The sequence below is a fragment of the Labedella endophytica genome (assembly GCF_003990045.1).
Lineage (GTDB): Bacteria > Actinomycetota > Actinomycetes > Actinomycetales > Microbacteriaceae > Labedella > Labedella endophytica.
The window spans coordinates 504,135-619,477 of record NZ_RZGZ01000001.1 but is presented as its reverse complement, the minus strand read 5'-3'; the positions used below and the strand labels follow the sequence as shown (position 1 = coordinate 619,477).

At 69.4% G+C, this 115,343-nt stretch carries 91 protein-coding genes (2 of these 91 cut by a window edge); 54 read left to right on the top strand and 37 right to left on the bottom strand.

Annotated elements, in window-relative coordinates; genetic code table 11:
• A protein-coding gene (locus tag ELQ94_RS02910) for an NAD-dependent epimerase/dehydratase family protein (protein WP_127046961.1) crosses the window boundary here: on the bottom strand, positions 1-670 show its 5' portion. 302 nt of this gene lie to the left of the window's left edge; only the first 670 of its 972 coding nucleotides appear in the window; the start codon lies at positions 668-670; its stop codon lies beyond the left edge, outside the window.
• A gap of 139 nt (positions 671-809) precedes the next feature.
• Between ELQ94_RS02910 and ELQ94_RS02905 the strand changes: the two genes are divergently transcribed.
• The 3 genes from ELQ94_RS02905 to ELQ94_RS02895 all read left to right on the top strand — a co-directional run bounded on the left by ELQ94_RS02905 (position 810) and on the right by ELQ94_RS02895 (position 4,689).
• Positions 810-2,417 (top strand): FAD-dependent oxidoreductase, encoded by a 1,608-nt coding sequence (locus ELQ94_RS02905; protein ID WP_127046959.1) that lies wholly within the window; start codon positions 810-812, stop codon positions 2,415-2,417.
• Positions 2,418-2,430: 13 nt separating this feature from the next.
• Positions 2,431-3,576 carry a galactonate dehydratase gene (gene dgoD / locus ELQ94_RS02900; RefSeq protein WP_127046957.1) on the top strand — a complete coding sequence of 382 codons (1,146 nt, stop codon included), beginning with the start codon at positions 2,431-2,433 and terminating at the stop codon, positions 3,574-3,576.
• A gap of 75 nt (positions 3,577-3,651) precedes the next feature.
• On the top strand, positions 3,652-4,689 hold the full coding sequence (locus ELQ94_RS02895; RefSeq protein WP_127046955.1) for a LacI family DNA-binding transcriptional regulator: 1,038 nt from the start codon (positions 3,652-3,654) through the stop codon (positions 4,687-4,689).
• A gap of 21 nt (positions 4,690-4,710) precedes the next feature.
• Here the strand turns inward: ELQ94_RS02895 and ELQ94_RS02890 are convergent, their stop codons facing one another.
• Positions 4,711-5,988, bottom strand: a complete 1,278-nt coding sequence (locus ELQ94_RS02890; RefSeq protein ID WP_243696829.1) for an enolase C-terminal domain-like protein — start codon at positions 5,986-5,988, stop codon at positions 4,711-4,713.
• Positions 5,989-6,199: 211 nt separating this feature from the next.
• On the opposite strand from ELQ94_RS02890, the gene ELQ94_RS02885 reads away from it, so the two are divergent.
• From ELQ94_RS02885 to ELQ94_RS02875, 3 genes are read left to right on the top strand one after another with little or no spacing between them, the layout of a single operon-like run.
• A complete protein-coding gene (locus tag ELQ94_RS02885; RefSeq protein WP_166404636.1) occupies positions 6,200-7,198 on the top strand; it encodes a sugar kinase in 999 nt (332 codons plus the stop codon).
• On the top strand, positions 7,195-7,824 hold the full coding sequence (locus tag ELQ94_RS02880; RefSeq protein ID WP_127046949.1) for a bifunctional 4-hydroxy-2-oxoglutarate aldolase/2-dehydro-3-deoxy-phosphogluconate aldolase: 630 nt from the start codon (positions 7,195-7,197) through the stop codon (positions 7,822-7,824). The genes ELQ94_RS02885 and ELQ94_RS02880 overlap by 4 nt, the downstream gene beginning before the upstream one ends.
• 10 nt (positions 7,825-7,834) lie before the next feature.
• Entirely contained in the window at positions 7,835-8,803 is a 969-nt protein-coding gene (locus tag ELQ94_RS02875; RefSeq protein WP_127046947.1) for an acetylxylan esterase, read from the top strand.
• Positions 8,804-9,252: 449 nt separating this feature from the next.
• Here ELQ94_RS02875 and ELQ94_RS02870 read toward each other — a convergent pair whose 3' ends face one another.
• The gene (locus ELQ94_RS02870) at positions 9,253-9,561 is read right to left on the bottom strand and encodes a hypothetical protein (RefSeq protein ID WP_127046945.1); all 309 of its coding nucleotides are present in this window, start codon (positions 9,559-9,561) and stop codon (positions 9,253-9,255) included.
• 197 nt (positions 9,562-9,758) lie between these two features.
• Here ELQ94_RS02870 and ELQ94_RS02865 point away from each other — a divergent pair, with 197 nt between their 5' ends.
• Both ELQ94_RS02865 and ELQ94_RS02860 read left to right on the top strand, forming a co-directional pair.
• Positions 9,759-9,941: a multidrug transporter gene (locus ELQ94_RS02865; RefSeq protein ID WP_127046943.1), complete on the top strand. Its 183-nt coding sequence runs from the start codon at positions 9,759-9,761 to the stop codon at positions 9,939-9,941.
• Positions 9,942-9,945: 4 nt separating this feature from the next.
• Positions 9,946-10,512, top strand: a complete 567-nt coding sequence (locus ELQ94_RS02860; RefSeq protein WP_127046941.1) for an HhH-GPD-type base excision DNA repair protein — start codon at positions 9,946-9,948, stop codon at positions 10,510-10,512.
• Between the two features lie 141 nt (positions 10,513-10,653).
• Here ELQ94_RS02860 and ELQ94_RS02855 read toward each other — a convergent pair whose 3' ends face one another.
• A complete protein-coding gene (locus tag ELQ94_RS02855) occupies positions 10,654-10,848 on the bottom strand; it encodes a hypothetical protein (RefSeq protein WP_127046939.1) in 195 nt (64 codons plus the stop codon).
• A 187-nt stretch (positions 10,849-11,035) separates the two neighbouring features.
• On the opposite strand from ELQ94_RS02855, the gene ELQ94_RS17225 reads away from it, so the two are divergent.
• From ELQ94_RS17225 to ELQ94_RS02830, 6 genes are all read left to right on the top strand, one after another.
• Positions 11,036-11,212 carry a hypothetical protein gene (locus ELQ94_RS17225; RefSeq protein WP_166404635.1) on the top strand — a complete coding sequence of 59 codons (177 nt, stop codon included), beginning with the start codon at positions 11,036-11,038 and terminating at the stop codon, positions 11,210-11,212.
• A gap of 185 nt (positions 11,213-11,397) precedes the next feature.
• Positions 11,398-12,501 carry a fatty acid desaturase family protein gene (locus tag ELQ94_RS02850; RefSeq protein WP_127046937.1) on the top strand — a complete coding sequence of 368 codons (1,104 nt, stop codon included), beginning with the start codon at positions 11,398-11,400 and terminating at the stop codon, positions 12,499-12,501.
• Between the two features lie 444 nt (positions 12,502-12,945).
• The gene (locus ELQ94_RS02845; RefSeq protein ID WP_106562098.1) at positions 12,946-13,149 is read left to right on the top strand and encodes a cold-shock protein; all 204 of its coding nucleotides are present in this window, start codon (positions 12,946-12,948) and stop codon (positions 13,147-13,149) included.
• A gap of 258 nt (positions 13,150-13,407) precedes the next feature.
• Positions 13,408-14,010, top strand: coding sequence for a DUF4126 domain-containing protein (locus tag ELQ94_RS02840; protein ID WP_127046935.1), 603 nt, complete (start codon positions 13,408-13,410; stop codon positions 14,008-14,010).
• Between the two features lie 89 nt (positions 14,011-14,099).
• Positions 14,100-15,251: an exonuclease SbcCD subunit D gene (locus ELQ94_RS02835; RefSeq protein WP_127046933.1), complete on the top strand. Its 1,152-nt coding sequence runs from the start codon at positions 14,100-14,102 to the stop codon at positions 15,249-15,251.
• Positions 15,248-18,361 carry an AAA family ATPase gene (locus tag ELQ94_RS02830; protein WP_127046931.1) on the top strand — a complete coding sequence of 1,038 codons (3,114 nt, stop codon included), beginning with the start codon at positions 15,248-15,250 and terminating at the stop codon, positions 18,359-18,361. The genes ELQ94_RS02835 and ELQ94_RS02830 overlap by 4 nt, the downstream gene beginning before the upstream one ends.
• A gap of 103 nt (positions 18,362-18,464) precedes the next feature.
• Here ELQ94_RS02830 and ELQ94_RS02825 read toward each other — a convergent pair whose 3' ends face one another.
• Positions 18,465-20,051 (bottom strand): solute symporter family protein, encoded by a 1,587-nt coding sequence (locus tag ELQ94_RS02825; RefSeq protein WP_127046929.1) that lies wholly within the window; start codon positions 20,049-20,051, stop codon positions 18,465-18,467.
• Complete coding sequence (locus ELQ94_RS02820) at positions 20,048-20,407, bottom strand: DUF485 domain-containing protein (RefSeq protein WP_243696828.1); 360 nt, start codon at positions 20,405-20,407, stop codon at positions 20,048-20,050. Before ELQ94_RS02820 ends, ELQ94_RS02825 begins: the two co-directional genes overlap by 4 nt.
• Before the next feature lie 112 nt (positions 20,408-20,519).
• On the opposite strand from ELQ94_RS02820, the gene ELQ94_RS02815 reads away from it, so the two are divergent.
• The 4 genes from ELQ94_RS02815 (at position 20,520) to ELQ94_RS02800 (ending at position 24,842) form a co-directional block, all read left to right on the top strand.
• Entirely contained in the window at positions 20,520-21,395 is an 876-nt protein-coding gene (locus ELQ94_RS02815) for a LuxR C-terminal-related transcriptional regulator (protein WP_127046925.1), read from the top strand.
• Positions 21,396-21,521: 126 nt separating this feature from the next.
• On the top strand, positions 21,522-22,676 hold the full coding sequence (locus ELQ94_RS02810) for a VanZ family protein (protein WP_127046923.1): 1,155 nt from the start codon (positions 21,522-21,524) through the stop codon (positions 22,674-22,676).
• Between the two features lie 44 nt (positions 22,677-22,720).
• Positions 22,721-23,629: a methylisocitrate lyase gene (prpB, locus tag ELQ94_RS02805; RefSeq protein WP_127047280.1), complete on the top strand. Its 909-nt coding sequence runs from the start codon at positions 22,721-22,723 to the stop codon at positions 23,627-23,629.
• 76 nt (positions 23,630-23,705) lie between these two features.
• Positions 23,706-24,842: a bifunctional 2-methylcitrate synthase/citrate synthase gene (locus ELQ94_RS02800; protein ID WP_127046921.1), complete on the top strand. Its 1,137-nt coding sequence runs from the start codon at positions 23,706-23,708 to the stop codon at positions 24,840-24,842.
• Positions 24,843-24,884: 42 nt separating this feature from the next.
• On the opposite strand, the gene ELQ94_RS02795 is transcribed toward ELQ94_RS02800, so the two are convergent.
• The 3 genes from ELQ94_RS02795 to ypfJ form a co-directional block, all read right to left on the bottom strand.
• On the bottom strand, positions 24,885-25,862 hold the full coding sequence (locus tag ELQ94_RS02795) for a permease prefix domain 1-containing protein (RefSeq protein ID WP_127046919.1): 978 nt from the start codon (positions 25,860-25,862) through the stop codon (positions 24,885-24,887).
• The gene (locus ELQ94_RS02790) at positions 25,859-26,194 is read right to left on the bottom strand and encodes a PadR family transcriptional regulator (RefSeq protein ID WP_127046917.1); all 336 of its coding nucleotides are present in this window, start codon (positions 26,192-26,194) and stop codon (positions 25,859-25,861) included. Before ELQ94_RS02790 ends, ELQ94_RS02795 begins: the two co-directional genes overlap by 4 nt.
• A gap of 200 nt (positions 26,195-26,394) precedes the next feature.
• Positions 26,395-27,261 carry a KPN_02809 family neutral zinc metallopeptidase gene (ypfJ, locus tag ELQ94_RS02785; protein ID WP_127047279.1) on the bottom strand — a complete coding sequence of 289 codons (867 nt, stop codon included), beginning with the start codon at positions 27,259-27,261 and terminating at the stop codon, positions 26,395-26,397.
• A gap of 330 nt (positions 27,262-27,591) precedes the next feature.
• Between ypfJ and ELQ94_RS02780 the strand changes: the two genes are divergently transcribed.
• The 3 genes from ELQ94_RS02780 to ELQ94_RS02770 are packed head-to-tail and all read left to right on the top strand — an operon-like array spanning position 27,592 to position 31,540.
• Complete coding sequence (locus ELQ94_RS02780) at positions 27,592-29,103, top strand: sugar transferase (RefSeq protein ID WP_127046915.1); 1,512 nt, start codon at positions 27,592-27,594, stop codon at positions 29,101-29,103.
• Entirely contained in the window at positions 29,103-30,308 is a 1,206-nt protein-coding gene (locus tag ELQ94_RS02775) for a DUF1972 domain-containing protein (protein ID WP_127046913.1), read from the top strand. Before ELQ94_RS02780 ends, ELQ94_RS02775 begins: the two co-directional genes overlap by 1 nt.
• An 11-nt stretch (positions 30,309-30,319) precedes the next feature.
• The gene (locus ELQ94_RS02770; RefSeq protein WP_243696827.1) at positions 30,320-31,540 is read left to right on the top strand and encodes a glycosyltransferase; all 1,221 of its coding nucleotides are present in this window, start codon (positions 30,320-30,322) and stop codon (positions 31,538-31,540) included.
• 54 nt (positions 31,541-31,594) lie between these two features.
• Here ELQ94_RS02770 and ELQ94_RS02765 read toward each other — a convergent pair whose 3' ends face one another.
• Positions 31,595-32,200, bottom strand: coding sequence for an arsenate reductase/protein-tyrosine-phosphatase family protein (locus ELQ94_RS02765; protein ID WP_166404634.1), 606 nt, complete (start codon positions 32,198-32,200; stop codon positions 31,595-31,597).
• Positions 32,201-32,335: 135 nt separating this feature from the next.
• Here ELQ94_RS02765 and ELQ94_RS02760 point away from each other — a divergent pair, with 135 nt between their 5' ends.
• The 4 genes from ELQ94_RS02760 to ELQ94_RS02745 all read left to right on the top strand — a co-directional run bounded on the left by ELQ94_RS02760 (position 32,336) and on the right by ELQ94_RS02745 (position 39,204).
• Complete coding sequence (locus ELQ94_RS02760; protein ID WP_166404633.1) at positions 32,336-33,739, top strand: tyrosine-protein kinase domain-containing protein; 1,404 nt, start codon at positions 32,336-32,338, stop codon at positions 33,737-33,739.
• Positions 33,740-34,006: 267 nt separating this feature from the next.
• On the top strand, positions 34,007-36,706 hold the full coding sequence (locus tag ELQ94_RS02755) for a right-handed parallel beta-helix repeat-containing protein (RefSeq protein WP_127046906.1): 2,700 nt from the start codon (positions 34,007-34,009) through the stop codon (positions 36,704-36,706).
• 90 nt (positions 36,707-36,796) lie between these two features.
• Positions 36,797-38,155: a hypothetical protein gene (locus tag ELQ94_RS02750; RefSeq protein ID WP_127046904.1), complete on the top strand. Its 1,359-nt coding sequence runs from the start codon at positions 36,797-36,799 to the stop codon at positions 38,153-38,155.
• Positions 38,152-39,204, top strand: coding sequence for a glycosyltransferase (locus tag ELQ94_RS02745; protein ID WP_243696826.1), 1,053 nt, complete (start codon positions 38,152-38,154; stop codon positions 39,202-39,204). Before ELQ94_RS02750 ends, ELQ94_RS02745 begins: the two co-directional genes overlap by 4 nt.
• Here ELQ94_RS02745 and ELQ94_RS02740 read toward each other — a convergent pair.
• On the bottom strand, positions 39,181-40,209 hold the full coding sequence (locus ELQ94_RS02740; RefSeq protein WP_127046899.1) for a glycosyltransferase family 2 protein: 1,029 nt from the start codon (positions 40,207-40,209) through the stop codon (positions 39,181-39,183). The genes ELQ94_RS02745 and ELQ94_RS02740 overlap by 24 nt on opposite strands.
• Before the next feature lie 171 nt (positions 40,210-40,380).
• Here ELQ94_RS02740 and ELQ94_RS02735 point away from each other — a divergent pair, with 171 nt between their 5' ends.
• A complete protein-coding gene (locus ELQ94_RS02735; RefSeq protein ID WP_127046897.1) occupies positions 40,381-41,919 on the top strand; it encodes a lipopolysaccharide biosynthesis protein in 1,539 nt (512 codons plus the stop codon).
• On the top strand, positions 41,916-42,893 hold the full coding sequence (locus ELQ94_RS02730; protein ID WP_127046895.1) for a glycosyltransferase family 2 protein: 978 nt from the start codon (positions 41,916-41,918) through the stop codon (positions 42,891-42,893). Before ELQ94_RS02735 ends, ELQ94_RS02730 begins: the two co-directional genes overlap by 4 nt.
• A gap of 174 nt (positions 42,894-43,067) precedes the next feature.
• Here ELQ94_RS02730 and ELQ94_RS17665 read toward each other — a convergent pair whose 3' ends face one another.
• The 3 genes from ELQ94_RS17665 to ELQ94_RS02715 all read right to left on the bottom strand — a co-directional run bounded on the left by ELQ94_RS17665 (position 43,068) and on the right by ELQ94_RS02715 (position 50,188).
• Entirely contained in the window at positions 43,068-48,464 is a 5,397-nt protein-coding gene (locus ELQ94_RS17665; RefSeq protein WP_127046893.1) for a PKD domain-containing protein, read from the bottom strand.
• 261 nt (positions 48,465-48,725) lie between these two features.
• The gene (locus tag ELQ94_RS17220; protein WP_166404632.1) at positions 48,726-49,427 is read right to left on the bottom strand and encodes a hypothetical protein; all 702 of its coding nucleotides are present in this window, start codon (positions 49,425-49,427) and stop codon (positions 48,726-48,728) included.
• Positions 49,424-50,188, bottom strand: coding sequence for a CDP-alcohol phosphatidyltransferase family protein (locus ELQ94_RS02715; RefSeq protein ID WP_127046891.1), 765 nt, complete (start codon positions 50,186-50,188; stop codon positions 49,424-49,426). Before ELQ94_RS02715 ends, ELQ94_RS17220 begins: the two co-directional genes overlap by 4 nt.
• A gap of 242 nt (positions 50,189-50,430) precedes the next feature.
• On the opposite strand from ELQ94_RS02715, the gene ELQ94_RS02710 reads away from it, so the two are divergent.
• A complete protein-coding gene (locus tag ELQ94_RS02710; RefSeq protein ID WP_127046889.1) occupies positions 50,431-50,886 on the top strand; it encodes an FAD synthase family protein in 456 nt (151 codons plus the stop codon).
• Positions 50,887-50,939: 53 nt separating this feature from the next.
• Positions 50,940-51,926 carry a malate dehydrogenase gene (locus ELQ94_RS02705; RefSeq protein ID WP_127046887.1) on the top strand — a complete coding sequence of 329 codons (987 nt, stop codon included), beginning with the start codon at positions 50,940-50,942 and terminating at the stop codon, positions 51,924-51,926.
• A gap of 33 nt (positions 51,927-51,959) precedes the next feature.
• Here ELQ94_RS02705 and ELQ94_RS02700 read toward each other — a convergent pair whose 3' ends face one another.
• Positions 51,960-52,517, bottom strand: coding sequence for a CGNR zinc finger domain-containing protein (locus ELQ94_RS02700; protein WP_127046885.1), 558 nt, complete (start codon positions 52,515-52,517; stop codon positions 51,960-51,962).
• Positions 52,518-52,587: 70 nt separating this feature from the next.
• Here ELQ94_RS02700 and ELQ94_RS02695 point away from each other — a divergent pair, with 70 nt between their 5' ends.
• Positions 52,588-53,547: an EamA family transporter gene (locus tag ELQ94_RS02695; RefSeq protein ID WP_127046883.1), complete on the top strand. Its 960-nt coding sequence runs from the start codon at positions 52,588-52,590 to the stop codon at positions 53,545-53,547.
• A 56-nt stretch (positions 53,548-53,603) separates the two neighbouring features.
• Here the strand turns inward: ELQ94_RS02695 and ELQ94_RS02690 are convergent, their stop codons facing one another.
• Entirely contained in the window at positions 53,604-55,742 is a 2,139-nt protein-coding gene (locus tag ELQ94_RS02690) for an acyl-CoA dehydrogenase family protein (RefSeq protein ID WP_127046881.1), read from the bottom strand.
• Between the two features lie 307 nt (positions 55,743-56,049).
• On the bottom strand, positions 56,050-57,936 hold the full coding sequence (gene recQ, locus ELQ94_RS17515) for a DNA helicase RecQ (RefSeq protein WP_127046879.1): 1,887 nt from the start codon (positions 57,934-57,936) through the stop codon (positions 56,050-56,052).
• A gap of 51 nt (positions 57,937-57,987) precedes the next feature.
• On the opposite strand from recQ, the gene ELQ94_RS17510 reads away from it, so the two are divergent.
• From ELQ94_RS17510 to ELQ94_RS02670, 3 genes are all read left to right on the top strand, one after another.
• Positions 57,988-58,875, top strand: a complete 888-nt coding sequence (locus tag ELQ94_RS17510; RefSeq protein WP_127046877.1) for an EamA family transporter — start codon at positions 57,988-57,990, stop codon at positions 58,873-58,875.
• Positions 58,876-58,951: 76 nt separating this feature from the next.
• Positions 58,952-59,287 (top strand): GNAT family N-acetyltransferase, encoded by a 336-nt coding sequence (locus ELQ94_RS02675; RefSeq protein WP_127046875.1) that lies wholly within the window; start codon positions 58,952-58,954, stop codon positions 59,285-59,287.
• Positions 59,284-60,252 (top strand): pirin family protein, encoded by a 969-nt coding sequence (locus tag ELQ94_RS02670; RefSeq protein ID WP_127046873.1) that lies wholly within the window; start codon positions 59,284-59,286, stop codon positions 60,250-60,252. Before ELQ94_RS02675 ends, ELQ94_RS02670 begins: the two co-directional genes overlap by 4 nt.
• On the opposite strand, the gene ELQ94_RS02665 is transcribed toward ELQ94_RS02670, so the two are convergent.
• Positions 60,215-61,555, bottom strand: coding sequence for an acyltransferase family protein (locus tag ELQ94_RS02665; RefSeq protein ID WP_127046871.1), 1,341 nt, complete (start codon positions 61,553-61,555; stop codon positions 60,215-60,217). The genes ELQ94_RS02670 and ELQ94_RS02665 overlap by 38 nt on opposite strands.
• A 175-nt stretch (positions 61,556-61,730) precedes the next feature.
• Here ELQ94_RS02665 and ELQ94_RS02660 point away from each other — a divergent pair, with 175 nt between their 5' ends.
• From ELQ94_RS02660 to ELQ94_RS02650, 3 genes are read left to right on the top strand one after another with little or no spacing between them, the layout of a single operon-like run.
• Positions 61,731-62,330 (top strand): ECF transporter S component, encoded by a 600-nt coding sequence (locus tag ELQ94_RS02660; RefSeq protein WP_127046869.1) that lies wholly within the window; start codon positions 61,731-61,733, stop codon positions 62,328-62,330.
• Between the two features lie 28 nt (positions 62,331-62,358).
• Entirely contained in the window at positions 62,359-64,098 is a 1,740-nt protein-coding gene (locus tag ELQ94_RS02655; RefSeq protein ID WP_127046867.1) for an ABC transporter ATP-binding protein, read from the top strand.
• A complete protein-coding gene (locus tag ELQ94_RS02650) occupies positions 64,095-64,880 on the top strand; it encodes an energy-coupling factor transporter transmembrane component T (protein ID WP_127046865.1) in 786 nt (261 codons plus the stop codon). Before ELQ94_RS02655 ends, ELQ94_RS02650 begins: the two co-directional genes overlap by 4 nt.
• A gap of 22 nt (positions 64,881-64,902) precedes the next feature.
• On the opposite strand, the gene ELQ94_RS02645 is transcribed toward ELQ94_RS02650, so the two are convergent.
• Entirely contained in the window at positions 64,903-65,703 is an 801-nt protein-coding gene (locus ELQ94_RS02645) for a carbon-nitrogen hydrolase family protein (RefSeq protein WP_127046862.1), read from the bottom strand.
• Positions 65,704-65,884: 181 nt separating this feature from the next.
• Here ELQ94_RS02645 and ELQ94_RS02640 point away from each other — a divergent pair, with 181 nt between their 5' ends.
• Together ELQ94_RS02640 and ELQ94_RS02635 are read left to right on the top strand one after the other, a co-directional pair.
• Complete coding sequence (locus tag ELQ94_RS02640) at positions 65,885-67,021, top strand: Rv2578c family radical SAM protein (protein WP_127046860.1); 1,137 nt, start codon at positions 65,885-65,887, stop codon at positions 67,019-67,021.
• Between the two features lie 21 nt (positions 67,022-67,042).
• Positions 67,043-67,270: a hypothetical protein gene (locus tag ELQ94_RS02635; RefSeq protein ID WP_127046858.1), complete on the top strand. Its 228-nt coding sequence runs from the start codon at positions 67,043-67,045 to the stop codon at positions 67,268-67,270.
• Positions 67,271-67,351: 81 nt separating this feature from the next.
• On the opposite strand, the gene ELQ94_RS02630 is transcribed toward ELQ94_RS02635, so the two are convergent.
• Complete coding sequence (locus ELQ94_RS02630) at positions 67,352-69,511, bottom strand: DEAD/DEAH box helicase (protein WP_127046856.1); 2,160 nt, start codon at positions 69,509-69,511, stop codon at positions 67,352-67,354.
• Between the two features lie 410 nt (positions 69,512-69,921).
• Here ELQ94_RS02630 and ELQ94_RS02625 point away from each other — a divergent pair, with 410 nt between their 5' ends.
• Positions 69,922-70,188, top strand: coding sequence for a GlsB/YeaQ/YmgE family stress response membrane protein (locus ELQ94_RS02625; RefSeq protein WP_127046854.1), 267 nt, complete (start codon positions 69,922-69,924; stop codon positions 70,186-70,188).
• Positions 70,189-70,282: 94 nt separating this feature from the next.
• On the opposite strand, the gene ELQ94_RS02620 is transcribed toward ELQ94_RS02625, so the two are convergent.
• Positions 70,283-71,284: a 3-hydroxyisobutyryl-CoA hydrolase gene (locus tag ELQ94_RS02620; protein ID WP_127046852.1), complete on the bottom strand. Its 1,002-nt coding sequence runs from the start codon at positions 71,282-71,284 to the stop codon at positions 70,283-70,285.
• A 140-nt stretch (positions 71,285-71,424) separates the two neighbouring features.
• On the opposite strand from ELQ94_RS02620, the gene ELQ94_RS02615 reads away from it, so the two are divergent.
• A complete protein-coding gene (locus tag ELQ94_RS02615; RefSeq protein WP_127046850.1) occupies positions 71,425-72,030 on the top strand; it encodes an antibiotic biosynthesis monooxygenase in 606 nt (201 codons plus the stop codon).
• Positions 72,031-72,056: 26 nt separating this feature from the next.
• The gene (locus ELQ94_RS02610) at positions 72,057-73,418 is read left to right on the top strand and encodes an MFS transporter (protein WP_127046848.1); all 1,362 of its coding nucleotides are present in this window, start codon (positions 72,057-72,059) and stop codon (positions 73,416-73,418) included.
• An 88-nt stretch (positions 73,419-73,506) separates the two neighbouring features.
• On the opposite strand, the gene ELQ94_RS02605 is transcribed toward ELQ94_RS02610, so the two are convergent.
• The 5 genes from ELQ94_RS02605 to yczR all read right to left on the bottom strand — a co-directional run bounded on the left by ELQ94_RS02605 (position 73,507) and on the right by yczR (position 81,395).
• The gene (locus ELQ94_RS02605; RefSeq protein WP_127046846.1) at positions 73,507-73,887 is read right to left on the bottom strand and encodes a fluoride efflux transporter FluC; all 381 of its coding nucleotides are present in this window, start codon (positions 73,885-73,887) and stop codon (positions 73,507-73,509) included.
• Positions 73,884-74,405 carry a fluoride efflux transporter FluC gene (locus ELQ94_RS02600; RefSeq protein WP_127046844.1) on the bottom strand — a complete coding sequence of 174 codons (522 nt, stop codon included), beginning with the start codon at positions 74,403-74,405 and terminating at the stop codon, positions 73,884-73,886. The genes ELQ94_RS02605 and ELQ94_RS02600 overlap by 4 nt, the downstream gene beginning before the upstream one ends.
• 31 nt (positions 74,406-74,436) lie before the next feature.
• Positions 74,437-75,648 carry a glycosyltransferase gene (locus ELQ94_RS02595; RefSeq protein WP_127046842.1) on the bottom strand — a complete coding sequence of 404 codons (1,212 nt, stop codon included), beginning with the start codon at positions 75,646-75,648 and terminating at the stop codon, positions 74,437-74,439.
• Positions 75,649-75,859: 211 nt separating this feature from the next.
• Positions 75,860-79,777 (bottom strand): efflux RND transporter permease subunit, encoded by a 3,918-nt coding sequence (locus ELQ94_RS17505; RefSeq protein ID WP_243696825.1) that lies wholly within the window; start codon positions 79,775-79,777, stop codon positions 75,860-75,862.
• A gap of 187 nt (positions 79,778-79,964) precedes the next feature.
• Positions 79,965-81,395, bottom strand: coding sequence for a MocR-like transcription factor YczR (gene yczR, locus ELQ94_RS02580; RefSeq protein WP_127046840.1), 1,431 nt, complete (start codon positions 81,393-81,395; stop codon positions 79,965-79,967).
• A 62-nt stretch (positions 81,396-81,457) separates the two neighbouring features.
• On the opposite strand from yczR, the gene yczE reads away from it, so the two are divergent.
• A complete protein-coding gene (yczE, locus tag ELQ94_RS02575) occupies positions 81,458-82,117 on the top strand; it encodes a membrane protein YczE (RefSeq protein ID WP_127046838.1) in 660 nt (219 codons plus the stop codon).
• Positions 82,118-82,228: 111 nt separating this feature from the next.
• Here yczE and ELQ94_RS02570 read toward each other — a convergent pair whose 3' ends face one another.
• On the bottom strand, positions 82,229-83,161 hold the full coding sequence (locus tag ELQ94_RS02570; RefSeq protein ID WP_127046835.1) for a hypothetical protein: 933 nt from the start codon (positions 83,159-83,161) through the stop codon (positions 82,229-82,231).
• Between the two features lie 195 nt (positions 83,162-83,356).
• Between ELQ94_RS02570 and ELQ94_RS02565 the strand changes: the two genes are divergently transcribed.
• Positions 83,357-84,304 (top strand): DUF4097 family beta strand repeat-containing protein, encoded by a 948-nt coding sequence (locus ELQ94_RS02565; protein WP_208007507.1) that lies wholly within the window; start codon positions 83,357-83,359, stop codon positions 84,302-84,304.
• Positions 84,301-84,924, top strand: a complete 624-nt coding sequence (locus ELQ94_RS02560) for a PadR family transcriptional regulator (RefSeq protein WP_127046833.1) — start codon at positions 84,301-84,303, stop codon at positions 84,922-84,924. Before ELQ94_RS02565 ends, ELQ94_RS02560 begins: the two co-directional genes overlap by 4 nt.
• Before the next feature lie 143 nt (positions 84,925-85,067).
• On the opposite strand, the gene ELQ94_RS02555 is transcribed toward ELQ94_RS02560, so the two are convergent.
• Complete coding sequence (locus ELQ94_RS02555) at positions 85,068-85,415, bottom strand: cupin domain-containing protein (RefSeq protein WP_127046831.1); 348 nt, start codon at positions 85,413-85,415, stop codon at positions 85,068-85,070.
• 211 nt (positions 85,416-85,626) lie between these two features.
• On the opposite strand from ELQ94_RS02555, the gene ELQ94_RS02550 reads away from it, so the two are divergent.
• Genes ELQ94_RS02550 through ELQ94_RS02530 form a run of 5 tightly spaced genes read left to right on the top strand, consistent with a single transcriptional unit; the run spans position 85,627 to position 91,427 of the window.
• Complete coding sequence (locus ELQ94_RS02550; protein ID WP_127046829.1) at positions 85,627-87,291, top strand: amidohydrolase; 1,665 nt, start codon at positions 85,627-85,629, stop codon at positions 87,289-87,291.
• Entirely contained in the window at positions 87,288-88,412 is a 1,125-nt protein-coding gene (locus ELQ94_RS02545) for an ABC transporter ATP-binding protein (RefSeq protein WP_127046827.1), read from the top strand. Before ELQ94_RS02550 ends, ELQ94_RS02545 begins: the two co-directional genes overlap by 4 nt.
• 2 nt (positions 88,413-88,414) lie before the next feature.
• Positions 88,415-89,551 carry a polyamine ABC transporter substrate-binding protein gene (locus tag ELQ94_RS02540; RefSeq protein ID WP_127046825.1) on the top strand — a complete coding sequence of 379 codons (1,137 nt, stop codon included), beginning with the start codon at positions 88,415-88,417 and terminating at the stop codon, positions 89,549-89,551.
• Complete coding sequence (locus ELQ94_RS02535) at positions 89,548-90,516, top strand: ABC transporter permease (RefSeq protein ID WP_127046823.1); 969 nt, start codon at positions 89,548-89,550, stop codon at positions 90,514-90,516. The genes ELQ94_RS02540 and ELQ94_RS02535 overlap by 4 nt, the downstream gene beginning before the upstream one ends.
• A complete protein-coding gene (locus tag ELQ94_RS02530; protein ID WP_127046821.1) occupies positions 90,513-91,427 on the top strand; it encodes an ABC transporter permease in 915 nt (304 codons plus the stop codon). The genes ELQ94_RS02535 and ELQ94_RS02530 overlap by 4 nt, the downstream gene beginning before the upstream one ends.
• A 71-nt stretch (positions 91,428-91,498) precedes the next feature.
• Here the strand turns inward: ELQ94_RS02530 and ELQ94_RS02525 are convergent, their stop codons facing one another.
• Entirely contained in the window at positions 91,499-92,917 is a 1,419-nt protein-coding gene (locus ELQ94_RS02525) for an NAD(P)/FAD-dependent oxidoreductase (protein WP_127046819.1), read from the bottom strand.
• Positions 92,918-93,121: 204 nt separating this feature from the next.
• Between ELQ94_RS02525 and ELQ94_RS02520 the strand changes: the two genes are divergently transcribed.
• The 3 genes from ELQ94_RS02520 to ELQ94_RS02510 are packed head-to-tail and all read left to right on the top strand — an operon-like array spanning position 93,122 to position 96,470.
• On the top strand, positions 93,122-93,586 hold the full coding sequence (locus ELQ94_RS02520; RefSeq protein ID WP_127046817.1) for an Lrp/AsnC family transcriptional regulator: 465 nt from the start codon (positions 93,122-93,124) through the stop codon (positions 93,584-93,586).
• Positions 93,583-95,007: an aspartate aminotransferase family protein gene (locus ELQ94_RS02515; protein ID WP_127046816.1), complete on the top strand. Its 1,425-nt coding sequence runs from the start codon at positions 93,583-93,585 to the stop codon at positions 95,005-95,007. Before ELQ94_RS02520 ends, ELQ94_RS02515 begins: the two co-directional genes overlap by 4 nt.
• Positions 95,008-95,066: 59 nt before the next feature.
• Entirely contained in the window at positions 95,067-96,470 is a 1,404-nt protein-coding gene (locus tag ELQ94_RS02510) for an NAD(P)/FAD-dependent oxidoreductase (protein ID WP_127046814.1), read from the top strand.
• A gap of 25 nt (positions 96,471-96,495) precedes the next feature.
• Here ELQ94_RS02510 and ELQ94_RS02505 read toward each other — a convergent pair whose 3' ends face one another.
• Positions 96,496-99,042, bottom strand: coding sequence for a helix-turn-helix transcriptional regulator (locus tag ELQ94_RS02505; RefSeq protein ID WP_127046812.1), 2,547 nt, complete (start codon positions 99,040-99,042; stop codon positions 96,496-96,498).
• Between the two features lie 336 nt (positions 99,043-99,378).
• On the opposite strand from ELQ94_RS02505, the gene ELQ94_RS02500 reads away from it, so the two are divergent.
• Positions 99,379-101,412, top strand: coding sequence for an APC family permease (locus ELQ94_RS02500; RefSeq protein ID WP_243696824.1), 2,034 nt, complete (start codon positions 99,379-99,381; stop codon positions 101,410-101,412).
• Between the two features lie 379 nt (positions 101,413-101,791).
• Here ELQ94_RS02500 and ELQ94_RS02495 read toward each other — a convergent pair whose 3' ends face one another.
• The 3 genes from ELQ94_RS02495 to ELQ94_RS02485 all read right to left on the bottom strand — a co-directional run bounded on the left by ELQ94_RS02495 (position 101,792) and on the right by ELQ94_RS02485 (position 111,964).
• Positions 101,792-101,986 carry a hypothetical protein gene (locus tag ELQ94_RS02495; RefSeq protein WP_127046808.1) on the bottom strand — a complete coding sequence of 65 codons (195 nt, stop codon included), beginning with the start codon at positions 101,984-101,986 and terminating at the stop codon, positions 101,792-101,794.
• Positions 101,987-102,079: 93 nt separating this feature from the next.
• The gene (locus tag ELQ94_RS02490) at positions 102,080-111,250 is read right to left on the bottom strand and encodes a DUF7927 domain-containing protein (protein WP_127046807.1); all 9,171 of its coding nucleotides are present in this window, start codon (positions 111,248-111,250) and stop codon (positions 102,080-102,082) included.
• A 360-nt stretch (positions 111,251-111,610) separates the two neighbouring features.
• Positions 111,611-111,964 carry a recombinase family protein gene (locus ELQ94_RS02485; RefSeq protein ID WP_127046804.1) on the bottom strand — a complete coding sequence of 118 codons (354 nt, stop codon included), beginning with the start codon at positions 111,962-111,964 and terminating at the stop codon, positions 111,611-111,613.
• A 140-nt stretch (positions 111,965-112,104) separates the two neighbouring features.
• Between ELQ94_RS02485 and ELQ94_RS02480 the strand changes: the two genes are divergently transcribed.
• Complete coding sequence (locus tag ELQ94_RS02480; RefSeq protein ID WP_127046802.1) at positions 112,105-112,371, top strand: hypothetical protein; 267 nt, start codon at positions 112,105-112,107, stop codon at positions 112,369-112,371.
• Positions 112,372-112,510: 139 nt separating this feature from the next.
• Here ELQ94_RS02480 and rplA read toward each other — a convergent pair whose 3' ends face one another.
• From rplA to secE, 4 genes are all read right to left on the bottom strand, one after another.
• The gene (rplA, locus tag ELQ94_RS02475; protein ID WP_127046801.1) at positions 112,511-113,200 is read right to left on the bottom strand and encodes a 50S ribosomal protein L1; all 690 of its coding nucleotides are present in this window, start codon (positions 113,198-113,200) and stop codon (positions 112,511-112,513) included.
• Positions 113,201-113,298: 98 nt separating this feature from the next.
• On the bottom strand, positions 113,299-113,730 hold the full coding sequence (rplK, locus tag ELQ94_RS02470) for a 50S ribosomal protein L11 (RefSeq protein WP_106562172.1): 432 nt from the start codon (positions 113,728-113,730) through the stop codon (positions 113,299-113,301).
• 98 nt (positions 113,731-113,828) lie between these two features.
• Positions 113,829-115,004 carry a transcription termination/antitermination protein NusG gene (gene nusG / locus ELQ94_RS02465; RefSeq protein ID WP_127046799.1) on the bottom strand — a complete coding sequence of 392 codons (1,176 nt, stop codon included), beginning with the start codon at positions 115,002-115,004 and terminating at the stop codon, positions 113,829-113,831.
• Between the two features lie 133 nt (positions 115,005-115,137).
• Positions 115,138-115,343, bottom strand: partial view of a preprotein translocase subunit SecE gene (secE, locus tag ELQ94_RS02460; RefSeq protein ID WP_127046797.1) — the 3' portion only. 73 nt of this gene lie beyond the right edge of the window; 206 of the gene's 279 nt are visible here — the last part of the coding sequence; its start codon lies beyond the right edge, outside the window — the gene reads right to left on this strand; the stop codon is at positions 115,138-115,140.

Below are 115,343 nucleotides of genomic sequence, written 5' to 3'. Positions count from 1 at the left end.
CTCCGATGATCGCCGTGACCGCATCCTGGACCGCGATGTACGACCACCCTTCCTTCGCCAGGGTGGCGAAGGAGTCGGGGTCGTTCGACAGGCGCCGCGAGTACTCGAGGAGCTCGGCACCGCTCCGGACGAACGGCAGGCGGAGCGCGACGATGCTCATGCCCCATCGACTCGCGGCCATCCTGGCGGTGTTCTCGTCGGTGAGCTTCGAGAGCGAGTACCAGTCGTCGAGGGCGACGGGCATGTCCTCGTCGAGCGGGTAGTAGGCCGGCGCGATGTCGTGATGGTTCATCGGAACGCCGAAGGCGTTGATGCTGCTGCAGATGACGGCACGCCGGATACCGCGTTCCCCCGCGGAGCTGAGGACGTTGAGTGTCGAGATCGTGTTGACGCCGAAGACGGTGACGGCGTCGCCGAGGCTGGGATGCGCGATCGCAGCGGTGTGGACGATCGCGTCGACCCCGTCGAGTGCCTCCGCCACGGCGACACGGTCACGCGCATCCCCGGTGACGAGTCGGTCGGCCGAGCTCTCCGCCGTCCAGTCGAGGGCGAGTCCGGTGACCGCCACCCCTCTGGACGTCAGAGCGTCGCAGGCTGCGCGGCCGACTCGTCCGTCCGCGCCGGTGACGAGAACGCGGTCGATCCCGTCGAGAGCAGAGTCATCGAGCACGTTCGCCTCCTTGCGATCGGGTCAGTACTAACCGGTTTCACATGTCACCACATTGAACGTTCCCTGTCAACAGTCCGCCGTTATTGCTTGTATTTTCAGACATTTGACCAATCCGTCGGCATGGTTCAGGATGAGCCACATGAAATCGTTTACAAGCGTCAAAGCCGACGTTCTGATCGTCGGAGGGGGCCTGGGCGGCGTGTCGGCCGCCCTCGCCCTGGCCGATGCGGGTCGCACGGTCGTCATCACGGAACCGACCCTCTGGCTGGGGGGACAGCTCACGAGTCAGATGGTGCCGTCCGACGAGCACCGCCACATCGAGTGGACCGGGGCATCCCGCTCCTACCGCACGCTGCGAGAGGGCATCCGCCGCTACTACCGGGACTGGTTCCCGCTCACCGATGCGGCTCGGGCAGACCCTCTCCTGAACCCCGGCGCCTCCTGGGTCAGCCCCATCGCCGCCGATCCACGCGTGTGCCGCGCCGTGATCGACGGTATGCTCGCACCCCATGTTTCCAGCGGGCGCGTCACCGTCCTCACCGAGACACGGCCCGTGGGTTCGACCATGGACGGACACCGCATCACCTCGGTGCGGGTGACGGGCCCGGAAGGTGAACACGATCTCGAGGCCGACTTCTTCCTGGATGCCAGCGAGACCGGCGACCTCCTCGATTTGGCCGGTATCGATCACGTCTCCGGTCGGGAGAGCCGAGACGAGACCGGAGAGCCGAGCGCAGCGGACACCGCCGATCCTCTCGACATGCAGAGCGCCACCTGGTGCTTCGCGATGGAGCACCTCGACGGAACGCACACCATCGACAAACCCGAGCTCTACGAGGAGTTCCGCGACCTGCGGCCGGCGGCGTTGGGAGGAGCCCGCGCCCTGTCCTTCGACGGGCCCGAGGAGCAGAACGAGCACACGTTCACGTATTCGCTCGTCCCGAACCCGGACGACGATCCGGCCGACATCGACATCGACCACCGCAACATGTCGAGCCCGATCGACCTGTGGACCTACCGCCGGGTCCTCGCTCGCAACCAACTGCGCCCGGGTAGCGCGCCGAGCGATGTGACGATCGTGAACTGGCCCATGAACGACTATGTCGGCGGCGCTCTGTTCGGCACGCCGGACGCCGATCTGCACGCCTACCGAGCTCGTCAAATGAGCCTCTCGCTGCTGTACTGGATGCAGACGGAGGCCCCCCGGCCGGACGGAGGCACCGGCTGGCCGGGATTACACCTGCGCTCCGACATGGCGGGCACGGAAGACGGTCTCGCGATGGCGCCGTACATCCGCGAGTCACGCCGTATCCGTGCGCTCCACACGATCCGGGAGCAGGACGTGTCGACGAAACGGCGCGACTCGCCGCTGACATACTCCGACAGCGTCGGCGTCGGTCACTACTTCTGGATGGACCGCCACGCCTCGACTGGCGGACGCAAGGGGTCGGCGGACGTGCCCTGGCCCTTCGAGATCCCCCTCGGCTCGCTCGTGCCCCGGACGGCATCCAACGTTCTACCGGCCGCGAAGAACATCGGGACGACGCAGATCACCAACGGCAGCTACCGGCTGCACCCCGTGGAATGGAGTATCGGGGAGGCGGCGGGTTCGCTCGCCGCGCTCTGTCTCGACCGGCGGCTCGCCCCGCAAGCGGTCCACGCCGACGAACGCCTCGTGACCGACCTGCAAGGAGCCCTTCGCGCGCGCGGCGTGCAGCTGCACTGGCCGCGCCGGATCCAGCCGTGAGACGGCCGCGACCGTGAAGATCGCTCGCATCGAGACGTTCCGCGTCCCCCCTCGTTGGCTGTTCGTGCGCGTGGAGACCGACGACGGGATCGTCGGCTGGGGCGAGCCGGTGCTCGAGGGGCGCGCGCGCACCGTCGAGGCGGCCGTCGCCGAGATGAGCGATGTGCTCATTGGAGCGGATCCCCTCCGCATCGAACACCTCTGGCAGACACTCACTCGCGGCGGCTTCTATCGCGATGGCGCTGTGCTCTCCAGCGCCATCGCGGGGATCGACCAGGCGCTCTGGGACATCGCCGGGAAGGACGCGGGACGTCCGGTGCACACCCTGCTCGGCGGCCACGTGAGGGACCGCGTCCGCCTCTACGGTTGGGTGTACGGCGGGTCGCCGGCAGAGCTCGCCGACGCCGCGAGCGCCCAGCGGGCCACGGGGATGACGGCCGTGAAGATGAACGGCTCCGAAGCGCTCGGTCCGATCGACACGCCGGCGACGCTCGACCTCCTCGTAGAGCGCGTCGCCGCTGTTCGGGAAGCCATGGGCCGGGACGGGGACGTCGCCATCGACTTCCACGGACGGTACAGCCTGCCCATGGCCCGGCGCTCCCTGTCGCTCCTGGAGCCGTTCGCCCCGATGTTCATCGAGGAACCCGTGGTTCCGGAACTCACCTGGCGGCTGCGGGACGTCGTCGAGGCGACGAGCATCCCGATCGCCGTGGGCGAGCGGCTGTACTCCCGGGGAGACATGCGGACGGCCCTCGATGCGGGAGTCGCCGTATTGCAACCCGACCTCTCGCACGCCGGTGGCATCTCGGAGGTGCGCCGGATCGCGTCGGCCGCCGAGACATACGGTGCGTATCTCGCCCCGCACTGCCCCCTCGGCCCGATCGCCCTGGCCGCCTGCCTCCAGATCGACTTCGCCATCCCCAACTTCCTGATCCAGGAGCAGAGCCTCGGACTCAACTACGCCGAGGGATCCAGCTACCTCGACTACCTCGTCGACCGATCCGGCTTCGATGTGGTCGACGGCTCGGTCGAGCGCCCCGCGGCGCCGGGCCTCGGCATCGAGGTGGACGAGGACGAGGTGAGGAGGGCTGCGAAGATCGGTCACGACTGGCAGAGCCCGCGCTGGCACCACCCCGACGGCAGCCTCGCCGAATGGTGAGTCGACGAGAGTCGGTCGATGGGCGATAGCCCGCGCCCGACGGGGCCGTCGGGCGCGGGCCGATATGCTCCTCGCATGGGAAAAAGCGACGTCGTCACGCTCCGCGACGTCGCAGCCGTGGCCGGCGTGTCGATCGCCACGGCGTCGAAGGCCCTCCGCGACGACCACCGGGTGTCGGAGACCACCCGGCGGCGCGTCCACGAGACGGCCAGACGCCTCGACTACACCCCGAACGCCCTTGCGCAGTCCTTCGCCAGCGGGCGCAGCGGCGCCGTCGGCGTCTTCACCCACAGTGCCCAGATCCCGTTCGCCCGCCCCGTTGTGATCGGGGCGGTCAAGGAGCTCAGCCTGCTGGGACGAGCCGCCCTGCTCTTCGACTCGGCGGCACGAGCCGGGCGGTGGCGCGACGAGGATGTGAAGGGGCTCCAGGCGCGCAAGGTCGAGGGGGTCCTGGTCGTCGGAACCAACAACGATCAGATGACCCGCTCGCTCACGGAGCGCTTCTCCTCGCCGGTCGTCTACGCCTTCACCGACAGCGACGATCCGGACGACACCGTGCTCCAGATCGACAGCGCCGGGGCGGGGCGCCTCGCGATCGAACACCTCGTCGCCACCGGCCGCCGACGCATCGCCCATATCACGGCGGGCGAGGAGAGCCTCTCCGTCCAGGGTCGGATGGCCGGGGCGCTCGCCGCCCTCGACGAGCACGGGCTGGGCTTCGTCGCGCCCGCCGCCCACGGCATCTGGTCTCGGGAGTGGGGCATGGAGGCCGCCGTCGCCCTCCTCGAATCGGGGACGCCCGTCGACGCGATCTTCTGCGGCAACGACAACATCGCCCTGGGCGTGATCGATGCTCTCGAGTCCGCCGGCGTCCGTGTGCCCGACGACGTCGCCGTCATCGGGGTCGACAACCAGGAAGAGGTCCTCCTGGCGCAGGCTCCCCCGCGCCGGCTGACGAGCGTCGACCTGCGGCTCGAGAGCCTCGGCGCCGCCGCCGCCCGACTCCTCGTGAGCGGGGACGTGGAGGGCACGCACACACCCGACCCCGCCACGACGAACCGTCGCACGGTGACGCCGGTCCTCGTCGTCGGCAGCAGTTCGCCCACGATCTAGGGGCCGGTGTCCGGTCCGGGACTACGGCGCGATCATCCCGCCGTCGATCCCCCGGACACGGGCGGCCCATTCGTCGTGGACGGAGGTCGTCGCCGGGAACCGGGCCGCCGCCGCCTCGTCGATGTCGATCCCCCAGCCCGGGGTCTCGTTCGGCGTCAACCAGCCGTTCTCGATCCGCAGGGTCCCCGGGAAGACGTCATGCATCTGCTCCGGGTAGATATGTCCCTCCTGGATGCCGAAGGCGGGGCTCGTGACGTCGAGTGCCACGTTCGCGGCGGCCCCGATCGGCGAGGTGTCACCCGGGCCGTGCCAGGCGGTACGGACTCCGACCAGCTCGGCGGCGGCCGCGATCTTGCGTGCAGCCGTCAATCCTCCGATGTCCGAGACGTGGGAGCGGATGAAGTCGACGCCGCCGCCGAGCACGAGACGGGCCGCATCGGTCACCGACGTCGTCAGCTCCCCGACGGCGATCGGTACCGGCGACGCGGCGCAGACCTCCGGGAGGCGGTCCCAGTGCTCCGGAGCGATGACGTCCTCCAGGAAGAAGAGTCGGTAGGGCTCGAGGGATCTCGCCAGCGTGACGGCCTGCTTCGGCGTCAGCCGAGAGTGGACGTCATGGAGGAGTTCGATATCGTCGCCGAGACGCTCACGCGCGGCGGCGAACAGCTCGGGAGTCCGGTACAGGTATTCCCCGACCCGCCACCCTCCGGGGTAGGGCGCCGAGGGGTCGGTGATCGGAGACGTCGGCCGCGAGCCGTAGTGACCGCTGCCGGATTGGCCGAGCTGGAGCCGGATGTGCCGGAGTCCTCTCTCGCGCAGTCGCTCGGCCTGCTCGAGGGTCTCGTCGATCGTGCGCCCTCCCGCATGCAGGTAGGTGTCGGCTGCGGCTCTGGCCTTGCCCCCGAGCATCTCGTGGACCGGCATGCCGGCGCGCTTTCCGGCGATGTCCCAGAGGGCCTCGTCGAGCCCCGAGAGCGCGTTGTTGCCGACGGGTCCCTCGCGCCAATACGAATTGAACCGCACCATGCGGGCGAGATCCTCGATGTCACCGGGATAGCGGCCAATGACGAGACGCGCCATGTGCTCCTCGACGTAGGTGACCACCGCGCGCCACCGTTGAGTGAAGGTCGCGCATCCGAGCCCGTACAGTCCGTCGTCGCTCGTCTCGACCTTGACGACGACCAGGGGGATCCCCGCCGGCGCAGTGACGATGGCTCGAACCGCTGTGATGCGGACGTCGTCTCGTGCTGGCCAGGGCTGCGCGAAGGCCGGGTCGCTGGGGTTCACGGTCTGCTGCACTGGGGTCTCCCTTGATCCGCCGAATGAAACTGTTTTCATTCCTACGGAATCACACGGCCGATGCACGTGTCAATGACATGGCCAGAAGAACACTCTGAGCGCAGGTCTTTCGCGCTTGACTTCGAGTCGTCCCTCTAAGATCATGGTGGAACGAACGCTGTGAAACCGCTTTCGGCAACTGATGTTCGCGACTCGAGGGAGAGCTGCCGTGATGACCGACGTCCTCTGCATCGGCGAGGCCATGGTGCTGGGGGTCGGCGCCGACGGCGATCGGCTCGCCTCGGCGGAGACGGTGCATCTGCACGTCGCCGGAGCTGAGGCGAACGTCGCGAGTGGATTGGCGGCCCTCGGTGTCCCCGTCGAGTGGTGGTCTCGGGTGGGGAGAGACCCGTTCGGCGAGCGCGTCGTCGGGGAGCTCGCCCGGCGCGGCGTCTCGTGCGTCGATGTCGCACGAGACGCCGACCGCCCGACCGGCGTCTACTTCAAGGACTCGGTCGGCTCGAGGACGTCCGTCCACTACTACCGAGCCGGTTCGGCGGCATCCGCGATGTCGACCCGCGACCTGCCGTCACTCCGATTGCAGGAACGACGCCTCATCCACGTCACCGGTATCACGCCGGCGTTGTCGCCTTCCTGCGACGAGCTCATCGACGACGTCCTCAGCGCACCGCGCAGCCCACTGGTGAGCTTCGACGTCAACCACCGGCCAGCCCTCTGGCCCGACGTGGCGACGGCGGCGGACCGGCTCCGGACGCTCGCCGATCGCGCGGACCTCGTCTTCGTCGGCCGCGACGAGGGTGAGCGGCTGTGGGGAACGAGCGACGCGGAGGGTATCCGCGCCCTGCTCCCTTCCCCGAGCAGCGTGATCGTGAAGGACGACGACATCGAGGCCGTCGCTTTCGTCCGAGCGGACGGCGAGCGCGACACCATCCACCGCGTTCCGGCACTCTCCGTGCGCGTCGTCGAGACCGTCGGAGCCGGTGACGCCTTCGCGGCCGGGTATCTCGCCTCATGGCTCGAGCGCACGGACGTCGTCCAGGCCCTCCGGTCGGGCCATCTCTCGGCGGGACTCGCTCTCCTCAGCGCTTCCGACGTGCCGACACCCCTGGATCCGCGTGAATTCGATCGCCTTCGGCGCCTCGACGACGACGGCTGGAAAGCCGTGCGACTCCCGCTTCCCCTCCCCACCGACGAGAGAGAGACCGAATGATCGGCGACGAGATCTTCGACGGCCATACCGTCATGGCCGTGCTCCGCAACCACAGCGCCGGGGAGACCGTGCGGCTCACGCACACCGCACTCGACCTTGGCATCGGTCTCATCGAGGTGCCCATCCAGACGCCCGACGCGGTGCCGGCTCTCGAGGCCGCCATCACCGCGGCGCGTGAGCGGGACGCCGGCTGCGGGGCCGGCACCGTGACGACCGTCGAACAGGTCGAACTGTGCGCCCGGCTCGGAGCATCGTTCACCGTCGCTCCCGGTCTGGACGAGGACGTGCTCCGGCGCAGCCGGGAGTTGGAGGTCCCCCACCTCCCCGGCATCGCGACACCCACCGAGATCCAGATGGCCGTCGCCGCCGGCTGCCGGTGGGTGAAGGCCTTCCCGGCGTCGGTGCTCTCCCCGGAGTGGTTCCTCGCCATGACCGGCGGGCCGTTCCCGCTCGTGCGCTTCTTTGCATCCGGCGGCATCTCGGCCCGGAACGCGGAGGAGTTCCTCGTGGCCGGAGCCGCGGGGGTCGCCGTCGGTTCGGCGTTGGAGGATCCGGACCAGCTGCCCCGGCTCGCCGACCTCCTGAGGTCGCGAGCACCCTTCTCCCCCACCGAACCAGCGAACTGAGGACAGAACCGTGCCATTTCTCGATCTCCCCATCGACCAGCTCCGCACCTTCCGGCCGGAAGTCGCGCTTCCGGACGACTTCGACGACTTCTGGTCACGGACCCTCGAGGAGTCGCGGGCAGCCGCCATCGCGCCCACCCTCACGCGTATCGACTCCGTCGTCAGCTCCTTCGACATCTTCGACGTGTCCTTCAGCGGGTTCGCCGGCGACCCGGTGTCGGGATGGTTCATCGTGCCGGCCGGTTCGGACGGCCCCCTTCCAACGATCGTCGAGTACCTCGGATACGGCGCGGGACGAGGCCTGCCGCACGAGCGCCTGGCATGGCCGTCCTGCGGCTACGCCTACTTCCTAATGGACACGCGCGGGCAGGGCAGCGGCGGCGGAACCGGCGGCTGCACCCCCGACCCGCACGGCAGCGGACCATCGGGCACGGGATTCGTGACCCGCGGGATCGAGGACCCGCTCACCTACTTCTACCGGCGCGTGTACACCGACGCTGCGCTCGCCATCGATGCTGTGCGCTCGTTCGACCTGGTCGACGGCTCACGAATCGCCGTCTGCGGTGGCAGCCAGGGCGGCGGCATCGCGATCGCTGCGGCGGCTCTCGCTGACGGGGTCGTCGCGGCAATGCCGGAGGTCCCCTTCCTCTGCAACTTCGAGCGCGGGGTGGGACTGACTGAGCGGAGCCCGTACAACGAGGTGGCGCGCTACCTCTCCGTCCACCGGGACGCCGCTCCCGGAACGTTCGCCACCCTCTCCTATTTCGACGGGGCGAACTTCGCCACGCGGGCCACGATGCCCGCCCACGTCGGCGTTGCACTCATGGACCCGGTGTGCCCACCGTCCACGGTCTTCGCGACCGCCAACCGATGGGGCGGGGGCGCGGACATCGTGGAGTACCCCTACAACGAGCACGAGAGCGGCCAGGGATTCCATTGGCAGCGTCAGGTCGCCTGGCTGAAGGCGCTCGGCGTCTGACCAAGGCCAGCCCGTGTCCCCCTTTTATCCGACATACGTGGGCTTGCATTTCGATTGCTAGGTGAACTAGCTTCTTACTAGATGGATTTCCCGTCGCCGTCACGCCGCTATTACGCCGTCGTGGGTGCGTGCCGGCCATCATTTCGGGAGACAGAGGGTCGGTGTTCGGGTCACCGACCCTCTGTCGTTTAATCACTGCGGGACAGCGAGAATCACGGCGGTCGATCGCCGCCACCGTGGTGCCGGATCCAGCGTCGTCCGGATTGCGCTCCCCACAGGATGCGCGAAGTCCGAGGGGCTATTGTTGCCGTGAGTCGTCGGCGCGCGACTGCAGCCGGTAGCACCCCCTCAGTTACCGGCCGCGTGTCCAGCCGGCGACCCCGAGGGCCGGTGATTCGTCACCGGCCCTCGTCTCTGTGCTCCAGAGGCCACCAGCGGCAGCCGATCCGTCAGGAATCGAAGCCGAGATCGAAGTAGGTGTGGGCGTCGTCGTAGACGGCGTCCGGGTCGATCGATCGGATGCGCGCCATCGGCCGGGAGTCCGAGCGTTCGAGGTCCGGGGCGTCGACCGCCGAGACCGGGGTCCACGGTCCGATGATGAGCGAGGCCTCGCGCGTCGACCCGTCGGCCTGCACGACGTCGATACGGACGAGCTCCGGATCCCGCGATTCGGCGATCGCGAGCGCCTGCTGCATGAGAGCGGCTCCGGAGCGATCGTCCACCACGAATGTCTCGTTGCCATAGACGATGCGCTTCATGGCCCCCACCTTTCTCTTCCCCTCGCGACCGCACAACCTCTTGCGCCGATACCCGGTCGTACGTCACGCGAGCGCGAATCAGGCCGGTAAGGGTGACCTTAGCCCGGGACGGCTCGCCCGGACCGGGGGTTGCAGTATCGAGAGGGACGGTCGCGCCACCCCCTGACCGTCGGCCGCACGCCTGTTACGGTCTGCTCATGAGCGAACCGACCCACGACGAGAACCGCCACGAGCAACTCACGCGCGCCGAGAAGTCGACGGAGGCCGACGCGGCCCCGCGCATCGAGGTGACGGAGAAGGAGGACGGCGTCACACGCATCGACGTGTCCGACGATGCCGCCGTCCGCCCGGGTGAGCGCGACGACTCCGACGCCTCCTGACGTCATGACCTCGCTACACATCACGGGAGACGCGGACGCGGACAGCCTGCTCTCCGAGGATCCGCTCGCTCTCCTCGTCGGGATGCTCCTCGACCAGCAGATCGCCATGGAGACAGCGTTCGCCGGTCCCGCGAAGATCCGCGACCGTCTCGGCTCGATCGACGCCGCAGCGATCGCCGACGCGGATCCCGACTCGATCGTCGACGTCTTCCGGCAGACGCCGGCCGTGCATCGCTTCCCCGGCTCGATGGCCGGCCGCGTACAGGCGCTCTGTCGCGCGATCGTCGACGAGTGGGAGGGCGACGCCTCATCGATCTGGACGCGGGGGGAACCGTCGGGGCCGGAGATCTTGTCCCGGCTCATGGCGCTCCCCGGCTTCGGGGACCAGAAGGCGCGCATCTTCCTCGCCCTCCTCGGCAAGCAGTGCGGCCTCCGAGCCGAGGGTTGGCGCGAGGCCGCCGGAGCCTACGGCGAGGAGGGATGCTTCCGATCCGTCGCCGACATCGTCGATCCCGACTCGCTCGTGAAGGTGCGCGAGACCAAGAGAGCCGCCAAGGCGGCCGCGCGCTGATCCGACGCGACGTCGATCGAACGCAGGGTCACTCGGACCGGACATGGGCGCCGTGACATGACGATGCCGCGCGGTCGCCCGCGCGGCATCGTCATGTCTCGAGAGCGGCGTCTGCGTCGACGCCGTCCCTGCCGACCGGGGTCAGGCGCCGTCCTCGCGCGCACGGCTCGCGGGCGACGATGCGACGTCCTCGCCGTACTCCTGGAGAACATCGGCCGGGTCGACGACGGTCGACTCCTGGACGATCTCCTCGTTCTCCCGCAGGCTCTCGGCCTCCTCGGCCGCGGTGCCGTTCGCCTCGGCGTGGGTCTCGTTCGTTCCAGATGTGTCGCTCATCGCGCACGTCCTCTCTCTGTCGTCTGTCGCGGGGCTTCCGACGATAGGCGTCGCTCCGTCGGCGCGGCCCGGCCTTGACGTCGCCATACAACCCTCGTTAGTGGACACGGCGGTCCGGGCGCTCCCCCTCCGATTCGTCCGTGTCAAGCGAGTGGACGCCGGGACCTTATCGGCCTAGCGTCGAGGTATGAGCGATTACAGCAGCCCCTCCCCCGAGGACGAGGTCGAAGACGCGGGAACCCCCGCGGACTCCGACACGTCCTCCACGGGTTCGGACGACACGAGCACCGACGACAACGTCAAGGCCGGTTCCGGCACGGATGAGGACACCGTCTCGGGCGGCGCCCCCGAGCCCCCCGACTGATTCCAACCCACGCAGCCCTGCTGCGCCGAACGAAGACGGAGCGATGGCCGTTCAACCGGCCGTCCCTCCGTCTTTGCCGTATATACCGCAAACGGTGAAGTGATCCCCGTAGCCTGAAAACATCCCGATCAAACGGGCTCATTACCCGGCTGAGAAGTCGACCAACCAGCCAGGAGAACCTGTCTATGGACAATGCGAGCATCCTTCCCGCCGGCACGATCCGCCGCACGAAGCCCCGCACGAGCGCCCCGGGCGACACGACTCGCAGCTTCGCTGCCGTGTCCCGCGTGGTGAAGGAGACGAACCTCCTCGAGCGCACGCGCCTCTTCTACATCCTTCTCTTCTCCGGCCTCATGCTCGCCCTCGGCGGCGCCGTCACCGGATTCATCCTGCTCGGAGATTCCTGGTTCCAGCTGCTCATCGCGGCGGCGCTCGGCCTCATCTTCACGCAGTTCGCGTTCCTCGCCCACGAGGCATCGCACCGCCAGGTCTTCATCTCCGGCCCGGCCAACGACCGCGCCGGCCGCTTCGTCGCGACCGCCATCGTCGGCATCAGCTACGCCTGGTGGATGAACAAGCACTCCCGCCACCACGCCAACCCCAACAAGGTCGGCAAGGACCCGGACATCGACGTCGACACGATCTCCTTCCAGGAGGCCGACGCGGCCAAGGCGACGGGCCTCCTCGCGCTCATCACGCGCAAGCAGGGCTACCTGTTCTTCCCCCTCCTCACGCTCGAGGGCCTCAACCTCCACTTCCTGGGTCTCAAGGCTCTCTTCGTCCGCGAACCCGTCAAGGGACGTTGGATCGAGCTGTCCGCGATCGTCGTCCGCTTCGCGGTCTACTTCGGCGCGATCTTCTGGCTCCTCCCCCTGGGCATGGCGTTCGCCTTCATCGGCGTGCAGCTCGCCGTCTTCGGCGTCTACATGGGCGCATCCTTCGCTCCGAACCACAAGGGCATGCCGCTCGTCGGACCGGAGGAGAAGCTGGACTTCTTCGCCAAGCAGGTCCGCACCTCGCGCAACATCAGCGGCGGCATCTGGGCCAGCGCGCTCATGGGCGGGCTCAACTACCAGATCGAGCACCACCTGTTCCCGAACATGCCGCGTCCTCACCTCGCCAAGGCCCGCGACATCGTGCGCGAGCACTGCGCGACCCTCGGCGTCCCCTACACGGAGACGACGCTGCTTCAGTCGTACGGCATCGTCATCGCCTACCTGAACCGCGTGGGCCTGTCGGCTCGCGACCCGTTCGACTGCCCCATGGTCAACCAGTTCCGTCGGAGCTGACACCGTCCGGTCCCATCGGATCGGAACCGCCCCGTGCGCCCCTCATGACGAGGAGCGCACGGGGCGGTTCCGTTGGAGCCCCCAGTACGCTACGCTGGACATTGTTATCGTTTGCCTCGTGGGTCCGTGTTTTCGTGCATCATTCCGGATCAAGCCCACTAGCAGGCCCGTTTGTACGGGACCCCTCGTCTGCACAAGAGGGAATCCCAGGAGAGTTCGCGACACATCAAAACTGCAGCACCCTCCCGAATTACCTCTGTCCCGCTTCACCCCGCTGAAGCGGCGTATCCGGACGCGACCATCTCTGGTCTGCGCGGGCGCCGCCGGGTGACAGCACCTCAATCTCTCCACGGAGCCGATCTCCGTCGGAGCGGGCTTGGTGAAACCGCCTCGCCCTTTCGTCCCGCAAGCCGGGTCGGCAACACCACAAAGTAAGGAATGATCATGGCTACTGGAACTGTTAAGTGGTTCAACGCGGAAAAGGGCTTCGGCTTCATCTCCCCCGATGACGGCTCTGCCGACGTCTTCGCTCACTTCTCCGCCATCGAGTCGACCGGCTACCGGTCGCTCGAGGAGAACCAGCGCGTCGAGTTCGAGACCGCTCGCGGCCCCAAGGGCCTGCAGGCCGAGAAGATCCACGCGATCTGAGTCTGCTTGACCCAGAGCCCGGTTCGGTGAGTCGCTCAGCGGCTCGACCTCCTGGCCCTACCCGGAGCCCGGTTCGGTGAGTCGCTCAGCGACTTGACCGCCTGGCCCCACTCGGAAAGCCGGGTCGGCCGAGTCGCTCACGCGACTCGACCGGCCCGGCTTTCTTCATGTCCAGCCCCGACCCGCGCCCACCTCCCGCGCGTAGAATCGTGACGTCGGCCCGTTCCATCGTGCCGACCACGATCGGGAGGGGCGACGATGCTCGAGGCACTCACGGGGCTCGGTCTCGCGTCGGCCGCCGGCCTCAACGCCTACATCCCCATGCTCGCCATGGGCCTCCTCTCGCGATTCACTGATCTCCTGGCCGTCCCACCCGGTTGGGCCTGGCTCGAGAACGAGTGGGTCATGGTCATCCTCGGAGTCCTCCTCGTGATCGACATGGTCGCCGACAAGATCCCCGCGGTGGACAGCATCAACGACATCGTCCAGACCGTCGTGAGGCCTGCGTCGGGCGGGATCGTGTTCGGATCGGGATCGGCCTCCGAGACCGTCGCGGTCACCGACCCCGAGTCCTTCGTATCGAGCGGGCAATGGGTCCCGATCGTCACGGGAGTCGTGATCGCCCTGCTCGTGCACCTCGCGAAGGCGGCGATCCGCCCGATCGCCAATGCGGCGACCTTCGGGCTCGCAGCCCCCGTGCTCAGCACGATCGAGGACGGCGCCAGCATCATGCTCGTTATCCTCGCGATCGTCGTGCCCGTGCTCGTCGTGCTCGCGATCGTGGCCCTCGTCTGGCTCACCGTCGTCTATGTGCGACGCCGCCGCCGCCGAGCCGCCGCGATGTCGCCGCGCCCGGCCTGACACATCGCCTCGAGCTGCATCGCGGCGGAACACGGTGCTCTCGTCGAGGGCCGGCCGGACTGTCGGCGGCTCTCGTTATCGTTGTGGGCATGAGGATCCTCCACACCTCCGACTGGCACATCGGGCGAACGTTCCACGGTCACAGCACCGTCGGAGCACTGGAGACGGTCCTCGCCGCGCTCGTCGACGTCGTGCGCGAGCGGTCGGTCGACCTCGTGATCGTCGCGGGCGACGTCTTCGATTCGACGATGCCCGCGGCCGAGCACTACGGCGTCCTCGGACGCACGTTGTCCTCCTTACGCGATGCGGGCGCGGCCGTCGTCGTCACGAGCGGCAACCACGATTCGGCGGCCCGGCTCGGCTATCAGTCCGACTTCGCGCAGCTCGCCGGGATCCACGTGATCACCCGTCCCGAGCAGCACGACGCGCCCGTCACCCTCTCCGACGAACACGGTCCCGTGCACGTCTACGGCATCCCCTACCTCGAGCCGTCCCTCGTCCGTCACCTCTACCCCGACGTCCCGCTGCGCCGCCACTCCGACGTGCTCGGCTTCGTCATGGGACGCATCCGTGAGGACTCACTGCAGCGCGGCGGACGCTCCGTCGTCGTCTCCCACTGCTTCGCGACGGGCGCGGCCGGCAGCGACGTGGAACGTGACATCACCGCGGGCGGCCTCGACTACGTCCCTCTCACGACGTTCGACGGCCCGGACTACGTGGCGCTCGGCCACATCCACGGCCGGGCGACGCTCTCCGAGCGGGTCCGGTATTCGGGCGCTCCGCTCCACTACTCGTTCAGCGAGGCGGACAAGCCGCGCGGCGCCTGGCTCGTCGACCTCGGCGCGACGCGCCTCGACTCCGTCGAATGGGTCCGCCTGCCCGTTCCGCGGCCCCTGTCCCGGATCACCGGCACCCTCGACGACCTCGTGACGTCGTCGGCCTACGACGGACTCACCGAGCACTGGGTCGCCGCGACGCTCACCGACGACGTCCGGCCCCTCGACGCCATGCCGCGACTGCAGAAGCGGTTCCCGTGGTGCGCGCAGCTGGAGCACCGCCCGAGCATCGTGCACGCGGACGGGCACGCCACCTACGCGACCCGCATCGAGGAGAAGAGCGACGTGGAGATCGTCGCCGGTTTCCTCGAGCACGTCCGCAACGGCCGCGGTCCGACCACGCGGGAGGCCGGACTCGTGGACGAGGCCTTCTCCGCGCTGCGATCCCGCGAGGCCGGTCGATGAGGATCACGAGGCTGAGCTTCACCGGCTTCGGGCCGTACCGCGACGAACAGACCATCGATTTCCGCGCATTCGAGGACGACGGCATCTACCTCATCGGAGGGCGGACAGGAGCGGGGAAGTCCACGATCCTCGACGCGGTCTGCTTCGCGCTGTACGCCTCCGTCCCCCGATTCGAGAAGGGCGAGGCGCGACTGCGCAGCGACCACAGCGCCCCGACGGATCCGACGTGGGTCGAGCTCGAGTTCTCGGCGGGCGGCCGCGAGTACCGCGTGCGCCGCTCCCCCACCTACGAGCGGGCGAAGGCTCGGGGCGAGGGCACGACGACCTCCGCGCCCACCGCCGAGCTCGCGGTCTTCGAGGACGGGCAGTGGCGAGGTCTGGCCGCGCGTCCGAAGGACGTGGGCATCGAGCTCGAGGGCATCGTGCAGCTCACGAGGGATCAGTTCCTCCAGGTGATCCTGCTCGCGCAGAACCGCTTCCAGCGTTTCCTCGCGGCCGGGCACGACGAGCGGCAGGACCTCTTGCGCTCCCTCTTCGCCACCGAGCGCTTCTCGTCGTTCGAGGACTACCTCGTCGAGCGTCGGAAGGCGGTGGAGGGCGAACTCGGCACGGAGCTCGCCGCCGTGGAGCGTCTCGCGGAGAGGGCGCGCGCGCTCGTCGCGGCTCTGCCCGAGCCCGACCCGATGCGGGAGTCGGAGTCGGAATCGGATGACGGGCTCCCCGCGGCCGTCGCGCCCGATGCCGCGGGGACGGACGCCGATCCGGCCCCGGACGCGGACGCCGATGCGACGACCGACTCCGACGGAGCATCCGACGCCGATGACGCGTGGTTCTCGACCATCGCGCGCGCGGCGGCTCCCGCCCGGCGGGAGGCCGATCGTCACGCTGCACAGGCCGACGACGCCCTCGCGGAGGCGGACGCCGCCGACCGTCGGGCCCAGGAACTCGCGGCTCGCCTCCGCCGCCGGGATGCCGCGATCGCCGATCGCGACCGGCTCGCGGTGCGCGCGGAGGCGGACGCGGAGGATCGCCGCGAGCTCTCCGATGCGCGGGCAGCCGCCCCCCTCTGGCCCCTCGTCGAGACGATGGATGCGGCCGTCTCCCGAGAGGGGCGCGCGCGGACCACGTTCGAGGACGCCGACGCCGCGTTCGCCCGGGTGTCCCTCGGATCGGAACTCGATCCCGCCGAGACCGTGGATTCGCTCACCCGAGAACTCGGCAGTCTCGCCGACGCCCTCGTCGAGGAGCGGTCCCTCCCCGGTTTCGACGCGGAAGCGGAACGCGCTCGCGACCGGTTGGCGGCGGCCCGACGGGCGGCGGACGCCGCGGCCGAACGTCGCGATGCCCTTCCGGCGGAGCTCGAGAGCGCCCGCTCGGCCGTGGCCGCCGCTCGAGCGATCGCCGACGGCCTCGATGCCGCGACGGTGGCCGTCGAGGGCCTGAAACTGCAGGTGACGGCCGCCCACGACGCACTGTCGCGCGAGAAAGAGCTCCGGTCGGCACGAGAGAAGGAGATCGCGACGCTCGCCGCAGCGGGCGACGCCACCTCCCGCCTCCAGCATCTCCTCACGCGCCGTCTCGCCGGATTCGCCGGTGAACTCGCCGAGGAGCTCACGGACGGGGAGCCGTGCGCGGTGTGCGGATCGACCTCGCATCCCGCTCCGGCGTCGGCGAACGCGGACCCCGTGCGCGAGGACGATCTCGACGCCGCACGTTCCGCCCTCGAGGACGCGAACACCGCGGCGTCGCGCGCGACCCGCGCCGTGCGCGAGGCGGACGCCGCCCACACGCAAGCACTCGTCGCGTCCGGAGGGGTGCCCGTCGAGGAACTCGACGCCCGATCGGCCACGGCCGAGACACATCGGGACGAGTGCGCGAGCGCGAGCGCCCGTCTTCCCGCTCTCGAGGCCGTCGTGGCCGCACTGATCGATCAATCGGCGAGCGCCGACGCCGCTCTGGCGGAGCGGATCGCGGATCGCGACGCCGCCGCGGAGGCCGCGACCGCCGCGTCCACCCGCCTCGAGGCGACGCGGTCGCGGCTCTCCGCGGCACGGGGCGACGACGCATCCGTCGCCGACCGGGTCGCGCGCGTCACGCGTGTCCGCGACGCGGCGGCCGCCCTCGTCGACGCACGAGCTGCCCTCGAGGAGCGCATCCGCGAACTCGACGCGGCCACGACGGCGGTCGCGGCTGCCCTCGCCGAGCACGTTGACGGCGACGAGTCCTTCCCGCGATTCGCGGACGCCGACGCCGTGCGCGCCGCCCGACGCAGCGACAGCGCGATCCGTTCGCTCGAGGCCCGCGTCCAGGCCGCAGCCGAGGAGCGCGCAGCCAACGTCGCCGCGCTCGCCCATCCCGATCTCGCCGACCTCGGCGGGGCCGCTCCGGACACGGCGGCGACAGCCGACGCCCTCCGCGCGGCGCGAGCGGCGCGAGACGCGGCCATCGCCCGGGTCACCGTCATCGAGGGGATCGAGCGCGAACTCGAGCAGATCCGCGTCGACGCGCTGACCGCGCTCTCGGCCGTGCGCGCTCGTCGCGACGAGGTCGACGCCATCCGCGGGCTCGCCGATACGGTCGAGGGCAAGGCCCCCAACACCCGACGGATGGACCTCGAGACATTCGTGCTCGCGGCCCAGCTGGAGCAGATCATCGCCGCGGCGAACCGTCGCTTCGCCGTCATGACGAGCGGCCGCTTCACCCTCGAGCACGACGACGCCGTGGCGTATCGCAACACCGCGTCCGGTCTCGGTCTGTCGATCCGCGACGAGTACACCGGACGATCCCGCCCCACCGCATCCCTCTCGGGCGGGGAGACCTTCCTCGCGGCGCTCGCACTGGCCCTCGGGCTCGCCGAGGTCGTCACGGAACGCGCCGGCGGCATCACCCTCGAGACCCTCTTCATCGACGAGGGATTCGGATCTCTCGACGGCGAGACACTGGAGATCGCGATGTCGACTCTCGACGAGCTCCGCTCGGGAGGGCGCACGGTGGGACTCATCAGCCACGTCGACGCGATGAAGGAGCGCATCGCCGCGCGCCTGACCGTCGAGGTCGACGAGTCGGGGGCGAGTCGAGTGCGTCAGCAGGTGGTCGGCGCGCCCGTCTGACGCGGAGAGCGACGGAGGACCCGGCGCATCCCGCGCCGGGTCCTCGATCGGGTGGCCCTCCCCGCCGCGGCCCCCGGAATCCAGGGCCGCCGCGGGGTCGCGATCAGTGCTCGGTCGCCTTCTCCGCGCCGTGACCGGTGAGGGACCGCACATCCATCTCGGCCGCGAGCCGCCGATCCTCCGGCGCCTTCTGCGGGATGAGGGACCCGACGAAACCGAGGAGGAATCCGAGGGGGATCGACACGATGCCCGGGTTGTCGAGCGGGAACCAGGAGAAGTCGACTCCCTTGAACACGGAGGTCTCCGTACCGGAGAACACCGGTGAGAACACGATCAGTACGAGCGCGCTCCCGAGTCCCCCGTACATGCTGAACACGGCTCCTCGCGTGGTGAACCGTCGCCAGAACAGCGAGTAGATGATCGTCGGCAGGTTTGCACTCGCCGCCACGGCGAACGCGAGCGCCACGAGGAAGGCCACGTTCTGTCCCTGCACGGCGATGCCCCCGAGGATCGCGACGGCCCCGATCACGACGACCGTGCGCCGACCGACCTTGACCTCCATCTCCGGATCAGCGTTGCCGCGCTTCACGACGTTCGCGTAGATGTCGTGGGCGAACGACGCGGCGGCGGTGATCGTCAGGCCGGCGACGACGGCGAGGATCGTCGCGAACGCGACGGCCGAGATGATGCCGAGGAGGATCGGTCCTCCGAGCTGCAGCGCGAGGAGCGGAGCCGCCGAGTTCACACCGCCGGCGGAGGCGAGGATCGTCTCGCTCCCGACGAGCGCGACCGCCCCGTAGCCGAGGACGAGCGTGAAGAGGTAGAAGATGCCGATGAGCCAGATCGCCCAGACGACGGAGCGACGCGCCTCCTTCGCGGTCGGGACCGTGTAGAACCGCATGAGAACGTGCGGGAGTCCGGCGGTACCGAGGATCAGGGCGAGCCCGAGCGAGACGAAGTTCAGCGGGTTCGCGCCGTACTGCTTGCCCGGGGCGAGGATCTCGTCTGTGCCGGCCGCCTGGACCGCCTTGTCGAGGAGCGCCGACAGGTCGAAACCGTTGAGCGCGAGCACCCAGATCGTCATGACGCCGGCTCCCGCGATGAGGAGGACAGCCTTGATGATCTGCACCCAGGTCGTGCCCTTCATTCCGCCGACGAGGACGTAGACGATCATGATCGCGCCGACGACGGTGACGACCACGGACGTCCCTATGCTGTCGTTGATGCCGAGGAGGAGCGCCACGAGTCCGCCGGCCCCGGCCATCTGCGCGAGCAGGTAGAAGAACGTGACGGCGAGTGTCGTGATCGCCGCGGCGAGTCGCACGGGCCGCTGACGCAGACGGAACGACAGGACGTCCGCCATCGTGAACTTCCCGGTGTTCCGCATGAGCTCCGCGACGAGCAGCAGGGCGATGATCCACGCGACGAGGAAGCCGATGGAGTAGAGGAAGCCGTCGTAGCCGTTGACCGCGATCGCGCCGACGATGCCGAGGAAGGACGCCGCCGACAGGTAGTCGCCGGCGATCGCCGCGCCGTTCTGCGGCCCGGTGAAGGAGCGGCCGGCCGCGTAGTAGTCCGACGCCGTCTTGTTGTTCCGGCTCGCCCGGATCACGACGAAGAGGGTGACTCCGACGAACAGGACGAAGATCGAGATGTTGAGGACCGGGTTGTTGAGCTCTTCGACGTTCACCGTGCGGCCTCCGTCTCGGCGAGCTCCACGCGGAGCTTCTCCGCGAGCGGGTCGAGCCGGCGGTTCGCGTACGACACGTAGGTCATCGTGATCGCGAAGGTCGTCACGAACTGCGCGAGGCCCAGGATCAGCCCGATGTTGATCCGACCGAAGACGGGGGTCGCCATGAAGTCGGACGCGTACGTCGCGAGGAGCACGTAGGCCAGGAACCAGAGGAAGGCGAGCCCCGCGACGGGCAGGACGAAGCGCCGATGGCGCGACTTCAGTGCCCGGAAGTCGGGGGAATCCTCGACGGCGAGGTAGTCGACGGCGTCGTGGCCGTCTCGTCCTCGCCCTGCATCGATCGGGGTCATCATCTCTCCTTTGAAACGATTTGCCGCGCCGTCCGTTGACGTGTGGCCGGTGGTAGGGTTCACGCTACGAACCCGACGGGCGCATCGACTACCCCCGAAAGGCGGTAACGACCACATGAGAACGTCGGCACTGGAGCCGGACGCTTCGACCGTCATCGAGGCCGCCATTGCGGACCTCGCCCGGATGACCGGGATCCCCGTCGCCTTCGGGGGCGCGACCGTCGGCGGCATCGTGCCCGTCACGAGCGTCGCCGGGGCCCGGACGAACGCGCTCGACGGCCTCACCGTCTCGCCGCGGCTCGGCCTCGGCGGGCAGTCCCTCATCGATGGTCGACCCCACGCCACGAGCGACTACGGCTCCTCCGAGCGGATCACCCACGACTACGATCGCCACATCCTCGGGGAGGGGATCGCGGCGCTCCTCGCGGTGCCCGTCGTCGTGGCCGGTGAGACCCTCGGGATGATCTACGGGGGCTCCCGGGTGCCAGGGACGGTGGGCGACCGTTTCGCCGCCTCGGCCCTGGGAGTCGCCTCGCGGATCGCGCGCGACCTCGCCGCGGCCCGCGCGCGGGATCACGCCGCCCGCGCGCTCGACGCGATGCCCGTGCAGCCGCCGACCCCCACGTCGTGGTCCTCGTCCCTCGAGGGCGCGCGCGTCGCATACGCGGAACTCCGGAGCATCACGGGCACCGTCGGGGACCCCGACCTCCGAGCGCGGCTCGCGTCCGTCGAGAGGCGGCTCGCGACCCTCGGCGGTATCCCGATCCCCGAAGAGGAGGGGAATTCGCCGGACGACGTCAGCCTCTCCCCCCGCGAGCGCGACGTCCTGGTGCAGACGGCCGTCGGCCTCACGAACGCCGACGTCGCCGCGCGGCTCGGTCTCAAGGAGTCCACGGTGAAGAGCTACCTCGCCTCGGCGATGACGAAGCTCGACGCGCCGACCCGGCTCCGGGCCGTCTCGGAGGCCCGGCGACGCGGACTGATTCCGTGACCGGCCTCGCCCCGACCCGGCCTCATCCCCTGTGCGGATTCCGTCGATCGGAGGGTGGACGTCGCCGCGGTGCAGATCGATCGGGCGGTCGACGAGGCCGAACGCCGGTTCTGTCAGGCTGAACCCATGAGCGAATGGGGGCGGCAGGCGATCATCGGTGTCTTCGGCGGAGGGGGCGTCTTCGTCGCGGTGTTCGTGCCGATCCTGATCCTGCAGTACCGCCGCTACGGTCGCGTCAGCGTCGGACGGCTGGTGGGCGCCGCAGCGCTGAGCATCTACGCCGTCGCGCTCCTCGCCTACACGTTCCTCCCCCTGCCGGACAGCCGCGCGGCGTGCCTCTCCGGCGGGATCCCCGCCCAGTTGTCCCCATTCGCCGTCGTCGACGACATCGCGACGGACGTGCGCGATCACGGGACGAGCGCGCTGCTCACGGGCCGCGCGACCCTGCAGTTCGCCTTCAACGTGCTGCTCTTCGTCCCGCTCGGCGTCATCGCGCGGCGGTACTTCACGTTCGGCATCGCGTCGGCGACCCTCCTGGGCCTCGCGACGTCGTTCGTGATCGAGGCGACGCAGTACACCGGGATCTGGGGGCTCTACTCGTGCGCCTACCGCGTCTCGGACGTGGACGATCTCATCGCGAACACGTCGGGAGCCCTCGTCGGCGCCCTCATCGCTCCCGCGGTGCTCTGGTGGATGCCGCGCTCGAGCGAGCTGCGCTCCGGCCGGCTCGAAGCGCGACCCGTGACGGTGTGGCGGCGATGGGCCGGCATGATCGTCGACCTCCTCGCGTTCAGCGCCGTCTCGACGACGATCGCCATGGCGATCTCGTCGATCCGCCTGCTGTCGGGCGACGACGCGGCAGCCACTCCCCTCGAGAGTGTGGTGGCGGCCGTGGCGGCCGGGCTGCTCGTCTTCCTCCTTCCGGCGCTCGTCGGCTCGGGTGCGTCGATCGGTCAGCGCATCGTCTGGCTCGAGCCGGTGCGTGCCGGCGTGGCGCACGTGCCGCTCGGGCGGCGGCTCGTGCGCGCCCTCTCGTCGGGCGGCGCGTACACGGTGTCCGTCGCCGTCGGCTCGGGAGCCGTCGCCGATGTCGCCTGGTCGCTCGTGCTCCTCGCCGTGCAACTCGCGGCCACCGGTCTCGTCATCGCCGCCGTCGTATCGGTTCCCGTCACCCGCGGGCGGCGAGGGCTGTCCGGGGTGCTCGCCGGAACCGAGCTGATCGATGCGCGGGGACCGCATCCGTCCGTCCCCGACTCCCCGTCCCGGGTCGAGGTTCCGTAGGCTGGGGACGAACCGGCCGGTTCACGGATGAAAGGGTGGCAACGATGCTCTACGCCACGATGACCCCGGCGGACAAGCGCCGGCTGTTCCGCGAGCGACTCGCGAGCGGGGACCTGCTGCAGCTCCCCGGCGCCTTCACGCCCCTGTCGGCGAAGCTCATCGAGCAGAAGGGTTTCGACGGCGTCTACGTGTCCGGCGCGGTCCTCTCCGCCGAACTGGGGCTCCCCGACATCGGGCTGACGACGCTCACCGAGGTCGCCGGGCGCGCCGGGCAGATCGCCCGCATGACCGATCTCCCCGTGCTCGTCGACGCCGACACGGGTTTCGGCGAACCGATGAACGTCGCCCGCACGGTGCAGACCCTCGAGGACGCCGGCGTCGCCGGCCTCCACATCGAGGACCAGGTGAACCCCAAGCGCTGCGGGCACCTCGACGGCAAGGCCGTCGTCGACCGCGGGACGGCCACCAAGCGCATCCGCGCCGCCGCCGACGCTCGGCGGGACGAGAACCTCCTGATCATGGCACGGACCGACGTGCGCGCCATCGAGGGGCTCCCGTCCGCCGTCGATCGTGCCAAGGAGTTCGTCGATGCCGGTGCCGACGCGATCTTCCCCGAGGCGATGCGCGACCTGTCCGAGTTCGAAGCGATCCGTGCCGCCGTCGACGTGCCGGTCCTCGCGAACATGACCGAGTTCGGCAAGAGCGAGCTCTTCACGACGGCGCAGTTGCGCGACGTCGGCGTGAACCTCGTGATCTATCCCGTCTCGCTCCTCCGGCTTGCGATGGGTGCCGCGATGCGCGCCCTCGACACCCTCAAGGCGGATGGGTCGCTCACCGCCGAGGTACCGAACATGCAGACGCGTGCCGAGCTGTACTCCCTGCTCGACTACGAGTCGTATTCGAGCTTCGACGCGGGGGTCTTCGACTTCACGCTCGACGACAACCACGGCTGAGCGTTCCGCCGCTCCTGCGCACGCGCCACCCGATCCGTTGCACGACCCGACGCACGACCCTCACGAAGGAGACACGATGTCCGAATCCGACCAGGAGATCCGCAAGGGCCTCGCCGGCGTCGTCGTCGATACGACGGCCGTCTCGAAGGTGAACCCGGAGACCAATTCCCTGCTCTACCGCGGGTACCCGGTGCAGGAGCTCGCCGCGACACAGTCGTTCGAGGCCGTGTCGTGGCTGCTGTGGCACGGCGAGCTGCCGACCGACGAGGAACTCGCCGGCTTCGAGCGGGCCGAACGGGCGCAGCGCGCACTCGCTCCGGAGATCCGAGCGGCGATCGACCTCCTGCCCACGACGGCGCACCCGATGGACGTCGTGCGCACGGCGGTCAGTGTTCTCGGCGGCCTCGACCCCGATGCGGACGACCGGACCCCCGACGGCACGCTCGAGAAGTCCGTCCGTCTCTTCGCCGCCATCCCGGCGATCGTCGCGTACGACGAGCGCCGGAGGCAGGGCAAGGACCTCGTGGAGGCGCGCGACGATCTCGACTACGCCCGCAACTTCCTCTGGATGACGTTCGGCGAGGTGCCCGACGACGTCGTCGTGGACGCGTTCCGCGTCTCGCTCGTGCTGTACGCCGAGCATTCCTTCAACGCGTCCACCTTCACGGCGCGCGTGATCACGTCGACGCTCTCCGACGTCTACTCGGCCGTCACCGGCGCGGTCGGAGCGCTCAAGGGCCAGCTCCACGGCGGCGCGAACGAGGCCGTGCTCCACACGTTCGCCGAGATCGGCATGGACGAGGCGCCGAACGGCCGGGCCGCCGCGTGGCTAGACACGGCTCTCACCGAGAAGCGCAAGATCATGGGCTTCGGGCACCGCGTCTACAAGAACGGCGACTCGCGCGTTCCCACCATGCGGGACGCGCTCGTCCGGCTCGTCGACCACTACGACCGGCCCGAGGTGCTGGCGCTCTACGAGGAGCTCGAGTCGGCGATGGGCGAGCGGAAGAACATCAAGCCGAATCTCGACTACCCGTCGGGGCCCGCGTACCACCTCATGGGCTTCTCGACGGAGGCGTTCACCCCGCTCTTCGTCGCCGCCCGCGTCGTGGGCTGGACGGCTCACATCCGCGAGCAGCTCGCCTCGAACGCCCTCATCCGGCCGCTGTCCCTCTACGACGGCCCGGACGAGCGGCACGTTCCCGGCGCCTGAGACCCACCCGAGGGCACTCAGGCGCTAGACCCGCACATGCGCTCAGGCGCGGGATCCCCGAGGCATCCTGGCCGTACGGACGACGCCGTCGATCGCGTCCCACAGTGCGATCACGATGGACAGGACGGCCGTGCCCACGGCGATGACGCCCAGGATTCCCGCGCTCGTACCCCACGGGAATGCGGCGAAGAACGCGGGGTTGTAGAGGGATCCGGCGAGCGCGAGGACCGCGACGACGGCTCCCCCTGCGGAGGCGAGGACGATGTTGAGGATCGCGAGCGGCCAGGTCCATCCGCCCGCCCGGTACTTCACGATCGTGGAGACGGCCTCGAGCACCATGAGTACGAGGATGACCGGGATCCACGACGACCAGAGGGCCGGGTCGAGCAGTGGCGCGTCCACCGCGCCCTCCCGGTTCCACGCGACAGGGAGGAACTGCTGGTAGAAGACGAACGCCACGGCGAGGCCGAGGAAGACGAGCGATGCGATCGTGTCCCCGAGCTGGGCTCGTCGTTCCGGCACGTCGGGGAGCGACTCCACCGTCCACGGCACGAGGGGACCGCGGCGTGAGGCCCCCGACCAGTCGAGGACCGCGAACACGAGGGTGAGCCAGAACGCGATCTGGATCGCCGAGGTGAAAGCCGTCACGACGACGGACGCGATGATCTCACCGATCGCGTCCCCGGCGAGCGCGTGCGCGGCCCCCGAGGCGATCGAGGCGATGGGCGCGACCATCGACACGATGAGGACGAGGGTGCGCCGGTAGACGAGGAAGTTCGTCGGTCCGATGAGGTACAGGGGACGCTCGGAGTAGCGTGCGGCGAGCCCGCTCGGATCCCCGAGCTCCGTGAGCACGTCGCGCTCGGCGGCGTCCGACGAGACACCCGACTCGATGCGGGCGTCGATGTCGTCCTCGATCGACGCGCGCAGTTCGCGTTCGACGTCGTCCCGCTGATTCTCGGGGAGGCTGCGGACGGCCGCTGCGACGTAGCGTTCGGTGAGCGTGGAGTGCGGGGTCATGACGAGGTCCCTTCGGTGAGGTCGGAGATGGCGGTGTGCAGCGCGTCCCAGTCGCGGCGCAGGAGCGTCGCGAGCTCGCGACCGTCCGCCGAGGTGCGGTAGAACTTGCGCGGCCGTGCGTCCTCGGTGTTCCACTCGCTCATGAGCAGGCCCTGCCGTTCGAGGCGGCGGAGCAGCGGATAGAGCGTGTTGGCGTCGACGGAGAAGCCGGCCGTCGCGAGGCTCTCGAGCAGTGCATACCCGTAGTCGGCCCGCTCGAGGGTGACGAGACACGCGAGCACGACCGTCCCCCGGCGGAGCTCCTGGAGGTGCTGTGCGGTGACGTCGTCCATGCGTCACACGTTACTGTGCGTCACACACCATAGTCAATGACACAGTCTCATTCCTCGGCGATGCGCACGCTGACGCCCTGCGCGGGTGAGATTTCACCCGCGCAGGGGCATTGCGTGCGCAACAACCGGGTGGGTTCGCAGAAGGGCAGGTGCGCGGAGATCCCGGGCGCGAGGAGAGCTGAGAGCGCGGCGCGCGCAGGTCAGAGGGTCGACGCCGAGAACGTGTCGCAGGATCCGGGGCCGTTCTCGAGGCCCGTCGTGAACCACTCCTGTCGCTGCTCGCTCGCGCCGTGCGTCCACGTCTCGGGATTCACGCCACCACCGGCGGATTCCTGGATACGGTCGTCACCGACGGCCTCGGCGGCGCTCAGCGCATCCGCGAGTTGCGCACTCGTCACGGGCTCGAGGAACACGTCGCCGTCGGCGTCCGTCGTCTCCTGGGCCGCACGCACCCAGGCCCCGGCGTAGCAGTCGGCCTGGAGCTCGAGACGGACCCCGTCCGATTCCGGCCCCGCCTGCGAGGTGTCGAGGCCGTCCATCGCGCCCGTCACGTTCTGGATGTGGTGCCCCCACTCGTGGGCGACGACGTACAGCTGGGCGAGTGAGCCGCCCGACGACCCGAACCGGGTCCGTAGGTCCTCGAAGAAGCTCGTATCGATGTAGACGGTCTGGTCCGGCGGGCAGTAGAAGGGGCCGACCGCGCTCGTCGCGCTTCCGCAGCCCGTGTCGACGGCGCCCTCGAAGAGGATCAGCTCGGGCTGCGGGTAGCCGTCGACCTCCGATGCCCAGTAGTCGTCGAGCGACGTGGCGGCCGCCTGCATCCGGCAGTCCAGCTGCTCGTTCGCGTCCGCCCCGGTCTCACACTGTGTGAGCGCGGTGTCGGACGCCTGTCCCCCACCGCTCGTGCCGCCACCGAGCAGACCACTCACGTCGACCCCGGTGAACTGACCGATGAGGAAGACGGCGAGCACGACCAGACCGCCGCCGCCAGCAGCCACTCCGGCCGTCCGGCCACGTCGCCGGCGGACCTTGCCGCCACGGATATCAGCACCCTCGTTGAACGTCACAGCGCCACCGTAGCGGAGGGTCGACGACATCGAGTCACCCTTGCGAATCCGCCGTTGGGGGGTCCTTTCCGAAACATGAGGAGACCTCACCCCCCGCAATGGGGGTGATGTGGATACTGTTCCCGTTTCGGTAACTGAGCTAATCTCAGATTACGGAATTGAGGGCACCTCACATTCCACTCACGGACGCCTCCCGCCCGCATTCCGACCCGAAAAAGGACCGGGCGGGGGGCCGTCCTCTCATCGTCGACATTGGGGGTAGACGATCATGCGTTCATTCATCCGACTCCGGGCAGAACGGCCCGCCATCGTTCCAGGGAAGGTCCGCTCATGACGGAGCTCAAGCACCATCTCCCGGCCGATGAGCTCTCGCGCTTCCTGCCGTCGACCTGGGCGGCTCGCCGCAGCGCGCGCACCACGTCGGAGCGCCAGTGGGCGCAGGGCCACCGCGCACGACTGCTGGTCAACGACGTCGCCGTCATCGGTTCGGCTCTCGCCCTCGCCTACCTCGTCCGGTCGCTCGTCGACCCGGCGTCCGTCGGCAGTACCTGGGTCACGACCTACGCCGTCGCGTCCACCATCATCTTCTTCGTGTGGCTCGCCGCCCTCGGCGCGCACCGCACTCGCGACATCCGCGTGATCGGCATCGGCGCCGGCGAGTACAAGCGCGTGACCAACGCGAGCATGGTGGCCTTCGCCGTGCTCGGAGTGCTCCTCTTCGCCGTGCAGGCCGAGGTGTCCCGCGCCTTCTTCTTCACCGCCATGGGCGTCGGAACGGCCGGTCTCGTCTCGACCCGCTGGATGTGGCGCCACTGGCTCATCCGCCAGCCGGCCCGCGATCGCTTCCTCTCTCGTGCGATCGTCGTCGGCGGGACCGACGAGGCCGAGTACGTGGTGCGTCAGATCAACGAGAAGTCCCGGGCGAGCTACAACGTCGTCGCCGCCTCGGTCTCCGACGCGACCTCGAGCCACATCGAGGTCGGCGACCGCCGCGTCCCGATCGTCGGCGACCCGAACGCCGTCTCGACCCTCGCCCGCAATCTGCAGGCCGACACGGTCATCGTCGCCGGCGCCGCGAGCCGCAACCCGTCCTACATCCGCAGCCTCAGCTGGGACCTCGAGGGCACGGGTACCGAGCTCGTGCTCGCCGCTCAGCTGACGGACGTCGCCGGGCCGCGGATCCACTTCCGGCCGGTCGACGGGCTCCCGCTCATGCACGTCGAGATCCCTCAGTTCGAGGGAGTGCGCCACGCGCTCAAGCGATCCTTCGACATCGCCGCCTCCGGCCTCGGTCTCCTCGTGCTCGCGCCGCTCTTCGGCGTCGTCGCGCTGCTCGTCCACCTCGACAGCCCCGGCGGAGTCCTCTTCCGTCAGGAACGCGTCGGCAAGGGCGAGCGCAGCTTCACGATGCTCAAGTTCCGCACGATGGTCGCGACGGCCGAGCAGGACCTGGCCGCCCTGCTCGAGGACAACGAGGGCAACGGACTCCTCTTCAAGATGAAGAACGACCCCCGCGTGACGCGTGTCGGCCGCGTGCTCCGCAAGTATTCGCTCGACGAGCTCCCGCAGCTGTGGAACGTCTTCATCGGCGACATGAGCCTCGTGGGCCCGCGCCCTCCGCTCCCCCGCGAGGTCATCGACTACGAGAGCCACGTGCGACGCCGTCTGTACATCAAGCCCGGCCTCACCGGGATGTGGCAGGTGGGCGGACGCAGCGACCTCAGCTGGGAGGAGAGCGTCCGGCTCGACCTCTACTACGTGGAGAACTGGTCGCTCGTCGGCGACCTCATGATCCTGTGGCGCACCGTCAAGGTCGTCACCCGCCCGACCGGAGCCTACTGATGAACGCCACGACCACCGCCCCCCTCTCGATCGCCATGATCGGGACGCGCGGCGTGCCCGCGGCCTACGGCGGCTTCGAGACGGCGATCGAGGAGATCGGTCGGCGACTCGTCGAGCGCGGACACTCCGTCACCGTCTACTGCCGGTCCAAGGACGGCGAGAAGCCGACCGAGCACCTCGGCATGTCCCTCGTGCACCTCCCGGCCCTCCACGTGAAGGTCGCCGAGACGCTGAGCCACACCGCACTGTCGACGCTCCACGCCCTCGTGCACCGCGCGCCCGACGCGGCGTTCGTCTTCAACGCGGCGAACGCGCCGTTCGTCCCGATCCTGCGCGCCAAAGGCATCCCGACGGCCGTGCACGTGGACGGACTCGAATGGAAGCGCGACAAGTGGGGCGGTGCCGGCAAGCGCTACTACCGTGCCGCCGAGACCACGGCCGTCCGCACCTCCGACGCGCTCATCGCCGACGCCCAGGGCATCGCCGACTACTACGACGACGAGTTCGGCGTCCCGACGGAGCTCATCAGCTACGGGGCCACGATCATCGACGAGCCGACCACGGCGAAGATCGCCGAGATCGGCCTCACCGCCGGCGGGTTCCACCTCGTCGTCGCACGCTTCGAACCGGAGAACCACGTGCGCGAGATCGTCGAGGGCTACACCGCGAGCGACGCGAACCTCCCCCTCGTCGTCGTGGGCTCCGCCCCGTACTCGGCCGAGTACACCACGGCCATCGAGACGATCGCCGCCCGCGACCCGCGCATCCGTATGCTCGGAGGCGTCTGGGACCAGGATCTGCTCGACGAGCTCTACGCGAACGCCCTCACCTACGTCCACGGCCACTCGGTCGGCGGCACGAACCCGTCGCTCCTGCGCGCCATCGGCGCCGGAACCGCCGTCCTCGCCTGGGACGTCGCCTTCAACCGCGAGGTCACCCTCGAGAACGGTCGCTACTTCGGCTCGGCGGAGGCCCTGTCCCCCCTCCTCGAATCGGCGGAGGCCGACGTCACGGGTACGCTCTCGACGGGCGACCGCCTCCGCGAGCGCGCCGCCTCGACGTACGACTGGGACCTCGTGACCACGGGCTACGAACAGCTCGCGGCCCGTCTCGCAGGCGGCTACTCCATCCGTCCCATCGCGAAGGCCGCTCGACGGTCCTCCTCCGGCCGGACGGGCACGCCCGTCGCGTCCCCCGTCTCGTGAACGGCGTCACCGTGAGCGGACGCGTCTCCACGTCCGCCCGTCCGACGGAGCGCTCCGGGTCATCCGTGTCGTACCTGGTCGCCCACCCGAGCGCCGACATGTACGGCTCCGACCGCGTGCTGCTCGAGTCCGTCTCGGGCTTCGTCCGGTCCGGGGCCGCGGTGACCGTCACCGTCCCCGCCGACGGCCCCCTCGTCCCTCTGCTGGAGGAACGGGGCGCGCGCGTGGTGTTCGCCCCCACTCTCGTGCTGCGGAAGAGCCTGATGACGCCGAAGGGCCTCATATCCCTCGTTTCGCAGACCATCGCCGGGCTCCGCGCCGGGCGACGCCTCATGCGCGAGGTACGGCCGACCCTGGTCTGGACCAACACCATCACGATCCCCCTGTGGACGCTCCTCGCCCGCCTCTTCCGCGTGACCTCGATCGTGCACGTGCACGAGGCCGAAGGGTCGGCGTCCCGTGCCGTCATGCGCACCCTCGCCTTCCCGCTCCTCTTCGCCGACCAACTCGTGGCGAACAGCAACTACAGCGCCGGCGTCCTCCGGGACTCCTTCGCACGACTCGGCGATCGCTGCACGGTCGTGTACAACGGCGTCGCAGGTCCCGATGCCGTCGCCCCGCCGCGTGCCTCCATCGACGACGATCTCCGCGTGCTCTACGTCGGACGACTGTCGCCCCGCAAGGGACCCGACCTGATCATCGAGGCGATCGCCGCTCTCCGCGACCGCGGCATCCCGGCGACGCTCGACCTCGTCGGTGCCGTCTTCCCCGGGTACGAATGGTTCGAGGACCAGTTGCGCGACTCGATCGCCGCCCTTGACCTCCGTGACCGGGTGCACCTCCGCGGATTCCAGGACTCGCCCTGGCCGTTCCTCGCGGCGAGCGACGTCATGGTCGTGCCGTCCCGGCTCGACGAGCCGTTCGGCAACACCGCCGTGGAGAGCGTCCTCGCGGCCCGTCCCGTGGTCGTGAGCGACACCTCAGGCCTCCGCGAGGCCGCATGGGGCTACCGTTCGGCTCAGCAGGTGGAACCGGGCGACACGCAGGACATCGCCGACGCCCTCGAGCGGGTGTGGTCTGACTGGACGCGTTTCCGCTCCGAAGCCCTCGCCGACGAGCTCGTCGCCCATGAGCGCCACTCGGTGGAGACCTATCAGCGCCGCATCTCCGAGGCCGCGACGGCCGTGGGCGTCGGCGTCGGCCGCCGTTTCGGCGTCAGGTCCCATGCGTGACCCGCGACGATCGATCTCGACGCCGCAGCACGTCGCAGCGGAGACCGCGGCACCTCAGCGCGTGAGCCGGCGTAGCGCCCCGAGGATCGAATCGACGGCGTCGGAGACATCGTCGAGGGCACTGCGGTGCTGCCGCAGCGTCAGATGGTGCCCGTCCGGCACGTCGAGCGGATCACCCGTCGGCTTCCGACGCAGCAGGGTCCGCAGACCGCTCGGCGCCGGCGCCGGCGTCGAGCGCATGAGTCCGCGACGACCGTGGATCTCCGCCGCGAACACGGTGAGCGGCTCCTCATCGGCCCCCGCCCGGCTGTCGATCGGCTCGGCCGCAGCGAGGTACATCGCCTCTCGCAGCGTGAACGTGCGAGAGCGAGCGGACGGGTCGATCGTCGCGACGGCGGCGCGCTCCGCCTTCGAGGCCGTGAGCACGAGCGCCGAGCGTCCGACGTCCGCGGCCGTGAGTCGGCTGGACCGATGGGCAGCCGCGAACTCGGCGCCGTCGGCGCCGATCCGCTCGTCGACGCGTTCGCAGAGACCTGCGCCGTCTCGTGCTCCCGCCCCGGCACTCGAAACTGAGTGTCCCTCGAATTCGGGTAGTGACGCGAGGCCTCGAGCCAGGAGATACTCGGCGAGGGGCGATCGACAGACGTTCGCGGCACACACGACCAGCAGGTTCGGGCCACGTTCTTCGTCCAGGACAACTCCCCTATCGTTCCGGCCAATCCTAGTCGGCCGGGCGGGGACACGATGCATGGGGCGACCGGCCCCTCAACCGGTCGACTCACCCGAGGGGGACTCATGAACATCCACGACTACATCGGCGCGATCCGGAAGAACTGGATCGTCATCACCGCGCTGACGCTGCTCGGCGCCGGGGCCGGTTACGGATACGCGCAGACGATGCCGGACATGTACCGCTCCACGGCCCAGGCCTACGCGTCGACGGTGACCGGCGAGACGACAGGCGAACTCGTCCAGGGATCCAGCCTCGTCCAAGGGCTCGTGCAGTCCTACGCCACGATGGCGACGACGGACTACGTCCTCGGCCCCGTCATCGACGACCTCGATCTGGACACGAGCGTCAAGGACCTCGCGAGTGCCGTCTCCGTCGACACCCCTCTCAACACCGTCGTCATCGAGATCTCCGTCGTGAGCGGTGACGCCTCCGAGGCGCAGGAGATCGCTTCGGCCGTCACCCGCCGACTCGCCGAGGCCGTCGCGGAGATCTCCACGAGGGGCGTCGAGACCGACTCGCCCGTGGAGCTGACGATCATCTCGCCGGCGACGGCACCCGTGGCGCCGTTCTCCCCCGACACGCGGATGATCGTCGCCATCGGCGCGGCGATCGGTCTCCTGCTGGGTCTCGCCTGGGGCGTTCTCCGCGAACTCATCGACACCCGCATCCGCACCCAGAAGGACATCGAGCTCGTCACCGACTCGCCGATCCTCGCGGAGATCGGCCGCGGCCCCCGCGACCGCAGCCTCGCGCAGATCATCAGCACGAACCCGAACGGTGCCACCGCCGAGTCGTTCCGCAGCCTGTGCATGAGCCTCGCCTTCGCGGACGTGGACAAGCCCGTCTCCGCCGTCGTCGTCACGTCGGCCATGCCGGGCGAGGGAAAGAGCTCGGTGTCGGTCGGCCTGGCACTGGCCCTGGCCGAGAGCATGGGGCGCGTCCTCCTCGTGGACGCCGACCTCCGCAAGCCGTCGGTCGCCGACTACACGGGCCTCGACGGCACCGTCGGCCTCACGAGCGTCCTGCTCGGGGGCTCCACGATCGAGGAGGCCGTCCAGCCCTGGGGCACCCGCGGTCTCGACGTGCTGACCGCGGGCACCGTCCCGCCGAATCCCAACCAGCTCCTCGCGTCCGACACCATGCGCGCGACGCTCGCCGAGCTGAAGAAGCGGTACGACTTCGTCGTCATCGACACCTCCCCGCTCATCCCGGTGACCGATCCCCTGTGGCTCGTGCACGAGACGGACGGCGCGATCGTCGTCGCCCGATCCAAGAAGACCAAGCGCCCGCAGCTCTCGAAGGCCATGGCGACCCTCGGCTCCGTCGGAGCGCGTGTACTCGGCGTCGTGACGAACGACGTCACGGGACACGAACGACTGACCTACTACACGGAGTCGGAGAAGGCACCCACGCGACGCGTCGCCGACCCCCGCGTGGCGGCATCCTCCCGCCCCGACGACGTATAGGACACGCCCAGAGCGACCAGCTCCGACAGACGGACCCCGTCGCCCCCGATCGAGGGGGTGACGGGGTCTTTTGTCGTCTGGCGAGATCGTTGCCCTGAGCGATCCTCGGGTTCGGGTGGCTGCAAGGCGGAGGACTTGCTAGCCTTTCGGCAATCCGTGTGACTCGTTCGGGGGGCATGACTCCCGGGGTGATCGCGCGCTCTCCCTATCCCCACCCGTTGACGACAGCCAGACCCCGGTCGGCCGTCAGTACTCCGAAGAGGACTCGTGACCGAACGCCGAAGCACGTCCATCGCTCCTACCGACGGCCCACCCATCGCCCCGACCCGTGCTGCCGCTCGCCGAGCTCGCCGCTCCTCCGATCGCCGCTACCGAGGCCTCCTGGCCGTCGCGGCCGCCGCCGCGGCCGGGGCACTCGTCGTCGCCAACGTCGTGCCGACGCCGGACGGCGCGGACGCCGCCGCCTACGTCGAGGGCGAGACGATGGTCACCGATACCTTCAGCCGCAGCGTCGCCTCCGGGTTCGGATCCGCCGACACGGGTGGCGCGTACACGTCGTCGAGCACGTCCGGACTCTCCGTCGGCAAGGGCGTCGGAAACGTCTCCCTCGACTCGTCGGGTGCCGGTCGCGGTGTCGGCGTCGACGGGAAGGTGGCGGACGTCTCCACCGGCATCACCGTCACGGCGCCGGTCGCGCCGACGTCGGGCGGTGGTTACTACACGACCCTCCAAGCGCGAGCGACCGGGGGGACCTACTACGGCGCGAAGCTCCGGGTGACCCCCAGTGGAGACGCATCGATGCAGATCGTCCGCGCCAACGGATCGAACAAGGTCGCCGTTCTGGCCGCCTCCACCGTCGTCGCTCGTGGGGTCACCGCCAAGACACCGATCCGCATCGACCTCGAGGTGATCGGGAGCACCGAGGTCACGGTGAACGCCCGGGCCTACGTGGCCGGCAGGAGCGCACCGACGTGGCAGAAGATCGCCACCGACACGAGCAGCAAGCGGATCGCGTCGGGCGGTGTCGCCATCTGGACCTATCTGTCGTACGGCACCCGCCCCCTCGCGCTCACGGTGGACGACCTGCGAGCAGTCAAGCTCGTGCCCTCGAAGACCACGGAGCCGAAGCCGACGACACCGGCGCCGACTCCGACCACGAAGCCGACGACACCCGCTCCGACACCGACCACGAAGCCGACAACACCGGCACCGGCACCGGCACCCACCACCAAGCCGACGACACCGGCACCGACGCCGACCACTCCGGAGCCCACGAAGCCGGTTCCGCCGAGCACGGCGGGCGATCGCGGATCGGCGACCGTCGGGTCCACCTCCTACCCGGTCCCCTCCGGCGCGGTGTTCGTCTCGTCGTCCGCGACGTCGACGGGCAACGGATCGAAGGGATCGCCCTACTCCTCGGTGAATCGCGCGATCGCCGCAGCGCCGAACGGAGCCACCCTCGTGCTCCGGGCGGGCACGTACCACGAATCCGTGGAGGTCCCGAACGGCAAGCGACTCACCATCCAGTCCTACCCGGGCGAGGCCGTCTGGTTCGACGGAGCCGAGAAGGTCAACTCCTGGAAGAAGGCCTCCACCGGCTGGGTGCTCGACGGCTACGACTACGACTTCGACACGAGCCCCACCTTCACGAAGGGCGCACCGGACAACACGGACGAGTCCATCAAGTTCATCGACCCGGCATTCCCGCTCGCGGCGCACCCCGACCAGGTCTGGGTCGACGGCGCGACGCTCACGGAGGTCGGCTCCCGTGGGGCGGTGAAGGACGGGACCTTCTACGTCGACCGCCGGGCCGACCAGCTCGTCCTCGGCACGAACCCGGCGGGCCGCGATGTCCGCGTGAGCACGCTCCAGGTCGGCATCACGGTGAGCGGCGACGGCACCGTGGTCCGCGGTATCGGCGTTCAACGGTACGCGACCTCGGTCTGGCAGAAGTCGGCCCTCTACACGCAGGCCGACGACGTGCTCATCGAGAACGTCGTCTCCCGCGGGAACGCCGCCTCCGGCATCTACGCGTCGCGGGGCTCGGGCACCGTCTACCGCGCCCTCACGCTGGCCGACAACGGCCGATCCGGGGGAGGCAGCGTGTACTCCGACGACTTCACCCTCGACGGTTCGCTCCTCGTGAACAACAACGTGCAGCGGTTCAAGGAGTTGCCCGGCTCGGGAGGCTTCAAGGTCACGCGTTCGCGAGGCGTGGCGGTCACCGATAACGAATTCGCCGCCAACCGCACGACGGGACTGTGGTTCGACGAGTCGGTCTACAACGTCACCATCACCGGCAACGACATCTCGGGAAGTTCCACGGGGTTGTCGCTCGAGCTGTCCGCGAAGCTCGTCGTCGCGGACAACCGCATCCACGACAACGCCCGACTCGGTCTCAGCATCCAGAACACGGGAGACGTCCAGGTGTGGAACAACAGCATCGTGGACAACGGAGGCGCGCCCGTGACGATCGTCCAGGACCCACGTCGACAGACGAATGCCTCCGACGCTGGACACGACTCGCGGCAGAAGCAGCCCGACATGACGGTCCCCTGGCTGACGCAGGACATCACGGTCTCGAACAACATCCTCGGCGGCTCGACCGACGGTGGCCTCTTCCACGTCGTCGACCAGAAGAAGAAGCTCACGGCCGAACAGATGCGGATCACGACGAACGGCAATCTCTACCAGAACACGACCCCGGGCCGGTACACCGTGGCACGGTGGGCCGATGGCGCGAACGGACTCAGCTACTACCGGAGTCTCACCGAGTTCACCGCGGGTACTGGACAGGAGAAGCGCTCGAAGTTCCTGCAGGGCGCGGACGCGGTGACAGGCTCCTTCGCTCTCACGCAGGCCGCGAAGAACCTCGCTTCGGGCATCTCGGTCCCGCTTCCGGGCAAGCTGTCCGGCCTGCTCGGGGCTCTGGGCCTCCCGTCGGTCGGAGCCTCACCTACCCCGTGAACAGGGGAATGTGAGCATTCGTCACCTCGACTAGTCTGATTGACGGCGCCTCGCTCGAGGCGCCGTCATCGGGCAGTCCGGGGGATCCACGTGCACACGATCACGCGACCGTCGCCGCCGCGCCCGCAGTCCCGGGCCGACGGCGATTCGCGTTCCACGACTCGCGGCACCATCGAGGTATGGCTCGCGGTCTTCCTCCCGCTCGTCTTCGGCCTGCAGTACAACCTCTGGAACCAGATCCAGGCCGGTCACGTCGTCGCCCTGCTCCTTCTCCCTGTCTGGGCCTCTGCGGCCATCGGTTTCCGGGGCTATCGTCTCGTCGCCGGACTCAGTGTCCTGAGCGTCGTCTCGGGCGCCGTTCTGACGGAGTTCGCCCGAGTGGACCACGATTTCTACCTCGCAGCGTTCGTCGCGAACAGCGCGGAGGTCCTCGGGATCGCCCTGCTCGTCGGCGGTCTGCTGTGGTCGCGCCGTGTGATCGGCGCTCCCCTCGTCGCGATCCTGTTCGCGGCCGCCGCGATCGTCCATCTGATCATGGACGGCGCGCTCTCGAGCGAGGACCCGTGGCGCATGGGGTTCAGCTTCCCCGTCACGACCCTGGTCCTCGCACTGGCGTGGAAGACAGGTAGCCCCGTGGTCGGGCTCGTCGCGACCGCCGCGATCAGCCTCGTGCCGCTCCTGGGCGATGTCCGCTCCGGCAGCGCGATCCTCATCATGGTCGCAATGCTCGTGCTCTGGCAGATGCGTCCGACATCACGCGGACGACGCGCCTCCACCGCGCGGACGCTCATCGGCTTCGGCGTCCTCGGCTCGATCGTGTACTCCGTCGTCCAGGCCGCGATCCTCGGCGGCTACCTCGGCGAACACACCCAGGAACGCAGCGAGATGCAGATCGAGACCTCCGGCACGCTCCTGCTCGGGGGGCGCCCGGAAGCCGGCGCCTCCGTGGCCCTCCTCACCCATCAGCCCCTCGGATACGGCCAGGGCGTCCTCGCGAACTTCAGCGACATCCTCGTGGCGAAGACCGGGATGAGCGCGCTCGGCTACCAGCCCAACAACGGATACGTCGAGAATTACATGTTCGGTTCCGGGTACGAGGTCCATTCGATCATCGGCAATCTCTGGATCCAGTTCGGGTTGCCCGGGGCCGCACTCGCCATCTCCATCGTGGTCCTGGTATTCCTCGCACTCAGCCACCGCCTCGCTCACCGCAGCGGGTCGGCCGCGTTCCTCTTCCTCTCCGTCATCCTCCTCTGGGATCTGCTGTTCAGCCCGATCCACTCCTCGCTGCCGTCGATGATCCTCTTCCTCGCCGTCGGACTCGTGGCGCGCGAGGACATCGCGCAGCCACGCCATCCAGCACCACTCGGCGCTCCGCACGCACACGGGAGCGATACGGGTGCGCAGGCGCAGACGATCCGACAGCGGGCGCGGAAGGCATCGGCGTGAAGACCCTCATCGTCCAGCAGTCCTTCCCCGACCCCCGTCCGACGACGAACCCGTACATCGTCATGTTGCGGGAACAGCTCGCGGTGACCCCCGGTCTCGGTGTGCGGACCTTCTCCTGGCGGCGCGCGATCGTCGGCCGCTACGACGTGTTCCACGTCCACTGGCCCGAGATCCTCGTCACGGGGCACTCCCCGCTCAAGACGGCCGCGCGACAGCTCCTCACAGCCGCTCTGCTCGCGCGCCTGCAGCTCACCCGGACACCGATCGTCCGGACGGTCCACAACCTCCACCGCCCGGACGGACTCAGCCGCACCCAGAACGTACTTCTCGGCGCCCTGGAGAGGGCGACGTCGCACGCGATCGTCCTCAACGACTCGACGGTGCACACGGAGGCGTCCGTCGTGCCGCTCGGAACGCCCACGTCGCTCATCCTGCACGGCCACTACCGCGACTGGTTCGCGCGATTCCCCCAGCGGGAGTCGGTCGGTGGCCGCTTCAGCTACTTCGGCCTCATCCGCCGCTACAAGGGGGTCGATTCACTCCTGCGGGCCTTCAGGGCACTCCCCGGTGCGTTCTCGCTGCGCGTCGCCGGCAAGGCGCGGGCCGACGAACTCGCGGAGGAGCTCACGGCGCTGGCCGCGGCGGACGACCGGGTGGAGTTGAGCCTCGAGTTCCTCTCCGAGGCCGAACTCGTCGACGTCGCCAGGCAGGGCGAGATCGTGGTGCTGCCCTACCGAGAGATGCACAACTCGGGGGGCGCGCTCGCGGCCCTCTCGGTCGACCGCCCCGTTCTCGTCCCGGCGAACGGCGTCAATCAGCGCCTCGCCGAGGAGGTCGGCCACGGATGGGTCGTCCAGTACGAGGGCGATCTGGGGCCGGACGATCTGACCGCCGCACTCGAGACCGTCCGAGGAGCGGACCGGCCCGCGCGTCCCGACCTGTCCGCACGGGACTGGGATCGCGCCGGACGCGCTCATCTCGACGCGTACGGGGCGGCCCTCAGCCGCCGCTCGGCCCGCCTCCGTTCAGGCCGGCGTCGTGGACGATGACCGCGGGGCCGCGCGCCGGTACTCCTTGTACGAGTATCCGACGAGCCCCGAGACCATGCCGGCGCCGCGAGCCATCGTGCGGACGCCCTTCGCGCGGTGCCGCGTCGATCGCGTCAGCACGCCGAGCGCCGCTCGGACGGCCCCGCCGACCACACGGACGACGCCCTTGACGAAGCAGGATGCCCTGGCCTTCCAGGCGGCAGCCGCTCCCCCGGCGAGCGCGACGGACGTGAGCGTCCAGCTGTTCCCGCTGCGGAACGCCCGCCGCACCACCCAGTCGCGTGTCACGCGCGACGCCGGGACGACGTCCCACACGATCGCCTCGTCGCACCACAGCAACCGTCCGCCGCGATCGGCGAGCGTGCGGGAGAACATCGTGTCCCCCCCACCCGTGATGCCGAACGCCGGGTCGAATTCGAGCCCGATCGAACGGACGACGCGCAGGTCGAGGAGCAGATTGTTCGTCGCTGCGACCGTCACGGCCGACCCGGTGGGCAGCCGCCGGCGCGAGAAGAACTCGCCGGCCGCGACCCAGGAGTCCGGCTCGACGTCGAAGCGCGAGATGACGGGACCCACCACCGCGACGGCGTCGGATTGCTCGAACGTGTCGAGGAGCAACGAGAGCCAGGCATCCGTCGGGCGTTCGTCATCGTCGATGAAGACGAGGATGTCGTCCCCCGCCGCCTCGGTCAATGCACGGTTGCGTCCCGCCGTGATGCCCGAGACGGGTTCGGCGTGGTACCGGATCGGGATCTCCGCCCGCTCCGCGGCGTACGCCTCCACGAGAGTCCGAGCGCTCTCCGCCGGGTCGTTGTCGACGACCAGCACGGACGCCCGCCCCACCCGCGCGATGACGGACTCGGCCTGGTCGGCCAGCAGCGGGAGAGTCTCGGCGATGTCCTCCGGTCGCTTGAAGGTGAGCACGGCGATGGTGACGCTGGACTCGCTGAGAGGAGCACGCCGTGGTCTCCCCTGGTCGGGGCGGGGCGATGTTCCAGCGCTCATCGGAGCTCCTTCTTCCGGGTCGCACGCACGGATCGGGTGGGGGGTGCGTGTCGGACCTCACTTTATTCTGTCGGACGACTCCCCCCTGCGCGATCATCCACGGGTCGCTCATCACCCCCCTGGCCGCATCACCCCAGACCACGCCACAAACACGCGAGAGGAAGCGACGCGATGAGCGCACGAACAGCCGCAGCGCCTGCAGCCGGCGAATTCGGCCGTCGCGCCGCGCGCGGAGCGGCCGTCACCTTCATCGGGCAGCTCATCCGTATCGCCGTCCAGATCGGCGGACTCTCGATCCTCGCCCGCTTGCTCGGCGCGACCGATTACGGCCTCTTCGCCATGGTCATGGTCGTCGTCGGCGTGTCCGAGGTCTTCCGGGACTTCGGCCTCTCGAACGCCGCCGTCCAGGCCCCCACGTTGAGCACGCGACAGCGCGACGTCCTGTTCTGGGTGAACTCGGGCATCGGTCTGGCGCTCGGGGTCGTCATCGTCGGCGTCGCCTACGGCGTCGGCGCCCTGTACGGGCGGCCGGAGCTCATCCCCCTGACCCAGTTCATGGGCATCACCTTCGTGTTCAACGGGCTCGCGACGCAGCACCGCGCCTCGCTCAACCGCGACCTGCGGTTCTGGTCCCTCACCGTGATCGATACCGTCGCGGCCGTCGCCGCCCTCGTCGTCGCGATCGTACTGTCCCTCGCCGGCCTCGGGTACTGGGCGCTGGCCTGGCAGATGGTCTCGCTCGCCGCCGTGACGCTGATCCTGAGTGTCGCGACGGCCCGGTGGCTCCCGAGGCTCCCGAGACGCGGCACCGACATGACCGGCTTCTACCGGTTCGGGTGGAACACCGTGGCGACCCAGCTCGTGCAGTACTCGGCGAACAACATGGCCTCGCTGGTCATCGGACTCCGCCTCGGCGCACGGGAGCTCGGTTTCTACAACCGGAGTCTGCAGCTGCTGATGAATCCGCTCAATCAGCTCCGCGCCCCCGCCACGCGCGTCGCTATCCCACTGTTCTCACGCTTGCAGCACGAGTACGACCGATTCGACGCCTACATCCTCCGCGGACAGATCGTGCTCGGCTACACGCTCGTCGCCGGACTCGGCCTCGTCGCGGGTGCCGCCGAGCCGGTCGTCGCGATCTTCCTCGGCGAGAAGTGGGCGGAGGTCACCCCCGTCCTCCGATTCCTCATCGTCGCCGGCGCCTTCCAGACCCTCGCCTACGTCGCCTACTGGGTCTTCGTCTCCCGCGCTCTCACCGGAGCCCTCTTCCGATTCACGCTCATCACGGCCTCCATGAAGATCGCCTTCGTCCTGATCGGGTCGCAGTGGGGGGTCGTCGGGGTCGCGGCCGGTTACGCTCTCGAACCCGTCCTCTCCTGGCCGCTCGCGATCTGGTGGCTCACCCGGTACACCCGTATCCCCGTGCGCCCGCTCGTCCTCGGTGTGATCCGGCTCTCGTCCGTCGCCCTCGTCGGCGGCCTCGCAGCGTTCGCCGCGTCGACCATCGTGGCCCCCGCCGGTCCCGTCGTGCAGATCCTCGCCGCGACCGTGGCGGACCTCGTCGTCTACGCGCTCGCGGCCCTCGTCGTCCCGGCCGTGCGTCGCGACGTCGTCGAGCTCGTGCAGATCGCGAACGCGGCCCGACACCGCGGGCCGCGACCGTCGCCCTCTGCCGGCGCCATGCCGACCGATCAGGAGGACCTCCGATGAGCCAGGATCAGACGGCACCGGCGGGAGTCTCCCCCGGCGCCGGCCCGTTCGACGGCTCGGCCGTGATCGTCGTCAACTACGGCTCGAGCAGTCTCCTCGCGGAGAACCTCACCGTCCTCACGCGAGCGGCCCCCGGGATCGTCGCCGTCGTCGTCGACAACTACACCGACCCCCTCGAGCGCGAGAACCTGCGGCACCTCGCCGCCGCCGAGGGCTGGCACGTCGACGAGCCCCCGATCAATCTCGGCTTCGGCGTCGGGATGAACCGCGGCGTGGAGGCGGCTCGCGCGCTCGGCGCCTCGCGTTACCTCCTGCTCAACCCGGACGCGATCATCGAGGTCGACGCGGCCGCCGCCCTCTTCGAGCGGGTCCGCGAGACCCCGAACGCCCTCGTCGCCCCGAAGATCCTGCGGCCGGACGGGACCGTGTGGTTCGCCGGTTCCGACCTCTATCTCGACGATGGCCGCATCCGGTCCCGTCGCAGACGGCTCGACGGCGTCCCCCTGGAGCGCATCGAGCCCTGGCTCACGGGTGCGTGCCTCGCGGTGTCGCAGGAACTCTGGGAGGCCACCGGAGGCTTCTCGGACGACTACTTCCTCTACTGGGAGGACGTCGATCTCTCCCATCGGGTCGTCGCGACCGGCGGCGAGCTCGTCCTCCTCGACGAGGTCACGGCCGAGCACGCTCAGGGCGGTACGCAAGCGGCCGGTCACTCCTCGGCCGGGGAGCCCAAGTCGGCGACCTACTACTACTACAACATCCGCAATCGACTGCTCTTCGCCGCTCTCCATCTGGAGGACGCGGACTACCGGTCGTGGCTGTCCCACTCCCGCGCCGTCGCCTGGGAGATCCTGCTCCAGGGCGGCCGGCGGCAACTCCTGCAATCCACCGCCCCGCTCGGCGCCGCGCTCCGCGGCCTCCGCGACGGCCGGCGGCTCGCCCGTCGCGCACGCCGAGCCCGCCACGCAGGCTGACGCCGCCGCCGCCCTCCGCGGGCTTCTACCACGCAGAACGCCCGACTCGACGGCGACGAGTCGGGCGTTCTGTGCTCTCACCGACCGCTCGAGCGGCCGGACGACGAACCGGGTGCGCACCCTCTGAGGGGGAAGGGATGCGCACCCGGTGGCTTCATCGATGAGTGACGGCGGTCAGATCCTCCGCACGAGGTAGTCCGTGAAGCGGATCGACGCCGGCGCCGTGCTCGATCCCGAGACGTAGAAGACGAGGCCCGTCGTCCCCGCGGCCTGGAGGACGGCGGTGGTGTCCGTGCGGCTGAGCTGCCACGCGTCTGGCTCGCTCTGCCCGTCGACCCACGCCTTCGCGCGGATCGTCGTCGGAGATGTGCCCGACACCTGCACCCTGACCGTCACGGTGCTGTCTGCCCGGTAGGTCGTGCCCGGAAGGGTCAGCGTCTGGAGCTTCGTCCCTCCGCGAGCGATCTGGAGCTGGAGTGTGCCGTTGGCGTTCAGGAGCACGAGGGCCGAGTACTTCTCGGAGCCGATCTGTCGACCGACCACCGTGACGTACTGCCCACCTCCTGTTGCGATCGCCGGGACCACGAAGGACACGGTCGAGTCGGTACCCGTCTCCGACACCGAGTTGAGCGAGACGGACCGCGAGGCTCCGGCTGCGTTGGTGATGACACCGGCACCGCCGTTCACTCCGAAGCCCGAGGCGGAGCCTCCGGTGGTCCAGGGGGCGCCGGACGTGCTGGTTCCCCAGCCGTTCGCGACCGTGCGCTGCTCGAACGTGTCTGCGGCGACCGTCTGGGCGTCCGCGGGGGCGGCCACCGCGACGGAACGGGTCGTCGAGGCGGTCGCCCCGTCGTCGTCCGTCACGGTGAGCGTCACCGTGTAGGTGCCGGCCGCCGCGTACGGGTGGGAGGTCGAGACCCCCGTGCCCGTCGTGCCGTCGCCGAAGTTCCACGCGTAGGACGCGATCGACCCGTCCGCATCGGCCGAGGCCGACGCGTTCACCGCGACCGTGAGGTCCGTCGGAGCCGCCGTGAAGGAGGCCGTCGGGGCCTGGTTCGCCGGCTCGTCGACCGGCGGGGTCACGGTGCCGGGGGCGACGGCCGAGAGGTCGTCGAACCGGACCGGGATCGGGCCGTTGGTGGTGGAGCCCGAGATGTAGGCCGTCATCCCGATCTGGCCGGCGGCTTGGAGGCCGGCGGTCGAGTCGGTCGTGCTGAGCTGCCAGGCCCCCGGCTCGGTCTGCCCGGCGATCCACACCTTCGACCGGATGGTCGTCGGCGATGTTCCGGTCGCCTCCACCTTCAGTCGGAGGGTGGTGCTCGGCGTCACCGTGAGTCCCGCGACGTTCGTCTGCGAGATCGCCGTTCCGTTGCGCAGGATCTGCAGCGTGACTGCTCCGGACTGGATCCGCACTCGGGCCGAGTAGTACGACGAGTCGACAGAGCGGGCGACGAGGGAGACGTACGACCCGCCTCCGTTCGCGAGGGTCGGCGTCGCGATGTCGGCCGCGAGCGTCACGTCGGTGACGGAGACCTGCCCGAGGCGCGCGTTGCGCGTCTGACCGGCTGCGAGTGTCATGACACCATCACCGCCGGCGACGGAGAACGCTGCGGCTCCGCCGGTCACGGTCCAGGGACCACCGGTGTTCGCCGCGCCCCAGCCGCTCGTCGCGGAGCGCTCGAAGGCGTCCGTGGCGATCGTCGAGGAGACGGGTGGCGCCGTCACGGTCACGGACCGGGTGGTCTGCGCCGTGGCTCCCTTGTCGTCCGTGACGGTGAGGGTCACGGTGTAGGTGCCGGCTTCGGCATAGGTGTGCGTCGCTGTCGCGCCCGTCGCCGTCCCGTCGTCTCCGAACTCCCACGAGTAGGACGCGATGGTCCCGTCCGGGTCGTTCGACGTCGCCGCGTCGACGCTCACGCCGAGCCCGGAACCCGCGGCCGTGAAGCTCGCCGTGGGGTTCTGGTTGGCCGGGGCCTCGACGGTGACGTTCCGCGTGGTCGTCGCCGTCCCGCCACGGTTGTCCGTGACGGTGAGCGTGACCACGAAGGTGCCCGCGCCGCCGTAGGTGTGGTCGGTGGTCACGCCCGTCGCCGAGGTCCCGTCCCCGAAGGCCCAGTCGTAGCTCGCGATCGTCCCGTCCGGGTCGCTCGACGCCGAGGCGTCGAACGAAGCGGTGAGGGCCGAGCCGCTCGCCGTGAACGAGGCGGTGGGTACCGCGTTGGGGGCGATGACGGTCACGTCGCGCGTCTCCGTCGCCGTTCCCCCGCGGTTGTCCGTCACGGTGACGGTCACGGAGTACGTGCCACCCGTCGTGTAGGAGTGCGAGACCATCGAACCGGTCCCCTGGGTGTCGTCACCGAAGTCCCACATGGTGGAGACGATGGTGCCGTCGGAATCGGCCGAAGCCGTTGCGTCGAACGCGACCGAGAGGTCGGTCGCCCCTGCCGTGAAGGACGCGGTCGGGAGGACGTTGGCCGCCGTCCCGAGGCCGAGGGTGTGGTGCTGCTCGACCTGCCCGTCCGTGAGGGGCGCGGAGTACACCGCGACCTCGTCGATCGTGCCGGCGAAGTACGGAGCGGTTCCGCCCCACGTCGTGTCGCCTCCGACCCTCCAGTACCCGGTGTAGTCCTGCGCACCGGTCTGCGGGTTGGTGCCGACTGAGACTCCGTCGACGTACAGCTTCATACCGGCGGACGACTGCTGGCCGACGACGTGGTGCCACGTCCCGTCGTTGAGCGCCGAGCTCGACGTGATGGTGTTCGACTGTCCCGTCCAGGTTCCGAAGGTCAGGCGACCGTCGTTCTCCATGTAGATGTGACGGTCGTATCCGTTGGAGCCGCCCGTGGGGCTCGCACCGAAGCCGATGATCTTGCCGCCGCGGGTCGTCGTGGTCTTGAACCACGCCTCGAGGGCGTACGTCGTCGGGTTCGCGTAGCTGTTCGTACTCGCGACGCCGGACTCGTTCCAGCCCCACCATTCCTCGGTGGGGGCGAACCGAGCGGCCGTGTCGGAGGTACCGGAGATGGCGCCGGCGGCGCCCTTCTCCACGAGTCCCGTGTAGGTGCCCGGGTTGCCGAACGGACCGGAGTCCGCTGCGACGGAGCCGCTCGACTCACCGAGTCGCCAGAAGCTCGTCGGCTCGAGGGTGAAGACCGCGGCGCCGTAGGCGTCCGTCGGGGCGACGGGGATCGTGGAAGCACGGCCCGACGCGACGTAGTGCGCGTCGATCTGCTGACGCGTCAGCACGCTCGAGTACACCGCGACGTCGTCGATCGCGCCGGTGAAGCGGTTGTTCGACGGGCCGTTCGGCCAGCCGCCGAGGTTGTCCCCGCCCACGCGCCAGTAGCCCGTGAAGATCTGGCCGGCCGTCGTGTCCGCGCGGCTCGCGACCTTCTTCGAGTCGACATACAGCTGCATGCCGCTCGGTCCCATGCTCGCGACCACGTGGTGCCACTGATCGTCGTTGTAGCTCGAACCGCTCGTCACGACCTGCGTGTTGCCGGTGTAGACGCCGAAGTTGATCCGACCGGAGTTGTCCATGTAGACGTGGCGGTCGTACGAACCGGAGTCACCGGTCCGCGCATTGCCGAATCCGATGATCTTTCCACCGGAGGTCGTGGACGTCTTGATCCACGCCTCGGCGGTGAACGTGTTCGGCCCGGACTGCGCGGCCGTCGAGACGCCGAAGGTGTCCGAGGCGCCCGAGAAGGTCGTCGCGGTGTCGTTCGAGGCGGCGGACTGACCGGTCGTGCCACGCGTGACGCTGCCCGTGAGGGTCAGGTCGTCGCCGGCCGCCCAGTCGTAGCCGGCGGTGCCGGACGCTTCGCCGAGGGGCCAGAACGAGGTGGGGCTGTCGTCGAGCACCGACTGGGCGTACGTGCTGATGGATCCGTTCGCCGCGACCGTGACGGTCACCGGGTTTCCCTGCGACGCGTTGCCGTAGGGATCGATCGCCCGGATGCGGTAGTTGTAGGTCGCCCCCGGCGTGAGCCCGGTGTCGGTGAAGGAGAGGATCGGCCTCGTGTAGAAGTTGGACCGGGCCGTCGTCGTGTAGACGGGGGTGGCCGTCTGGTTGTTCCGGATCACCTGGTACGTGAGGAGGGCGTTGTCCCGGTCGTGGTTGGCCGGCCAGGCGATGCGCGCGGTCCCCTCACTGAACGACACCACATTGGGCATGAAGTTCGTGCTGTTGAGTCGCGGACCGTCCGTGTTCGGTGCGATGTCCTTCGTCGCGAATCGGACGAGACCCTGCTGGCCCACGTTGTTGACCCTCGTGAACTCGCCCCCGTAGAGGACGTACTTCCCGGCGACGAGCACGTCCCACGGACCCTGGGTCGCTCCGGACGCCGAGCCGGTGTTGAAGGTGGGGAACCAGTCGAGGAGCGACGGGGCCGGGGTGCCGGCGTAGTTGTAGTAGCCGTGCGGGTCGGCCGTCAGCGTCTGCGTGGTCGCCTTGGTGAACGCGACGGCACGCTGGAAACCCCACGGGTCGGTCTGAGGGAAGCCGCCGAGGTTGCCGCAGTAGTGCGCGTGACCGGCCGTGTAGACGACATCGGAGCTCGCGGAGACCGAATACGTGTCGCCGTGGCAGTCCTCGACCCACTGGAGGCTGCCGTCGTTCCAATCGGCCTTGAAGGCGCCCTCGAGGTTGCCGCCGTCGCCGAAGACGTAGCCGGTGCCGTAGACGCTCGTCCCGTCGGACGAGAGCGACAGGATCGCGGCGTCCTCACCGCCGTTACGGACGAGGGAGTTGATTCCCCACGGCAAGATCTCGCCGGCTGCCGTGTCCACGGCTGCGAGGCCGTACCCGGGGTTGCTCGAGCCGTTCACGGTCGTGAACGACCCGCCGACGACGACCTTCGAGGAATCCGGGGACAGGGTGATGGCGTTCACCGATCCGCCCTCGATCCGCGGCGTCCATGCCGTCAGGACCCCGGCGCGGGAGAAGGCGGCGCCACGGAGGCGCTCGGTCGTTCCCACGGCGGTGAACGCGCCACCGACGAAGGCGGTCGCGTTCGTCGCGACGATCGCCTCGACACGGCGGTTCAGCTTGGGGGCGAACGTCGAGAGCGAATTGCCGGGGATGTCGAAGGCCGCGATGTAGGAACGCGCCGTGTCGTTGACGGTCGTGAAGTAGCCGCCCGCGTAGAGCCGGGTGCCGTCGGGCGAGGTCGCGAGCGCCTTGACCTGCTGGTTGAAGCGAGGTGCGAACGGCAGCAAGGCCCCCGTCGTCAGGTCGTAGGCGAGGAAGTTCTTCCGCACCACCGTGTTCGCGCCGGCCGCCGACCCGGCGGGTCGCGCGGTCTCGAACTTGCCGGCGACGTAGACCGTGTTGCCGATGACCGCCTGGTCCCAGACGACGCCGTCGATCTGGGGGGCGGGAAGCGCATCGGACGACACCGTCTCGGGCGTGCCTGCCAGGGGCAGCGTGTCCGCGACGGCCGGCTGCAGGGACAGCATGCTCAGCACGACGGCGGAAACGGTGACACCGACGAGGGCGACGAGCCGCGCTGCTCGTCGGGGCCGGGGAACGGAGGTCGCGGTCTCGGGGACCGACAACGATGGACTCATGGGGGACTCGCCGTCTCTGAGGGGAAGAGGATGCGCGACGGAGTGCGGGTGTCCGGGTCGGATTCGGGTCGTACCTGAGGACCACTCACATCGTGCTATGCGTAATGGTAGCTTTCCTCACGTTTTTCCCCTCCCCCCCGTTCGGGGCCGAAATCGCCCCCCGTCGGAGGGGCGGGATTCGAGCAGTCGTGGGGCGTACGACGACGGGCGGGCGGGGTCGACGATCGTCGACCCCGCCCGCCGTGGGCGATCGTGGAGCGCTTAGCGGGGTGCCTCGCCCTCGAAGACGACGGCAGGCTCGGCGGCCGCGTAGTCCACGGTGATCCGCACCTGACCACGATCGTCGGTCGGTACGTTGTAGACGAAGGTGCCGGTCACCGTCTCACCGGGCGCGACCTCGGACGGCAGAGCGACGCCGCCGGGCTCGGCGAGCTCGATCGCGGGGGTCTGGTCGGCACCGAAGTAGACGTTGGTGACAGCCCCGAGCAGCGAATACGCCTCGTCGCTGTCGTTCGCGAAGGTGACGGTGAAGCGCAGGGACGGCCCGGCGATCTCTCCCGGCATCGACGCCTCTCCCTCCACCGCCTCGAGGTCGGACAGCGCAACGGTGACGCCGTCGCCGACGGGGGCCGTGTCGTCGAACTCCCGGATGTCGTCGGTGACCTCGCCGCCCGCCTCCGGGTCGGCCGGGTCGGCGGACTCATCGGGCGCGCCCGGGTCGGCCGGTTCGTCGCTCGCGTCCGGATCGGACGCACCCGACGAGGCACTCGCGGAGGCCGATGCCGTCGCGGCCGGGGCCTGCGCGTTGGACGCGATCGACCAGGCCACGAGCGCGCCCACGAGGGCGACGACGACCACGACCACGAGGATCACGAGCGCCCGGCGACGCGAGTGGGCCTCGACCTCCGCGTTCTCCTCGGTAGAGCGCGGCTCCCCCGCCTCGTCCTGCGTCTCGTCGCTCATCGCGCCCCCTCCGTTTCCGGCGCGTCGAGCGCCACCATGTCTCTGAACCACTTGATCGCTGCGAGCAGCAGGAAGCCGGCGTTCGCCAGGAAGAGCAGGGCATACACGGCGAAGAACACCATCGGGGCACCGAGCAGGACGAACACGAAGCACAGCAGCCCGTAATCGGTGGGGATCACGAGGAACGATCTCAGTCGCGAGCCCCCGCCGGCCTCAGCCGTCCCCTTGCGTCCGCGCACGTACTTCAGCTGGTCGTTGAGGATCATCGCGAAGAACGTGACATTGGCCACGATCGAGAAACCGATCGGCACGAGCAGCCAGGCGTCCGTCGGGAGATCGAAGAAGCGGTAGGCCGAGATGAGCACGGCGATGTGCAGCGTCGAGATCTTGAGGGCGTCGACCACGTGGTCGAGCCACTCCCCCGCGGCGGACCCGCCGCCGCGCAGCCGAGCGACCTGACCGTCGGCCGAGTCGAAGGCGTATCCGGCGGCGAGCAGGATCCAGATGAGGACGCCCGACCACCAGACGGGCGGGACGGTGGCGAGGAGCGCGATTCCCGTGAAGGTGAGGAGGGCGCTCACCCCCGTGACCGCATTGGGTGTCATGCCCGCACGGTAGGCGGCGGCCGCGATGAAGCGACCGAGCTTGCGATTGACGTAGATGGAGTAGGCGGGCGCGCCGCTGGCCGCGCCCTTCTGGGCCGACGCGAGCCGCGCGACGGTGGCGCGATACCCCTCGGTGGGACGCTCGATGGTCGTCATGGTCACTCCTCGTTCGGGTCCGGACACGCTCCTCCCGGAGCGCGACCGATTCCACGTTACAGAAGGCGGCAGACGAATAACGAGGATCCCTCAGCTCGTACTCCCCCCAGTTCACGGGGTTTTCTCGCCGCGCGCGGCTCCCGTCGTTATGATCGTGAGAGTTCCTCACCTGAGGTTCCCTCGACTTCACGGCCGCGCGATCGCGTCGCCGACGCCCACCACCACGAGAGCAGGGGTGCAGCATGATCCGCATCGGATACGCCGCCGGGGCCTACGACCTCTTCCACGTCGGCCACCTCAACATCCTGAAGCACGCCAAGAGCGCGTGCGACTACCTCATCGCCGGCGTCGTGAGCGACGAACTCCTCATCTCGCGCAAGAAGGTGACCCCCGTCATCCCGCTCGCCGAGCGCATGGAGATCGTCGGCAACATCCGCTATGTCGACCAGGTCGTGGCCGAGGACCTCTCGTCGAAGATGGAGATGTGGGAGCGACTGCGCTTCACGACCTTCTTCAAGGGCGACGACTGGCGCGGCACCCCACAGGGACTCGCCCTCGAGCAGCAGTTCGCCGAGGTAGGCGTCGAGGTCGTCTACTTCCCGTACACGATGTCCACGTCGAGCACGGCCCTACGCCGCGCGCTCGCCTCTCTCGAAGCCGGAGCGACCGTCGCCGAACACGCCGTCGCTCGCGGCTGAGGTTGATCCCTCCCACCCTCGATCGACCCGTCCCCGACGCCTAGGCTGAGGCCATGAGCCAGCCGACACGGACCATCACCATCACCGGCGCGGGCGGACAGATCGGCTATGCGCTGCTGTTCCGCATCGCCTCCGGGGCCGTCTACGGCCCCGACACCCCCGTCTCCCTGCGCCTCCTCGAGATCCCCGCCGGCATCCGCGCGGCCGAGGGGGCTGCACTCGAGCTGCTCGACGGCGCCTTTTCGCTGCTGCGCTCCGTCGAGGTCACCGACGACGCCGACACGGCCTTCTCCCGCGCCGACGCCGCGCTCCTCGTCGGCGCCCGCCCGCGCACCGCCGGCATGGAACGCGCGGACCTCCTGGAGGCGAACGCAGCGATCTTCGGCCCGCAGGGCGCGGCGATCGCCCGGTCGGCCTCGCCCGACGTGCGGGTGGTCGTGGTGGGCAACCCCGCCAATACGAACGCCCTCATCGCCTCCGGCCACGCGGACGGTCTCCCGCTCGATCGGTTCAGCGCGATGACCCGGCTCGATCACAACCGGGCTCGGGGAATCCTCGCCGCCCACCTCGACGCTCCGGTCGCGGACGTCGACGGCGTGACGATCTGGGGCAACCACTCCGCGACCCAGTACCCCGACATCACACGGGCGACCGTGAAGGGCCGCGCCGCGACCGAGCTCCTCGACGATGCGTGGATCCGCGAGTCCTTCATCCCCCGCGTCGCCCGCCGGGGGGCCGAGATCATCGAGGTCCGCGGCTCGTCCTCGGTCGGCTCGGCGGCCTCTGCCGCGATCGACCATCTCCACGACTGGGTCGACGGGACCGCCGAGGGCACGTGGACCTCCGCCGCGATCCCGTCCGACGGCTCCTACGGGGTGCCGGAGGGACTCGTGTCGTCCTTCCCCGTGCGCTCGGTGGGCGGGGCCTGGCGGATCGTCGAGGGGTTCGAGATCGACGCGTTCTCGCGCGACCGCATCGACGCGTCGGTCGCCGAGCTCATGGACGAGCGCGAGCAGGCCAGGGCGCTCGGACTGATCTGAGCCGCCTTTCGCCCGGTCTCCGCGGGATAGGAATCAGGCCGAGCCGGCGCGGCGCTCCCGGTAGGCGTTCACGTTCATGCGGTTGCCGCAGTTCCCGACGTCGCAGTAGCGCTTCGACCTGTTCCGCGACAGGTCCACGAGGACCGCCTCGCAATCCGGGGCCGCGCACTCGCGCATGCGGTTCCACTCGTCCGAGCGCAGGACGTCGACGAACGCCATCGCCGCCTCAACCTGGAGGCGCGTCACGACAGGCGCGTCCGACTCCGTCGCGTGGATGTGCCAGTCGAATCCGTCGTGCCGCTGCAGCTGAGGAAGCGCCGCTCCCTCACGGAGGAGGGCGTTGACGCCGTCCACCGCCGCGTCGCGTTCGGCGAGCCAGATCGCGCGCAACCGCGGGCGCAACGCCCGGACAGCCTGGAGTTCCTCCTCCGTGCCGAATCGCGAACCGGTGAACTCCTCGGCGTCGAGAAAGGACACGAGATCGGCCGGGCTCGTCAGTTCATCGTCCCGCGAACGCGACGCCGCCGGCAACGTGTTGACGAGCAGCGCCGCCGCGACGAGCGATACCTCGGTGTCATGGGCGAAAAGCATGTTGACTCCTGACATCTCTGGTCGTAGTGTCAGGATCATCCTACCCGTTGACTCCTGACAGGACCCCACGATGCGCGCGACGACCTCCCCAGCCTCCGGCGTGCTCATCGGCGTCCTCTCGGCTCTCGCGTTCGGCGCGAGCGGGCCGTTCGTGAAGACCCTGCTCGAGGCGGGATGGTCGCCGGGTTCCGCGGTCTTCGCACGCACGCTGGGGGCCGCGATCGTGCTCACGCCCCTCGGGCTCTGGGCGGTGCGCGGTCGCTGGGGGATCGCCCGACGCGAATGGCGCCTCATCGTCGGATTCGGGATCATCGCGGTCGCGGGAGCGCAGCTCTGCTACTTCGCGGCCGTCTCCCGGATGCCCGTGGGGATCTCGCTCCTCATCGAATACCTCGCCCCCGTGCTGCTGGTGCTCGCCGCCTGGGCGCGCACGCGGCGGGCTCCGCGGGGTCGCATGATCGGCGGATCGGCGCTCAGCATCGGCGGGCTCGTCCTCGTCATCGATATCACGGGGGCCACGCCCGACGTGCTCGGGGTCGTCTTCGCCCTCGGCGCCGCCATCTGCCTGGGGTTCTACTTCGTCCTGTCCGCGCGGCCGACCGAGCTTCCCCCCGTCGCGCTCGCGGCGGGCGGGCTCCTCGTCGCGACGATCGCGCTCGGGTCGGCTCTGCTCGTCGGGGCGCTCCCCGCGTCAGCCCCGCTCGTGGACGTCGATCTCCTCGGCGCCGTCGTGCCCTGGTGGGTCCCGCTCGGCGTCATCGTGCTCGTCGCCACGGCCTTCGCCTATGTGACGGGAATCGTGGCGGCCGGTCGGATGGGCGAGCGGCTCGCATCCTTCGTCGGCTTGTCCGAGGTGCTGTTCGCCGTCGTGATCGCGTGGCTGCTCCTCGGCGAGGTGCCGAGCGTCGTACAGGCCCTCGGCGGTGTCCTCATCGTGGCCGGCGTGGTCGTCGTCCGCCTCGACGGAGCGGGCCGGGCCTCCACGGCCCCCCTGGACCTCCCGACCCCCGCCCCCATCTCTACCCCCTGAAAACTTCGTATGTGCCCGAATATTCGAGCACATACGAAGTTTTCAGGGGGGTCAGGTCAAACGGTGAGGGAGGGGCGGCCGGGCTTCGCGAGGGCCTTCTCGTCGATCGGCGCCGTGCCCGACTCGCGCTGATCGCGGTGATAGGCGCGGGCCTCGTCCTGGCGCTCCTGCTCCGCTCCCGACGTGATCGCGGCGCGCACGTGGCGCTGCTCGTACCCGAACGCGTGAACGAGATCGAGGGCGTGCGGTCGCAGTCGCGCGACGAGGCGGTTGATGTAGGCGTCGACGGCCTGGGCCCGCTGCGGCGAGAGACGGCCGTGGATGAGGTACCACGCGAGGTGCTTCTCGATGACGGAGAGTCCGAAGAGATCCCGCAGCCACGTGAGCACCTGGCGCGAACCCGCGTCCTCCGTCTTCTCGAGGGCCTCGGTGAAGGCCTCCCACTCGAGGAGTTCGCCGTGCGCCCTCGCTGCCTCGATCAATTCGTTCTGCTGGGAGTTGAACAGTGCGGCCGCCTCGGCCTTGCCGAGCTTCGTCGCGGGGCGCAGTCGCTGGGCGACCTCGGCGATCATCGTCTCGACGCGATCCGTGAGGAGCTCCCGCTGCACCTCGGTGTCGCGCAACTGGCCGACGGAGCGACGCACCCGACCGAAGTCCTTGAGCGTCTGTCCGAGCGAGCGCAGGCCCGACCCGTGGTAGGCGCGGTCGGCCGCCTGCTCGACGACGAAGCGCGCGAGGGCACCGGCGTCCGCCCCGCGGAATCGCTTGGAGTAGTCGCTGAGCAGTCGCTTGGCGACGAGTTGGAGGAGCACGTTGTTGTCTCCCTCGAACGTCACGTAGACGTCGAGGTCCGCGCGGAGCCCGACGAGCCGGTTCTCCGCGAGGAAGCCGGCGCCGCCGCAGGCCTCCCGGGACTCCTGGATCGTGTCGAGGGCCGCCCACGTGGACAGGGGCTTGAGCGCGGCGGCGAGCGTCTCGAGGTCCTGCCGGTCCGTGTCGGTGTCCGCGACCCCGCTGAACACCCGGTCGAACTTCACGAGGAGCTTGTCGTGGGCGAACGTGTGTGCGTACGTCTGCGCCAGTCTCGGCAAGAGCCGTCGCTGGTGGCGCTGGTAGTCGAGCAGCACCTCCTCGTCCGAGTCCGACGCCGCCGTGAACTGGCGACGCTGGGAGCCGTACTCGATGGCGATCTGGAGGGCGATCGCCGAGGCCGCCGTCGCGGCGCCGTCGAGCGAGACGCGGCCCTGCACGAGCGTGCCGAGCATCGTGAAGAAGCGTCGACCGGGGCTCGCGATGGGCGACGAGTAGGTCCCGTCCTCGGCGACATCGCCGTACCGGTTGAGGAGATTCTCGCGCGGGACGCGGACGCCCGTGAAGTGCAGCCGGCCGTTGTCGATGCCGTTGAGGCCGCCCTTCAGGCCGTCGTCCTCACCTCCGATTCCCGGGAGGAAACCGCCGTCCTCCCCGCGGATCGGGACGTAGAGGGCGTGCACACCGTGATTGACGTTCTTCGTGATGAGCTGCGCGAACACGACGGCCGCGGTGCCGTGAACGGCGGCGTTGCCGAGGTAGTCCTTCCAGGCGCCGCGGAACGGGGTGTCGATGACGAACTCGCCCGTGGCCTCGTCGAAGGTCGCCGTGGTGCCGATCGAGGCGACGTCGGATCCGTGACCCGTCTCGGTCATCGCGAAGATGCCGGGGACCTCGAGCGACATGATCCCGGGGAGCCAGGCGTCGTGGTGCTTCTCGGTACCGAGGTGGAGCACGGCGGCACCGAAGAGCCCCCATTGCACACCGGACTTGATCTGGTGCGACGGGTCACCGACGACGAGCTCCTCGAAGCCGGCGATGTTCCCGCCGTGGTCGTCCTCCCCACCGAGCCGCGTCGGGAAGGCGCGGTGCACCTGTCCGTCCTCGACGAGCATCCTCAGCTGCTCGAGTGCGCGTTCGCGGTGTTCGGGGTACGGCTGCCCCTCGATCTTCTGCATCTCGGGCCGAGCGGCGAGTTCGCGGGACGCGAGTCGCTCCTCCGGCCAGGAGCCGAGGAGGAGCCGGCGGACCGCCTCGATGTCGATACGGTCGGCGCCCGGCCGGACGTCGATCGGACCGGTGTCGACCCGCTCCGTGACGTCGGCCACCTCGGCGACCTCGTCGTTCGTGTCCGTGACGTTCGTGCGGTCGACTGTGTTCGACATCGATTCTCCTCTGCTCGTGCGTGGCCGGACGGTGATCGCCTCCGAGATCGTCGGAACGCGACCGGCTCGACCCTGCTGCACCCTCCACGCTACGAAGAGGATGCCCGGTGCGGAAACGGGCCGTCCACGGCCCACAAAAGCGCGCTGCCGCCGCCCCGCCCCGTTGTGCGAATCGACAAACGGGGGCCCGATCGGCCAGCGACCCTCTACAAGCAGAGACCCTCTACAAGCAGAGACCCTCTACAAGCAGAGACCCTCTACAAGAAGGGGAGTACCTCCACTACCGGGAACGACACCATGCTCGCGATCAGGAGTCGCTGCCCACTCGCCCCGACACGACGGCGACGACGGCCTCGCCGTAGCTCGCCCGCTTCTTCTCTCCGATGCCGGTGATGCCGTCGAGCTCCGAGATGGAGGAGGGCTTTGCGAGGGCGATCGCGCGGAGGGTGGCGTCGCCGAACACGATGTAGGCAGGCACACCGGCCGTCTTCGCCTCCTCCGCACGCCAGGCCCGGAGCGCCTCGAAAAGCTCGCGGTCCGCGACGTCGAGGTCGGCCGCGGCCGGTCGAGCGGCCTTCACTCGGGTGACCCAGCCCGTCTCCGTGCGGAGGGACACTGTCCGCACCCCCGACAGCACCTCGCCGCTGGCCTCCGTGATCACGAGCGTCCCGTACTCTCCGTGCGTGGCGAGAAGGCCGGCGGCGAGCAGCTGCCGGATCACACCCCGCCACTGTTGGTCGGTGAGATCCGCTCCGATCCCCCACGTCGCGAGCGCGTCGTGCCCGTGCTGACGCACCCGGGGGGTCTCGTTGCCGCGGAGGATGTCGATGAGGTGCCCGGCACCGAACTGCTGGTTGCGCTCGCGCTTCAAGCGCACGACCGTGGAGAGGAGCTTCTGCGCCGGAACGGTGCCATCCCACACCTCCGGCGGGACGAGGCACGTGTCGCAGTTGCCGCAGGGAGTCGACTCCTCGCCGAAGTAGCGCAGGAGATCGACGCGCCGGCAGCCCACCGTCTCGCAGAGGGCGAGCATCGCGTCGAGGTGGGCCGACAGTCGGCGTCGGTGAGCGAGGTCGCCGGGGGACTCGTCGATCATCCGGCGCTGCTGCACGACGTCGTTGAGGCCGTAGGCGAGCCACGCGACGGACGGCTCGCCGTCGCGACCCGCTCGACCCGTCTCCTGGTAGTAGCCCTCGACCGACTTGGGGAGATCGATATGGGCGACGAAGCGCACGTCCGGCTTGTCGATCCCCATCCCGAAAGCGATCGTCGCGACGATGACGACGCCGTCCTCCCTGAGGAAGCGCGACTGCACCCGCGCGCGCTCGGAGGACTCGAGTCCCGCGTGGTAGGCGAGAGCATCGACGCCATTGGCCCGGAGGTATTCGGCCGTCTTCTCCACCGTGTTGCGACTGAGGGCGTAGACGATGCCCGCGCTCGGTGGGCCGTCACCGCCCTGCCGCCCCTCGGTGCGGATGAACTCGAGCAGTTGCTTGCGCACCTCGTTCTTCGACACGATCCGGTACTGGATGTTCGGCCGGTCGAAGCTCGACACGAAGTTGCGCGCGTCGCGCAGGGACAAGCGTTCGGCGATCTCCCGATGGGTCGCGGCCGTCGCGGTGGCGGTGAGCGCGATGCGCGGCACGTCGGGCCAGCGCTCCGCCAGTTCGCCGAGAGAGAGGTAGTCCGGCCGGAAGTCGTGACCCCACTGGGACACGCAGTGGGCCTCGTCGATCGCGAAGAGCGCGATCCGCCCGCGCTCGAGGAAGCGCTTGGTCTGCTCGGACGACAGCCGCTCCGGCGCGATGTAGAGCAGATCGAGCTCGCCCGCGAGGTAGGCGCGTTCCACGCCGTCGCGCTCGTCTCGGCTCTGCGTGGAGTTGAGGAACTCCGCCCGCACGCCGACGGCGCGCAGCGCCTCGACCTGATCGTGCATGAGGGCGATGAGCGGAGACACGACGATGCCGGTGCCCGGACGCAGGAGGGATGGGATCTGGTAGCAGAGGCTCTTGCCGCCACCCGTGGGCATGAGCACGATCGCGTCGCCCCCGACGCCCACGTGCTCGACGATGGCCTGCTGATCGCCCCGGAACGACTCGTAGCCGAACACCCGGTGCAGGACCTCGCGCGCCGAGGGCGCGTCGGGCATGATCGTCGTCTCCACGCCCTGCACCCTACCCGCCTCCACCGACATCCGCGGGCCGCCAGGGTCCGAACCGGGGACGGTCTGCCCTAGGCTTCGGTCGTGATCACGGTCGTCCTCGGGCTCGTCGGCGCCCTCGTCTTCGGCGCGGCCGACTTCCTCGGCGGACTCTCGTCGAAGCGGATCAGCGCCGTGCTCACCACGGCCGTGTCCGCCGTCGCGGGGCTCGTGATCCTCGGGATCTGCGCCCTCGTCGTCCCGGGGGAATGGTCGACCGCCGCCGCCGTCTGGGGAGCGTTGTCCGGTGTCACCGGGGCGCTCGCCGTGTTCCTCCTCTACGCGTGCCTCGCGATCGGGCCGATGAGCATCCTCTCGCCGCTCACCGCCGTGGTCTCCGCGGTCGTGCCCGTGACGTGGGGCTTCATCGGCGGCGAGCGCCTCGGCCCGCTCGCCGCCGCGGCGATCGGTCTCGCACTCGTGTCCGTCGTGCTCGTCGGCTTCGTCCCGGAGAAGGGGGCGGTCCGGCCGTCGGCGAAGGGATTGATCATGGCGGTGGCGTCCGGCGCGCTCATCGGCACCTTCTTCATCCTGCTCGATCAGACGCCCGACGACTCGGGCCTCCTCCCCCTCGTCCTCAATCGCGGTGTCAACGCCGCCATCATGTTCACGGCGTTCGGGATCATCGTTCTCGTGGTCCGCCGCGGGCGAGCGCGCCGCGCGGAACCGCGTCCCTCCGTCGATGCGCGTCCCGCGATCCGGAACGGGCTCGCGCTCGCGCTCGCGTGCGGAGCGCTCGACGGGGCGGCCAACGCCGTCATCCTCGTCGGGCTGCGCGCCGGCGATCTGAGCGTCATGAGTGTGCTCATCGCGATGTATCCGGCGGGCACCATCCTGCTCGCCGCCGTGGTTTTGCGGGAGCGGATCGCGCCCCTGCAGTGGGTCGGCCTCGCTCTCGCCCTCGCAGCGGCGGGAATCCTCGCCGTCGCGTGAGCGTTCCATCGTGCAGGCTCCGGTGCCAGAATCGGAGCACCACGATCCGGGCGGACGTCCGGGAGACGAGGACCTCATGAGCACGGATTCCGCGACGACCGATGCGGCGAGCGGCGAACCCCGCATCGTCGACGTCCCGCACGCGAACCGGTACGAGCTGTGGGTCGGCGAGGACCGCGTCGGTTTCTCCGCCTACCGCCGCGAACCCGGTCGGGTCATGTTCACCCACACCGTCGTCGACCCCGCCCACGAGGGGCACGGCTACGGCAGCGCGATCGCACGCGCCGTGATCGAGGACGCCGTGCAGCGCGGAGAGACGATCGTCCCGCGGTGCCCCTTCATCGCGGCCTGGCTCGAGAAGCACCCGGACGCAGCGACCGACATCGAATGGCCGGATAGCGACCGGCCATGACACGCCTCGACGCTGAGACGGACGAACCGTCCCTCCACCGTGACGGTGCGCCGGGACCCGTGGTCGAGCTGCTCGACGCCCGTGAGGTCCCCCTCGGAGGCGTCCGCGGCATCACCGTGCACCGCACCCTCCCTCAGCGGGCGCTGCCGATGGTGGGAGCGTGGTGTTTCCTCGACCGCTTCGATCACGAGAGCGCCGTGATGCGGGTCCTGCCTCACCCGCACATCGGACTGCAGACCGTCACCTGGCCGATCGACGGCGACATCCGCCACCGCGACAGCGTCGGGAGCGACGTGGTCGTGGCGCCCGGGCAGCTCAACATGATGACGGCCGGTCTCGGCATCTCTCACTCGGAGCTCTCCCTCCCCGAGGAGCCGGCCGAGATGCATGGCCTGCAGTTGTGGACGGCGCTCCCGGCGGCCTCCGCGCACGTGGCCCCCTTCTTCGAGCAGCACACCGAGCTCCCTGTGCACCGACAGCCCGGTCTGGCCGCCACCGTCATGCTCGGAACGCTCGGAGGCGCGACATCCCCGGCCATGGTGTTCTCCCCCCTCCTCGGGGCCGACATCGTCGTGGAGCCGGGCACCGACGTCTCGCTCCCCCTCGATACCTCTTTCGAGCATGCCGTCCTCGTCTTGAGCGGTACGGTCACCGTCGCCGGCACGAGGGTCTCGTCCGGTCCGCTCCTCTACCTCGGATCGGGGCGTTCCGTGCTCGCGATCGAGAGTACGGACGGCGCCCGCTTCGTCCTGCTCGGCGGCGAGCCCTTCGAGGACGATCTCGTGATGTGGTGGAACTTCGTCGGACGCGACCACGACGAGATCGTCGCGGCACGCACCGATTGGGAGGCGAGGAACCCCCGCTTCGGCGTCGTCGAGGGACACGGGGACGACCGCATCCCGGCCCCTCCCCTTCCGACGGTCCGGCTCACGCCCCGTCGACGCCGCCCGATCCAGCCGGGCTGAGCCGCCGCGCGGGATCCGGAGCGCCGCGACCGAGCATCAGGACCGCCACCGACAGGAGCACACTGCCCACGACGGCGATGGGCAGGCCCATGGACCACTCCATCACGACGAACGGCGGGATGAAGGCGAGAAGGGTCGCCACCGCGACGATCGCCGGACGCGGGGTCGCCCCCGCCATGCGCGGAGCCTCCCAGCGACCGACGAGGAACGACAAGGCGAAGACCGCGGCCATGACGAGCACGAACAGCAGCGGGCGCGACCACCACCACGCGGGGCTCGCGGGCGCCGGGCTCGCCCACGGCACGAGGAGCGCCGCCCCCGAGACGATCAGGATGACGGGGAGGTGCCACAGGTAGATGGTCATGAGTCTCGTGCCGACGACGAACACGGCCGCACGGGCGGCGTGTGTGTTCATGAGCCGTGAGAGGACCGGTCGGAGCAGCCGCAGCACGCACGCCTGGCCCACCGCGAGCGCCACGAGCGGGACGGTGGGCGGATTGAGGTTTCCGAGCATGTCGACGGAGTACGGGCCCCACTCCGTGAGCGGGACGAGGGTGGCGTACGCGACGGCGGCGATCACGGCGAGGGTCCACCAGCGCCGTGCCACGAACCACCCGTCGGCGTACCAGAACCCGATCTGCTGGACGAGGAGCCACACGAAGAAAAGGTTCGCGAGCCCGATCCCGTCGATACCGGCGGTGTAGCGCAGCGCGTCGACCACGACGGCTCCGGCGAGGAGCACGAGCAGGGCCCGCCGGGGAGCGCGCGCGTGCCAGCCGGCCATGAGCGGCACGAGCGCCTGGCAGAGCGTGTAGGCGGCGAGGAACCACAGGGGCGAGGCTGCTCCGACGACGGCGACCTCGACGAGCCCCGGGTCGACCCCGAGCAGTCGGGCGCCCCCGATCGCGACGACGTAGAAGACGAACAGCGGAAGGGCGGGCTGCGCGAGCCGGAGCACCCGGTTCCGGACGTAGTCGGCCGCGTTCCCGCCGCGCCTCCGCAGGCTCCGCCAGGCGGTGAGGGACGCGAAGCCCCCGACGACGAAGAAGAGGGGCATGATCTGGCCGATCCAGGTCACCGGCGCGAACCACCACTGCTCCTCGAGCGGCCGCGACACGGCGATGCCACCGTCGGGGCCCGTGCCGACGCCGACCATGAGGAGGTGGATCACGACGACGAGCAGCACGCAGAAGACGCGCGCCAGGTCGAGGGTGAGGTCCCTCTTCGAGAGGTCAATCGATGCTGCGCTGCTCGCGGCGCTCGACCGGGAGGGGGACGTTCCGACTGCTGCGGCCTCGCTCATGCAGTCAGCATAGGAGTCGGCGCATGCCGGGGCGGGATTCCTCCACCCGGTGCGGCACGGTCGACCGAGCCGCATCGTCCGAACCGGCTCGCGTTCTAAGGTATGCCTAACTAAACTGACGTTTGCACCGCCGCTCGATCACGACACCTCTCCTGCGATCCGAAAGCACGCCAGAATGACCTCTCTGAGCACTCGCCTCCTCCTCACGTGCGCCGCCATCGGCGTCGCCGGCGGGCTCGTCTTCGGGATCGTCGGCTACCTGCACGCGGTCGTCCTGCTCACCGTCCCGGTGATCTACGGCGTACTCATCGGCGTGTACTTCTTCCCCGGCGTGGTGGCGCAGACCCTCCTCCGCCGCGGTGGAGTGGCATTGCTCACGGGCACGATCGCAGGCCTCGCCGCGTCCGCCATCGATCCGGTCAACCTGTGGAGGCACGTGGGGGTTGGGCTCCTCATCGGGGCACTGCAGGAACTGCCGTTCCTCGTCACGCGTTATCGCTACTGGAAGGGCTGGGTCTTCGCCGTCGCCGCGATCGTCGCCGGCATCGTCATGGGGGTCTTCGTTCTGATCCTCGTGGGCCCCGATCATTTCCCACCCCTCGCGGAGACCGTCTACATCGGACTCTTCGTCGTGAGCCCCCTCGTCGTCACCTGGTTGGCCCGCCTCGTCGCGCGCGGTGTCGACTCGACGGGCGCCGCTCGGGGAGTCCAGGGAGAGATGGACCGCCGACGCCCGCGGAAGCACCCGGCCCCGCTCGCGATGGCCGCTGCGTGACCGCCGTCGAACGACCGGCTCCGCGGGGATGACGCCGGAGGACACCACACGGCTACCCGTCGTCGAGGTCGACGGACTGCGGATCCGGCACCACGGCCGATCCGACTGGACGCCGAGCGGGGCGTCGTTGACGGTCACGCGCGGAGAGGTCGTGCTCCTCCTCGGTCCGAGCGGATCGGGCAAGTCGACCCTCACCCTCGCCCTCGACGGGCTCGTCCCCCACGTCATCGCCGCCGACGTCGAGGGTCGCGTCCGGGTCGCGGGACTCGACACCACCGAGCACTCCGTGGCCGAGTTGAGCGAGCGCGTCGCGATGGTGTTCCAGGACCCCGACGCGCAGATCGTGACGCGCAGCGTGCTCGACGAGGTCTGCTTCGCCGCCGAGAACCGCCTCGTGCCGGTGGGCGCGGTACTGGCGGGCGCGGAAGACGCCTTGCGCCGTGTGGGCCTGTGGGACCGACGTGACGACGACCCCGACATCCTGTCGGGAGGGGGGAAGCAGCGGCTCGCGATCGCTGCCGCGCTCGCCGCGAGCTCCGACGTGCTCGTCCTCGACGAACCGACCGCCAATCTCGACGGCGCCGGTGCCGACGACGTGTACGCAGCGCTCCGCGACGTCGTCGCCGACGGGTCGCGCTCCGTGGTCCTCGTGGAGCACGATCTCGATGCGGCCGTCGAGCTCGTCGACCGCGTGGTCGTGCTCGACGCGACCGGCCGCACCGTGTTCGACGGCACGCCGTCGGCGGTCCTCGGAGGTCACGCCGCGGACCTCGAGCGGTTGGGCGTCTGGCTGCCCACCGCGACGACAGCGGCGCTGCGCCTCGGACGCGCGGGACTGGCGTTCGAGCGGATGCCCCTCACGGCGGCGGACCTCGGCGCGGCCCTCGACGCACGGTCGGACCTTCCGCGACTCCCGCCGATTCTCGAGAATGGCCAGGAGCCGGACGCTCCCGCCGCCATCACCGTGCGATCCCTCACGGTGACGCGCGGCCGTGGACGGGCCCGCCGGTCCGTGCTGCGCGACGTCGACCTCACGATCCGTGCCGGCGAGTTCGTCGCGGTCGTCGGCACGAACGGTGCCGGCAAGACGACCCTCGCCCACGCGATCGCGGGCCTCGTGCGTCCACCCCGCGGCACCGTGTCTGTCGGCGGCCTCGACCCCGCGCGGGCGTCCGTTGGCGCCGTCGCCGAGCGCATCGGCTTCGTGTTCCAGAATCCCGAGCACCAGTTCGTGACCCACTCCGTGTTCGACGAGCTCGCCCACGGACCGCGATCGGCGGGGGACGACGAGGACGGCGTCCGGCGACGCGTCGACGGTCTCCTCGAGCGGTTCGGGCTGTCCGACGCCCGCGACGTGAATCCGTTCCTCCTCTCCGGGGGCCAGAAGAGGCGACTCTCGGTGGGCACCGCACTCATCGGCGGGGCCGACGTGCTCGTCCTCGACGAACCGACGTTCGGTCAGGACCGGGCGCGCGCCGACGAACTCGTCTCCCTGCTCGTCGACCTCCACCGGGCCGGGACCACCGTCGTCGTCGTGACCCATGACATGCAGCTCGTCGCCGAAGCGTCGTCGAGCATCGTCGTGCTCGACGACGGGGCGGTACTCGCGCACGGTCGGACGGACGACGTCCTGGCCGACCACACGCTCCTCGAGCGCGCCGGCCTCCGCACACCGCCGCTCGCGCGCGCGCTCCGCGGGCTGCGGCACCATCCCGAGTGGCGATCCCTCACTCGACTGCAGCAGCTCCCCGGGGGAGGCTCCGCGTGAACGCGACGGGCGCTCGGCGGGGTGGATTCCTGCACGGCCTGAACCCCCTCGTGAAAATCGTCGCGCCGCTGCCCGCCATGGTCGCCGTCATCGTGTCTCGCGACATCGCCACGCCCCTCGCGGTCCTCGCGTTGGCCCTCTCCGTCCTGCTCGTCGGGGCCCGCCCGTCAGCCAGGACCGTGCTCCTCCTCCTGCTCGGGCTCCCCCTCGTCGTCACCGTCGGGGCGCTCGGATTCGGTGTCTGGTCCAATCCCGCGGCGGTCGACCAGTCCGTCCTCCTCGTCCAGGTCGGCGAGTACCGTCTCTTCCTCGGGTCTCTCGCCGCGGGGCTCGCCGCGGCGCTGCGGCTCGCGGCGCTCCTCCTCCTCGCCCTCATCGCCGGGCTGACGACAGACGGGTCCGACTTCGTCAGGTCAACGGTCCAGCATCTGCGGGTGCCCTACCGCATCGGGTACACGGCGCTCGCGGCCTACCGGTTCGTCCCCCGCTTCCGCCACGACATCGAACTTATCCGCCACGCGCACCGCGTGCGCGGAACGGGAGGTCGCCGCGGCCCGGTCGCGGCCGTCCGTCGCTTCACGGGATCCGTCGTGCCCCTGCTGGCGGGAGCCATCCGGCACGCGGAACGGGTGGCCCTCGCGATGGACGCGCGGGCCTTCGGCGCTCACCCGACGAGGACGGAACGGCACCTCGTTCCCCTGCGACGGCGCGACGGCGTCTTCACGGTGGTGTTCTGGATCGCGACCGCCGCGGTCGTCGTCGCCGTGCGCGCCGCCGTCTGAGGCGGGCTCTGCACGGTCCGCGTCAGACGAGCCCGTCGACGCGGTTGTCGAGGACGGGGAGCGTCCTCCGGGCGTCGTCGACCGCGCTCAGGTCCAGATCCACGACGAGCAGGTCGGGGTCGGCTCCGAGGGCGTGGAGCACCTCGCCGAACGGCGAGACCACGACGCTGTGCCCGATCCCGGTCGGCGCATCGGCCACCGCGTCGACTCCAGCGGCGCGCGGATCGCCCTGACCGACGGCGACGACGACGCTCGTCGTGTCGATCGCGCGGGATCGAGCGAGGAGCTCCCACTGCGCGGCCTTCCCTGGACCGGCCCCCCACGACGCGCACACGATCTGGACGCGTGCACCGGCTCGCGCGGAGGCGACGAAGAGGTCGGGGAAGCGGATGTCGTAGCAGGTCGCCAGACCGATGGTGGTTCCGGCGACCTCCGCGGTGACCGCCGTCGTGCCCGGCTCGACCGTCCGCGACTCGAGGAAGCCGAACGCGTCGAAGAGGTGCACCTTGTCGTACGAGGAGGTGGCGTCGGGTCCCGCGAGGAGGAGCGTGTTGCGCACACGTCCGCCCTCTCCGGGGGTGAACATCCCGACGACGATCGTGGTGTCGAGGCGCCGAGCGATCGAGACCACGCCGGTGCCCCACGGGCCGTCGATCGGCTCGGCGATCTCGCGCAGGGGGTGTCCGAACGCGCGCATCGTCGCTTCGGGGAAGACGACGAGGTCGGCGCCCTGCTCGGCCGCGCGCGCCGCCACCTCCTCGACGAGCAGCAGGTTGGCGGCGACGTCCTCCGTGCTCACGATCTGGGCGAGTGCGACGCGCATGGTGTCCTCCGGTCTCCGTCGTCCTCCCACGCTATCCCCCAACGCCCCTCTCCCCCATCGCTGCACCGTCCGACGGCGCGAGTTCGGTGTTCTTGCAGCGACCAGACCTGGCCGGTTCGACGGGGCATCCGACGGGATGCGAGGAGTGCCATTCATTCGAACATATGTTCTAATGAGACTCATGAGATGGAGCACGCAGGAGGTCCGCGCCGACGAGGCGTCGACGCTACCGGGCCTCGCCCGCATCAACACCATCGTGCGCAGCATCACCACCCCGGAGTTCGCCGGCGTCACCTTCCACGAGATCCTCGCGAAGTCGGCCCTGAACAAGGTGCCGACCGGCTCGGGCATGCCCTTCGGCTGGACCATCAACCCCTACCGCGGCTGCAGCCACGCGTGCGTCTACTGCTTCGCCCGCCCCACGCACACCTACCTCGACCTCAACGCGGGCACCGACTTCGACAGCCAGGTGATCGTCAAGCTCAACGTGGCGGAGGTGCTCGAGCGGGAACTCGCGAAACCCACGTGGCGGCACAACCCCGTGGCCCTCGGCACCAACACCGACCCGTATCAGCGAGCGGAGGGGCGATATGCGCTCATGCCCGGGATCATCAGCGCGCTCGCGTCGTCGGGCACTCCGCTGTCGATCCTCACGAAGGGCACCCTCCTCCGGCGCGACCTCCCCCTCCTCGCCGATGCAGCCGGGCACGTCCCCGTCGACATCGCGATGTCCATCGCGATCTACGACGACGATCTCCAGGCGTCGATCGAACCGGGGACGCCGAGCGCCGAGGCACGACTGCGCACGGTGACCGCCGCGCGCGACGCGGGTTTCGACTGCTCCGTCTTCCTCATGCCGGTACTGCCGTGGCTCACCGACACCACGGAACACCTCGACCATGCGCTTCAGCGCATCGCCGCGGCCGGCGCCACCTCCGTGCTGTATTCGGCACTCTTCCTCAAACCCGGCGTGAAACCGTGGTTCATGCATTGGCTCGAACGGACCCGGCCGGAACTCGTTCCGCGTTATCGCGACCTCTACGCAGACGGCGCGTACGCGCCGAAGGCCTACCGCCAGTGGCTCGCCAACCGCATCAGACCCCTGATCCGGTCTCATGGTCTCGACGAAGGTCGCGAGGATCCCACGACAGGCGGAGTCCGGTCGAGCGCGCTCGGCCTGTTCCGCGGCCCGGACGGGGAGCGACGCCCCCTCGGCCACACGAGCGAGGATCGCCGCACGGCGACGACCGTACGGACGCCGTCGCCACCCCCGACCGGCGTACGATTCGCCGAGCCCGACGGGCCGACCTTGTTCTGACAGCGCCCCTAGGCTGGCGTCATGGACTGGGCACTCACCGGCGGAAGCTGGCTCGCGATCATCTCCCTCAACGCGGCCGTCGCCTCGGCGCTCGGCCGATCCCGGCTCAATTGGTTCCTGATCTCGTTCTTCCTCGGTCCGATCGCGAGCCTGCTGCTCGCCCTCTTCGGCCGATCGGAGGCGTACGAGCTCGCGCATCAGCGGGCCGAACAGGCCCTCGAGGATCTCTCCCGCAGCCCGTCCCTGTGATCGGTGACGTCCGAGGCCTCGTGACGAATCGCCCCCTCTTCGGTGGAAGAGAGGGCGACTCGACGTCGTCGGGATGAGGGATCAGCGAGTCGCGAGCTCCGCCACGAGGTCGTCGCTCGGGTGGGTGTCGACGAACTCCGCGTCGATCTCCGCACGCTCGAGCAGTTCCGCCATCCGACGCTGCCTGCTGCGCGTGATGAGGGTCACGACGGTCCCCTCCTTGCCGGCGCGTCCCGTGCGACCGGACCGGTGCATGTACGTCTTGTATTCGTCGGGAGCGTCCGCCTGCACGACGAGGGTGATGTCGTCGACATGGATCCCGCGAGCGGCGACATCCGTGGCGACGAGCACGTTGACGCGTCCCGATGTGAGCTTCTCGAGGTTGCGGGTCCGTCGGGCCTGGTTGAGGTCTCCGTGCAGCGCGACGGCGAGGATGCCCACGTCCTCGAGCTGATCGGTGAGCCGCTCGGCGTAGGCGCGGGTGCGGGCGAAGATGAGCGTCTTCTCGTCGCGGTTCGCGAGACGCTCGATCAGCTCGTCCTTGTCCTTGTGCTCGATCACGAGCACGCGGTGATCGATCGTCGAGGACGCCTGGTCCTCGCCGGCAACCTCGTGCACGGCGGGCTTCTTGAGGAACTCGTCGACGAGCGCCGCGACCCCGCGATCGAGCGTCGCGGAGAAGAGGAGCTTCTGTCCGCCGTTCGAGGTCTTCCGGAGGATGCGCTGCACGGGCTCGAGGAACCCGAGGTCGCACATGTGGTCGGCCTCGTCGAGCACGGTCACGACGACTTCGGAGAGGTCGAGTCGACCCTGCTCGATGAGGTCCTCGATGCGCCCAGGGGTGCCGATGACGATGTCGACGCCGCGCTGGAGGGCACCGGCCTGACGGCCTTGGGGAACACCGCCGTAGATCTGGGTCGTGAAGAGCCCGACGCTGCGCGCGATGGGCTGGATCGTGCCGTCGATCTGGAGCGCGAGTTCACGCGTGGGGGCGAGGACGAGCGCGCGGGGCTTCCGGCCCATCTGGCGGTTCTTGCCTCCGCCGTTCTCCATGAGCTTCTCCACGAGGGGAGCGCCGAAGGCGATCGTCTTGCCGCTCCCGGTCCGGCCGCGGCCGAGCACGTCGCGCCCCGCGAGCACGTCGGGGATCGTCGCCGCCTGGATGGGGAAGGGGCTCTCGGCACCGAGTTCGGCGAGGGCGCGCGTGATGTTTCCGCCGAGACCGAGGTCGCCGAAGGTCACACCCTCGACATCCTCCGCCTGGATCGCGTCGGCCTCGAGCCGCTCGAGGACGACGTCGTCGTTCGGCGAGTACCGGTTGCCCGCCTCGCGGGACGCAGGGAACGACCCGCGCGAGCCGGAACCGGAGCGGTCGTCGCGTCGCGGACGGTCGTCGCGAGAGAATCGATCGGTTCGAGCCGGGCGATCGTCGCGAGAGAAACGGTCGTTGCGAGCCGGACGCTCGTCACGCGAATCGCGGTCGTTGCGGGCCGGACGCTCATCACGCGAGAACCGGTCGTTGCGGGCCGGACGCTCGTCGCGAGAGAAACGGTCGTTGCGGGCCGGACGCTCGTCGCGAGAGAACCGGTCGTTTCGCGCGGGCCGTGCATCACGCGAGTCGCGATCGTTGCGAGCAGGACGCTCATCGCGAGAGAAGCGATCGGTACGAGCCGGACGCTCATCGCGCGAATCGCGATCATTCCGAGCGGGACGCTCATCACGGGAAAAGCGATCGGTACGAGCCGGACGCTCGTCACGCGAGAAACGGTCGTTGCGCGCAGGCCGTGCATCACGCGAATCCCGATCGTTCCGAGCAGGACGCTCGTCACGCGAGAAACGGTCGTTGCGCGCAGGCCGTGCATCACGCGAATCCCGATCGTTCCGAGCAGGACGCTCATCACGCGAGAACCGATCGTTGCGCGCGGGCCGTGCATCACGCGAATCCCGATCGTTCCGAGCAGGACGCTCATCGCGAGAGAAGCGGTCGGTGCGGGCAGGACGCTCATCACGCGAGAAACGGTCATTCCGCGCGGGACGCTCATCACGCGGCGCCCGGTCGTTCGCCCGCTCGGCACGCTCATCGGCGTTCCAGCGGGCCTTCTTCTCGACCGGCTGCTGCTCGCGGAAACCTCGGTGCTTGGGGCTGCGGCTTCCGGGGCTACTGGAGCTGCGCTTCGGGCCGTACGAGGGATCGAAGTTGCGGGCCGGACGTCCGCCGCCGGCTTTGTTGTTCTTGGGCATGGAATGCCTTCCTGGGTGATTCGCGTCAAACAGCGTTCACGGCACGACGATGTCGCGCGCGCATACCCGGGCGTCAGTGTGGCCGGGGACCGTTCACTCGATGTGATCTCACCAGCGTTTTCGCTGGGAACCGGTCCTCTAGACAAACAGTGGGGCCCGCGGATGGATGGTCCGCGGTGTCCAGAAACCGACCTGCCTACGTTACAGCACCGGGGAGAAGAACGCACGACCCCCGGGGGTCTTATCCGACTGGCGCACCCGCCGACGCGCGTGTACCGCGCTTGCATGCCCCGATGCAAGGCCCCCTCGATACCTCTCAGCTACCCCTAACGTTGGGGCAGCGGTCGAGGTTCGGCCGTACGCGGTGGAGCCACACGACGGCCCGCCGCACCAACATGGAGGTGTGACACATGGGATTCCTCGGATTTCTCCTTCTCGGACTGATCGCTGGTGCGATCGCTAAGCTCATTCTTCCCGGACGGCAGGGTGGCGGCTGGCTCATCACCCTCGTCCTCGGAGTCGTGGGCGCACTGCTCGGTGGTTTCATCGGCAGCCTTCTCTTCGGCCGCGGCCTCGAAGAGTTCTTCGACATCGGCACCTGGCTCCTCGCGATCGGCGGCGCGATCGTCGTGCTCCTGATCTACGGCGCCCTCACGGGACGCAAGAGCCGCTCCTAATCCAGCGGTGATCGACGAAGCCCCCTCGGCCTGGCCGAGGGGGCTTCGTCGTGTGCGGGCGCAGACGCGACCACGTCGGATCGATGCCGAGTGATCAGCGTGCGGAGACGATTGCCTCCACCTCAGTGGGATCCACCTGTGCGGGGGCCCAGCGCGGCGCACGATCCTTGTCGACGACCTGCGCCCGCACGCCCTCGGCGAAGTCGGGGCGCGCGAAGAGCGCCGTCGACACCCCGAGGTCACGGTGGAGCACCCGTTCGAGATCGTCGTCGAGCGCGGCGAGCTCGACGGTCCGCAGGGTCACGGCGAGCGAGGTCGGCGACATCGAGCCCATGGCGTCCGCAGCCTCCGCCGCTCCGGCCTCGGGGCGGGCTCGCAACGAGGCGAGGATCTCGTCGATCGTGCCCGCGTCGTAGGCCGCGTCGATCCAGGGTCGCGCGGCGAGGAGCTCCGATGCCGGAGGAGTCTGCGCGACCCGCGCAACGATCTCGGACGCGTCGGGGCCAGCCACGATCAGTGCATCGACGAGTTCGACGAGGTCGTCGGAGCGGACGAACGCGTCCGCGAAGCCCGCGGCGACGGCGTCGGCTCCCGTCATGGTCGCGGCCGTGAGTCCCAGGTGCAGACCGAGGAGACCGGGTGCGCGAGCGAGGAGCAGCGCCCCTCCGACGTCGGGCGCGAGCCCGATGCGGACCTCGGGCATCGCGACGCGGGATCGTTCCGTCACGATGCGGTGGCGCGCGTGACCGGCGAGGCCGACGCCGCCGCCCATCGTGACCCCGTCCATGACCGCGACGACGGGCTTCGGGAAGGTCGCGATCTGGAGGACGGTGGCGTATTCGAGCTCCCAGAACGCCCGAGCGTCCTCCGGTGTCGACTCGGTGATCATGCGCACGTCGCCGCCGGCGCAGAATCCGCGGTCACCGGCACCGTCGAGCAGCACGGTCTCGACGTCGTCGAGCTCGTGCCACGACGCGAGGGCATCCGAGATGCGGGTGAGGATGCCGGGCGTGAGAGCGTTGAGCCGCTCGGGCCGGTCGAGCGTGATGTGGCCGAGGCGGCCGACCACGCGGATGTCGACATCGTCGTTCGTCATGACCCCAGAGTAAGGCCCATCCCGGCAGCGCGGAAACGGCGGGAGGCGGTGTCCATCCGGCGACGGGGACACGCCGACGGCGATGTCGGCGCATGCCGTCCGTTACCCGGCGGAAACGTCCGTGGTCGATGCTGGAGGGCATGGCACAACCGATCACGGTCTCGATCGAGCGAGCGGTGGATCCCGCACGCATCACCGAGGCCACCGCATGGGTACAGGCGGGCATCCAGCTCGCGAACAAGCATCCGGGTTTTCTCGGATCCGGCTGGGTGCGGGCGGGTGATGATTCGTGGACCTGGCACATGCTCTATCGCTTCTCGGACGAGCAGACCCTGACCACCTGGGAACACTCCCCCGAACGGCAGTGGTGGCTCGGCACGGGGCGCGACTTCGCGACGGAATCCCGGGTCGAGCGCCGGACGGGCATCGAGGGATGGTTCGATCAGCCGGTGGGTCGATCGGTCGACGTCGGCGCCCCGGAGACGGGATCGACGGCCTCGCCGCCGACCGGGAGCATCGGGACCGTGGCCGTCCCCCCGCGGTGGAAGCAGGCCGTGAGCATCTGGCTCGGCTTCTTCCCCGTGAATCTCGTCTTCAGCCTGCTCGTGGCGTTCCTCCCCGGTTGGGAGGACGTCGCCGTGCTCTGGCGAGTCCTGATCACGACGCTCGTACTCACGCCGATCATGACCTTCTGGGTCCTCCCGGCGGTGACGCGCCTCATCCGCCCCTGGCTGCAGAGACCCTGACGACAGCCCCGGACTAGGCTCGGGCTATGGATGCGCTGTCGCGGTCGCTCGAGAGGCGCACCGTCGCGGCCTACGCCGTGGGCTCGCTCGCGACCGGTGGTTTCGCCACGCTCCCCGGGCTCGTCCTCGTCTACTTCCTCACCGACACCCTCGGGGTCGCCGCACTCGCCGCGGGCGCGATCGTCACGGTCGCGAAGGTCTGGGATGTGCTGATCGACCCCGTCATCGGCGCGCGGAGCGACCAGAGCCTCGCCCGCACGGGGTCCCGCCGCCGGTACATGGTCTGGGGCGCCCTCACGATCCCCGCGCTGTTCGCCCTCACGTTCGCCGCCCCGGCGTCGCTCGGTCCGGTCGCGAGCGGCCTGTGGGTGCTCGTCGCATTCCTGCTCTCGGCGACGGCGTTCAGTCTCTTCCAGGTGCCGTACGTCGCCCTCCCCGCCGAACTCGTGAAGCGGTACGACGAGCGCACCCGACTGCTCACCTGGCGCGTCGTCGTGCTCACCGTGGCCCTCCTGCTCTTCGGGGCGGGCGGTCCGGCCCTCCGAGCCGTCCCGGGAGACGACGGGACCGGCTATCTCCTCATGGGCGCCGTGGCGGGAGTCGTCATCGGGGCGGGAATGCTCGTGGCCTCGCGCGTCGCACCCACGGACATCCCTCGCGCGAGCGTGCGTGCGACGGCGTCGCTCGCGCAGAACTACTCGGGCGGGGTCGACGCGCTGCGCCGCAGCCGAGCATTCCGCGCCCTCCTCTCGACCTACATGCTGCAGTGCCTCGCCGCCGGCCTGATGCTCGCGGGCGCTCAGTTCGTCGCCACCTGGGTGCTGCGCTCGGAACTCGCCGTCACCCCCCTCTTCGTCGCTCTCATCGCGCCCGCAGTGCTGCTCGCCCCCGCGTGGGGCGTGCTCGCGAGGCGAATCGGCAAGGAGAGGGGGTTCGTGCTCGCGAGCATCGGCTTCACGGTCGCCACCCTCCTGCTCCTCGGGCTGCTGTGGGCCCCCGGGCCCTGGGTCTACGCCCCCATCGCCCTGGCGGGCGCCTCCTTCGCGGGCATGCAGGCGTTTCCTCTCGCGATGCTGCCGGACGTCATCTCCGACGACGCCCGCCGTCACGGCTCGGGCCACGCCGGAGTCATCGGCGGCCTGTGGAGCGCCGGCGAGACGACCGGCCTGGGTTTCGGCGCCATCCTGTTCACCGTGGTGCTCGCGCTCACCGGCTACGTCGAGTCGACGGGCGGCACCTCCGTCGATCAGTCGGCGAGCGCCGTCGCGGGCATCGTCGTGGCATTCAGCATCGTGCCGGCGACCCTCGTCGCTGCGAGCCTCGCGACCCTGCGGCGCTACCCCCTCCGTCGAGCGGACATCGACGGCGCCGGGGACGACGCTCCCTGACCTTCAAAGCCCCGTGAGGTGTCGCATTCTGTTCTCTGATCGGCCTGCGAGGCAACGGACGGCGACACCTCACGGCGGTTGGGAGGGGTCAGAGGGCCGCGCCGAGGAGGACGCCGAGGGCCGCGGCTCCGACGGCGAGAACCACCATGCCGGTTCCGTTGGCCGCGGCGGCGAGGTAGCGCCTCCGTTGCACGAGCCGCACGGTCTCGACGCTCGCGGTACTGAACGTCGTGTAGCCGCCCATGAGGCCGCCCCCGCCGATGAGCAACCACTCGGAGGGGAGGCCGGCCGATGCCGCGGCGCCCGTGAGGACGCCGAGGACGAACGAGCCCGTGACGTTGATGACGGTCGTCGCGATCGGGAACGGGACGGTCACACGCGCGGTGATCACCGCGTCGACCGTGAATCGGAGGGCGGCCCCGAGTCCGCCGGCGACGCAGATCGCCGCGAACAGCCAGAGGGAGATCATGGGCGGGCCGACCGCTCGCGTGACCGGGTGTGGGCGGCACCGGCGGCGACGATCCCGACGAACGCCGACACGAGCCCGACGACGAGCGTCGCTCCCGCGTACAGGAGGGCCACCGGGAGGGCGTCGCCGAGAAGCACCGCGGTGTCGACCGCGAAGGCACTGTATGTGGTGAACCCTCCGAGAAGCCCCGTCCCGAGGAGGAGGCGCATCGATCGCCGACCCCCGTCGTCCGGGCCGCTCCGCGCCAGGACCTCGAGGAGTGCGCCCAGAACGAAGGCCCCGAGGACGTTGATGACGAAGATGGTCGTCGGGAATCCACCCGATGCCGCTGGGAAGGCGAGGGCGAATCCTTCGCGGATCCCCGTACCGACGACGCCGCCGGCGAAGACGAGGAGCACGGAGCGGCCGTCGAGTCGAGGCCGAGCGCTCGGCGGCGCAGCGGATGGGCTGTCGCTGTCGCTGTCGCTGTCGAGCGGAAGATCCTCGAGCGGGTCGTCCGAATCGGGTGTCCTGGTCACGCGTTGCCTCCCGATCAAGGCTAACGCGCGGCTACCCCGCGAGCGCGACGTCCTCGGCGGCACGAGCAGCGACGAGGTCCTCGACGGCCGACCGGTATTCCTCGATCATCCGGTCGCGACCGAACCGCGGGCGTGAGGCGAGGGCCGCCTCCCGCAGTCCCCCGCGACCTGCGAGGACGTCCGTCCACGCCGCGGCGATCTCGGAGGCGTCGTGGGACGTCACGACCCCGATTCCCTCGACGCGCCGGGCCGCGTCACCGACGTCGGTCGTGACGGGCGTCGCCCCGCACGCCGCCCCCTCGACGAGGCAGAGCGGGGACGCCTCCCCGAACGCACTCGTGAGCGCGACGATGTCGGCGATCCGGTAGACGGACGGCATGTCCTCGACGATCCCGAGGGGGTGCACGCGCGACGACGGCGCGACGCCCGACTCGTGGGCGAGCGCCGCGAACGCCGCGTTGTCCCACGTCATCCCTGCGCCGCACAGCACGTAGTGGGTGTCGGGGTCGGTCCGCGCGTGGGCGGCCGCGGACCGGAGGAAGAGCCCCGGGTCCTTCATCGCGTCGAAGCGCGCCGCGAAGACGACGACGGGGGCGCCGTCCGAGATACCGAGTCGGTCGCGGGTCGCCCGATCCCCGGCGGTGTCCCCTGGACGGAAACGGTCGGTGTCGATGCCGTTCGCGATCACGAAGCGGCTGTCCGCCGTCACCCCCGCTCGCGCGTAGGCCTCGCTCGTCGACTCGGCGCACGACACCGTCGCGGTCACGAGCCCCGTCGCCGTGGCCTCGACGAGCCAGCCGAGCGCTGGTCCCGAGTGCAATGGATCCGATCGGTGCAGGCACACCGCGACAGGGACGTCGGGAATCAGCCCGCGATCCCGGAGCGCGAGGAGGAGACCGACCGGCTGCTCCTTGAGCGACAGCACCACGTCCGCTGCGGCGACCGCGTCGGCGGCGCGGAGCAGCTCCTCGTCCGTGAACGACGTCCGCTCGGGCGGGTGCACTCCCGCGGTGCGACCGAGCGCGGTGATGCCGACCCCCGCCGCCCGCAGGCGGCGGTACCGCGGATCGTCCTCCATCTGCTGCACCGTGGACTCGCGCCCGGCCGCCGAGGCGATCGAGAGCACGGCGTGCTCCTGCCCGGCGGAGGAGTGCAGCCCGGACACGAGGTCGGAATGCAGGATGCGCGCGCCGCCGGCGAAGAAGCCTTCGTAGAGCGAGAGAACGCGGACGGGACGGGACATCGGGACACCTCTCGGGTCATGGGTGCGGCGTCGCTGCCGAGTTCCCCCCATGCTCCGATGCAATCCCGGGCCTGTCGATGGACGGAAGATGTGCAGAACGTGAACAGACCCCGCTCCCGATCGCGCGCGGTGCGCACCATCCGAACGACGGCGCCGGCACTCGAGTGGTCGAGTGCCGGCGCCGCCGTCGGTGTCCTGCGCGGTGGCCCGCTCAGGCGGTGCGTGCCGCCTTCGCCGCCCGGCGGGCGTGCCGCCGGTCCTTCGCGCCCTCGACGAGGTTGTAGAGGCTCGGGAGCACGATGAGCGTCAGGACCGTCGAGGACACGAGGCCTCCGATCACGACGATCGCGAGGGGCTGTGAGATGAACCCGCCGTGGCCCGTGATGCCGAGGGCCATCGGGGCGAGCGCGAAGATCGTCGCGAGCGCCGTCATGAGGATCGGGCGCAGTCGGCGGACCGAGCCGTGTTCCACCGCCTCGGGCACCGTCATCCCCCGACGCCGGTACTGGTTCACGAGGTCCACGAGCACGATCGCATTCGTCACGACGATCCCGATGAGCATGAGCACACCGATGAGCGAGGGGACTCCGAGCGGCACGTCCGTGAGCACCTGGAGACCGATCGCGCCGGTGGCCGCGAACGGCACCGAGACGAGCAGGAGGAGCGGCTGACGCAGCGAACGGAACGTCGCCACCATCACGATGTACACGATCAGGATGGCCGCGAGGAGGGCGAGCCCGAGCTGCTCGAAGGCGCTCGACTGGTCGGTGGCCACGCCACCGAGGCCGGCGGACGCCCCGCCCGTGAGGTCGGAACCATCGATCGCCTCTTGGACGAGTCCGCTCGCCGTGCCGACGTCGTCGCTCGAGGGGGTGACGCTCACCGTGGCGGAGCGCAGTCCCGAGACGGTCGTGATCGACGCGGGGCCGTCGACCTGCTCGATGGTCGCGAGGCTGTCCAGAGCGACGATGCCCGTGGGTGTCGGGATCTCGAGCGCCGCGAGCTCGTCGCGCGTGGTCGGCGGGTCCTCGCTCGCGATGTAGATCGACAGGGTCGTCTCGTCGATCACGATGCTGCCCACGGTCTGGGGCTGCATGGCCCCCGAGACGATGGCGCCGAGGGCGACCTCGGAGTATCCGGCCGCGGCGGCGGCCTCCCGGTCGACCGCGACCTCGATGTAGGGCCGCGACTCGGACAGGTTGTCGGTGACCTCGGACACGACGTCGAGGTCGCGCACGGCCGCGACGATCTCGTCGGTCGCTGTGAGCAGTGCATCCTGGTTCGGTGCGGTGACCTCCACCTCGATGTCGCTCGACCCTCCGAACCCGCTCGACACCTGGACGCTGATGTCCCCGGCGCCCTCGATGTCGGCCAGCTCGTCCCGGACGTCCGCCTGCAGGGCGTCCTGGTCGGCGTCCTCGTCGGTCGTGATCGAGTAGCTGATCGTTCCTTCGCCGCCGCCTCCGAAGAGCGACTGGATGCCGCTTCCGCCTGACCCCATCGACAGCTGGACGGTCTCGACGCCGTCGGTGCCGAGGAGGGCCTGCTCGACGTCCTGCGATGCGGCGTCGAGTTCTTCGAGGCTCGTCCCCACGGGAAGGGTCTGGGTGATGCTGAAGGTGTTCTGCCCCGAGCTGCCGAGGAAGTTGGTCTTCATGAACGGCACGGCGAAGCCCGTTCCCACGAGCACGAGGAGCGCGAGCACGAGCGTGACCGCCGAGTGCCGCAGCGTCCACCGGATCATCGGGAGGTAGCCGCGCTGCAGCAGGGTGGGGTGCTCGACGTCGTCGTCCACGGCCGCGCCGTCGCGGCGGGCACGGCGGGAGAGGGCCGGTGCGGTCGCGGCGGTCGGCACCGCCGGCACCGCGGTCGAGGCGAGGACGGGCTCGCGCACGGGCTCCGGTGCCGCCTCAGGTACCGCCTCTGGTGCCGTCTCGGGCTTCGTCTCCGGCTCCGGCGTCGACTCCGGCTCCGGCTCCGGCGTCGGCTCCGGCGTCGGCTCCGGCGTCGGCATGGATTCGGGCTCGACGTGGGCTTCCGCGGTCGGCTCGGCCGGCTCGGTCAGCTCGGTCGGGTCGGTCGTGTCCTCGAGGGTATCGGGCTCGGAGGTCGGATCGGGCTCGGAGATCGGATCGAGGTCGGAGGTCGACTCGGGCTCGAGGGCCCGCTCGGGCTCCGCCGGCGGGCGACGGGCGTCGACGATCCACCCGGGCTCGACGATCGCGGGGGCAGCGGCCACCCCGGCCGGGCGGGACGGGCGCGCGCTCGGCACGTCGGTCGACTCGATGTCGTCGGGCTCGTCCTCGTCGGGGAAGGACTCCGCCTCCGCCGCCGCATCCGTGTCCGCGTCGACGTGCTCGGCCGGGTCGACCGGCTCGGGTCGAGCATCCATCGGCTCCGGCTCGACCGCGTCCGTCCCGACCCGGTCCGCCTCGACCTGTTCCGACGCGACCGGCTCCGTTGCAGGTGCGGAGGTGAGGGGCTCGGTTCCGGCCGGTTCGGCCTCGTCACCGCGCTCGGCCTCGTCACCGCGGTCGGCCTCGTCACCGCGGTCGGCGGCCACCACGGGCGCGGCGACGGGCGTGGTCTCCGAGGCTGCGGCACGGTCTGTCGCTGCCGTCTCCTTGGTCTTCGGCGCCCGCAGGAACCAGTACGCGAGCACCGGCACGATCGTGAGCGAAACGAGCAGCGAGGCGAGGAGCGCGATCGTCACGGTGAGGGCGAACGGGCGGAACAGCTCTCCCGAGATGTCGCCGACGAAGGCGAGGGGCAGGAACACCGCGACGGACGTCACCGTCGACGCGGTGACGGCACCGGCCACCTCGCGCACGCCGCGGAGGATCGCGCCGACGCGCCCCTCCGCACCGCTCTCCCGGCCCACGAGGGCCAGGTGCCGCTTGATGTTCTCGATGACCACGATGGAGTCGTCGACGACGCGCCCGATCGCGATCGTGAGCGCACCGAGCGTGATGATGTTGAGCGTATAACCGGCGGCCTGCATGCCGATGAAGGTCACGAGCACGGACGTCGGGATCGAGATCGCCGTGACGAGGGTCGCCCGGATCGACAGCAGGAAGACCAGGATGACGATGACGGCGAAGAAGAGCCCGAGGAGCCCCTCCGTCGCGAGAGCCTCGATGGACTGCTGGATGTACGGCGCCTGGTCGAAGACGACCGTGAGGGTGGCGTCGGATCCGAGGGACTCCTCGAGGTCGGGGATGATCGCGCTCACCGCCTCCGAGACGTCGACCGTGTTGGCGTCAGGGAGCTTCGTGACCGCGATGGTCAGGGCGTCCTCGCCGTCGACGCGCGAGATCGAGGTCACGGGGTCGTCCGTGAGCTCGACGGTCGCGACGTCGCCGATCGTGAGGGGATCGCCCGCCGTCGTCTGACCGACGAGCGGGAGGCCCGCGACGTCGTCGACGCTCGCGAGTCGCGAACCGGCCTGCACGGCGAAGGTCCGGCCGTCCTCGGTGATCTCGCCGGCCGGGATGAGCACGCCGTTCTGATCGAGTGCGTCGGAGATGGCCGTCTGACCGAGCCCGGCCGTGACGAGCGCCGCCTGGTCCGGCACGATCGTCACCCGCTGGCCGGTCTCGCCGGAGAGCGTCGCGTCGCGGACGCCGTCGAGTTCGCGGATATCGGAGAGCACCGAGTTGTTGATCGCGGCGGACAGCTCGTCGGTGGATCCGCCGCCGGTCGCGGCGATCTGGATCACCGGAAGATCGTCGAGACCACCCGTGAGGGTCTGCGGGTCCACGTCCTCCGGCAGCTGCGAGGAGAGCCGGTTGATCGCGAGGGTCACCTTCTGCTCGGCGCTCGCGAGGTCCGTGCCGTACGCGAACGTGACCGAGACGAGGCTCAGGTTCGTGCTCGAGGTGGCGGTCGTCGACTCCACCCCGGCGATGCCCTGCACCGCGGTCTCGATCGGTGTCGAGACGTCCTCCTCCACCACCGCCGGCGACGCCCCCGGGTAGCTCGTGACGACGGCGAGCTGCGGGAACTCGACGCTCGGCGCGAGCTCCTGCTTGAGGCTCGTGAGAGCGAGCCCGCCGAACACCGCCACGACGATCGTGACGAGCGCGATGAGCGCACGGTTCTTCATGCTCAGGACGGCAAGGATGTGCACGGAGGTCCCTCGATACGGCCGTCGCACCGGCGGTCAGGCGCCGAGGTCGACAGCGGTGTGTGCGTCTCCGCCGACCGACGAGCGCCGGCGTGCGCGGCGCTCGGGCCGCACACCTCCGATTCTCCCACAGGGACGGGCCCCTCCGGCCGACGATGCCGGGGCCGGAGAGCGACGGTCGGACGGCGTGCTAGACGACCGAGGCGAGGTCCGGCATCGCCGGTGCCGGGTCGCGCACGAGCGATGCCCAGGCCCGCCGGAGCGCCTCGATCCCCCGCTCGGTCTCCGGGATGGAGTACGTGATCGGGATACGGAGGAACCGCTCGAACGCCCCGTCGATACCGAAGCGCGGGCCGGCCGCGACGACGAGGCCCTGCGACCTGGAGGCGAGGGCGAGCTGGGAACTCAAGGGGGCTCCGATGCCGACCCACAGGGCGAGCCCTCCGTGTACGCGCGGCACCTCCCAGCGGGGGAAGTTCTCGGCGAGGAGCTGCTCGACGCGGTAGCGCGTCGCCGCCAGCTGGGAGCGGCGCAGGTCGATGATCTCGTCGAGCCGCGGGAGGAGTTCGACGCTCACGAGCTGCTCGAGGATGGGTGTGCCGAGGTCTCCGATGGACCGGGCCACGACGAGCTTGCGGATCGTGGCACGGTCGGCGCGGATCCAGCCGATCCGGAGCCCGCCCCAGACGGTCTTCCCGAGCGAGCCGATCGTGATGATGCGCGCCCCTTCGGCGTTGTCCGCCGCGAACGGGCGGTGGGGTGCGGCTCGATCGATCGAGAGATCGGCCGTCGTCTCGTCGATCACGAGGATCGTGCCGGTGCGCGCAGCGGCCCGGCGTACCGTCGCTCGCGTCGCGGGGGTCATCGACGCGCCCGTCGGGTTGTGGAAATCGGGCATGAGGTACGCGAGGACCGGGTTGGTCCGCTCGAACGCCTGCGTCACCTCGGCGTCGTCCCAACCCCGATCGCTCGTCACCGTGACGGGCACGAGGCGGGCACCCACTGCCCGCAGCGCATCGTGCGCGTGGGGATAGCTCGGCATCTCGAGGAGAGCGCGATCGCCGCGGGACACCATGGTGCGCGCGAGCAGGCCGATCGCGTGCTGGGCGCCGAGGGTCACCATGATCTCGTCCGGGGAGGTCGGGAGCCCGGCCGCGCTGTACCGCTCGGCGAGAGCCCGCCGCAGCTCGGGGAGCCCTACCGGGTCGTAGTCGAACTCGGTCAGGTAGCGGGGCAACCGGGCCGCCGCTGCGACGGAGGCCTCGGCGACGAGAGCGGACGCCGGCATCGAGGCTTTGCTGAAGTCCAGCGCCCCGTGTTCGCGCACGGGGGCTACGTCGGGGGCGGCCCCGGGAAGACGGGCGACGCTCCCCGATCCGCGCAGGCTCTCGAGGTAGCCGTTCTCGCGGAGCTCGCGATACGCGGCCGTCACCGTCGTGCGGCTGAGGCCGAGCCGCTCGGCCAGATCGCGCTCGGCGGGAAGCCGGGTGTCCGTCGGAACGCGCCCGTCGAGGATGAGGAGCCGCACGCGATCGGAGAGGCTGCGGTAGGCGGCGTCGGTCCCGCGCCAGTCCCCGAGGAGGGATGTGAGGGCGCGCGCCGTGATGTGGACATCGACCATGCGGCCACCATAGTTGTATTGGCCTCTTGCTCCAAGGCCAAATAGGCAATTGGATACTGATCATGCCTCGCCGGATCTCCCAGCTCCTCGTCGGCCTCGTCCTCTACGGCGTGGCCGACGCACTCATGATCCGCGCGGTGCTGGGAGTGGACCCGTGGACGGTCCTGTCCCAGGGCCTGTCGATCCACACCGGCCTCGGCATCGGGGTGCTCACGAACATCGTGGGGGTCCTCGTCCTGCTGCTCTGGATCCCACTGCGCCAGCGCCCCGGCGTCGGGACGATCCTCAACATCCTGATCATCGGACCGTCGATCGAACTCGGACTGTGGCTCGTGCCTCCCATGACCGAGCTGTGGGCGCAGATCCTCATGTTCGTCGCCGGACTGGTCCTGCTCGCCGTGGCGAGCGGCCTCTACATCGGAGCGCGCATGGGACCGGGTCCGCGCGACGGGCTCATGACGGGCCTCAACCGGCGGTTCGGCGTCCCGATCTGGGTCGCTCGCACGTCCGTGGAGATCACCGTGCTCGCGACGGGCTGGATCCTCGGCGGCAACGTGGGGCTCGGCACGGTCGCGTTCGCGCTCCTCATCGGCCCCCTCTGCAACCTGACGCTCCCCTTCTTCGCCATCCGTGCACCCGTCGTCACCGTGCAAGCCGCCGAGGAGTCGATCGACGCGTCCGAGTCCCGCCCACCGACCACTCCGCTCCCCCTCGCCCCCTGACCCCTCCCTCACCGAAAGGGCTACTCCCGAGCGAGCGCGCCAGCTCCATCTGACGCCCTGGGCGTGGAGCTGCCGCCCTCGAGGGAGACCAGCGGGGGAGAACCGTTCCGGTCACGAGAACGACTCGAGTTGGAAACGGCCGACGAGATCGCGCGTCATCGCGTCCGCTCGATCGGGTGCGGTATCGATGCACGCGAGGGCGACGACGATCGCGCGGTCCTGGCCGGCCGACGCTCTGACCGACACCACGAGGAACGACGATGCGACGTCGGATCCGTCCGGAACGAGAGCGACGCTCGTGAGTTCGACGGCTCCTCCGTCGACGTCTCGGCCGTCCTCCGAGTGAGGGAGTCGGACGATCGCGGGCGTCGGATCCGACCGTGTCGCGACTCCTCCGAGGGCGCCGTCCGCGAGTGATCGCGCCACCTGCTCGGAGGCCTCCGCGTCGGACTCGTCCGTCATGTTCTCGACACCCGTCCCCACCACGTCCACGATGTCGGCCGTGAGGCGGCACCGCGCGTCGACCCAGACGCTCTGGCCCCGGAGGCGGGTCGATGACCATTCGTCGCCCGGATCACCCGTGAGCTTCAGGCGCGCATCGTCGAAGTCGGCGAACCCGTCGAGACTCCAGTCGGTGCCGGCTTCGTCGCGGTCCACGTCGTCGAGATCCGCGCCGCCCGGCCCGGGGACGTCCTGCTCGGGCATCTGCGATTCGGGGACGACGTCACCCCACGGAATGTGCTCGGGACCCGTCGGGTGCTCCGCGTGACCATCGCCCGGTGCAGCGACGCCCGCGAGGAACGCGAGTCCCACGACGATCCCGGCCGTCCACACCGTCACCTGAACGACGACCGCCGCCGCGATCGACAGGACGATCGTGGTGGTCGAGAGGGCCGGCCTCCTGTCGGCGGCCACGGTCGCGGTACCGGATCCGCCGTCCCCTCTCCCCTGGTCCGGCGGGCCCGCAGCAGCGTCCTGGTCGGTACCGTCGCGGTCGGCACCGTCTTGGCCGACGCCATCGATCGTCTCGCCTAACGCGTTCATCGCATCCTCCTCGGTCGATTCCGAACGGTACGTACTGGAGGGAAGGCGTCGAGTCAGGGGCGGGCCGATCCGTGGACAACCCGCCGAACGGGTCGCCTGTGGAGAGATCGCGCGAGGAGACCGCCACTTGACGTCGCCGAGATCGCGACATATCGTGAAATCACAACGCGATATATCGCGAGGAGAGGACGCATCATGGCACGGGAGAAATGGATCATCGCGCCGGGGCACACCCGGGTGATCGATATCGAGGTCGTGCGATCCCTGAAGGTGAGCCTGCTCGGCGGGCAGATCGACATCATCGGCCACGACGAGCCCGGCGCGCGCGTCGAGGTGCACTCGGTCCTCCATCGTGATCTCAAGATCTCGATCGACGGCGACGTCCTCGACATCGATCACCCGCAACTGCGATGGGACAACGTCGGCGATCTGCTGAGCGCTTTCGGCCGCAACTCCGCGAAGGCCTCCGTGAGCGTGCTCGTACCGCGCGCGATCGCCGTGACGCTCGGCAGCGTCTCGGCCGATGCGCTCGTCACCGGACTGACCACGCGGGCACGCCTGTCGACCGTGAGCGGGGAGATCCAGACGGAGGGCCTCGAGGGCGACCTCGTCCTCCACAGCGTCTCCGGCGAGTTGAGCGCGCAGAACCACCTGGGCGCCGTGTCGGCCGACTCCGTGTCGGGGGACGTCACCCTCTCCGGACGGATCGACCGCGTCAAGGTCGACACCGTGTCCGGCGACGTCTTCGCGGACATCGACGGTCGCTGCGATCGGATCCGGGTGAACAGCGTCTCCGGCGCGCTCACCGCTCGCGTCGACGACACCCTGGGCGCCGCCTACACCGTCAACACGGTGAGCGGCACGCTCCAGCTCGACGGCGAGGTCGTGAAGGGCATGCGCGGCCGCGGCTACCACCAGACCATCGCGGGCGTGGACGCCTTCTCGGTCGAGGTGGTCGCGAACACCGTCTCGGGCGACGTCTCCGTCGTGCGGAGGGCCGCTCGGCCCGACGCGGCGGAGCGGGACGGTCACACCTTCGCGGATTCTGACTCCTTCCCGTCCGGAGACACCTTCTCCGACGATCTCTCCGGAGCCGACGACGGCGCAGGCACCGCGACCCACGGCCAGGACGGCGCACGATGACGCCCCCCGTCTTCTCCCACGGCAGCCTCCGGCTGTACCTGCTGAAACTCCTCGACGAGACCCCGCGCCACGGCTACGAGCTCATCCAGGCCCTGGGCGACCGATTCGGAGGGACCTACAGCCCGAGCGCCGGAACGATCTACCCCCGTCTCGCCAAGCTCGAAGAGGAGGGACTCGTCACGAAGGCGAGCGACGGTCGCAAGACCGTCTACCGCATCACCGACGCCGGTCGCGCGGAGCTCGCCGCCCGCGGGGACGAGCTCGGACGGGTGGAGTCCGAGGTCACCGATTCCGTGCGCCGTCTGGCCCACGAGGTGCGTTCGGACGTGACGACCGCGATGAAGAGTCTCAAGGCCGAACTGGCGTCGGCCGCGCGGGACGCTCGGGAGTCGGCCTCCCGCGTTCCCCCCGTCTCATCGACGACCCCGGACGACCGGACCACGTCGCGACTCGCTCTGCAGGATGCGGAACTGGCCCTGAACGTGTTCCGACACGACACCAGGGCCGCCCTGCGGACGCACATCGGTTCGGGACGCTCGTTCACGTCGGCTCAGCTCGCCGAGCTGCGGATCGAGCTCGAGCGCGCGGCAACGTCGATCAAGCGGATCCTGACCCACTGACGATCCGTCGACGCCCGACGGCCTGACGAGCGGACTGGCGGACAGACGAGCGGAACAGACGGAGAACGGCGCGGGTCCTCGACGGAGGCCCGCGCCGTCGCCGTCGGCGCGCTCGCCACTCGGACACCACGGCGCGTCACACTTCAGGGCGCGAGGTAGAGCTTCCGCAGGGTCGTCGTCACGGTCCACCGCGTGCGTGAGCCCTCCGCGAGCCGGACCAGGTCTCCGGCCGAGACGTCGATCTCCTCCCCCGAGTCGAGGAACTCGATCGTGCAGGCACCCGAGATCACGACGAACACCTCGTCGACCTCCGTGTCGAGCGCGACCCCCGGCTCCATCTCCCAGACGCCGAACGACTGGGCGGCTTCGCCGAAAAGTGGGCCGAGCTCGGTCCAGCGCGTCAGCGGGGCGCCTTCCCCCGCGTCCATCGGGTGCAGGTCGACAGCCGGGAGGTGCAGGACGGAATCCGGTGCGGGAACGAGTTCTGGCATGGGTCTCTCCGAGTCGTTGTGGACGTCTGCGACACGGTATCAGTCGATCCCAGGTCCGATCGCAAGCGTTTCCGTCGAATGAAGGCGATTCGATTGCCGTTTCAATTGTGTAAATCTCCGAGCCGGGGTATTCCCTTTCCGGCCCCGAGACAACAGAATTCCCGTACTGCGCGAAACGCTCCCCCGCGTTCCGCCGACGGAAAGGTCTCACATGCACCACGGTCGCACTCCCGAAGCGATCCTCATCACCGGTGGCCGGGTCTTCCTGGATGGCCACATCCAGGAAGAACCCGTCGCTCTGGTGGACGGCCGGGTCGCTGCGATCGGCTCCGACGCCGTCGACGCGCTCCCCGCCCGGCCCACCGAGACGATCGACGCCGCCGGCGGCCTCGTCTCCCCCGGTTTCCAGGATTCACACATCCACCCCCACCACGCCGGGAACACCCTCATCACGTGCGACCTCTCCGACGAGGACTCGATCGACGGGTACCTCGAGCGGATCTCGGCCTACGCCGCCGCGAATCCCGATCGCGCCTGGATCACCGGGGGCGGCTGGGGCATGGACCTCTTCCCCGGCGGCATCCCGACGAAGGATCTGCTCGATCGCGTCGTTCCCGACCGGCCCGTCTACCTGCCGAACCGCGACGGTCACGGCGCATGGGTCAATTCGAAAGCCCTCGAGATCGCCGGGGTCACCCGCGACACGATCGACCCGCTCTCCGGTCGCGTCGAGCGCGACGCCGACGGCGACCCCGTGGGCTGCCTCCAGGAGGGCGCGATGGAGCTCGTCTCCGCGCACGTGCCCCCGCTCGGCGACGACGACGTGGACAGGGGATTCCTGCTCGCCCAGGAACAGCTCTTCGCCTGGGGCGTCACGGCCTGGCAGGACGCCATGGTCGAATCCGGCGATCGGGGACTCGACAACCTCGCCTCCTACCGCCGCCTCGACGCAGACGGCCGGCTCCTCGCCCGTGTCGTCGGCGCGCAATGGTGGGAGCGGGAGAAGGGGCTCGACCAGATCGAGGCCTTCGTCGCGAACCGCGACGCGGTGGCAGGTGACCGCTTCAGCGCCGGCAGCGTCAAGATCATGCAGGACGGTGTCGCGGAGAACTTCACCGCCGCCATGCTCGAGCCCTACCTCGACGGCTGCGGCTGCTCCACGTCGAACGCCGGCAAGAGCTTCGTCGACCCCGGCATGCTCACGGAGGCCTCCGCGGCCCTCACCGCCGCCGGTCTCCGCGTCCACTTCCACACGCTCGGTGACCGCGCCGTCCGGGAGGCTCTCGACGCGATCGAGTCGACCCCCGGCATGAGGCGCCCGCTTCTCGCCCACCTCCAGATCATCCACCCTGACGACATCGCGCGATTCGCCGGCCTCGACGCCGTGGCGAGCATCCAGCCCCTCTGGGCGCGGCACGAATCGCAGATGGACGAGCTCACGATCCCCTTCCTCGGCGCCAGGCGGGCGGCCTGGCAGTATCCGTTCGCGAGCCTCCGACGCGCGGGCGCGACGCTCGCCCTCGGATCGGACTGGCCCGTGAGCACGGCGAACCCGCTCGAGATCATGCACACGGCCGTCACGCGGTGCCCGCCCGGCCGCGCGACCGACCCGCTCTTCGGCGAGCAGGCGATCTCTCTCTCGGACGCCGTCGTGGGCTACACCGCCGGCAGCGCGTACGCCAACGCCGACGAACACCGCACGGGAAGGATCGCGGTCGGCTACGACGCCGACGTCACGATCCTCGACCGTGACATCTTCTCCGCCCCGACAGCGGAGATCGCCGACGCCTCCGTGGCGTACACGATCGTCGGCGGACGCGTGGTGTTCGAAACACCCTCGACGGGCGCAGGCCGCCCGATGGAAGGACGACGATGACGACACATCTGGTCGACGAGGCCCGTGCCGGAGAGGTCACCCTGAACGGGGTCTCTCGGATCTACGGGAAGAACTATGCCGTGCGCGACCTCGACCTGCACGTCAACGCCGGCGAGTTCATCTCGCTCCTCGGACCGAGCGGCTGCGGCAAGACGACGACGCTGCGCATGATCGGCGGATTCGAGTACCCGGACACGGGGTCGATCTCGATCGCGACGAAGCACGTGGAGGCGCTCCCGCCTCACAAGCGCCCGGTCAATACGGTGTTCCAGGCATACGCGCTCTTCCCGCACCTCTCGGTGGCGCAGAACGTGGCCTACGGGCTCCGCTACCAGAAGACGCCGAAGAACGAGGTGAGAGAGCGGGTCTCCGAGGCTCTCCAGATGGTGCGGATGGGCACCTTCGCCGAGCGCATGCCCGCCCAGCTGTCCGGCGGTCAGCAGCAGCGCATCGCGCTCGCCCGCGCGCTCGTCAACCGGCCGGCCGTGCTCCTCCTCGACGAGCCGATGTCGGCGCTCGACCGCAAGCTGCGCGAGGAGATGCAGATCGAGCTCAAGCTCCTCCAGCAGCAGCTCGGCACGACGTTCGTCTTCGTCACGCACGACCAGGAGGAGGCCATGACGATGAGCGATCGCATCGCCGTCATGAACTCCGGCCGTCTCGAGCAGATCGGCCCGCCGGCCGCCGTGTACGACGACCCGGCGAGCGCCTACGTCGCCGGCTTCATCGGCCAGCAGAACTTCTTCACAGGCGAGCTCGCCGGCGGACCCGGCGCCTGGTCGGTCACGGTCCCCGGGGGGACCCTCGTCTCGACGCGCGAACCGGCCGGTGACCCGGTGGCCGGCGCGCCGGCCGACGTCGCCGTCCGCCCCGAGCACGTCGGCATCTCGACCACTCCCTCGGGAGGCGCGAACGAGATCCGATCGACGCTCATGAGCGTCAGTCAGCTGGGCTCGGCGCTCCAGATCGTCACCATCACCCCAGACGGACTCAAGATCATGGCGCGCTCCCCGCGCGGTATCGACGTGCCGACGACCCCCGGCGCCGACGTGTACTGCAGGTGGACGGCCGAGTCGGTCCACATCTTCCCCACCCCCACCGCACCCACCGAAAGCGAGTGACCATGTCAGACAAGCCCGTTCGCGTGCTCCTTCCCGAGGCCATGACCTCGGCCCTGTCGCGCCGACTCTTCCTCGGCGGCGCCCTCGGCCTCGGGGTCACGGCGGCCCTGGCGGCCTGCTCCACCGGCGGTGGCGGCGGGACCTCCAACGGCCTCAACATCTACACGTGGGGAGAGTACGACGCCCCCGAGGTCCTCAAGGCATTCACGAAGGACGTCGGGCCGTCGATCACGATCGACAGCTACGGGTCCAACCAGGAGATGATCTCGAAGCTCGTCACGGCGAGCGGCACGAGCGGGTACGACCTCTGCGTCCCCACCCACCAGTACATCCCCCAGATGGCCGCCTCCGACCTGCTCGAGGAGCTCGACCACTCGAAGATCCCCAACATGGAGTACCTCGACCCCGCCTACATCGACCAGGAATTCGACCCGGGCAACAAGTACTCGGTCCCCAAGGACTTCGGCACCACGGGCTATGTGTACGACTCGACCGTCATCACGCGAGAGCTGACGACCTGGGGCGACTTCTGGGACGCGGCACAGAACGAGGCGAGCGGCAAGATGTCGCTGCTCGAAGACCCGGGAGAGATCGCCTACGCCTACTTCCTGTGGAAGGGCATCGATCCGAACACGACGGACGAGGGCCACCTGGAGGAGTACCGCGTCTTCATCACGGAGACCATCGCGCCGCACGTGCAGGCGTTCGAGTCGTACCCGAGCGGCACGATCGCGCAGAACGGACGCGTCCTCGCCCACGCATGGAACGGTGACGGCCGCCAAGGGATCCTCGAGAACGAGGACCCGACGCGCTACAAGTACGTCACACCCGCCGAGGGCGGGAACCTGTGGCAGGACAACTGGGCGATCGTGAAGGGGGCCCCGAACGCAGACGCCGCCCACGAGTTCATCAACTACGTACTCGACCCCGAGGTGTCCCTCGAAGAGCTCCTCTACATCGGCTACAACACCGGTGTGACCGGTATCGAAGAGATGGCGGCGGAGGCCGGCGTGGAGATGCCGGAACTCATCTTCTTCACCCCGGAGCAGGTCGAGAAGTTCGTGTTCGCCGAACTCACCGACGCCGAGCAGACGATCGTGTCCATCTACGACGAGCTCACGGCGGCGGCGGGTCAATGACCTCGGTCGCCACGGCGCCTCCCGCGGCGGCACCGCCGACCCCCGAGCCGCCGCGCGCGAAGCGGCGGTTCACGGGGTCGGTGGGGTTCCTCGCCGTGCCGATCGCGGTGTGGTTGGTGTTCTTCTTCATCGTGCCGTTCGGGCTCATCCTCTGGTACAGCTTCGGTGAGAAGCCGAGCCTCTACGTGACACACTCGAACGACGTCCTGTCGCTCGCGCGTTATGTCGAGGCCCTCGACCCCGCGTTCCTCACGACCTTCTGGCGCACCACCCAGATCGCGATCACGGGAACGGCGCTGTGCGTGCTGATCGGGTTCCCGATGGCGTACTGGATGGCCGTCAAGCTCTCGCCGCGCGCTCGCGGCCTCGTGGTCGCCCTCGTCCTCGTGCCGTACTGGACCAACTTCCTCGTGCGCACGATCGGCTGGCAGATCACGCTGAGCCCCGAGGGCTTCCTCTCGGACTTCCTCAACGGGATCGGCCTCCTGAACGGGCCGCTCCAGGTGCTCTACACGCAGCAAGCCGTGCAGCTGGGTGTGGTGTACAACTACCTCCCGCTCATGATCCTGCCGCTCTACGTGGCCCTGGAACGGATGGACCACAAACTGCTCGAGGCCAGCCGTGACCTCGGCGGGAACTGGTGGTCGAGCTTCTGGCGTGTCACCATCCCGCTCGCCCTGCCCGGGATCCTCGCCGGCATGCTGCTCGTCTTCGTGCCGCTCATGGGTGACTACATCACCCCGAGCGTGCTCGGCGGCGCGTCGGGCAGCATGGTCGGCCAGATGGTCGCCGGGCAGTTCCAGCGAGCGCAGAACTGGGCGCTCGGATCGGCGATGGCGATCGTGCTGATGCTCGCGATCCTTCTCGTCGTCATCGCATTCGGGGTGCTCTTCAGGCTCATCGGAATCGCTCTCCGGCGGTTCCGGCATCTCGGCGACCTCGACACGACGGGAGCGATCAGATGACCGCGACAGCCGAACGCACGACAGCTGCGCCGCCCCGAACGGAGGAGCCGCGCGCCCGACGCCGACCCCCGGCCGTCGGGGACGCCCTGCTCGGGATCTGGGGGATCGTGGGGCTGCTGTTCCTCTTCTTCCCGGTCCTCGTCATCGTCGCCTACTCGTTCAACACGGGTCGCCAGTTGCAGTCGTGGCAGGGCTTCGGTCTCGATTCCTACGCGAACGCGTTCAACAACCCGACGATCGTCGCGACGATCCAGGTATCGCTCGCGGCCGCGGCGGGCTCCGCGGTGGTCTCGACGATCCTCGGATCGTTCGCGGGCGTCGCGCTCGCCCGACGGGGCGGCCGGTGGACGGGATGGCTCGTCGCCCTGCTCGGGCTCGCGATGGTGACCCCGGAGATCGTCAACGCCGTGTCGCTCCTGCCCTGGTTCGTCACTCTCGGCGCCGATTGGGGGCTGTCGATCTTCAACCTCGGCCAGGTGCGGCTCGTGATCGCGCACTCGTTGTTCGCCTGTGCCGTGGTGACGTTCATCGTCCGGGCGAGGATGGCGGGGCTCAACGAGTCGCTCGAGGAGGCGGCTGCCGACCTCGGCGCACCGCCCATCCAGCGGTTCTGGACGATCACCTTCCCGCTCATGCGGCCGGCGGTCATCTCCGGGGCGCTCCTGTCGTTCACACTCAGCCTCGACAACACGGTGCTCTCGAGCTTCGTCTCCGTCGCCGGTTCGACGCCGTGGCCGGTGTACGTCTTCGCGTCGCTCCGCTCGACCCTCCGTCCCGAGATCGCCGCGATGTCGACAGTCATGCTCCTGCTCACGCTCGTGGCGCTCGCCCTCGTCGCGATCGTGCTGAGCAGAGCCAGCAAGAAGACGGGCGACGGCTCCTCGCTCGCCCAGACCCTCGCCGGAGGCTGACCCCCTCCTCCCACCTGAAAATCCCCTCTGTGCGCGGATATCCGGGCACAGAGGGGATTTTCAGTGGGGGGTCAGGAGTCGAAGCCGAGGCCCAGCGCGTCGAGGGTCTTCAGGAGCAGGTTGCGGCGGCCGCCGTTGTGGTCGGCGCGATCGAGTGACCATCGGGTGGCGTTCACGCCGATCGAGGCAGCGGGCTCCGGGGGGAACGGCAGCGGGCGCTTGCGCACCATCTCGAGCTGCGTCCGCTCGGTCTGCTCGCCGGAGAGGAGGTCCAGCATCACGTCCGCGGCGAAGCGCGTCGCCCCGACACCGAGGCCCGTGAAGCCCGCCGCGTAGGCCACCCGGCCGCCGAGAGCCGAGCCGAAGAATGCGGAGAACTGCGTGCTCGTGTCGATCACGCCGCCCCACGTGTGCGAGAAGCGGATGCCCTCGAGCTGCGGGAAGGTCGTGAGGAAGTGCGAAGCGAGCGTGCGGTAGGACGCCGGCCGTCGATCGTACTCCGGGCGGATGCGCCCACCGGCGTGGTAGATCGCGTCGTACCCTCCCCAGAGGATCCGGTCGTCCGCCGTCTGCCGGTAGTAGTGGAATTGGTTCGCGAGGTCACCGATCCCCTGCCGGCCCTCCCACCCGATCTCGGCCTTCTGCTCCGCGGTGAGGGGCTCGGTCATGAGCACGTAGTCGTACACGGGCACGGTCATGAGGCGATTGCGGAGCAGCAGGGACGGGAAGGCGTTCGTACCGAGCACGACCTGCTGCGCTCGGACGGTGCCACCGGAGGTGCGGACGGACACGCCGTCACCGGACTTCTCGAGGCCGCGCACGAGCGTACGCTCGTGGATCGTGCCTCCGAGCTCACGCACCACTCGCGCGAGTTCCGCCGCGAGCTTCGCGGGATGGACGAGGGCCGAGTCACGCGGCGGCACGGCGAGGCCCGCGAGGTAGGTCGGCGAGTTGACGCTCGCGCGGATCTCCTGCTGGTCGAGGAACCGACCGCCCTCACCGTCGGATTCCGTGAGCCACGGCACCTGGTGGGGCTCGACCGCGACCGAGAGGTAACCGGTGCGCTCGAACTCGCAGTCGAGGCCGTAGCGCGCGACCGTCTCCTCGATGCCATCGAGGTTCTCGACCCCGAGTCGCTCGAGCTGGTGGAGTTCATCCGGCCACCGTGCGGCGCCGTTCTCCGCACCGTGGGTGAGGCTCGCCTCGACGAAACCGCCGTTCCGGCCGGAGGCCGCCCATCCGATCGTCTTCGCCTCGACGACGGTCACGCGCAGCGACGGGTCCCGTTCGAGGGCGCGCAGCGCTGTCCAGAGACCCGTATAGCCGCCGCCCACGACGAGCAGATCGGTCGCGGTGTCGCCCGTGAGCGGCTCCAGGGCGTCGCGGTCGCCGAGGTCCTCGAGCCAGAAGACCCCCTGACGGCTCGATGACAGGGAGTGGTCGACGGCCGAGGTCGGGGCCGGTCGTCTCTCGAAAACGGTGTCACCCATGCGGGTCGCTTCCTTTCATCACCCCCGTGAGGTGTCGCATCGTGTTGCTTCACGCACGCGCCAGGCAACAGAATGCGACACCTCACGGATGGCAGGGGGTCGGCAGGTGGGAGGCTGCATCCATGCTAACGATTTCAGCTGTGCAGCGGTGGGTTTCCTTCGGATCCGCTTGCCGAGAGGAGACCGAACTGACAATATGGCGACATGACGAGAGATGGCCGCGTTTCCCTTGACGACACATCGAAGGCCATCATCGAGCAACTGCAGGACGACGGACGACGGTCCTACGCGGACATCGGCAAGGCCGTCGGACTCTCGGAGGCTGCCGTCCGCCAGCGTGTGCAGAAGCTCATCGACGGCGGCGTCATGCAGATCGTCGCCGTCACCGACCCACTCCAGTTGGGCTTCCTCCGCCAGGCCATGATCGGTGTGCGCATCTCTGGAGACACTCGCGCCGTCGCCGACGCGGTCGCCGATATCCCGGCCGTCGACTACGTCGTGCTCACGGCCGGCAGCTTCGATCTTCTCGTCGAGATCGTGTGCGAAGACGACGAGAAGCTCCTCGACATCCTCAACGAGCAGATCCGCAGCCTCGAGGGCGTGCTCTCGACCGAGACGTTCGTCTACCTCAAACTCCGCAAACAGCTCTACAACTGGGGGACCAGATGACCCTGTTCGATTCCGACACCCGCCTGCACGCCCCGGGAGACCTCGTGACGTACGACACCGACGCGCTCAACGCGAAGGCGACCGATCACCTCTGGATGCACTTCGCGCGGCAGTCGTCGCTCGCGAAGGGTTCCGTCCCGATCATCGTCAAGGGCTCCGGCCACCACATCTACGACAGCAACGGCAAGGAGTACTTCGACGCCCTTTCCGGGCTCTTCGTCGTGGCTGCCGGCCACGGCCGCCGGGAACTCGCCGAGGCCGCCGCCAAGCAGGCCGAGCAGCTCGCCTTCTTCCCCATCTGGGGATACACGCACCCCGGGGCCATCGAGCTCGCCGATCGCCTCGCCGACTACGCCCCGGGCGACCTCAACAAGGTGTTCTTCGCCACGGGCGGCGGCGAGGCCGTCGAGACGGCGTTCAAGCTCGCGAAGCACTTCTGGAAGCTCCAGGGCAAGCCGATGAAGACGAAGGTCATCTCGCGCGCGGTCGCCTACCACGGCACCCCGCAGGGCGCCCTCGCCATCACGGGCATCCCGGCGATGAAGGCGATGTACGAGCCCGTGACCCCCGGCGGCTTCCGCGTGCCGAACACCAACTACTACCGCTCGGACGAGATGGGCTTCACCGGCACCGAGGAGGAGTTCGGCATCTGGGCGGCGAACCGCATCGAGGAGATGATCGAGTTCGAGGGCGCCGACACCGTCGCGGCCGTCTTCCTCGAGCCGGTGCAGAACTCCGGCGGGTGCTTCCCGCCGCCGAAGGGTTACTTCCAGCGCGTCCGCGAGATCTGCGACAAGCACGACGTGCTCCTCGTGAGCGACGAGGTCATCTGCGCCTTCGGCCGCATCGGACACATGTTCGCGTGCGACGCCTACGACTATGTTCCCGACATGATCACGTGCGCGAAGGCCCTCACGAGCGGCTACTCGCCACTCGGCGCCACGATCATCAGCGACCGTATCTACGAGCCGTTCGCGCACGGCCAGACGTCGTTCTCCCACGGCTACACATTCGGCGGACACCCCGTCTCCACGGCCGTCGCCATGGCCAACCTCGACATCTTCGAGCGCGAGGGACTCAACCAGAACGTGCTCGACAACTCCGCGTACTTCCGCTCGTCCCTCGAGAAACTCCTCGACATCCCGATCGTCGGCGACGTGCGCGGCGACGGCTACTTCTTCGGGATCGAGCTCGTGAAGGACAAGAAGACCAAGGAGACGTTCGACGACGACGAGTCCGAGCGTCTGCTCCGTGGCTTCCTGTCCCGGGCTCTCTTCGACGCCGGCCTCTACTGCCGAGCGGACGATCGCGGCGACCCCGTGATCCAGCTCGCCCCGCCGCTCACAACCGGTCCGCGTGAGTTCGACCAGATCGAACAGATCCTCCGCAGCGTGCTCACGGAAGCGAGCAACCGCCTGTAATCCCCGACGACCTCGGGCGCAGCGTCGCGTCCCCCCGCACCGATCGAGAAAGCAGCCCCATGACGACGCGCCCGTACCGCGATACCTCCTTCTGGTTCGACGCCCTCGCAGAGGAGGGGACCGACGACCTCCTCCCCCGCGCATTCGCCCCCGACGGCCTCGACGTGGACGTGTGCATCGTGGGTGGCGGCCTCACGGGCCTGTGGGCCGCGTACTACCTGACGGAGAACGACCCGTCGTTGTCCGTCGTGGTCATCGAGAAGGAGATCGCGGGCTTCGGCGCCTCCGGGCGGAACGGCGGCTGGTGCTCCGCGCTCTTCCCGCGCGAGACGTCCTCGCTCGTGGCCGACTACGGCCACGACGCCGCCCGGCGCATGCGCCAGGCCATGGTCGACACGGTCGACGAGGTGGGCCGCGTGGTCGCCGCCGAGGAGATCGCGTGCGACTTCTCGAAGGGGGGAACGGTCTCCTTCGCCATGTCGGACGTGCAGCGCACGTCGGCCCTCGCGGAAGTCGAGGCGAACAACACGTTCGGCGTCGACCGGCGGGAGTTCTGGGACTTCCGCGGGGCGGAGTCGTCCCGGTCGCGCCCCGACGGCGCGATCGCCGCCACGTTCAATCCGGACTGTGCGCGCATCCAGCCGGCGAAGCTCGTGCGTTCCCTCGCCGAGGTCGTCGAAGCACGCGGTGTGCGGATCTTCGAGCAGACCGCCGCCGTGTCGTGGACCGAGGGCGAAGTAGTCGCGGAGACCCCCGTGGGGCGCACGCGCATCGCCGCCGGCTCGATCCTGCTCGCGACCGAGGCGTACGGCTCCCAACTGCCCGGCATCGGTCGGCGCGTCATGCCGCTCTACTCGCTCATGATCGCGACGGAGCCCCTCCCCGATTCCTTCTGGGACGCCGCCGGAATCGAGCACGGCCAGACGTTCACGGACTACCGCCATCTGCTCATCTACGGGCAGCGCACCGCCGACAACCGCTTCGCGTTCGGAGGCCGCGGCGCGCGGTACCACTGGGGCTCGACCATCGACGACAGCTACGACCGCGTCGAGCGCGTCTTCGAGCACCTGCACCACACCCTCGTGGAGATGTTCCCGGCCGCGTCCGACGCACGCATCACGCATTCGTGGGGCGGCCCGCTCGGCGTCCCTCGCGACTGGCACGCGACGGTGACGTACAACCGCCGGACTCGCGTCGGGCTCGCGGGCGGCTACGTGGGCGACGGCGTCGGCACGACGAACCTCGCCGGACGCACGCTCGCCGACCTCGTCACGGCAGCGGACAGCGACATCGTCTCCCTCCCCTGGGTCGGTCACACCTCTCCCCGCTGGGAGCCGGAGCCGCTGCGCTTCGTCGGGGCGAACCTGGGACTCGTCGGCACGACCCTCGCCGACACCGAGGAGAAGGCGACGGGCAAACGCTCCGTCGCTGCGCGCCTGCTCGCACCCCTCACCGGGCACTGAGGCGCTGGGAGGGTCCGCCGTCGCCCTACTCCCCGTCGAGTAGACCCCGGGCCAGAGCAGCCTCGATCGCCTCCTCGCGCGTCGACGCACCCAGCTTGCCGTAGGCGGATGCCCGCTGCTTCTTCACCGTGTTCGGAGACACGCCGAGGCGCACCGAGATCTCGGCATTCGTGAGTCCGTCGACGACGCCGGCGATGACGAGCCGCTCGCGCCGCGTCAGTGCGGCGTACCGCGGAAGATCGGGGATGAGAGACGGGAACACAGAGAGTCGGTCGACGATCTCGGCGTCGCCGACCTCGCGTACGACGGCATCGACCGCATCACGGTCCCGAGCGGGGACGACCGCCCAGGCCGACCCGAGGCCGACGGTGCGCAATCGTTCGAGGGCGCGACGAAAGTCACGCTCGGCGGCCGGGCGGTAGCCGAGCCGCAGAGCGGCCGTGGCCCTCAGGATTCTGAGCATCGTCTCAGCCCGCTCGGAGCGCGGCATCTCGAGCCCCGCCGAAGCAGCGGCGATAGCCTCGATGGGCTCGTCGTCGACGAGGCGGATGATGACGTCGACGATCGAGCCCTTCCGCTCCGCCGACGACAAGCGCCGCATGACCAGGCGGGCATCCCCGATCCGGCCGGCCGAGACGTGGGTGAACGCTCGAGCCTCGAGAAGGATACGGCGCGCGGGGCGCGAGACGGGTATGGCCCCCGGGTTCCCCTCGGCCGCGTCGAGGAGATCGAGCGCGCGGTCAGACCGGCCGGCGGCGATGCGGACGAACGCCTGCAGGACGACACCCGCAGGCCAGTACTCGACCTCCTGGAGCCGGGATCCGAGGTCCCTGAGGCCGGTCTCTGCCGAGTCGAAGTCGCCCTCCTCGACGGCCAGCATCGCTCGCGTGACGACGGCCGGGACGACGAAGAACTTCTCGGGCCACCCCTCCAGTCCCGCCGTCGCCTCGAGACGCTCGCGCGCGCCGTCGATGTCGCCCCACACACCCTCGATGAAGGCGGACCGCGTCCAGGCCGAATGACGCATCTGCGGGCCAGCTCCGTCGAGTGTCGCCTTACGAGCGGACAGGTCCCGCGCCTCGGCCATGTCGCCGGCGGCGAAGAACGCGAGCGTGGCCTGGCCGAGGAGAGCGCCGCGGAGGGCACCGAGCCCCTCCGCCTCGACCGGAGACGCAGCGTCGAGCGCGTCGAGCGACTGACGTGCGACGTTGCGCGCAGCCTCGCCCCGGCCGGTGAGCCGGAGCATGGCCGATCGAACGATGAGGATGACCGCTCGATCGGTGGCCCGCGCATTGCGGGAGCCGGCCCGGGAGAGGAACTCGGCCCGCGCGTAGTGCGCCAGCATCGCGCGGCGTCCCCGAGGCGCTCGAGCATGCAGCATCGCCAGGAAGAGGACAAGAAGGGGGTGCGCGGACAGCGCGGAGAGCGGGACGGCCGAGAGCTGTGCGAGCAGGGGCTCCGAGTGATCGCGCAGGAGCGAGACGAAGGAGTCCATGCCGTACTCCGTCGCCGCCGTGAAATCCCCATTCGCGATGGCGAGGGTGACGGCCTCGAACGATTCACCCCGTCGGGCGTGGAGGGCCGCGGCGCGCGCGATGAGGACCGGATCGACGGTGGCCACCGAACCGGTTCGGTCTGCCCTCACCGCCGGCAGGACGCGGAATCGTCCGTCGATCTCGGTCGTCCACGAGCCGTAGCCGATATTCGCGGCACGGTGCAGGGCATCCCGGACGGTCTCGTCGGACTCTTCGACGATCCGACTCAACTCGGCGACGGAGATCCCGTCGAAGAGAGCGGCGACGGCGATGAGCTCGGCATCGCCGCCACCGTCGAGCAGGGGGCGACCGGCCAGGGCGTCACGGAGGATCACGTCCAGGATCCAGCGAGCGGGAGAGGGCTCGACATCCGCCTGTCGGAGCGTCGTATTCGCCCCGCCGCGGGCGACGGCGGAGATCGCGGACGGCGCGCCCACGGTCAGTCGCACGAGCGCCGCGGCGACGTCATCGCCTGGACCGACATCGATACCGTGCGAACGCATGAGAGAAGAGGCCTCCTGCGCGGAGAGCGACAACTCCTCGTTCCCGAGCAGGACCGCGCCCCGTGGCATCGAGTCGAATGCGACCGCGTCCGGCCGGGTGGTGACGACGACGCGGAGCCGTTGCGACAGGGTCGCGAACCACATCAGGTCCGCGAACACGAGCGGGTCGGCGTGGTCGACGTCGTCGACGACGACCGTGAGATCTTCCTGGACGCCGAGCGCCCATGCCGCCAGTGACCGGCGGACGTCGGGCGCCACCGTGAACTCGGCCACTCCGGTCACATGCGAGATCGGGCAGGCGTCGGAGAGGAAACCGAGGGTCCGTGTCCAGAAGGCCGCTCGTGCGGCAATGTCGGCGTCGACCGTGATCCACGCCCCGTGTTCAGACGTGTTGCGAGCCCACGACGCCACGCTCGTCGTCTTTCCCGCGCCGCGCCCGGCACGGACGATCACGACATGGCCCGAGGAGAGAAGGCCCTCGAGCCGCGGCCGCGCGATCTCCCGCTCGCCCGGGCGAGGGGCACCGTAGATCATCGGTGTCGCGGCGTCTCTCGGTCGCGGGGACCGAGCACACGTCGCAGGCCAGCGGGGCGTTGCGACGACGGGGGCGTCTGCCGATCGCGGCACGGCGGTCGCAGGGACGACGACATGGGGATCATCCTCATCGGGGGCTGGGATGAGCGGTTCAGGGTCACTCTAGTGGAGCCGCGTCCCGCCGCTTCCACTTTTCTTTTCCCGCCATTCCCGCGGACGTCCGACGGGCCCACATGGGGGACGATCCGGCCATGCGGCGACGATCCTCGTTCCTCCCCCGGCGATTCATCGGAACGGGCTGGCCCGGGGACCGTGCGCGGAGTAGAGTCGCCGCTCGTGACAACAGAAGGTCGCGCTCCCGACGCCGACGCCCGCTCCCCCAAACGCTGGATCATCGGCGACCCCCTCCCCTCGGAGAAGCTCGACGGTCAGCTGCTGCCGAAAAAACTCGCGCTGCCGATCTTCGCTTCCGATGCGCTCTCCTCCGTGGCGTACGCGCCGCAAGAACTCCTCATGATCCTGATGCTCGGCGGGCTCGCGTTCTTGAGCTTCGCGCCGTGGATCGCGGCGGCCGTCGTCGTCCTGCTCGTCGTGGTGGTGCTGAGCTATCGCCAGCTCATCAAGGCGTACCCGTCGGGCGGCGGCGACTACGAAGTCGCGCACAAGAATCTGGGCGAGAAGGCTGGAGTCGTCGTCGCGTCGGCCCTGCTCGTGGACTACGTCCTCACGGTGGCCGTGTCGGTCGCCTCGGGCGTCGACAACATCATCTCGGCGATCCCCGCGCTCAATCCGCTCCGGATCGAGCTCGCGGTGGTCTTCGTCCTGCTGCTCATGGCGGTGAACCTGCGGGGTGTGCGGGAGTCGTCTCGCGCCTTCGCGCTCCCGACCTACCTCTTCATCGGGAGCGTCGCCGTCATGATCGTGGCGGGTCTCGTGCGCGCGCTCCTCGGGGACGCCCCCGTCGCCTCGAGCGCCGCGTTCACCGTGGAAGGCGACGACCTCAGCCGGGCCGCCTTCATCCTGCTGCTGCTCCGTGCGTTCTCGAGCGGATGCAGCGCCCTGACCGGCGTCGAGGCCGTCGCCAACGGCGTGCCGGCGTTCCGCCAGCCGAAGGTGCAGAACGCGCAGAAGACGCTCGTCATCATGGGCGGCACGGCCATCGCGCTCTTCGTGGGCCTGACGGCCCTCGCCCTCATCGCGGGCGTGCACTACGCAGAGGACGCGTGCGACCTCGTGGGCTTCGCGAACTGCGAGACGTCACCGCAGCCGAGCCTCATGGCCCAGGTCGCCGCCGCCACCTTCGGGATGGGGAGCATCCCGTTCTTCGTCATCCAGGCCGCCACCGCGTGCGTCCTCCTCCTCGCCGCCAACACGGCGTTCAACGGTTTCCCCCTGCTCGGCTCGGTGCTCGCGCGCGACGGGTACGCACCGAAGGCCCTCAACACGCGCGGCGACCGACTCGTCTACTCCAACGGCATGATCGTGCTCGGCCTCGCCGCGAGCGTCATCCTCGTGATCTACCAGGCGAGCCTCACACAGCTCATCCAGCTCTACATCATCGGGGTCTTCGTGTCCTTCACCCTGGGCCAGCTCGGCATGGTCAGGCACTGGCGACGGCTCCTCCGGGAGGGCACACCGAACCGGAGCTCCGTGCGCGTGAGCCTCGTCATCAACACCGCGGGCGCCGCGCTCACCGGGAGTGTGCTCATCGTGGTCACGATCACGAAGTTCACCCACGGCGCCTGGCTCGTCTTCGTGCTCATGCCGATCCTGTTCACCCTCATGATCGGCGTCAACCGCTACTACCGCGACGTCGAGCACGAGATCCGCGTCGAGGATCGCCCGCGCTTCGGTGCCGAGGGCGACCACGCCATCGTCCTCGTGGGCACGCTGCAGAAACCCGTGCTGAAAGCCATCGACTACGCCCTCGCCGCGCGACACGCATCGGTCGCCGCCCTGCACGTGTCCGTCGACGAGGAGGCGACGAACCGCCTCGTCGAGCAGTGGGCGGAGTTCGAGATCGACGTGCCGCTCGTGATCGTCGAGTCGCCGTACCGCGCGTACGCACACCCGGTGATCGCGTACATCGAGGCCCACCGCCGGAAGCACGGACCCGAGGTCGTGACCGTCTACCTGCCCCAGTACATCGTGGGCCATTGGTGGGAGTCGTTCCTGCACAACCGCCGCGCGAAGCGCATCAGCCAGCAGCTCATGCTCGTACACGGTGTGACGATCGCCCTCGTGCCGTGGCTGCTCGATTCGTCGGAGCTGATCTACGGCCGGCGGTCGAGACCGTTGCCGGGCGACGAGCGGCGGGGAGAGTACCGCGGTGAGGACCGGACGCGACGGGATCGGACCCCTCCGGCCTGATCGCCGACGGCCGCCCGACCGGCGCGGGGGTTTGGGCCCCCGCCCCGGCGGGCGCGTGCCCGGTCCTTCCCTCGTGGGAACGAAGGGGTTCCGAGCGATGACCGGGACGCCGGAGGAGTTCAGGGATCCTCCGGCGACCGGTCGAGCATCACCGCCCGCGGGAAACGGGTGCCCGGCTTGCGGCCGGGACGATGGTGACGCCGATCCTCCTCATGGTGTCGGGATCGCGACCTCGACCACGAGAAGGAGTACTGGGAGGCGGCACCGCTCGGATGACGCCAGTTCAAGCATGCGCGGGAGCAGGGCGGGCAACGGGCAGAGGGGGCCAAGTTGGTCCGCCCCGGTGGTCCCCCTCGCAGATCAGAGTGAGCAGGCTCGGTCAGCGCGTGAGCAGAATGGTCGACCCGGACGCGGTGACGAGCGCCGCCACCCCGCTGACGGCGACGATCAGGACCGCGCGACGTCTCCGTCGATGCGCCTCTCTCAGCGACCGTTCCGCTCGCGCCTCCCGCCGGGGCGGCACGAAGGTCGATCGGTGGACCGTGGGTCCGTGGACCTGATGCGTCGTCGCCATGTCCTGCTCCATCTTCCGAGGCGGATCTCGTCGTCCGCCGAGTCGAGAACCGACCGGGACGGAGCGTGGCGCCCCGTCCCGGTCGGTGTGGTGTCAACTCACGCCGTGCTCGTCGCGCGTCCCCACGGACTCGAGGAGCAGTCGGCGCTGCCGGCTGGTCTCGATCGCGAGCACTCCGCCGAGGAGGAGCAGGATCATGAGCGCCATCGCACCCGTCCCGAGCTCACCACCCGTGACCGCCAGGGGCGGCGGGGCTGTCACCGGGTTGGAGGTGCAGAGCGGGTTGTCCGCGATGCAGCTCTCCTCCGGGTCGCTCCCGCTCAGTCCCAGGAAGTTGTCGAGCATGTGGTTGCCCTGCCGGTCGTACGCCATGACGGTGACGCTGTACGTCACGATCGCGGTCGTCCCGGCGGCGAGTGAGCCGCCCACGGTCAACGTGTCGCCCGACAGCTCCAGTTCCACGGACTCGACGTCGCTCGACGGCCCGCTCGTGAGGGTCGCGTCGTCGAACACATCACCGAGGTGGTCGGTGTAGTCGACGGTCGCGGTCCCCGTGCCCGTGTTGGTGAAGGTCAGGCTGTAGCGGAGCACCTGGCCCTGCGTCACCGCCGTCCCCGTCCGCGGGTCGCCCGACTTGGTCGCCGCGATCTCGCCGATGGGGTGGACCGTGCAGTCCGGGTCGCTCGCGGCCGTAGCGCGGGCCGTCGACATGTCGACGGTGCAGTCGGCCGGCGGCGTCTCGCCCGGGAGGACGAGCCAGTTGCCGAGGACATGATCGCCCTGTCCGGAGAACGGACGGACCGTCACCGAGTAGGTCACCGTCGCGGACTCGCCCGGCTCGAGCGATCCCGTGATGAGGATGCGTCCGTCCGTGAGGTCCGACACCGTGAGCGCGTCGCTCGATGAGCTGGGCGCCGCCGTGAGGTCGGCGTCGTCGAGCACGTCGGTCAGGACGTCCTCCTTGGCCACCTCACCGGTCGCGGTCCCGTCGTTCCGGAAGGTCAGCGTGTAGGTGACCTCCTGGCCGGCGGCGATCGGCGTACCCGAGATGGGGTCGGCGGACTTCGAGTCGACGATCCGGGGAACGTAGTTCTCCGTGCACTCGCCCTCCTCGCATTCGGGATCCGTACCCGGCGGCTCCTCCATCAGGAAGTTCCGGAGGGTGTCGTCGCCGCGCTCGGCGTTCGGCAGCACCGTGACCGTGTAGGTCACCGTGACCGTCTGTCCGGGGTCGAGCGTTCCGCCGAGGACGAGTTCCGTCCCGTCGAGCACCGCCGTCACGCCCGGGTCCGACACTGTCGGTCCGTCCGTCCACGCCGCGTCGTCGAGCACTCCCTCGAGGTAGTCGGTGCGCTGGACCGCACCGACGGCCTCGCCGGAGTTCGTCAGGGTCAGCGTGTAGGTGAGGACGTCACCCGGGAGGACCGTCGACCCGCTGGCCGGATCGACCGACTTCGACGAGTCCACGTTCGGCAGCGGCGTGACCGTGCAGTTCGGGTCGCCCTCCACACACTCCGTCACGGTCTCACCGGTGTTCACGAGGAAGTTGTCCGCGATGTTGTCGCCACGCTCCGACTCGTCGTTCACGGTCACGACGTAGGTGACGGTGATCGTCTGACCGGCCGCGATCGTTCCGGTGATGGAGATCGTGCTCCCGTCGCGCGTCGCGGTGAGGGCGGCGTCCGAGGAGACGGGCTCCGCGGTCACCGTCGCGTCGTCGAGGACACCCGAGAGGTCGTCGATCTTGTCCACCTCCACGTCGGCTTCCGACTGGTTGTCGAACGTCAGCGTGTAGGCGAGCAGCGTTCCGGCCACGATGGGGTCACTCGAGGCGGAGACCGCCTTCGAGGTATCCAGTCGCCCGATCGGCGTCGTGGTGCAGTCCGGTTCCTCGGCATCCGTCGGCTGGCAGACCGGGTCGGTCGGCGGCGTCGGCGGGACCTCGGGGTCGTCGTTCGGCACGAGGAAGTTGGCCGCCGTGTCGTCGCCGCGCTCGTCGTCGGCCTTCACCGTGACGGTGTAGACCACGGTGGCGGATTCGCCGGCTCCGAGGGAGCCCGTGATCGTGATGGTCTCGCCGTCCCTGGTCACCGTGAGGGTGTCCGAGACGGGTTCGGCCGTCACATCGGCGTCGTCGAGCACGTGGGTGAGGAAGTCGATGCGGTTCACGTCGACCGTGCCCTCTCCGCGGTTCTCGACGTGCAGCGTGTAGGTCAGTTCCGTGCCGGCGGCGACGGGCGTCTCAGACGCTTCGACGCTCTTCCAGTCGTGGAGCTCACCGACGTAGGTGACGGTGCAAAGGGGGTCGCCCTCCTCGCATTCGTCTTCCGGCACCGTTCCCTCGGGCACGAGCACGTTGCCCATGATGTCGTCGCCGCGCTGCCCGTCGGGCAACACCGTGACCTCGTAGACGACCGTGACGGTCGTTCCCGCGGGAACGGAGCCGACCACGGTGATGATGTCACCGTCGAGGGTCGCGGATCCCGTGGGCGAGGACGACGTCGGCTGACTCGTCACCGTGCCGTCGTCGAGGACGCCGGACAGGTCGTCCGTGAACTCGATGGAACCGTCCACCTCGCTCGTGTTCTCGAACGTGAGCGTGTAGGTCACGACGTCACCGGCCGTCACGGTCGAGCCGTCGGTCGGGGATACCGACTTCGAGGGGACGATCGTCGGCAGCGGCGTCTCGGTGCAGCGTTCCTGCGTGCACTCCTCATCACCGTCGGTGGGGAGGAGCGTGTTCGCCGCGAGGTTGTCACCGCGGTTCGACTCCGGGTTCACCGACACCGTGTAGACGACCGTGACCGTCTCGCCCGGGGCCAGCGTTCCCACGATCGTGAAGGCGCCGTCCGTGATCGCGGATACCACGAGGGAGTCCGCGCTCGAGGTGGGTCCGTCCACCAGGGTCGCGTCGTCGAACACACCCGTGAGCGTGTCCGTCTCGTCGACCTCGGCGTCCGCCTCGCTCGCGTTCGTGAACGTGAGCGTGTAGGCGAGGACCGTCCCCACGCCGACGGGCGTCTCGTCCGGCGTGACCGTCTTCACGGCCGTGTAGCTGCCGATCGAGGTCGTCGTGCAGTCCGGCTCCTGTGCGTCCGTGGGTTCACACGTCGGGTCGGTGGGCGGCGGCGGAATCTCCTCGCCCGGCTCGAACGGGATCAGGAAGTTGGCCGCCGTGTCATCGCCGCGTTCGCCGTCGGCCTTGACCGTGACCGTGTAGACGACGGTCGACGACTCGCCCGGCTCGAGGGAGCCCGTGATCGTGATGGTCTCACCGTCTCGCGTCACCGTGAGGGTGTCGGACGACGGTTCAGCCGTGACGTCGGCATCGTCGAGGACGTGGGTCAGGAAGTCGATGCGGTTCACATCCACGTGTCCCTCCCCGCGGTTCTCGAAATGCAGCGTGTATGTCAGCTCGGTACCGGCAGCGACCGGCGTCTCCGACGCCTCGACGGTCTTCCAGTCGTGCAGCTCGCCGATCGGGTTCTCGGTGCAGAGCGTCGATCCCTCGACGCACTCCGTCGGTGGGATCTCCTCGCGAGGCACCAGGAAGTTCCCGAGGTGATTGTCCCCGCGCTCGCCGTCGGCGCCCACCGTGACCTCATAGGTCACCGTGACCGTCGCTCCGGCCGCGAGGGACCCGGCGACGGTGATCGTCTCGCCGTCGACCACCGCGGAGACCGCGGCGTCCGATGACGCCGGTGCGCCCGTGATCGTCGCGTCGTCGATGATGTCGGCGAGGTAGTCGGTGTAGTCGACTGCCCCCGTGGCGTTCCCGTCGTTCGTGAACGTGAGCGTGTAGGTGAGGACGTCACCGGCGCGGACGCTCGAACCCGAGGCAGGGTCGACCGACTTCGCCGCATCGACGTTCGGCAGCGGCGTGCTCGTGCAGTTTGGGTCGCCCTCCACGCACTCCTCCGGAGGCGTCTCGCCGTCCTTCACGAGGAAGTTCGTGGCCACGTCGTCACCGCGATCGGCTTCCTCCTTCACCGTCACCACGTAGGTGACGGTGACCGTCTGGCCGGGTGCGAGCTCACCGGTGATCGACAGAGAACCATCGATGATCGGGGAGACCGTGAGGACCGGGTCGGAGGACTCCGGGATGCTCGTCACGTCGGCGTCGTCGAGCACGCTCGACAGATCGTCGTCGTGATCCACCGTCACGGCGGCTGCCGACTGGTTGTCGAAGGTCAGCGTGTAGGTCAGGGTCGTGCCGGGCACGATCGGGTCGGACGATGCCTCCACCGACTTACCCGTCGTCAGCTGACCGATCGGGGTCGTCGTGCAGTCCGGCTCTTCCGTGTCGGTCGGCTGGCAGACCGGGTCGGTCGGAGGCGGCGGGATCTCCTCACCCGGTTCGACCGGGATCAGGAAGTTCGCGGCGATCGAGTCGCCCCGCTCTCCATCGGCCTTGACCGTGACGGTGTAGACGACCGTCGCGGACTCACCCGCCCCGAGGGAGCCCGTGATCGAGATGGTCTCACCGTCCCGGGCCACCGTGAGGGTGTCCGACGTCGGCTCGGCCGTCACATCGGCGTCGTCGAGCACGTGGGTGAGGAAGTCGGCGCGGTTCACGTCGATGCTCCCCGCCCCGCGGTTCTCGACGTGCAGCGTGTACGTCAGCTCCGTGCCGGCGGCGACGGGCGTCTCCGACGCCTCGACCGTCTTCCAGTCGTGGAGCTCACCGATCAGGGTCGTCGTGCACAACGGGTCGCCGTCCTCACACTCCTCGGTGGGGGTGGGGGGCGTCCCGTCGGTCACGAAGTTGGTCGCCCGGTTGTCTCCGCGCTCCCCATCGGGCTTCACTGTCACCTGGTAGGTGACCGTCACCGTCGCACCGGCCTCGATCGTGCCCGAGACCGCGATGGTCTCGCCGTCCACGATCACGGACACACCGGGATCGGAGGACACCGGCTGACCCGTCAGAGCGGCGTCGTCCAGGACATCGGCGAGGAAATCGGTGTAAGAGACGTCACCGGCGGCCTGGCCGACGTTCTCGAACGAGAGCGTGTAGGTGAGTACCTCGCCGGCCTTCACCGGGGTCCCCGGTGCCGGATCAACCGACTTCGAGGGCTCGATGCTCGGCAACGGGGTCTCGGTGCAGCGCGGATCACCCGGCTCGCACTCGTACTCCTCGCCGGGGGGCGGGGTACCCGGTACCAGGAAGTTGTCTGCGGAGTTGTCACCCCGAGCGGACTCCTCGTTCACCGTGACGACATACGTGACCGTGACCGTCTGACCGGCCGCGAGCGTACCCGTGATCCGCGTCACTCCGTCCATGACCGGTGACACCGTGAGTGCCGGATCCGACGACACCGGAGGTGTCGTCATCTCGGCATCGTCCAGCACGCGCGTCAGGTCGTCGGTCTCCACGATCGACACAGCGGCCGCCGACTGGTTGTCGAACGTCAGCGTGTAGGTCAGCTGGGTCCCGGGGCCGATCGGATCGGTCGATGCCTCGACCGACTTGGCGGCGGTGTACGAGCCGATGGGCGTCGTGGTGCAGTCGGGCTCCTCAGCATCGGTCGGCTGACAGACGGGTTCGGGCGTCGGCGTTCCAGGCAGCAGGAGGAAGTTCACCGCCGCGTCATCACCGCGAGCGCCATCCGCCTTGACGGTCACCGTGTAGGTCACCGTCGCCGACTCGCCGGGCTCGAGCGAGCCCGCGATCGAGATGGTCTCACCGTCCCGGGTCACCGTGAGGGTGTCCGAGGCCGGTTCGGCCGTCACGTCGGCGTCGTCGAGCACGTGGGTCAGGTCGTCGATGCGATTCACGTCTACGTCACCCTCCCCGCGGTTCTCGAAGTGCAGCGTGTACGTGAGTTCCGTGCCGGCGGCGACGGGCGTCTCGGACGCCTCGACGCTCTTCCAGTCGTGGAGCTCGCCGACCAGGTTGACCGTGCACAACGGGTCCCCCTCGACGCACTCGGGGTTCGGCGGCGGAGGAGTCCCATCCGTCAGGAAGTTACCCAATCGGTTGTCGCCTCGTGCGCCGTCCGCGTTCACCGTCACGCGATAGGTGACCGTGACCGTCGCACCCGCATCGATCGTGCCGGACACCGCGAGCTCATCACCCGTCAGCACCGCCTCGACGGACGGATCGGACGACGCCGGCTGGCCCGTGACCGTGGCGTCATCGAGGACGTCCGTCAGGAAGTCGACGTAGTCCACCGTCCCCGCAGCACGCCCGTCGTTCACGAAGGTCAGCGTGTACTCGAGCTCGTCACCCGCTGAGACGCTCGAACCCGACGCCGGGTTCACGGACTTCGACGGCTCGATGTCGGGCAACGGCGTCACGGTGCACTGGTCGCTGCCGGGCTCGCACACCTCGGGCGTCTCCTCACCCGGGGCGACCAGGAAGTTCGCGGCTGAGTTGTCCCCGCGCTCGGCCTGCGGCTTCACCGACACCACGTAGGTGATCGTCGCCGTCTCGCCGACGCCGATGGTTCCCCCGAGGGTGATGATCCCACCCACGACCGGCGATGCGGTCACGGTCGAGGACCCTGCGACGATCGGAGCGCTCGTCACGTCGGCGTCGTCGAGCACTCCCGTGAGGTCGTCGGTCTTCGAGACGTCCATGACGGTCTGACCCGTGTTGGCGACGGTGAGGGTGTAGGTCAGCTCCGTACCGTCGGTGATCGGCGTGGCTGCGGTCTCGACCGACTTGCTGTATTCGACGCTCCCGACCGGGTTGGTCGTGCAGTCGGGCTCCTGCTCGTTCGTCGGTTCGCAGGTCGGATCCGTCGGAACGATGCCGTCGGGATCGATGAGGTAGTTGGCGACGATGTCATCGCCACGCTCGCCATCGGCCTTGATCGTCACGGTGTAGGTGACCGTGTGGGTCTCCCCCGCCGGTACGGAACCGCTGATCGCGATCCGGTCCCCCGTCCGGGTGACCGTGAGGCCGTCGGGCGAGGAGACGTCGACCGTCACGTCCGCGTCGTCGGTCACGTGGGTCAGGTCATCGACGGCGTCGACGGCCGCAGCGGTCTCCCCGTCGTTCTCGAAGAAGAGGGTGTAGGCGACCGTCGATCCGGCCACGAGCGGGTCGCTCGACGGACTCGCCGATTTCCACTGGGAGAGACCGGAACCGGGGATCTCCACCGAATCGCACGGCAGGTCGGGAGAGGAGACGTCGCCCGCTGGCACGCAGGCGGTGTTGGTGAGGACGTGGTCGCCCTCGCCGGTGTAGGTCACCGTGTAGGTGATGGTGGCGGACGCACCCGCCGCGAGCGAGCCGGACCACGTCAGGGTCGGATCGGCGAACGTCGCCGTTCCGCTCGATGCGGCGATGCTCGACTCGTCGAGGGTGGCGTCGTCGAGGACGTCGGAGAGGTCGTCCTCCGCGGTCGCGGGAAGAGCGGTCGTGTATGCCACATCGGACGGGTTCGTGATCGTGACCGTGTAGGTGACCTGGTCACCGCTGGCGGGAAGCTCGGTGCGGTCGGCCGCCTTGTCGATCACGAGTCTCGGCAGGTCGAATTCCTCAACCGAACAGGGGAGGCCGGTGTCGGGATCCGTCCCATCGACCGGCGGATCGCATTCGGGAGTCGGCGTGATGAGGTCGTCCGATCCGAATGCGACGTTGCGGACCTCGCCGTCGCCGCTGCCGTCGATGGTGACCGTGTAATCGATCGTGACCGACTCGCCCTTCGCGAGCGCTCCGCTCCAGGTCAGCCGTGGGTCGTCGAAGACGGGGTCGGTCCCCCGCGTCGATGTAGCGTTGCCGTCGTAGGTGCCGTCGTCGAGGACACCCGAGAGGTCGTCGATGACGATGGCGGGATCCGCGACCGTGAAGTCGTCGTCGCCGATGTTCGTCGCGGTGACCGAGTAGGTGACGGTGTCACCCGGACGGACGTCCGTCGTGGCGTCGCTCGACTTCGTTATCTCGAGTTCCGGCGTTCCATAGAACTCGAGGTCGGCGCAGGCCGGCGGGTTGAGGCCGACGAGATCGGGGAAGTTGGACGCGCAGTTCTCGAATCTGTTCGGGATGCCGCCTGTGACGGGGACCGTGGATGTCACGTCGACGGAGAACGTGCACGACACCTGGCCCGCGAGGAGATCGCCGGAGAGGTCGATGGTGTCGCTGCCGGCGCTCGTGGCGACCGCGCCGTTGGCACACGTCGTCGACGTGTTCGCCGGGTCCGCGACGACGAGTCCGGACTCGAGGACGTCCGTGCCGCTCCAACCGGGCTTGGCGGCGAGTTCCGATGTGTTCGTCACCGTGAAGGTCAGAGTCGACACGCCTCCGAGGGGGACCGACCGGGGGGAGAAGGACTTGTCGAGCTGCGGGGTCACGTCGAGGACCTGGATGTTGTCGTACGCGCCGTCGTTGCCGTTACCGAAGCCGTTCTCGTTCCGCATCACGATTCCGAGCGAGCTGCCCTGGAGGAGCACGGAGGAGTCCGCGGCGAACGTGCCCGCGCTCACCGCCACGGTCGTTCCGTCTCGCCTGAGGCCGTTGAAAACGCTCGTCCGGGGATCGGTACACGGATCGATCGCGCTGTCCGAGACGGGGATCTCCTGCCCCGCGTCGTTCACGAGGTAGAAACGCAGCTCGGGATGTGTCGAGAAGCAGTTCATGGCACCGGCGTCCACAGAGAAGGTGATGAACCGGTTCGCCGTGGGCAGGGTGAGAGCGCTGTCGGTCCGGAACTGGACCTCGTTATCGGTTCCCGATCCCGCGGTGTACGAGCTGGCCGCCGCATTGGCCGACGGGTTCGCCGCGCCGCGCAGCTGGCCCAGGGCGTAAGGAACGGCGGTCAGGTGGTTGTAGTTCGCAGCCCCGCCGGCGTTCGTCCCCGTCCCTGCAGGACCGTTGCAGTCTCCCGCGACCCGAGGGCTCAGGCGGTTGATGATGAACCCGTTGCAGTTCGCACGGGTCGTCCAGAAGGTACTCCCCGAGTAGGACATCCCTGTGTCGGAGGTGTAGTCCACGAGCCGGGTGTTCGAGTTCGCGGCGCGGTTCTCGAAGTCCTCGGTGTAGAGCACGATCGGGTCGCCGGGTACCCCGGGGGTACCGGGAGCGGCGACGGCCGGGCTCGTCTGGGCGAGAACGGTGAAGCTCGTCAGGATCGCTGCGAGCAGGAGGAGCACGAGACCGAGCGCGGTCGCGCGGCCCCGTTCACCTCCGAGCATCGCCCCGGCGAGTGGGGTCGACGCCCCTGTGCGCTGCCGGTGGTCTGTGCGCCCGCGTCGGGCTCCCGCCCACGCGGACACTCGTCCGCGTGTCGATCCGTGTGTCGGCTTCCCCGTGATGCCCATGGTGGTCCTCTCGATCCCCGTGCAGCTCCACCTCCGTCCGGGCGCACAGGCGGCGCTCGGGAGGCGATTCAGGGTCAACCATCGCGAGGGGCTGGGAATCGTCTTCAGCTTCCCTGGGTTAATGGTCCAAAGCGTGGTCCCCCCTGTTCTCGGGGACACGACGGACGCGGCGGATGAGAATCCCCGAAGAGGCCCGAAGACGTGCGAAACAGGGCTGGATCACGGGTGATAATCCACGTCTACCCGAGTGAACCTCAGCTTCAGCGGCCGTCCCCCGCTGGAGGGACAATCCGATGCGCGCCCGTCATCGCTGCCCGCTCACCGACACCGACAACGACATCGACATCGACAAGACGATGCCTACTCGAGCCGCTGCTCGAGCGCGTCGATCCACTGGAAGAACGCCGCGCCTCGCGCCGTGGTGGTGTCGTACCGCCCGGAGAGCTCGCGGAAATGGGCCCCACGCGCCCGCACCTGACGTATGACGCCGACGAGCGCGGGTACACCCCTCGGCAGACTCTCGATGTCCGTGACCGTCAGCACATCGCCGGCGTCGAGAGACGTCAGACACTCCGTGAGGGCGGGGAATCCCTCGCGACCGGCGCCGAGCTTGTCGACGAACAGGTCGTCGATTCCCGCCGCTTCGAGGGCGGCGATCTGCTTCTCGAGGGCGTCCCCCCGTCCCACTGCGCGCGCGTATCCCATGATCGCCATCGGGCCTCCTCGGGTAGTCGTCCTGTGGCGATCCCGAGTCTAAAGAGGGACGGACGGCGTCCGGGCGATCGAAGCCAGGGACTGTGGATGACTGTGGACAGTGCGGATGCCCGCCCGGCGGGGCCGCATACGATGGCGCAATGAATGCCGCCCGGGTCCCCGAATTCCACATCGCAGCGGGGGCCGTGCGTGCCGAACTCGCTCGCCGCAGCATCCCGCGACGCGACGCCGTCCTCGCACTCCAGGAGGCCGGCCTCTCACTCGGGCGCACGGCGGCGTACGAACGCATCGCCGGCCTCGTCCCGTTCACGTGGACCGAGCTCGAGGTGCTGTCGACCTCCTTCGAGATCCCCCTCGACGTACTCGCGGGTACCCGTGCGCCGGACGTCGCCGCGGTCCGCGTCTGAATCGCACGCGGGAGGCGTGACGCATCCCACGCGCGTCATGTCCGCCGGCATCGTGACGTCCACCCGTGGCTCCTCGACGACGAAGGGCCCCGCCGTATGGCGGGGCCCTTCGCGTGGATCAGGTACGGCTACGTGCGGATCAGAACACGTTGACGTCGAGCGGGATGCCCGGTCCGAAGGTCGTCGAGACGGCGCCCTTCTGGATGTAGCGTCCCTTGGAGCTCGACGGCTTGAGACGGACGACCTCGTCCAGAGCGGCGGCGAGGTTCTCCTCGAGCTGCTCCTTCGTGAACTGAGCCTTGCCCACGACGAAGTGCACGTTGGCGTGCTTGTCGACGCGGAACTCGATCTTTCCGCCCTTGATCTCGGTGACGGCCTTCGCGACGTCCGGGGTCACGGTGCCGGTCTTCGGGTTGGGCATGAGGCCACGCGGGCCCAGGACCTTTCCGAGACGGCCGACCTTGCCCATGAGCTCCGGCGTCGAGACGGCGGAGTCGAACGACGTGTAGCCGCCCGCGACCTTCTCGATGAGCTCGTCGCCGCCGACCTCGTCGGCGCCCGCGGCGATCGCGGCGTCAGCGGCCGGTCCCGTCGCGAACACGATGACGCGCGCCGTCTTGCCCGTGCCGTGCGGCAGGATGACGGTGCCACGGACCATCTGGTCCGCCTTGCGGGGGTCGACGCCGAGCTTGAGGGCGACCTCGACGGTGCTGTTGAACTTGGCCGAACCGGTCTGCTGAGCGAGCTCGACAGCCTCGGAGGTGGAGTAGAACTTGCCCTCTTCGAGCTTGTCGGCCGCGGCCCGGTAGGCCTTTGACTTCTGTGCCATTTTTTTCTCCTGTGAGAATGTGGTCATCTGCGCCTGGCCGGCGCTGCCACGAATTCGGTGCTCGAACCAGCGGAACGAGCGATGGGTGCTGGTGAGCGTCAGGCCTCGACGGTGATGCCCATGGAACGGGCGGTACCGGCGATGATCTTCGCCGCGGCGTCGATGTCGTTCGCGTTGAGGTCGGGCTGCTTGGCCTCGGCGATCTCGCGGACCTGAGCCTGCGTGAGCTTCGCGACCTTGACGGTGTGCGGGGTCGAGGAGCCCTTGGCGACTCCAGCGGCCTTCTTGATGAGTTCGGCGGCCGGCGGGGTCTTGAGGATGAACGTGAACGAGCGGTCCTCGTACACGGTGATCTCGACCGGGATGACGTTTCCGCGCTGGGCTTCCGTCGCAGCGTTGTACGCCTTGCAGAACTCCATGATGTTCACGCCGTGCTGACCGAGAGCCGGTCCGATAGGCGGAGCGGGGTTGGCGGCGCCGGCCTTGATCTGAAGCTTAATCAGACCTGTGACCTTCTTCTTCGGTGCCATGTCTCTTCCTTCTTTATGAGTTCGAACGCCATCGGATGATGGACGCTCTCCCGCACGCCTCGAGGGCGGCGGTGGCTATGGGGATAAGCGCTGCGGGGTTAGAGCTTCGAGACCTGGTCGAAGCTGAGCTCGACGGGGGTCTCGCGCTCGAACAGGGAGACGAGGACGGTGAGCTTGCCGCTCTCCGGCTTGATCTCGCTGATCGACCCGGGAAGCCCGGCGAACGAGCCTTCCTTGATGGTGATCGTCTCGCCGATCTCGAAGTCGACCTCGGCGGGGATGGAGCGCGACGTCGTGGACGAGCCCTTCTGGCCGCCGCCCTTCGTCGGTGCCGGCTCCGCGATCTCGACGAGGCTCTTCAACATGTTGAAGGACTCCTCGAAGCGCAGCGGGGTGGGGTTGTGCGCGTTGCCGACGAAGCCCGTGACACCCGGGGTGTGGCGGACGACCGACCAGGAGTCCTCGTTGAGGTCCATGCGGACGAGCACGTAGCCGGGGATCCGGACGCGCGTGACCATCTTGCGCTGACCGTTCTTGATCTCGACGACGTCCTCCACGGGGACCTCGACCTGGTAGATGTACTCCTCGACCTCGAGCGAACCCTTGCGCTGCTCGATGTTGGCCTTCACTCGACGCTCGAATCCGGCGTAGGAGTGAATGACGTACCACTTGCCCGGGAGCGTGCGGAGCTCGGCACGGAACGCGTCGTACGGGTCGACCTCGACCAGCTCGGCGTCCTCGGCGGCAGGCGCCTCGGCGTCGGATGCCTCGGTGTCGTCCGGACGCTCGACGTCGACGCCGCCCTCGGTCTCCGCCTCGATGATGTCGTCGACGGCTGCGGTCACGTCGGCGACCTCGGTGTCGACGGCGGGCGTCTCGTCGTCGTCGGAACCGGCGGGCGGCTCGCCCGTGTAGGGAGAGTCGTCGAACTCGGAGGACTCGGCCGCCTCATCGGCTTCCTCGACCTCTTCCTCGTCCTCGATCGCCTCGGCGGCGGCTTCGACCTCGGCGGTCTCATCGATCTCGAGAGCGTCCTCGACGATCGCGTCTGCCTCGGGGTCGGGCACCTCGGCGATAGCGTCGATGTCGTTCAGGTCGGCGGCCGACTCGTCGTCATCGTCATCGTCGGACTCGATGTGGATCGCCTCGTGCTCCGCCGCGTCGACGGAGTGAACGGCCTCCGAGAGGGTTCCACCCTCCTGTGCTTCTTCGACCTCGCTCGACTGCTCGGCGGCAGCCGAGAGGTCGATGTCGTCGCGGTTTCTGTCAGGCACGTGGATTCTCTTCCTTCGATTTCGTTTCGGACGGTGTGCGATGCGCACGCGTCATCCGAGCAGTCTTGCGTGGTCGTCGTGAATGTCGGTCACGAGGAGGGCGGGTGAGATCTCGCCCGCCGGTCGAGCGGCGCTAACCGCCGGCCGGGGTTCCGAAGACGAAGATCACGATGAAGCTGAACAGCTGGTCGAGGCCGTAGACGATCGCCATCATGATCACCACGAAGACGAGGACGACACCCGTGTAGCTGAACAGTTCTTTGCGAGTAGGCGTGACGACCTTCTTGAGTTCGCCCACCACCTGCTTGAGGAACACGATGAGCCCGGCGAGGGGTCCAC

Excerpts from the sequence above, each read along its gene's own strand:
- ELQ94_RS02570 (WP_127046835.1), bottom strand. The coding sequence starts at position 83,161 with ATGAACGCGTTAGGCGAGACGATCGATGGCGTCGGCCAAGACGGTGCC.
- ELQ94_RS02545 (WP_127046827.1), top strand. The coding sequence starts at position 87,288 with ATGACGACACATCTGGTCGACGAGGCCCGTGCCGGAGAGGTCACCCTG.
- ELQ94_RS02795 (WP_127046919.1), bottom strand. The coding sequence starts at position 25,862 with ATGACCCCGCACTCCACGCTCACCGAACGCTACGTCGCAGCGGCCGTC.
- ELQ94_RS02640 (WP_127046860.1), top strand. The coding sequence starts at position 65,885 with ATGAGATGGAGCACGCAGGAGGTCCGCGCCGACGAGGCGTCGACGCTA.
- ELQ94_RS02895 (WP_127046955.1), top strand. The coding sequence starts at position 3,652 with ATGGGAAAAAGCGACGTCGTCACGCTCCGCGACGTCGCAGCCGTGGCC.
- ELQ94_RS02595 (WP_127046842.1), bottom strand. The coding sequence starts at position 75,648 with ATGTCCCGTCCCGTCCGCGTTCTCTCGCTCTACGAAGGCTTCTTCGCC.
- ELQ94_RS02835 (WP_127046933.1), top strand. The coding sequence starts at position 14,100 with ATGAGGATCCTCCACACCTCCGACTGGCACATCGGGCGAACGTTCCAC.
- ELQ94_RS02625 (WP_127046854.1), top strand. The coding sequence starts at position 69,922 with ATGGGATTCCTCGGATTTCTCCTTCTCGGACTGATCGCTGGTGCGATC.
- ELQ94_RS02840 (WP_127046935.1), top strand. The coding sequence starts at position 13,408 with ATGCTCGAGGCACTCACGGGGCTCGGTCTCGCGTCGGCCGCCGGCCTC.
- ELQ94_RS02860 (WP_127046941.1), top strand. The coding sequence starts at position 9,946 with ATGACCTCGCTACACATCACGGGAGACGCGGACGCGGACAGCCTGCTC.
- rplA (WP_127046801.1), bottom strand. The coding sequence starts at position 113,200 with ATGGCACAGAAGTCAAAGGCCTACCGGGCCGCGGCCGACAAGCTCGAA.
- ELQ94_RS02815 (WP_127046925.1), top strand. The coding sequence starts at position 20,520 with ATGAGAACGTCGGCACTGGAGCCGGACGCTTCGACCGTCATCGAGGCC.
- ELQ94_RS02820 (WP_243696828.1), bottom strand. The coding sequence starts at position 20,407 with ATGATGACCCCGATCGATGCAGGGCGAGGACGAGACGGCCACGACGCC.
- ELQ94_RS02520 (WP_127046817.1), top strand. The coding sequence starts at position 93,122 with ATGACGAGAGATGGCCGCGTTTCCCTTGACGACACATCGAAGGCCATC.
- ELQ94_RS02700 (WP_127046885.1), bottom strand. The coding sequence starts at position 52,517 with ATGCTTTTCGCCCATGACACCGAGGTATCGCTCGTCGCGGCGGCGCTG.
- ELQ94_RS02790 (WP_127046917.1), bottom strand. The coding sequence starts at position 26,194 with ATGGACGACGTCACCGCACAGCACCTCCAGGAGCTCCGCCGGGGGACG.
- ELQ94_RS02690 (WP_127046881.1), bottom strand. The coding sequence starts at position 55,742 with ATGTCGAACACAGTCGACCGCACGAACGTCACGGACACGAACGACGAG.
- rplK (WP_106562172.1), bottom strand. The coding sequence starts at position 113,730 with ATGGCACCGAAGAAGAAGGTCACAGGTCTGATTAAGCTTCAGATCAAG.
- ELQ94_RS02550 (WP_127046829.1), top strand. The coding sequence starts at position 85,627 with ATGCACCACGGTCGCACTCCCGAAGCGATCCTCATCACCGGTGGCCGG.
- ELQ94_RS02505 (WP_127046812.1), bottom strand. The coding sequence starts at position 99,042 with ATGATCTACGGTGCCCCTCGCCCGGGCGAGCGGGAGATCGCGCGGCCG.
- ELQ94_RS02735 (WP_127046897.1), top strand. The coding sequence starts at position 40,381 with ATGAGCGCACGAACAGCCGCAGCGCCTGCAGCCGGCGAATTCGGCCGT.
- ELQ94_RS02810 (WP_127046923.1), top strand. The coding sequence starts at position 21,522 with ATGAGCGAATGGGGGCGGCAGGCGATCATCGGTGTCTTCGGCGGAGGG.
- ELQ94_RS02540 (WP_127046825.1), top strand. The coding sequence starts at position 88,415 with ATGTCAGACAAGCCCGTTCGCGTGCTCCTTCCCGAGGCCATGACCTCG.
- ELQ94_RS17225 (WP_166404635.1), top strand. The coding sequence starts at position 11,036 with ATGAGCGATTACAGCAGCCCCTCCCCCGAGGACGAGGTCGAAGACGCG.
- ELQ94_RS02885 (WP_166404636.1), top strand. The coding sequence starts at position 6,200 with ATGACCGACGTCCTCTGCATCGGCGAGGCCATGGTGCTGGGGGTCGGC.
- ELQ94_RS02850 (WP_127046937.1), top strand. The coding sequence starts at position 11,398 with ATGGACAATGCGAGCATCCTTCCCGCCGGCACGATCCGCCGCACGAAG.
- ELQ94_RS02670 (WP_127046873.1), top strand. The coding sequence starts at position 59,284 with ATGACACGCCTCGACGCTGAGACGGACGAACCGTCCCTCCACCGTGAC.
- ELQ94_RS02780 (WP_127046915.1), top strand. The coding sequence starts at position 27,592 with ATGACGGAGCTCAAGCACCATCTCCCGGCCGATGAGCTCTCGCGCTTC.
- ELQ94_RS02905 (WP_127046959.1), top strand. The coding sequence starts at position 810 with ATGAAATCGTTTACAAGCGTCAAAGCCGACGTTCTGATCGTCGGAGGG.
- ELQ94_RS02865 (WP_127046943.1), top strand. The coding sequence starts at position 9,759 with ATGAGCGAACCGACCCACGACGAGAACCGCCACGAGCAACTCACGCGC.
- ELQ94_RS02760 (WP_166404633.1), top strand. The coding sequence starts at position 32,336 with ATGAACATCCACGACTACATCGGCGCGATCCGGAAGAACTGGATCGTC.
- ELQ94_RS02525 (WP_127046819.1), bottom strand. The coding sequence starts at position 92,917 with ATGGGTGACACCGTTTTCGAGAGACGACCGGCCCCGACCTCGGCCGTC.
- yczR (WP_127046840.1), bottom strand. The coding sequence starts at position 81,395 with ATGGTCGATGTCCACATCACGGCGCGCGCCCTCACATCCCTCCTCGGG.
- ELQ94_RS02665 (WP_127046871.1), bottom strand. The coding sequence starts at position 61,555 with ATGAGCGAGGCCGCAGCAGTCGGAACGTCCCCCTCCCGGTCGAGCGCC.
- ELQ94_RS02830 (WP_127046931.1), top strand. The coding sequence starts at position 15,248 with ATGAGGATCACGAGGCTGAGCTTCACCGGCTTCGGGCCGTACCGCGAC.
- ELQ94_RS02480 (WP_127046802.1), top strand. The coding sequence starts at position 112,105 with ATGAATGCCGCCCGGGTCCCCGAATTCCACATCGCAGCGGGGGCCGTG.
- ELQ94_RS02710 (WP_127046889.1), top strand. The coding sequence starts at position 50,431 with ATGATCCGCATCGGATACGCCGCCGGGGCCTACGACCTCTTCCACGTC.
- ELQ94_RS02800 (WP_127046921.1), top strand. The coding sequence starts at position 23,706 with ATGTCCGAATCCGACCAGGAGATCCGCAAGGGCCTCGCCGGCGTCGTC.
- ELQ94_RS02615 (WP_127046850.1), top strand. The coding sequence starts at position 71,425 with ATGGCACAACCGATCACGGTCTCGATCGAGCGAGCGGTGGATCCCGCA.
- ELQ94_RS02855 (WP_127046939.1), bottom strand. The coding sequence starts at position 10,848 with ATGAGCGACACATCTGGAACGAACGAGACCCACGCCGAGGCGAACGGC.
- ELQ94_RS02515 (WP_127046816.1), top strand. The coding sequence starts at position 93,583 with ATGACCCTGTTCGATTCCGACACCCGCCTGCACGCCCCGGGAGACCTC.
- ELQ94_RS17220 (WP_166404632.1), bottom strand. The coding sequence starts at position 49,427 with ATGAGCGACGAGACGCAGGACGAGGCGGGGGAGCCGCGCTCTACCGAG.
- ELQ94_RS02610 (WP_127046848.1), top strand. The coding sequence starts at position 72,057 with ATGGATGCGCTGTCGCGGTCGCTCGAGAGGCGCACCGTCGCGGCCTAC.
- ELQ94_RS02775 (WP_127046913.1), top strand. The coding sequence starts at position 29,103 with ATGAACGCCACGACCACCGCCCCCCTCTCGATCGCCATGATCGGGACG.
- ELQ94_RS02645 (WP_127046862.1), bottom strand. The coding sequence starts at position 65,703 with ATGCGCGTCGCACTCGCCCAGATCGTGAGCACGGAGGACGTCGCCGCC.
- ELQ94_RS02715 (WP_127046891.1), bottom strand. The coding sequence starts at position 50,188 with ATGACGACCATCGAGCGTCCCACCGAGGGGTATCGCGCCACCGTCGCG.
- ELQ94_RS02705 (WP_127046887.1), top strand. The coding sequence starts at position 50,940 with ATGAGCCAGCCGACACGGACCATCACCATCACCGGCGCGGGCGGACAG.
- ELQ94_RS02495 (WP_127046808.1), bottom strand. The coding sequence starts at position 101,986 with ATGGCGACGACGCATCAGGTCCACGGACCCACGGTCCACCGATCGACC.
- ELQ94_RS02485 (WP_127046804.1), bottom strand. The coding sequence starts at position 111,964 with ATGGCGATCATGGGATACGCGCGCGCAGTGGGACGGGGGGACGCCCTC.
- ELQ94_RS02635 (WP_127046858.1), top strand. The coding sequence starts at position 67,043 with ATGGACTGGGCACTCACCGGCGGAAGCTGGCTCGCGATCATCTCCCTC.
- yczE (WP_127046838.1), top strand. The coding sequence starts at position 81,458 with ATGCCTCGCCGGATCTCCCAGCTCCTCGTCGGCCTCGTCCTCTACGGC.
- ELQ94_RS02675 (WP_127046875.1), top strand. The coding sequence starts at position 58,952 with ATGAGCACGGATTCCGCGACGACCGATGCGGCGAGCGGCGAACCCCGC.
- ELQ94_RS02605 (WP_127046846.1), bottom strand. The coding sequence starts at position 73,887 with ATGATCTCCCTCTGGCTGTTCGCGGCGATCTGCGTCGCCGGCGGACTC.
- ELQ94_RS02555 (WP_127046831.1), bottom strand. The coding sequence starts at position 85,415 with ATGCCAGAACTCGTTCCCGCACCGGATTCCGTCCTGCACCTCCCGGCT.
- ELQ94_RS02660 (WP_127046869.1), top strand. The coding sequence starts at position 61,731 with ATGACCTCTCTGAGCACTCGCCTCCTCCTCACGTGCGCCGCCATCGGC.
- ELQ94_RS02880 (WP_127046949.1), top strand. The coding sequence starts at position 7,195 with ATGATCGGCGACGAGATCTTCGACGGCCATACCGTCATGGCCGTGCTC.
- ELQ94_RS02730 (WP_127046895.1), top strand. The coding sequence starts at position 41,916 with ATGAGCCAGGATCAGACGGCACCGGCGGGAGTCTCCCCCGGCGCCGGC.
- ELQ94_RS02740 (WP_127046899.1), bottom strand. The coding sequence starts at position 40,209 with ATGAGCGCTGGAACATCGCCCCGCCCCGACCAGGGGAGACCACGGCGT.
- ELQ94_RS02535 (WP_127046823.1), top strand. The coding sequence starts at position 89,548 with ATGACCTCGGTCGCCACGGCGCCTCCCGCGGCGGCACCGCCGACCCCC.
- ELQ94_RS02620 (WP_127046852.1), bottom strand. The coding sequence starts at position 71,284 with ATGACGAACGACGATGTCGACATCCGCGTGGTCGGCCGCCTCGGCCAC.
- ELQ94_RS02630 (WP_127046856.1), bottom strand. The coding sequence starts at position 69,511 with ATGCCCAAGAACAACAAAGCCGGCGGCGGACGTCCGGCCCGCAACTTC.
- prpB (WP_127047280.1), top strand. The coding sequence starts at position 22,721 with ATGCTCTACGCCACGATGACCCCGGCGGACAAGCGCCGGCTGTTCCGC.
- ELQ94_RS02530 (WP_127046821.1), top strand. The coding sequence starts at position 90,513 with ATGACCGCGACAGCCGAACGCACGACAGCTGCGCCGCCCCGAACGGAG.
- ELQ94_RS02655 (WP_127046867.1), top strand. The coding sequence starts at position 62,359 with ATGACGCCGGAGGACACCACACGGCTACCCGTCGTCGAGGTCGACGGA.
- ELQ94_RS02870 (WP_127046945.1), bottom strand. The coding sequence starts at position 9,561 with ATGAAGCGCATCGTCTATGGCAACGAGACATTCGTGGTGGACGATCGC.
- ELQ94_RS02560 (WP_127046833.1), top strand. The coding sequence starts at position 84,301 with ATGACGCCCCCCGTCTTCTCCCACGGCAGCCTCCGGCTGTACCTGCTG.
- ELQ94_RS02565 (WP_208007507.1), top strand. The coding sequence starts at position 83,357 with ATGGCACGGGAGAAATGGATCATCGCGCCGGGGCACACCCGGGTGATC.
- ELQ94_RS17665 (WP_127046893.1), bottom strand. The coding sequence starts at position 48,464 with ATGAGTCCATCGTTGTCGGTCCCCGAGACCGCGACCTCCGTTCCCCGG.
- recQ (WP_127046879.1), bottom strand. The coding sequence starts at position 57,936 with ATGTCGGTGGAGGCGGGTAGGGTGCAGGGCGTGGAGACGACGATCATG.
- ELQ94_RS02695 (WP_127046883.1), top strand. The coding sequence starts at position 52,588 with ATGCGCGCGACGACCTCCCCAGCCTCCGGCGTGCTCATCGGCGTCCTC.
- ELQ94_RS02845 (WP_106562098.1), top strand. The coding sequence starts at position 12,946 with ATGGCTACTGGAACTGTTAAGTGGTTCAACGCGGAAAAGGGCTTCGGC.
- ELQ94_RS02510 (WP_127046814.1), top strand. The coding sequence starts at position 95,067 with ATGACGACGCGCCCGTACCGCGATACCTCCTTCTGGTTCGACGCCCTC.
- ELQ94_RS02490 (WP_127046807.1), bottom strand. The coding sequence starts at position 111,250 with ATGGGCATCACGGGGAAGCCGACACACGGATCGACACGCGGACGAGTG.